The sequence below is a fragment of the Pseudomonas sp. L13 genome (assembly GCF_009935965.1).
Lineage (GTDB): Bacteria > Pseudomonadota > Gammaproteobacteria > Pseudomonadales > Pseudomonadaceae > Aquipseudomonas > Aquipseudomonas lactis.
Genome location: NZ_QODJ01000001.1, coordinates 114,102 through 229,444 on the forward strand (window position 1 = coordinate 114,102; position 115,343 = coordinate 229,444).

Below are 115,343 nucleotides of genomic sequence, written 5' to 3' on the forward strand. Positions count from 1 at the left end.
TCCAAGAGTAAGGGATGGTTTTCTCTCCACTTGACGCTTCAGATAGTGGACCCAGTGCTGATGACGTGCGTGAACAACGTCCTTAATAAAGCACTCCGAGACGAACGGTTTGAATATCCGGAAAACTGGTCCCAGTCTATTATCGAGAAGACTATTAAAACCCGGACTTCCAACCATGTTGTCGCCGAACTGACGGACTGGCGACCACTAAAAAACCCCGGCGAAACGCTTGAGAACTTCAATGAGCGTTTGTCAATATGGTTGTATTCATTTGACAGCCTGGATGAAAAACCTGACTGGAAAGAGCAGTTGCTGACCAGTATTGGATTAGCCAAATGTTGGTTTGACGAAGCAGATTCGGAAGACTGGATTCGCACCAACACTGATTATCCTGCTCTTTATTTGCTATATAACGAAGGTCTAAATCAGAAACTTGAAGACAAATACAAAGCTGTGCTGAGGTCCTCTGAAGACCCAAATGAAGTGGAACTGTTTTACCTGCATCTGTCTTGATAGCCAGGACAACACCCAAGGTCAACGGGAACCTTCATCTACGATGCCGAGCATCGCTTGATCGAAATCCATAGCGAGACGCGCTCTGCCACGTCATTCGCCAAACGAAAAGGTTGTTTCTAAAGGATCACCGGCTATGGGTATCAATCAAATTATCCTCTCAGAGCAAGACCATAACCTTGGGCAAATAGGCGGAGGTGCGTGGCTTACAGACCTTGAGCTGTGGCCTAAAGATCCGCAAACCGGTCAGCTTATGCTGCCGGTTATTACGATGACCTCAACGTTCTTGGACGTCCCATTCATACCCTCCGGGATGGCGCTTACGGTGTTCGTCTCCGTTGAGCGAACTGACGAAGCGTACACACGATCGTCTGTACGAAAGTTGACTGTCCATCAACAAAGCGAGATGGAAAAGCTTCAACGTGGCCATAGCCAGGTTCTGCTTCACGCGCTGGCGACTTCCGAACTCACACCCGCTGCGTTGGTTGATCCAACTGCGCGAACGTATATTGGCCAGCAACCGTTCACTCCCGAACAAATGGAGGAAGAATTGGAAGACGTGGACAGTGGAGCGGGTATCAGCAAGGCCCTTGGGCGCCCCGCATGGTTGCAAGACCCATCTGATAGGCGCCCCCCAAAGCTTGTTCATTACGGAGTGCAATAAAGTGGACAACTTATTTAGTCAAATCGATCAAATAAATTCGCCCACCTTAACCCTGCACATATAAAGCTTAGTCAGCTTCTGTTTCGCTCTGCTTTAGTGTCACCAATGTTTTAATCATCTTATTCATCGATGCGTAGCGCTTTTCAACATTTTCCATACGCGACTTATCAGTCGGCGGCTCCGATGACTCAAGCGCCGCATACGGCGTGTAGATAAGGCCGTAGCGCTTAGCGAGTTCTGGCATTTGGCTTTCTATCGCGTCCATCCGCTTTTCAAGGTTGGCCAAACGTCCCTGTGTATCCGTTGGCGCGTCGGGGCTAGCTACTACAGCCTTCGCGTCTGGGCCTTCGTTGATGAAAAGAATGCTGTTGGTCAGAGACTCCGTGTTTATTTCTGCGCCCGTAAGGCGCGCCTGTATTTTTTGCTCATCTGTCGCGGCAGGGTCTACAGTTCCCGTGGTGCCATCTGGTTTCTTTACTTCTGCCCCAGGCATCTGTGCCTGTGCTGCAACCCTTTCTTCCAGAGCTTTGGACACGAAATGCTGCCCCACGGTAAAACCGCTGGTTACCAAATTACTAGTACCTGAAGTTAGAAGCGCATTACGTATGATAATCGCAGCCGACGGCGAAACCGGCGGAAAGGCGTTGTTCTGTTGCAAGCCGGCAATGTCATTTCCAGTGTTACGCGCCGCCCCAGGACCGTTCGACCCTCCCGGTGGCTTTGGCCTCGGCCCCCTAGGCGTAGTAGGTTTAGGTGCTGAAGGACCCGGTTTGGGGGTACTCGGTTTTGGCTTGCTGGGCGCGGGAGGCTTAGGTTTTGGAGGCTTGGGTTTGACGTTGATTCTTGGCGCGCCAAATCTTCCCGCAGCACGCTTACTCCGATTAACGAGTTCTTCAGGGCTTGCTTGAGGATATTGAGTGTCCACATTCCCGTGGCTGTAGTTTGAACTATCTGCCGCTGTGTGCGCATTATTCGAAGCTGATGGAACATTCGCCTCCACTTTTTTCTCTTGGGGTAACAGGGGAGATGGAATAAAAGGTTGATCAATTTTCATACACATACCTCTAGACTGAGTTAGAGCCGCTCCCTGCTGTCTCGCGCTATATGTGTGTTCTCGTACAGATGTAGTTCCACAGCGAAGTAGAAAACGAAAATCATAGAACAGTGGTCAAACAGTCACTACTGGATTTAGTTATACCCCTGCAAGAGGCAACTACTGTTATTGCACCGGGAATGCCTCTAACGCCCAACAAAAATGGGCACCCGACCCCGTCGGCGTGCCCATCTTCTTTACCGCCCCGCCTCCCTTCGAGACGGCACCGCTTAACTTACGGGTTGACGCTGTCTTTGAGCGACTTGCCCGGCTTGAACGCTACGGTATTGCTCGCCTTGATTTTCACTGGCTCACCGGTTTGCGGGTTTTTGCCGGTGCGGGCGCCACGGTGGCGTTGCAGGAAAGTGCCGAAGCCGACCAGGGTGACGCTGTCTTTGCGGTGCAGGGCACCGGTGATTTCTTCGAGGACGGCGTTGAGGACGCGGTTGGCCTGTTCTTTGGTGAGATCGGCTTTTTCAGCGATGGCGGCTGCGAGATCTGGTTTACGCATATGTGAAGCCTCTTTGACGGTTTTTTGTTGTTATGTCCGTGCTGCTCTCTGGTGGAGCAGCGCCAAGGCGCCGCAGGCTCTACTCTGCGGCAGACGGGAGTGAGGATGGCATGCCCTCGGGCGCCGCGCCAGTCTCGCGGCGGCCTTTCTCGGGGTATGAACGTGATGTTTGCGACAGAACGGGCGGTGTTTACGCCAGCAGCGGCGGAAGTTCTTTGTTCAGCGCCAGTTTTTCCATGACAGCGCTGCCGGTCAGTGCATAACCCAGCAGGCGGCCGCTGGCGTCGCGGCACAGGGCCTTGATGTCGGCGCCCTGCCCTTCGACGCTCCACACGCCTTCGGTGCCCCGTGGCGCAGGGGACACCACCAGCGGGCACACCGGGGTTTTCACGGTGATGGGCATCGGCCCATAGCTCACCGCCGTGGCATTGCCAGCCAGGGTTTGCGCCAGGGCGCGGGCGCAACTCATCAGCGGCATCACGTACAACAGGTTCAGGCCATCGACCTCGGCGCAGTCGCCCAGGGCATAGATATTGGCATGGGAGGTCTTGAGATGGCGGTCCACCATGATCCCGCGGTTGATTTGCAGGCCGGCCGCTGCGGCCAGGTCTACACGCGGGCGTAGGCCAATGGCAGACACCACCAGGTCACAGTGGATCACTTCGCCGTCCGACAGGTGCGCTTCAAGGCCATCAGCCGTGCGTTGCAGGCGATTGAGCACGGGGCCCAGGTGGAAGCGCGCGCCGATGCCTTCCAGCCCGGCTTGCACCGCTGCGGCTGCCGCCGGGTGCAGCAGGGTCGGCATGACTTGCTCACACGGCGCGACCAGGTCGATTTCATAGCCGCCCAGAATCAGATCATTGGCAAACTCACAACCGATCAGGCCGGCGCCGAGCAGCAGCACGCGTCGTTTACCCGCAGCGGCGGCACGAAAGCGCGCGTAGTCTTCCAGGTCGTTGATCGGGAAAATCAGCTCAGCCGCATCGCCTTCGACCGGTACGCGAACGGTTTCTGCGCCCCAGGCCAGGACCAGGTCGCGGTAGGTCACTGCTTCCTCGCCGATCCACAGGCGCTTGTGGCCTGGGTCGATGCCGCTGATACGGGTATGGGTGCGCACCTGGGCCTTGAGTTGCTCGGCCATGGCGCCAGGTTCGGCCATGCTCAGGCCATCGGCCTCCTTGTTCTTGCCAAAGCCGGTGGAGAGCATGGGCTTGGAGTAGGAGCGTCCGTCATCGGCAGTGATCAGCAGCAACGGGGTCTCGCTGTCGAGCTTGCGAAACTCCCGGGCGACGTTGTAACCGGCCAATCCTGTGCCGATGATCACGACAGGTGCGTTCATTCCTTTCTCCTTGTAGTACGTTTCTTAATTCGTTGATTAGCCGATTTCGATCATTTCGAAATCCATTTTGCCCACGCCGCAGTCCGGGCACAGCCAGTCTTCCGGGACGTCCTGCCACAGAGTGCCTGGTGCAATACCGTCATCCGGCCAGCCGTCCGCTTCGTTGTAGATAAGGCCACAGACGATACATTGCCACTTCTTCATTACATGCTTCCTCAGGTTCAGGCGTGTTGGCCGACGGTCGATGGATCCAGCGTTGCCGCGCGGCTCAGGGCGTTTTGTACTGATCGGGGCCGGCAGATGCAAGCACGTTCGACGCAAACGGCCGGTTCAGACCGGCAAAAGATCAGGGTGCCATGGTAAGCTCGCCGCCTCTTTTGCTGCCAATACTGACTCACCGTGCCGCACTCAATCGCCCTTCCCGATGCTTGCCAATGGCTGACCCAGAGCCTTCTGAGCCCCTTGCCCACGCCCTTGACCCTCAACTGGCTGTTTGACGAAGGCTCGCTGACGCGACGGCTGACGTGGCTGTCCAACGAGGGGTTCAGCGTGACGCCGCTGTTCGAAGGCTGGCAACCGTTGCGCGACGACGAATGTGCCGCGCTGGACCTGCCGCCGGCCAGTATCGGTTGGGTACGCGAGGTGTATTTGCGCGGGCACGGCCAGCCTTGGGTGTTCGCCCGCAGCGTGGCGGCCCGCAGTGCCTTGCAGGGCGATGGGCTGCACATGGACGAGTTGGGCAGCCGTTCGCTGGGCGAGCTGCTGTTCTGCGACCGCGCCTTTACTCGCCAGGCCATTGAGGTGTGTCGCTACCCTCGCGCCTGGCTGCCGACAGCAGACCAGGCCGATAATCTGTGGGCACGCCGCTCGCGCTTCGACCGCGGGGCGCTGAGCGTGCTGGTGGCGGAAGTCTTCCTGCCGAGTTTCTGGCACGCGCTGCATGATCATCCGGAGAACTGCTGATGTACCAACGTCTGCTCAAGTCCTTGAACCGCCTGAACCCCAGGGCCTGGGATTTCATTCAGTTGACGCGCATGGACAAGCCCATCGGCATCTACCTGCTGCTGTGGCCAACACTGTGGGCGCTGTGGATCGCCGGCAAGGGTTCGCCGTCGCTGATCAATATCGTGATTTTCGTGCTGGGCGTGGTACTCACCCGGGCCGGCGGCTGCGTGATCAATGACTGGGCCGACCGCAAGGTCGATGGCCATGTGAAACGCACCGAGCAACGCCCGCTGGTGAGCGGCAAGATCAGTTCGAAGGAAGCGCTGGTGTTTTTTGCCGTGCTGATGGGCATCAGTTTCCTGCTGGTGCTGCTGACCAACGCCAGCACCATCCTGCTGTCCCTGGGTGGCCTGGCTCTGGCGGCAAGCTACCCGTTCATGAAGCGCTACACCTATTACCCCCAAGTGGTGCTGGGCGCGGCGTTTTCCTGGGGCATGCCGATGGCGTTTACCGCCGAGACCGGCCATTTGCCTGCCACCGCGTGGCTGCTGTACATCGCCAACCTGTTGTGGACGGTGGGCTACGACACCTATTACGCCATGACCGACCGCGATGACGACTTGAAGATCGGGGTGAAATCCACCGCGATTCTATTTGGCGATGCCGACCGCGTGATCATTCTCACCCTGCAGGGCCTGGCTTTGGCGTGCCTGTTGCTGGCCGGCGCGCGGTTCGAGCTGGGTGGGTGGTTCCACCTGGGGTTGCTGGCGGCAGCGGGCTGTTTTGTCTGGGAGTTCTGGTACACCCGGGACAGGGACCGCATGAAGTGCTTCAAGGCGTTCTTGCATAACCACTGGGCGGGGTTGGCGATTTTTGTCGGGATTGTGGTGGATTATGCGGTTCGTTGAGGATTGTGCAGTGACGGTTGGGACGCCATCGCGGGCAAGCCCGCTCCCACAAATGGAGCGCATTCCAAATGTGGGAGCGGGCTTGCCCGCGATGATTGCAGCAGCGCCTCGGGCTCAGGGCTTGGCGACTTTCCAAGCCCCGTCCATTTTGCCGTCTCCGGTCTTCTCCCCGGCCTTCTTGTCCATCACGAAGCTATACAACGGCTTGCCGTCATAAGCCCACTGACTGGTCTGGTCGTCACGGGTGATCACCGTCCACTTACCCATGGGCGTGTCGGTGGTCTCGGCCTTCAACGGCGGCCAGTTGGCAGCGCACTTGTCATTACACATGGACTTGCCATCAGCGTCCTTGTCGAAGGTGTAGAGCGTCATCCCCTTGTGATCCACCAACATCCCGTCTTTAGTCATCGCCGGCTCTGCCGCAAACGCCAAGCCTGGCAGCGTCAACACCGCAGATACCAGCAGGGCTTTCCAGGAAACAGTGCTGTAAGTCATCGGAACCTTCCTTTTGTGGTTGTCAGGATTCGGACCCAAAGGGTAGTCCAGAGTGCCGATAATTGCCCAAGCGACTAAATTACTGTCACACGACTGCAATAATTCCGTTATCTAATGCGGCGCAAGACAGTTAAATGACAAGAGGATTTTGAGCATGGTTGGCAGGAGCATTCTGATTGTTGACGACGAAGCGCCCATTCGCGAGATGATCGCCGTTGCGTTGGAAATGGCCGGCTATGACTGCCTGGAGGCGGAAAACTCCCAACAGGCCCACGCCATTATCGTCGACCGCAAGCCGGACCTGATCCTGCTCGACTGGATGCTGCCCGGCACCTCGGGCATCGAGTTGGCCCGCCGTCTCAAGCGTGACGAGCTGACCGGGGATATCCCGATCATCATGCTCACCGCCAAGGGCGAAGAGGACAACAAGATCCAGGGCCTGGAAGTCGGCGCCGATGACTACATCACCAAGCCGTTTTCCCCGAGGGAGCTGGTGGCGCGCCTCAAAGCCGTGCTGCGCCGCGCCGGCCCGACCGATGGCGAAGCGCCTATCGAAGTCGACGGCCTGATCCTGGACCCGATCAGCCACCGCGTGACCATCGACGGCAAGCCTGCGGAGATGGGGCCGACCGAATACCGCCTGCTGCAATTCTTCATGACCCACCAGGAGCGCGCCTACACCCGTGGCCAACTGCTCGACCAGGTGTGGGGCGGCAACGTCTATGTGGAAGAGCGCACGGTGGATGTGCATATCCGCCGCCTGCGCAAAGCCTTGGGCGATGCGTACGAGAATCTGGTACAAACCGTGCGCGGCACCGGCTATCGGTTTTCAACCAAAGGTTGAGCTATAAGCTACCAGCCACAAGCCGCAAGTTAAAAGCGGGACTGCTTAAGCTTGGAGCTTGCAGCTTGAAACTTGAAACTGCTCCGAAGGACGCACCTTGAACCAAAACTGGCATGGCACCCTGATCCGCCACATGCTCTTGCTGGTCACCGGCTGCCTGCTGGTGGGGCTGGTCAGCGGCTACTACGGCTGGAGCCTGGCCGCGGGCATTGCCTTGTACCTGGGCTGGACCCTCAAGCAGTTGCTGCGCCTGCATGAATGGCTGCGCCAACACAAACCCGACGAAGCACCGCCCGATGGCTACGGCCTGTGGGGCGAGGTATTTGACAGCATCTACCACCTGCAACGCCGCGACCAACGGGTACGCGGGCGCCTGCAAGCGGTGATCGACCGGGTGCAGGAGTCCACCGCCGCGCTCAAGGACGCGGTGATCATGCTCGACAGCGACGGCAACCTGGAGTGGTGGAACCGCGCCGCCGAGACCCTGCTGGGCCTCAAGACGCCCCAGGACAGCGGCCAGCCGGTGACCAACCTGGTGCGTCACCCACGCTTCAAGGAATACTTCGAGCAGGACAACTACGAAGAAGCCCTGGAAATCCCCTCGCCCACCAACGACCGCGTGCGCATCCAGCTGTACCTGACCCGCTACGGCAACAACGAACACTTGATGCTGGTGCGTGACGTGACCCGTATCCATCAGCTGGAACAGATGCGCAAAGACTTCGTCGCCAACGTTTCCCATGAGCTGCGTACACCGTTGACGGTGATCTGCGGCTACCTGGAGACGTTGCTGGACAATGTCGACGAGATCAACCCGCGCTGGAGCCGCGCCCTGCAGCAGATGCAGCAGCAAGGCTCACGCATGCAGACCCTGCTCAACGACCTGCTGTTGCTGGCCAAGCTTGAAGCCACGGACTACCCCTCGGACAACCACCCCGTGGCCGTGCAGAGCCTGTTGCAGACGATCAAGAACGATGCCCAGGCCCTCTCGGGCGAACGTGGGCAGCAGATCACGCTGGAGGCCGACCCAACCGTATTGCTCAAGGGCAGCGAAGGCGAATTGCGCAGCGCATTCTCCAACCTGGTGTTCAACGCGGTGAAGTACACCCAGGACAAGGGCAATATCCGCATTCGCTGGTGGGCCGACGAGCATGGCGCGCACCTGAGTGTGCAGGACTCGGGTATCGGTATCGACGCCAAGCACCTGCCGCGCCTGACCGAGCGTTTCTACCGCGTCGACTCCAGCCGCAACTCCAACACCGGCGGCACCGGGCTGGGCCTGGCCATCGTCAAGCATGTGCTGTTGCGCCATCGGGCCCGCCTGGAAATCAGCAGCGTGCTGGGGCATGGCAGTACCTTTACCTGCCATTTTCCGCCGGCGCAGGTAAGCCGTTCGCAAGCAGTCGAGGCCGATGATTAAGTTGAAGTGAGCACGGCCTACTGTGGGAGCTGCGACACGACTTTGCAGCCCCGCCCGGCAGCGGGCACTAGGCAAGCGCCCCGTCAGCCGCTACATTGGCCGACTTGTGCCTGCCTTTCAGGCCCACCTGTCACCCCTTATTGAACACACGGAACCTGCAAAACCCCATCATGGACCCTTCCCCTGGCATTACCCTCGCGACACTCTTCGCCGATTTCGGCATGATTCTCTTTGCACTGATCCTGGTACTGCTCAACGGTTTCTTCGTTGCAGCGGAATTTGCCATGGTCAAACTGCGCGCCACCCGCGTCGAGGCCATCGCCCACAAAAACGGCTGGCGCGGGCAGATCCTGCGTACCGTGCACAGCCAGCTCGACGCCTACCTGTCGGCTTGCCAGCTGGGTATCACCCTGGCGTCCCTGGGCCTGGGCTGGGTCGGTGAACCGGCCTTTGCGCACATCCTCGAGCCGATGCTGGGCGCGGTCGGCGTGCAGTCGCCGGAAGTGATCAAAGGCGTGTCGTTCTTTGCCGCCTTCTTCGTGATTTCCTACCTGCACATCGTGGTCGGTGAGTTGGCCCCCAAATCCTGGGCGATCCGCAAACCCGAGCTGCTGTCGCTGTGGACGGCCGTGCCGCTGTACCTGTTCTACTGGGCGATGTACCCGGCCATCTACCTGCTCAACGCCAGTGCCAACGCCATTTTGCGCATCGCTGGCCAAGGCGAGCCTGGCCCGCACCATGAGCACCATTACAGCCGCGAAGAACTCAAGCTGATCCTGCACTCCAGCCGTGGCCAGGACCCCAGCGACCAAGGCATGCGCGTACTGGCCTCCGCCGTGGAAATGGGCGAGCTGGAAGTAGTGGACTGGGCCAACTCCCGGGAAGACCTGGTGACCCTGGACTTCAACGCCCCGCTCAAGGAAATCCTCGCGCTGTTCCGTCGTCATAAATTCAGCCGTTACCCGGTGTATGACGCGGTGCGCAACGAGTTTGTCGGGTTGCTGCACATCAAGGATTTGCTGCTGGAGCTGGCGGCCCTGGACCATATCCCCGAATCGTTCAACCTGGCCGAATTGACCCGCCCGCTGGAACGCGTATCGCGGCATATGCCGTTGTCGCAACTGCTGGAGCAGTTCCGCAAAGGCGGCGCGCACTTCGCCCTGGTGGAAGAAGCCGACGGCAAGATCATCGGCTACCTGACCATGGAAGACGTGCTGGAAGTACTGGTGGGCGATATCCAGGACGAACACCGCAAGGCCGAGCGCGGCATCCTCGCCTACCAGCCCGGCAAATTGCTGGTACGTGGCGACACGCCGTTGTTCAAGGTGGAGCGCCTGCTGGGCGTCGACCTGGACCACATCGAAGCCGAAACCCTGGCCGGCCTGATCTACGACACGCTCAAGCGCGTGCCGGAAGAGGAAGAAGTGCTGGAAGTTGAAGGCTTGCGGATCATCATCAAGAAGATGAAAGGGCCGAAGATCGTGTTGGCCAAGGTGCTGTTGCTGGACTGACTGTGGACCGGGCGCCTCCTGTAGGAGCGAGCTTGCTCGCGAAAAACGCACAGGCGCCGGGTTTATTCAGGAAGCACGCGTTATCGTTGACGTTTTTCGCGAGCAAGCTCGCTCCTACAGGGGGCAGCGCTTTACGCGCCCGGCACGAAATGCTTCTGCGCCGTGCCACGGGCGATCAGGCGGGAAATGTAGTCCAGCTTCTGCGCATCCTGATCGATAAAGCGGAAGGTCAGTTGCAACCAGTCGCTGTCGGGCTTGGGCTCGTAGGCGACGATGGCGTGCAGGTAGCCGTTGAGCCGTGCGACTTCGGCGTTGTCGCCCTGCTCAAGGTCGAGCACGGCGCTTTCCAGCACCTGAGGCAGGACCTCGCCACGCTTTACCACCAGCAACGCTTCCTTGATGCTCAGGGCCTTGATCACACATTGCTGGGTGCCGCTTGCGAGGCGCAACTGGCCCTGACCGCGACTGCCAGCCGGCGCCGCTGCTGTGGGGGCCTTCACGGGCGGGGTGTTGAGCAGGCCTTTGCTGGGCGCCGCCACCGGGGCCGGCTTGACCGCTTCGGGTTTGCCGCCGGTCAGGGCGCTCAGCGAGTCGTTGCCAAAGGCTGAGTTCATCTTGGTCGGCGCGCTGGCAATCAGCGCATCGAGGCGACCGATCTTGTGCAGGGCCTGCTTGACCTTGTTCAGCAACTGCTCGTTGGTGAACGGCTTGCTCACGTAGCCGGAAACGCCTGCCTGGATGGCCTGCACCACGTTTTCCTTGTCGCCACGGCTGGTCACCATCACGAACGGCATGGCCTTCAGGTGCGCTTGCTCGCGGCACCAGGTCAACAGCTCAATGCCGGACATTTCCGGCATTTCCCAGTCGCACAGCACCAGGTCGAAGGTTTCGCGCATCAGGATGGATTGCGCCTTTTTGCCGTTCACCGCATCTTCGATCTTGATTCCGGGGAAGTAATTGCGCAGGCACTTCTTCACCAGGTCGCGAATAAACGAGGCGTCATCCACCACCAACACACTGACTTTACTCATCGACCCTTCATCCTATAAAAACGGCGGCATGCAAAACGCCTGACTGATGGCATTTTGCCAAAACTCGCGGGTCACAGAAGGACTTTATGGCGCCTGCTGTGCAAAAAATTCAGATGCCACAAACGAAAACGCCCGGCCAGAGGCCGGGCGTTAATTTCTCGGGCAACCTTACTTATCGTCAGATTCGCCCGAAACATTAGGGATTAGATCAGCAGTCCCTTCAACTTCGGCTTTCATGCGCTTGAGGCCCATGTGCCGCACGTCGGTGCCGCGCACCAGATAAATCACCAGTTCCGAGATATTGCGCGCATGGTCGCCGATACGCTCCAGGGAACGCAGCACCCAAATGATGTTCAAGACCCGCGAGATCGAGCGCGGGTCTTCCATCATGTAAGTGGCCAGCTCGCGCAGCGCGGTCTTGTATTCGCGGTCGATGATTTTGTCGTACTGCGCCACCGACAACGCCAGTTCGGCGTCAAAGCGGGCGAAGGCGTCGAGAGCATCACGCACCATGTTGCGCACCTGGTCGCCGATATGGCGCACTTCCACGTAGCCACGAGGGGCTTCACCCTCCTCGCACAGCTGGATGGCGCGGCGGGCAATCTTGGTGGCTTCGTCACCGATGCGCTCCAGGTCGATCACCGACTTGGAAATGCTGATGATCAAACGCAGGTCCGAGGCCGCCGGCTGGCGGCGGGCAAGAATGCGCAGGCACTCTTCGTCGATATTGCGTTCCATCTGGTTGATCTGCTCATCAATCTCACGCACCTGCTGGGCCAGGCCCGAGTCGGCCTCGATCAGCGCGGTGACCGCATCGTTGACTTGCTTCTCCACCAGCCCGCCCATCGCCAGGAGGTGGCTGCGCACTTCCTCAAGCTCGGCATTGAACTGCGCAGAGATGTGGTGGGTAAGGCCTTCTTTGCTAATCATGGGGTTGCTCCGCAAAAGCTGTAAGCCGCAAGCTACAAGCTGCAAGCTGATGTGTGTCGTTCCGTTGAACTGCTCTTACTTGCCACTTGAAACTTGCGGCTTGCAGCTGCTCCAACTAGCCATAGCGACCGGTGATGTAGTCTTCGGTCTGCTTCTTCGCCGGATTGGTGAACAGGGTGTCGGTATCGCCGAACTCCACCAGCTTGCCCATGTACATGAACGCGGTGTAGTCGGAAACCCGCGCCGCCTGTTGCATGTTGTGGGTCACGATGACGATGGTGAACTTGGACTTGAGCTCGTAGATCAGCTCTTCGACTTTCAAGGTGGAGATCGGGTCGAGGGCCGAGCACGGTTCGTCGAGCAGCAACACTTCCGGCTCTACGGCGATGGTACGGGCGATCACCAGACGCTGCTGCTGGCCGCCGGACAAGCCGAGTGCCGATTCGTGCAGGCGGTCCTTGACCTCGTCCCACAATGCCGCGCCCTTGAGCGCCCATTCAACGGCTTCGTCGAGGATGCGTTTCTTGTTGATGCCCTGGATACGCAGGCCGTAGACCACGTTTTCGTAGATGGTCTTGGGGAACGGGTTGGGCTTCTGGAACACCATGCCCACGCGGCGACGCAGCTCGGCCACGTCTTCGCCCTTGCGGTAGATATTGGTGCCGTAGAGGTTGATCGCACCTTCCACGCGGCAACCGTCCACCAGGTCATTCATGCGGTTGAAGGTACGCAACAACGTGGACTTGCCGCAGCCCGACGGGCCGATAAAGGCGGTCACGCGTTGCTTGGGGATGTTCATGCTGACATCGAACAGCGCCTGCTTGTCGCCGTAGTACAGGCTCAGGCCGGGGACTTCGATGGCCACGGTTTCCTGGGCCAGGCTCAGGCTCTGCTTGTCGCGACCCAGGGCAGACATGTTGATGCCGTGGGATTGGGTTTCGTGCTGCATGGTCTCACTCCGTTCGTAGCTGCAAGCTTTTAGCTGCAAGCTGCAAGATTTGAGCAAAAGCGGCTTGTAGCTTGTAGCTTGCCGCTTGTAGCTAATAGCTTTAGCTGTCCAGCGCTTTGTATTTTTCGCGCAGGTGGTTACGAATCCACACCGCCGACAGGTTGAGCGTGGCAATCACCAGTACCAGCAGCAAGGCGGTGGCGTACACCAGTGGCCGTGCGGCTTCGACGTTGGGGCTCTGGAAGCCGACGTCATAAATATGGAAGCCCAGGTGCATGATCTTCTGGTCCAGGTGCAGGTACGGGTAGTTGCCATCCAGCGGCAGCGACGGCGCCAGCTTCACTACACCCACCAGCATCAGCGGTGCCACCTCACCCGCGGCACGGGCCACGGCGAGGATCATGCCGGTCATCATCGCCGGGCTGGCCATCGGCAGCACGATCTTCCACAGCGTTTCTGCCTTGGTCGCGCCGAGTGCCAGGGAACCTTCACGCACGGTGCGAGGAATCCGCGCCAAGCCTTCTTCGGTGGCCACGATCACCACCGGCACCGCCAGCAGCGCCAGGGTCAGCGAGGCCCAGAGCAGCCCCGGCGTGCCGAAGGTCGGCGCAGGCAGCGCTTCAGCGAAGAACAGACGGTCGACCGAGCCCCCCAATACATACACGAAGAAGCCCAGGCCGAACACGCCGTAGACGATGGCCGGTACGCCGGCCAGGTTGTTCACGGCGATGCGGATGATGCGCGTCAAGGTGTTCTGCTTGGCGTACTCACGCAGGTACACCGCGGCCAGTACGCCAAACGGGGTCACGATCATTGCCATGATCAGGGTCATCATCACGGTGCCGAAGATGGCCGGGAAGATCCCGCCTTCGGTGTTGGCTTCCCGTGGGTCATCGCTTAAGAATTCCCAGACCTTGCTGAAGTAGAAGCCGATCTTGGTCATCGTGCCCATGGCGTTCGGCTGGTAGGCGTGCACCACTTTGCCGATGCCGATTTCCACTTCCTTGCCGTTGCCGTCACGCGCCGTGAGGGCGTCGCGGTTGAATTGGGCGTGCAGGTCGGCCAGGCGCGCTTCGATGTCCTGGTAGCGGGCGTTCAGCTCGGCGCGGTCGGCGTCCATGTCGGCCTGGGCGGCTGCGTCGAGCTTGCCTTCCAGTTCCAGTTTGCGACCATGCAAGCGAATGCGCTCCAGCCCTGCGTTGATCGCGCCAATATCGGATTTTTCCAAGGTCTTGAGCTGAGCGGCGAGCTTGTTCACGCGGTCCACGCGGGCTTGCAGCTCCGGCCACGCGGCCTCGCCTTCGGCAATCACCTTGCCATCCTGCTTGACGTTGACCAAGGTGCCGTAGAAGTTGCCCCACTCACGACGCTCGATGGCCATCAGGTTCGCAGGCTTGGTCTGGTCCTTCAGCCACTCGCCGACGATCCAGGTGAAGTCGTTGCCGTTCAGGTCGCGGTTGCCGACCTTGATCAGCTCGCGAGTCATGAATTCGGGGCCTTGGTCTGGCACCGGCAGGCCCGCGCTTTTCAGGCGCTCACGCGGCACTTCTTCTTTCTGCACCACTTCGCCGATCACGATGTGGTTGGCCTGGCCTGGCACGTTGTAGTTGGCCTGGATCAGGTCGGCCGGCCAGAAATGGCCCAGGCCCCGCACCGCAATCACAGCCAGCAAACCAATGGTCATGATGACCGCGATGGACACCGCGCCACCGCTGATCCAGACGCCGGGAGCGCCGCTCTTGAACCATCCATTCAGGGAGTTCTGTTTCACAGACTTCTACCTTTCTTAAAGCGACGAGTATTTCTTGCGCAGACGCTGACGAATCAGCTCGGCGAGGGTGTTCATGATGAAGGTGAACAACAGCAGCACCAGCGCCGAGAGGAACAGCACGCGGTAATGACTGCCGCCCACTTCCGACTCGGGCATCTCCACCGCAACGTTGGCCGCCAGGGTACGCAGGCCCTCGAACAGGTTCATCTCCATTACCGGGGTGTTGCCGGTGGCCATCAGCACGATCATGGTCTCGCCCACGGCGCGGCCCATGCCGATCATCAGCGCCGAGAAGATGCCCGGGCTGGCGGTGAGGATGACCACGCGGGTCATGGTCTGCCACGGCGTGGCACCCAGGGCCAGGGAGCCCAGGGTCAGGCCGCGCGGCACGCTGAACACGGCGTCTTCGGCGATGGAGTAGATGTTCGGGATCACGGCAAAACCCATGGCCAGGCCGACCACCAACGCGTTGCGCTGGTCGTAGGTAATGCCCAGATCGTGGGAGATCCACATGCGCATGTCACCGCCGAAGAACCAGGTTTCCAGGTACGGGCTCATGTACAGCGAGAGCCAGCCCACGAACAGGATCACCGGGATCAGGATCGCGCTTTCCCAACCATCGGGAACACGCAGGCGGATCGACTCAGGCAAGCGGCTGAAGACAAAACCTGCGACCAGGATGCCAATCGGCAACAGCATCAACAGGCTGAAAATGCCCGGCAGGTGCCCTTCCACATACGGCGCCAGGAACAGGCCGGCGAAGAAGCCGAGGATCACCGTCGGCATGGCTTCCATCAGCTCGATCACCGGCTTGACCTTGCGGCGCAGGCTCGGTGCCATGAAGTAAGCGGTGTAGATCGCTGCGGCAACCGCCAGTGGCGCCGCAAGCAACATGGCGTAGAACGCGGCCTTCAAGGTACCGAAGGTCAGCGGGGCCAGGCTCATCTTGGGTTCAAAATCAGTGTTGGCGGCAGTGGATTGCCAGACGTATTTAGGCTCGTCGTAGTTTTCGTACCAGACCTTGCTCCACAACGCGCTCCACGACACTTCCGGGTGCGGGTTATCGAGCAACAACGGTTGCAACTTGCCACCCGCCTCGACGATCACACGGTTGGCCCGTGGCGACATGCCGAACAGGCCTTGGCCGTCGACCACCGGGTCCACCAGCAAGGTGCGGTGGGCGGTGCTGTGGAATACGCCGAACTGGCCAGCAGCATCCAGGGCGGTGAAGCCTTTGCGGCGCTCTTCAGCGCTGATTTCGACGACGGGCGCAGTGCCCATCTGGAAGGTGCGGATCTGCTTGAGGCGCTGTTCGCCATCGGGGTCGCGGGCCATGAACCACTGGGCCAGGCCGCCTTTGGAGTTACCCAGGATCAGCGAGATGCCGCCGACCAACTGGGTGCTGGCGGTGATTTCCGTGTCGGCGTCTTCCAGCAGTTTGTAGCGACCGTTGAGGCTCTTGTCGCGCAGGCTAAACACGTCGGCCAGGGCACGGCCGTTGATCACATACAACCACTGCTGGCGTGGGTCGATGAAGATCGCCTTCACCGGCTCGGTCATCTGCGGCAGCTCGACGCGCTTCTGCTCGCTGGAGACCTCACCTGTCATCATGTTTTCTTCGCGGCTCAGGGTCAGCACGTTCAAGTGCGAACCGGCGGAACCTGCCACCACCAGGGAGGTGTCGGTGGCGTTGAGTGCGACGTGTTCCAGCGGGCGACCGGCGTCATCGAGCACGATCGGCGTTTCGCCGTAGGGGTATTCGATCGCAGGGGTGATGGTCTTCTTGCCGTCTGGGTACGACACCTTATAGGTGTGGCGGAACACCAAAGACTGGCCATTGGACAAGCCGAGGATCACCAGCGGGCTGCCCGGCTGGTCTTCACCAATGGCAGCAACGCTGGTACCGGCCGGAAGCGGCAGGTCGACACGCTTGAGCTCGGCACCGGTGTCCACGGCGAAGAACAGCGCCTGGCCCGTGTCGGAAACCCGCATGGCGACTTGGTTCTGTTCTTCGAGGGAGATCATCAACGGCTTGCCGGCGTCCTGCATCCAGGCCGGCGTCAACGCGTCTTCCTTGGTCAACGAGGCGCCCTGGAACAGCGGCGCAACCACGTAGGCGAGAAAGAAGAAGATCAGGGTAATGGCAGCCAACACGGCGAGGCCGCCGACCAGCACATACCAACGGGTGAAGCGGTCCTTGAGCGCGCGGATGCGGCGCTTGCGTTGCAGCTCAGGCGTATTGAAATCAATGCGCTTGGGAGGGGAAGTCGTCGTCATGGTGGAATTGGCCAGATCATTCATGCGCACACCCTAGCGATCCTGTATGACAGAAAGATGACAGTGCAGTGACGCAACAAATCCGCCGCGAAGCAGGGCTGGCAGCGGATAAAAAATTAGGAGTTCTGTAGGAGCGAGCTTGCTCGCGAAGATCGTTGACGATAACGCGCCGTTTCTGAATAAAGGCGGTGCCCTATCGTCTTTCGCGAGCAAGCTCGCTCCTACAGAAGGGCCGGTTTTACCCGGCCCAGCTACTTAGTTGCCTTCTTTCAAACCCAGGTCAGCCAGGGCCTTGGCGGCGACTTTGGCTGGCAGTGGGATGTAGCCGTCTTTGACCACCACTTCCTGGCCCTGCTTGGACAGCACCAGTTTCACGAACTCAGCTTCCAGCGGCGCCAGTGGCTTGTTCGGGGCTTTGTTGACATAAACGTAGAGGAAACGCGACAGCGGGTACTTGCCGTTCAGGGCGTTTTCTTCGCTGTCTTCGATGAAATCAGTGCTGCCTTTCTTGGCCAGGGCCACGGTCTTCACGCTGGCGGTCTTGTAGCCGATGCCCGAGTAACCGATGCCGTTCAGCGAGGAGCTGATCGACTGCACGACCGAAGCCGAGCCCGGTTGTTCGTTCACGTTTGGCTTGTAGTCGCCTTTGCACAGGGCTTCTTCCTTGAAGTAGCCGTAGGTGCCGGATACCGAGTTACGCCCGAACAGTTGCACTGGCTTGTTGGCCAGGTCGCCGGTCACGCCCAGGTCGCCCCAGGTTTTCACATCGGCCTTGGCGCCGCACAGACGCGTCGAGGAGAAGATCGCATCGACCTGTTCCATGGTCAGGTGCTGGATCGGGTTGTCCTTGTGCACAAATACCGCCAGGGCATCCACGGCAACCGGGATAGCGGTTGGCTTGTAGCCGTACTTCTGCTCGAAGGCCGCCAATTCGGTGTCCTTCATCTTGCGGCTCATCGGGCCCAGGTTGGAGGTGCCTTCAGTCAACGCAGGTGGCGCAGTGGCAGAGCCGGCAGCTTGAATCTGGATGTTGACGTTCGGGTATTCCTTTTTGTAACCCTCGGCCCACAAGGTCATCAGGTTAGCCAGGGTATCGGAACCGACGCTGGACAGGTTGCCCGACACACCAGTGGTCTTGACGTAAGCCGGGATTGCCGGATCAACACCAGCGGCCACCGCGTTGGCGGTCGCAACGCCAGCAGCGACAAAAGTCATTGCCGCCATCAAACGTTTCAGTTTCATGCCTTGCTCCTAGCAGATAGGGATAATTGGATCGGGGCCAAGTATCGGCAGGCCGTGTGAACACTCTATGTCTGAAATATGACAATTAGATGAAAGGCCACTATCTGAATGTGCAGGCTTCAGCGACCGCGTTTCCACAGATACCCGCCCACTAGCATCCCCATCACACACAGGACAGCCACATAGTAAGCCGGGCCCATCGGGCTCTCCTTCATCAGCAGCGACACCGCCAAGGGCGTCAACCCGCCGAACACGGCATAAGCAACGTTGTAGGAGAACGACAGACCGCTGAAGCGCACCACCGGCGGGAAGGCTTTGACCATCACGTAGGGCACCACGCCGATGGTGCCGACAAACAGGCCAGTCAAGGCATACAACGGGAACAGCCAGTCCGGGTGGGCCATCAGGCTGTGATACAGCGTCCAGGAAGTCGCCAGCAGCAGTGCGCAACCTGTGACCAGCACGCGACCTGCGCCAAAACGGTCGGCCAGCGCACCCGAGGCGATGCAACCCAGGCTCAGGGTCACGATGGCCAGACTATTGGCTTGCAGCGCAACCGTAGGGCTGAAGTGATAGATGGTTTGCAACACGGTCGGGGTCATCAGGATGACTACCACCACGCCGGCCGACAACAGCCAGGTCAGCAGCATCGACAGCACAATGGCGCCACGGTGATCGCGCAACACGGCGCGCAAGGGCAGTTCAGCGGCCAGGCTCTTGCGTTGCTGCATCTCGGCGAAGATCGGGGTTTCATGCAGCCAGCGACGCAGGTACACCGACAGCAAGCCGAATACGCCGCCAAGCAGGAAAGGAATCCGCCAGGCGTAATCAGAGACCTGTTCCGGTGTATAGGCGCTATTAATGGCGGTAGCCACCAACGAGCCCAGCAGAATACCGGCGGTGAGACCGCTGGTCAGGGTGCCGCAGGCATAGCCGATGTGGCGCGGCGGGACGTGTTCGGAGACGAACACCCAGGCGCCCGGCACCTCGCCGCCAATCGCCGCGCCCTGGATGATGCGCATCAGCAGCAACAGGACCGGCGCCCACAGGCCGATCTGTGCGTAGGTCGGCAGCAGGCCCATGATCAGGGTCGGCACGGCCATCATGAAGATGCTCAGGGTGAACATCTTCTTGCGCCCCAGCAGGTCACCAAAGTGCGCCATGATGATGCCGCCCAAGGGGCGCGCCAGGTAGCCGGCGGCGAAGATGCCGAAGGTCTGCATCATGCGCAACCATTCTGGCATGTCGACAGGGAAGAACAGTTTCCCGACCACGGTGGCGAAAAACACGAAGATGATGAAGTCGTAGAACTCCAGCGCTCCACCCAGGGCAGACAGCGACAGGGTTTTGTAGTCGTTGCGGGTCAGCGGGCGCGAGGGTTGCGCACTGCTTGCGGGCACGGAGGACATGGCAAGGCTTCTCTTATAGTAATCATCGTAAAGGACTGCACGCCCGTGACTTGCGGCGGGTTTGGCAAGATAGCAAATCGCCCGAAAAAGCACAGCGCCAGGAGCACAGTTGCGCGCAAAAGCTCCGATACAGCCTCTATTTACCGACCAAATGAGCGTGCGGAGGTCGTCGTGGCGCCAGGGTCTAGATATACTCGCCCGTGCAAGCGCCTGACCCGCTGTCTTGAGGGGCTGCTGTGCCAAAACGTTGTTGGATGCCATCCAGCCGATTTGGCAGAGTTTCCCTTTAGTTCGCCTTACGAGAAACGCATCGAGCGGTGTATGTTGGTGCTGAAACGTTTTTCTAAGAAGACGGCTATCCACTTGAAATACCCATGAAGCGTCACGGGTCAGAGGCACCCTCGGCATGATCGAACTCGAACAAGAAGATCCTATCCCGCAAGGCGATCTCGCCCTGCAAATCACCGCGCTTCCGCGTGAAACCAACGGTTTTGGCGATATCTTTGGCGGCTGGCTGGTCGCGCAGATGGACCTGGCCGGCACGGCAATGGCCAGCAAGGTCGCCGGTGGGCGCGTGGCCACCGTGGCCATTGATCGCATGGCGTTCCTGGTGCCGGTGGCCGTGGGTGCGCAGCTTTCCTTCTATACCCAGGCCCTGGAAATCGGCCGCAGCTCGATCCAGATGATGGTCGAAGTGTGGAGCGACGATCCGTTGTCCAGCGAATGGCGCAAGGTGACCGAAGCCGTATTTGTGTTCGTCGCCATCGATGGCAGCGGCCGCACGCGCTCGGTACCGTCACGGGCGCGTTAAACCTCGCCGGGTTTTAACGGTCAATTGCCCCATTGCCTGCCACTAAGAGAGCTTTGTCATGCCTACGCCCCACGTTGAGACGGTAAAAATCGACGAGCTGGACTGCTGGCGCATCCGCCACAACGGCGCCGAGTTGATGGTGGCCCAACAGGGTGCGCATATCTTCAGTTACCAGCGCGAGGGCGAGCAGCCACTGATCTGGCCGAACCCTGAGGCCGTGTTCAAGCAGGGCAAAGGCATTCGTACCGGCGTACCGGTGTGCTGGCCGTGGTTTGGGGTGTTCGACCGCAACCCGCAAAGCGTCAAAGCCATGCGCCAGAGCGATCAGCCCGCTGGCGCCCACGGTTTTGTGCGCACCGCGCGTTGGGAACTGGCCGCCACCGAACTCGACGGCCAGACACTGCGAGTGGACCTGGTATTGCCGGTGCCGGCGGGCGGCTTTCCAGGCTGGCCCCATCAGGTAGACCTGACGCTGAGCCTGCTGCTGGACGACCAACTGCATATCCGCCTGACCAGTCACAACCGTGGCACCGACACCGTGACCCTCAGCCAGGCATTGCACACCTATTTCGCCGTGAGCGATGTGCGCAAGGTGCAGGTCGAGGGCCTGGATGGCGTGAATTACATCGACACCGCCGACGGCTGGGCCGAGAAGCAGCAAGCCGGGCTGCTGCAATTCAGCGTCGAAACAGACCGCATCTACCTGAATACGCCTGCACAGTTGAATATCGTTGATAGCGACTGGCAGCGCCGTATCCAACTCACCAGCGAAGGCTCGACATCCACCGTGGTCTGGAACCCCTGGACCGAACGCGCCAAGGCTTTCGACGATATGGCCGATGACGGCTGGCAGGGTATGTTGTGCATCGAGACGGCCAACGTGCTGGACGATGTGGTGAACCTGGCGCCCGGCGAAAGCCACACCTTGGGCGTGAGCGTCACGGCCCTGGCCTTGTAAACCCAATCAAATGTGGGAGCTGGCTTGCCTGCGATGCAGGCAACTCGGTGTGTCAGGAATACCGAGGCGCAGCTATCGCAGGCAAGCCAGCTCCCACAGAGATTGGTAGCACCCGTTAGAGATCAGATTCCTTTACTACCCGCACCTTCCCCGCCTCCAGCGCATACGCGGCATCCGCCAAGTCGTTATTGACCTTCTCCACCTTCAACGTGCCCGTGACCCACAGCGGCGTGTAGATATCATCCAGCTTCAGCCCCTTGGGATAGCGCACCAGCACCAGTTGGTTGGGCGGCGGTGGCGGCACGTGTATGCAGGCACCCGGGTAAGGCACCAGGAAGAACAACGTGCTGCGGCCCTTGGCGTCCGTTTCAAGCGGCACCGGATAGCCGCCAATGCGGATATTCTTGCCGTTCATGGCCGCCACGGTCTTGGTGGAATACATCACCGCAGGCAAGCCCTTGCTCTGCTTCAGGCCACCTTTTTCGGTGAACGTGCCTTGGGCTTCGGGGGAGTTGTGGTCGATCTCGGGCATGGCCTCGAGGGCTTTCTGATCCGACAGCGGCATCAGGTCGAGCCAGTCGGTTTCCGGCAGTTCGCCAGCGTGCGCCAGGCCAGAGCCCAGCAGAAGAAGCGTTAACAGAAGACGGCGCATGGAGAGGCTCGGCAAATACAAGTGCCGAGCATTCTAGCCCTCTGCGCCTGCGCAGCGCAGAGGACTTTGTCGGCTGATTACTTCTTTTTGACCAGGCCGTAGATCACCAGCAACACGATGGCACCTACCAGCGCGCCGATGAAGCCTGCGCCCTGGCCTGCCTGGTAGATCCCCAGGGCCTGACCGCCGTAGGTCGCGGCCAGGGAACCGGCGATACCCAGCAGGATGGTCATGATCCAGCCCATGCTGTCGTCGCCAGGCTTGAGGAAGCGCGCCAGCAGGCCGACGATCAAGCCGATAAAGATGGTTCCGATGATACCCATGGCATTTCCCTCTGATTGGTATGAGTCATGCCAAAGCCTAGTCAGGCTTTGGCATCCTGCAATCAGAGAGACGCAGAACCCCAATGGTTCCCGCCAGGGACAGGCTTATTGTTCGGCGATCAGCGCTTCAACCTTGAGGATCTGCGCCTGCAACGTCGCACGGTCCTTGCAACGCAGGTTGGCGTGGCCGACCTTGCGCCCGGCCTTGAAGGCCTTGCCGTAGTGATGCACGTGGCAATCGTCGATCGCCATCACGCGCTCTACCGGCGGCACAGAACCGATGAAGTTGAGCATGGCGCTCTCGCCGATCTTGGCCGTGGAGCCCAACGGCAAGCCCGCCACCGCCCGCAGGTGGTTTTCGAACTGGCTGCACTCGGCGCCTTCGGTGGTCCAGTGCCCGGAGTTGTGCACACGCGGGGCGATTTCGTTGGCCTTCAGGCCACCGTCGACTTCAAAGAACTCGAACGCCATCACGCCGACATAATCCAGTTGCTTGAGGACGCGGCTGGAATAATCTTCGGCCAGGGCCTGCAACGGGTGGTCAGTGCTGGCTACCGACACTTTCAGGATGCCGTTGACGTGGGTGTTGTGCACCAACGGGTAAAAGCGGGTTTCGCCATCGCGGGCACGCACGGCGATCAGCGAGACTTCGCCGGTGAACGGCACAAAGCCTTCCAGCAGGCAGGCGACGCTGCCCAGCTCGGCAAAGGTACCGACCACATCGGCGGCGGTGCGCAGGACTTTCTGGCCCTTGCCGTCGTAACCCAGGGTGCGGGTTTTCAACACCGCCGGCAGGCCGATGCTGGCGACTGCGGCGTCCAGGTCGGCCTGGGACTGGATATCGGCGAAAGCGGGTGTCGGAATGCCCAGGTCCTTGAACATGCTCTTTTCGAACCAGCGGTCGCGAGCGATGCGCAAGGCTTCGGCGCTCGGGTACACCGGCACGAACTGCGACAGGAAGGCCACGGTTTCGGCCGGGACGCTTTCGAATTCGAAGGTCACCAGGTCAACTTCATCGGCCAGTTGGCGCAGGTGGTCCGGGTCGCTGTAGTCAGCGCGCAGGTGTTCACCCAGGGCCGCAGCGCAGGCGTCCGGCGCCGGGTCCAGGAAAGCGAAGTTCATCCCCAGCGGCGTACCCGCCAAAGCCAGCATGCGGCCCAGTTGGCCGCCACCGATTACACCGATCTTCATCAATAACAACCTCAGGCAATGCGTGGGTCTGGATTGTCCAGCACGCTGTCTGTCTGCTCAGCACGGAATTTTTTCAGCACCGCATGAAACTGCGGGTGCTTGGCGCCCAGGATGCTGGCGGACAGCAGAGCTGCGTTGATCGCGCCGGCCTTGCCGATCGCCAGGGTTGCCACCGGGATGCCGGCCGGCATCTGCACGATGGACAACAGCGAATCCACGCCCGAGAGCATCGAAGACTGCACCGGCACGCCAAGCACGGGCAGGTGAGTCTTGGCCGCACACATGCCAGGCAAGTGCGCCGCGCCGCCGGCACCGGCGATGATCACCTCGATGCCACGGGATTCTGCTTCATCGGCATACTGGAACAGCAAATCCGGGGTGCGGTGGGCGGAGACCACCTTCACTTCGTACGGAATGCCGAGTTTTTCCAGCATATCGGCGGTGTGGCTAAGGGTGGACCAATCGGACTTGGAGCCCATGATCACGCCAACCAATGCACTCATCGTCGTGCCTCTTCTCTCTGGGCGCCCGCAGGCGCGTCAAAAAACAACAAGCCACGCAGGAAATCCGGCGTGGCTTGGTGTACGAATTAAGGCCGGTTGGACCGGCCGAAGGCCGCGCAGTATACCGTAATAATCCAGATAAACAGCCCCTGGCATGACCATCTGTCTAGCGGCGCAAAGTGGCGGTTTTATTGACTTAAGAGTCAGCGAAAACACCACGAAATCCTGTGGGAGCTGGCTTGCCTGCGATAGCAGTGGATCAGTGCAAAATAGGTTAGCTGACACACCGCTATCGCAGGCAAGCCAGCTCCCACATGTGTCCTGCGCTGGGCTCAAGCGCCTTGCGCCGCCCCACCTTCCAGCTTCCTCCACAACAACCGCACATTCGCCTTGCGCACCAACGCGCAGCGATACAAGCGAATCTCCAGCGGCACATGCCATTGCGGCCCGCCGCACACCACCAGTTCGCCACGTGCCAACTCTGCACGTACGCTCAACTGCGGCACCCAGGCGATACCCAAGCCTTCGAGCGCCATGCTCTTGAGGCTGTCGGCCATGGCGGTTTCATAGATGGTGGTAAAGCGCAGAGCCCTCTGGCGCAGCAGCAAATTCACCGAGCGGCCCAAGAACGCGCCGGCGCTGTAGGCCAGCAGCGGCACGCTGCCCTCGCCCTCCAGGTCGAACAGCGGCTTGCCCTCGGCATCGGCGGCGCACACCGGGAGCATTTCGGTGTTGCCCAGATGGAGCGACGGGAAAATCTCGGCGTCCATTTGCATCGCCGCGTCCGGGTCATAGAACGCCAGCATCAGGTCGCAACCGCCTTCGCGCAGGGCGTGCACGGCGTCGCCGACGTTGGTGGCCACCAGCCGCGTGGCGATGTTCAGCCCTTCGTTGCGCAACTGCGCGATCCAGCGTGGGAAGAACCCCAAGGCCAGGGAATGGGCGGCCGCCACTTGCATGACTTCGCCCTGCCCGCCTTCCAGGTGATGCAAATGGCGCAGCACTTCGCCCAGCTGTTCGACCACCGTGCGCGCCGTCACTAGAAACAACTGCCCGGCCGCCGTCAGTTCCACCGGCGTGCGTGAACGGTTGACCAGCGTCAGCCCCAACGCGGCTTCCAGGCTGCGGATACGCCGACTGAACGCCGGCTGGGTGACAAAGCGCCGCTCAGCCGCCTGGGAAAAACTGCGCGTCGCCGCCAGGGCGCTGAAGTCTTCCAACCACTTGCTCTCAAGGTTCATCACTGCCTCCCACGGAATGCACCATTTTGGCACACACGCCCGCCAAGATAACCGGGTCACATCCACATTATGCCGTTTGTGCATAGGCCAGTGTTTAACAGCATTGGCCCAAAAAGTTCTACAAGCCTAGCATTCGCAGCGTTCCGGCCAGTTCCGGGTCCATATTGAGATGATTTCCGTCATGTCCTCTGCTGCATCTTTCCGTACCGAAAAAGACCTGCTTGGCGTACTCGAAGTACCGGCTCAAGCGTATTACGGCATCCAGACCCTGCGAGCGGTGAATAACTTCCGTCTCTCGGGCGTTCCGATTTCGCATTACCCGAAATTGGTGGTCGGTCTGGCAATGGTCAAGCAAGCAGCGGCTGACGCCAACCGCGAGTTGGGCCAGCTCAGCGAAGCCAAGCACGCGGCCATCAGCGAAGCCTGTGCTCGTCTGATCCGCGGCGATTTCCACGAAGAGTTCGTGGTGGACATGATTCAAGGCGGCGCCGGCACTTCAACCAACATGAATGCCAACGAAGTCATCGCCAACATCGCGCTGGAGGCCATGGGTCACCAGAAGGGCGAATACCAGTACCTGCACCCCAACAACGACGTGAACATGGCGCAGTCGACCAACGACGCCTACCCGACCGCCATCCGCCTGGGTCTGCTGCTGGGCCATGACGCGCTGCTGGCCAGCCTCGACAGCCTGATCCAGGCGTTCGCCGCCAAAGGTGCCGAGTTCAGCCATGTGCTGAAAATGGGCCGCACCCAGTTGCAAGACGCCGTGCCGATGACCCTCGGCCAGGAATTCCGCGCCTTCGCCACCACCCTGGGTGAAGACCTGGCCCGCCTGAAAACCCTGGCGCCAGAGCTGCTGACCGAAGTGAACCTGGGCGGCACCGCCATCGGTACCGGCATCAACGCCGACCCGCGCTACCAGGCCCTGGCCGTACAACGCCTGGCTACCATCAGCGGCCAGCCGCTGGTACCGGCGGCCGACTTGATCGAAGCCACCTCCGACATGGGCGCTTTCGTACTGTTCTCCGGCATGCTCAAGCGTACTGCCGTGAAGCTGTCGAAGATCTGCAACGACCTGCGCCTGCTGTCCAGCGGGCCACGCACCGGCATCAACGAGATCAACCTGCCGGCTCGCCAGCCAGGCAGCTCGATCATGCCCGGCAAGGTCAACCCGGTAATCCCGGAAGCGGTCAACCAAGTAGCGTTCCAAGTCATCGGTAACGACCTGGCCCTGACCATGGCAGCCGAAGGCGGCCAACTGCAGTTGAACGTGATGGAGCCGCTGATCGCCTTCAAGATCTTCGACTCGATCCGCCTGCTGCAACGCGCCATGGACATGCTGCGCGAGCACTGCATCGTCGGTATCACCGCCAACGAAGCCCGCTGCCGCGAACTGGTGGAACACTCCATCGGCCTGGTCACCGCGCTGAACCCGTACATCGGCTATGAAAACGCCACCCGCATTGCACGTATCGCTCTTGAAAGCGGGCGCGGCGTGCTGGAACTGGTGCGTGAAGAAGGCTTGCTCGACGACGCCATGCTCGACGACATCCTGCGCCCGGAAAACATGATTGCCCCACGCTTGGTCCCGCTGAAGGCCTAAGCGTTTGTTGCACCGCTCACCAGGCTGAGGGACTAGACACCTCTCACCTTTTTGAGGGCTTGAAGACTCGTTCTTCAGGCCCTTTTTTTTGCCCGTAATTCCTCTCCTTATATAAAGCGCTGTTAGTGCGTTTCACCTATAAAACATCACCCCTGCGGCGTTACTTGAAAAAGCATTGATTCATTGCAAGTTCCCATTGCGTGCACGAACGGTGTGCAGTTTCGTGCCATATAAAAACAATGGTTTCATATATGAAACGCTCAATAATTAACCTTAATCTCGCAACCCATTAATTCAAAAGGGAATTCAACAAAATTTTGTAGGAATTAACCCACTGGCATTGTTCATGCACTAAACGGCGTATCACCTATAAAACAGACCAGAGTACCTTCCTGATGGCTGTGAAAGAGATGTACGCCGTGACGCCCCAATGGAATACGCCCGCACTTAAGGAAGAGCTGGAGCCGACTGAAATTGAATTCCGTAATGTCGGTAAATGTTTCCCAGCCAAAGGTAAAACAGAAGCGCCCTTTGCCATTCGCGATGTGAACTTCAAGATCCGTCGCGGCGAGGTCGTGTCGATCATCGGCCCGTCCGGTTGTGGCAAGAGCACCATCCTCAATATGGGTTCTGGCCTGTATCGGCCCACTGAAGGAGAAGTGTTCGTGGGCGGCGAGCCGGTGACCGGGCCCGTGCCGCAAGTCGCGTTCATGCTGCAAAAAGATTTGCTGATGCCTTGGCGCAGCATTCGCCGCAACGTTGAACTGGGCCTGGAGATTCAAGGCGTGCCCAGCGCGACCCGGCAAAAGGTAGCCCTGGACTTGCTCGACCGTTGCCACCTCAACGGCTTCGCCGACCATTACCCGTTCCAGCTCTCCGGCGGCATGCGCCAACGCGCCGCCCTGGCGCGCACCCTGGCCATCGACCCCCAGGTGCTGTTCCTCGATGAGCCGTTTTCCGCCCTCGACGCCCAGACCAAGATGATCCTGCAGCAGGACATGGCGCGGATGCTGTTCGATGAAAAGAAGACCGCGCTGTTCATCACCCACGACCTGATCGAGGGTATCGCCATGTCCGACCGGTTGCTGGTCATGAGCGCCCGCCCCGGCACCATCATCGAAGAAATCAGCATCGACCTGCCGTTTCGCGACAACCCGCTGGAGCGCCGCAAGCTACCGGAGATCGGCCCGCTGGTCGGTCGTCTGATGGAGCTGCTGCACGTCGGCGCCGACACCGAACTGCACTGATTACCGCCTTGCGGCCCCCAACCGATTCAGGAGTTCCCATGCTCAAGTCTCTGTTCCAACGTTTTTGCGCGCTCAGCCTTGGCCTCGGCCTGACCTGCGCGGCCCAGGCGCAGCCGACCGACGTCACCTACCTGCTGCCGGCACCGCCTAACTTGCCAGCCTTTGCACCCTGGATCATCGCCAAGGAAAAAGGCTATTACACGGCCCAGGACCTGAACCTGACGTTCATTGCCGCCAAAGGTGGTGTGGATGTGGCCAAGCAGATCGGCGCCGGCAATGCCCTGCTCGGCGGCGCCATCGGCGACACGCCGATCATGGTGCGCGGCAACGGTATCCCGGTGCGCGCCGTGGCGGTGCTGGGCGCGGGCGGTGTGACCATGATCGCCACCCACTCCAAGGACAACATCAATAACGTCAGCGACCTCAAGGGCAAGACCATGACGGTGATGTCGTATTCCGACACCACCTACTACGCGCTGCTCGCTTCGTTGCGCAAGGCCGGCCTTGGCAAGAACGATGTGGACATTCAGGCCGCGGGGCCTGCCGGGGTCTGGCAGTTGTTTACAGCCAACAAGGCCCAGGCCATGGCCGGCGTGCCGGACTGGATGGTCACCGCTGAAGAAGCCGGCGCGCAGATCAAGCTGATTCCCCAAGAGCAGATTTTCGAAAGCATGGCCCAGGCCATCCTCGCCTCGGATGACGCCATCAAGAATCACCCCCAGGTGGTGCGCGGCGTGGTCCAGGCCACCCTTAAAGGCATGCACGACATTATCCAGGACCCGCGCGCCGCCGCCGTCACCTTTGCCAAGGCGGTCCCGACCTACGCCGGCAAGGAAGACTCACTGGAGAAGATCTTCAAGCTCTATGTCGAGCACGTCTACGCCAACCAGCGCGTACTGGGGCACATCGACCCCGAGCGTCTGGACAAGGTCCGTCAGTTTTACGTGAGCGAAGGCATCGTCCCTCGGGAAACCCCGCTCGATGAGCTGTTCACCAACCAATTCGTCGACAGCCCGGTCGCCGCGCAATAACGCACCGGACAACAAGGTACGCATACGATGAAAAACCTGAACCCCTCCGTGCTCGGTAGCGTGGCGCTGCTGATCCTGTTCCTGGCGCTCTGGCAATGGGGCCCCGGGCTGCTCGGCATGCCCGAGTTCGTCATGCCCAAACTCAGCCGCGTAGCCCAGGAAAGCCTGGTGATGTGGCACAGCGGCGGCCTGCTGGAACACAGCCTGATCACCGCCATGGAGATCGTCGTCGGCTTCGCCCTGGGCGCCTTGCTAGGCGTGATGATTGGGGTGTCACTGGGCCTGTCGCCTGCAGCTGAAGCAATGCTGTCGCCCTACATCCTGGCGTTGCAAATTGCACCGAAGGTCGCCTTTGCGCCGCTGTTCGTGATGTGGCTGGGCTACACCATCTACCCGAAAATTCTGATCGCGATCCTGATCGTGTTTTTCCCGGTGATGATCAACGTGCTCTCGGCGATCCGCACGGTCGACCCGGACATGATCAACCTGGTGCGCACCATGAACGCCAGCCGCTGGCAGATCTTCCGCCTGGTGGAATTCCCCTCCGCCATGGCCGCGCTGTTTTCCGGCCTGCGCATCGCCTCCACCCTGGCCGTGATCGGCGTCACCGTCGGTGAGCTGGTCGGCGGCAACCAGGGCCTTGGCTTCCTGTTGGTGGACGCCGAGGGCCAAGGCAACACGGCCGGGGTATTCGTCGCCATCGTCATGCTCACCCTGATTGGGGTGGTCGCCTATGGCGCCGTGGTGTGGGCGGAAAAACGCGTCCTGCACTACATGCCCAAAGCCATGTTGAGCACGCAATGATGAACAACCAAAACCGTTTGCTCGAAGGTCGTCGCGTGCTGGTGACCGGCGGCGCCCGTGGCCTGGGTTACGGGTTCGCCCAGGCCATCGGCCAGGCCGGTGCCCGCGTGGTGATTGCCGACGTGCTGGAAGAGCGTGTGCAACAGGCGGCCTGTGAACTGCAGGCCCTGGGCCTGGACGTGCAGGCTGTCACGGTCGACCTGGCCCAGCCTGAGTCGATCCAGGCGTGCATCACCGCGACACTCGGTTTGCTGGGCGGCCTCGATGGCCTGGTGAACAACGCCTCCATCACCAACTCCGGTGGCAAAGGCTGCGAAGACCTGAGCATCGACACCTGGGACCAGGTGATGCAGGTCAACGTGCGCGGCACTTGGCTGATGACCACCGCGTGCCTGCCGGCGCTGCGTGCCAGTGGCCACGGCGCCATCGTCAACCTGGCCTCCGACACGCCTCTGTGGGGCGCGCCAAACCTGTTGGCCTACGTCGCCAGCAAGGGCGCAATCATCGCCATGACCCGCAGCCTGGCCCGCGAGCTGGGCGCCGACAACATCACGGTCAACGCCATCGCCCCTGGCCTGGTGCTGGTGGAAGCAACCGCCTACGTGCCCGAGGCACGCCACCGTTTGTACAACGACCAGCGGGCCATCCAACGCCCGCAACTGCCCGAAGACGTCAGCGGCGCCGTGCTGTTCGCGCTGTCCGACCTTGCCCGCTTCATCACTGGACAAACCCTGCCGGTCAACGGCGGGTTCGTCATGCCTTGATCTGGAGACTGTCATGACTGATCTATCTGCCCAAAACGACACCCCGAAAAGCTGGGACCGCCCAGCCGGCGCCAGCCTGGAAAGCTGGATGAACACCCGTATCGCCCGTTACGAAACGCGCAAGTACGACTGGGATGCGCTGAAGTTCCAGGCTGACTACGACCCCAAGTTCCGCCGTGCACAAATGCGCTACATCGGCACCGGAGGCACCGGCATCAGCACCGACATGAACACCATCCCGTCGGAGCATTTCACCTTCTCCACCATGGTGATCCCGGCTGGCCACGAAGGCCCGCCGCACCTGCACATCGACGTCGAAGAAGTGTTCTTCGTGCTGCGCGGCAAGCTCAAGGTGGTACTGGAAAAAGACGGCGAGCGCTTCGAAACCATCCTCACCGACCGCGACGTGATTTCCGTGCCACCGGGCGTGTACCGCGAAGAGATCAACATCGGCGATGAAGACGCGTTGATGTGCGTGATGCTCGGCGCAAAAAAACCTATTACGCCAACCTACCCGCCAGAGCACCCTCTGGCTTCGATCAAGCGCGGATAAGCCCATGCTGCCAGGACTCTCTCAAGCCGCGCCGGCGGTCGACCTGCAAGCCCAACTGGAGCGTGATTTCCCCCAGCGCCTGGTGGCCTCGGCCGGTGGGCAACAGGCATTGCGTGAATGTGGCGCGGGCCCGGTGGTGGTGCTGCTGCACGGTATCGGCTCCGGGGCGGCGTCCTGGCTGCAAGTGGCACAGCAGCTGGCACCCCAGGCCCGTGTCATTGCCTGGGATGCACCTGGCTACCGCGACTCCAGCCCGCTGGAGTCGGAGGCGCCCAAGGCCGAGCAGTACGCAGCCCGTCTGGCGCAGATGCTGGATGCGTTGGGTGTGGAGGAATGTGTGCTGGTCGGCCATTCCCTTGGCGCCCTCACCGCTCTGGCGTTCGCCCGCAGTTCACAGGCCCATCGCGTCAAGCGGTTGGTGCTAATCAGCCCGGCACGCGGCTACGGCGCACCAGCGCTTGGCCAACAGCGCCAACAGGTGCGTCAGCAACGCCTGGACAACCTGCAACGCCTGGGCATCGCCGGGCTGGCCGAACAACGCAGCGCTCACATGCTGTCGCCCCGTGCCACGCCCCAGGCCCTGGCCTGGGTGCGTTGGAACATGGCGCGCCTGAACCCCGTTGGTTATCGCCAGGCCATTGAATTGCTGTGCGGCGATGACCTGCTGCGCCATGGCCAACCGGCCATGCCCTGCGAGGTGCATTGCGGTGAAGCCGACAGCATCACTCCCGCCGAGGCCTGCCTGAGCGTGGCCAAGGCGCTGGGCGCCAGCTTCAACCTGATTGCCGACGCCGGCCACGCCAGCCCCATCGAGCAACCCCAAGTGGTGGCCGGGCGCCTGGCCTGCGCCATTCATCAATCCCTGACAGGTAGCACCCTATGAACGATTCCGATCTGCTCAAAGACGCTCAGGACAAATACATCGTTCCAGGCCTGGAGCGTGGCCTGCTCCTGCTGTGTGAGTTCAGCCGGCGCAACCGCACCCTGACCGCGCCGGAGCTGGCACGCCGGTTGGCACTGCCCCGCTCGACCATCTTCCGCCTGCTGACCACCCTGGAGACCATGGGCTTCGTCACCCGCAGCGGCAATGAATACCGCCTCGGCATGTCCGTGCTGCGCCTGGGCTTCGAGTACCTCGCGTCGCTGGAGCTGACCGAACTGGGCCAGCCGTTGCTGGCGCGCCTGTGCGACCGGGTCAACTACCCGAGCAACCTGGTGGTGCGTGATGGTCGCTCGATTGTCTACGTGGCCAAGGTTTCACCGCCGTCGGTGTTCTCCAACGCGGTCAACGTCGGCACCCGCCTGCCCGCCCATGCCACCGTACTGGGGCGCATCCTGCTCGAAGACTTGTCGCTGGCCGAGTTGCGTGAGTTGTACCCCGAAGAGCACTTGGAACAACACTCGCCTTGCACGCCAAAAACCGTGATGGCGCTGTTCGACCTGGTCCAGGCCGACCGCCAGCGCGGCTTTGTCAGCGGCGAAGGCTTTTTCGAATCGGCGATTTCCACCGTGGCCGCGCCGGTGCGTGACCAGAGCGACGGCATCGTCGCAGCCCTGGGCGTGACCATCCCCACGGCGCAGATCGGCCACGTCAACTTTGAAGAGCTCTTGAATCAGGTCCGGCGCAGCGCCGACGAACTGTCACGCCTGCTCAACTACAACGGCGGCGCCCATAACGGGCAGCCCCGCGTCACCGCCTTGATGAGAGACTGACATGAGCCTTTACCAATTGCAGGGCCGCGTCGCCATTGTCACCGGGGGATCTTCGGGCATCGGCCTGGCCTGTGTCGAACTGCTGCTGGAAGCCGGTGCGGCGGTGGCGTTCTGCGGTCGCGATCAAGAGCGCCTGCGCCGTGCTGAAGCCGGTTTGCGCGAGCGTTTCCCAAAAGCCCGCCTGCTGGCCCAGGCCTGCGATGTGCTCGATGCCGAGTCGGTCAACGCGTTTGCCGCCGCCAGCCTGGCTGCGTTGGGGGCGGCCAACGTGCTGATCAACAACGCCGGGCAAGGCCGGGTCTCGACCTTTGCCGACACCACTGACAGCGCCTGGACCGAAGAGCTGAACCTGAAGTTTTTCTCGGTGATCAACCCGGTCCGCGCCTTCAAGCCTCAGCTGGAAAGCCAGCCTGACGCCGCTATCGTCTGCGTCAATTCGCTGCTGGCCAGCCAGCCCGAACCGCACATGGTCGCCACCTCCGCCGCACGCGCCGGGCTCAAGAACCTGGTGCGCTCCATGGCCACTGAATTTGCCCCGCAGGGCATCCGCGTCAACGGCATCCTGATCGGCCTGGTGGAATCCGGGCAATGGCGCCGGCGTTTCGAAGCGCGTGAAGAACGCGACCTCGGCTGGGCGCAATGGACCGCGCGGCTGGCACAACAAAAACACATTCCCTTGGGGCGCCTGGGCCTGCCGATTGAAGCGGCCCGCGCGATCCTGTTTCTGGCCTCGCCTCTGTCGGCTTACACCACAGGCAGCCATATCGATGTATCCGGAGGCCTGTCCCGCCATGCGTAATGAAAACAACACTGTCACCGTGGGCGCTGCCATCACCGCCTTTCTCGAGCAATGCGACGTCAAGGCTGTGTTCGGCGTGATCTCGATCCACAACATGCCGATCCTCGATGCCTTTGCGGTGCGCGGCAATATCCGCTTCGTCATGGCCCGGGGCGAAGCCGGCGCCGCCAACATGGCCGATGCCTACGCCCGCACCACCGGCGGCCTGGGTGTGTGCCTGACGTCCACCGGCACCGCCGCTGGCAATGCCGCAGGCGCCATGGTCGAAGCCCAGACTGCAGGCACTCCGCTGCTGCACATCACCGGGCAAATCGAAACGCCGTACCTGGACCAGGAGCTCGCTTACATCCACGAAGCCCGCGACCAGTTGAACATGCTCAAGGCCGTGTCCAAGGCCGCCTTCCGCGTACGCAGTGTCGAGACCGCCCTGAGCACCATGAAGCTCGCGGTGCAGACCGCCCTCACCGCGCCCACCGGGCCGGTGAGCGTCGAAATCCCTATCGACATCCAGTCCACCTTCATCCCGATGCCCACCGACCTGTCGCCGCTGCCGATCCCGGTGGCCGTGCCCGCGCCGGAAGCCCTGGACCTGATGGCCGACCGCCTGGCCAGCGCCAAGCGGCCGATGCTCTGGCTCGGCGGCGGCGCCCGGCATGCCGGCGCACAGGTCAAACGCCTGCTGGCGATGGGCGTGGGCGTGATCACCTCCACGCAAGGGCGTGGCGTGGTCAATGAAGACGACGAGCGTTGCCTGGGGGCGTTCTCGCAGAACAAGCGCGTCGAACAGTTTCTGCAAACCTGCGATGCGCTGCTGATCGCCGGCTCGCGCCTGCGCAGTAACGAAACCTTCAAGTACGCGCTGAAACTACCTTCGAACCTCTTGCGCATCGACGCCAACCCGGCGATCGAAGGCCGCAGTTACGCCAGCGAACTGTTTGTCTGCGGCGACGCGGCGCTGGCGCTCGAAGGCCTGGCGGATCGCCTGGAAGGCCGCTTGCACACCGACCCGAGCTTTCTCGCTGAACTCAAAGCCGTGCGCGAACAATCACGTAGCCAACTGATGGCCGACCTCGGGCCGTACTCGGCCATGGTCGAACAATTGCAGGCCTTGACCGGGCGCAACTTCTCCTGGGTACGCGATGTGACCCTGTCCAACAGCATCTGGGGCAACCGCCTGCTGACCCTGTATCACCCACGCGCAGGTGTGCATGCCTTGGGCGGCGGGATTGGCCAGGGGTTGGCCATGGGCATCGGCGCAGCGGTCGCCGCAGCGGAAACGGCGCCTGAGCGCAAAGTGTTCGCCATCGCAGGTGACGGCGGCTTCATCCTCAACCTGGGCGAGCTGGCGACCCTGGTGCAGGAGCGCGCCAACCTGGTGATCCTGCTGATGAACGACCAGCGTTACGGGGTGATCCGCAATATCCAGGACGCCGTCTACGGCAGCCGCCATTGCTACGTCGACCTGCACACCCCGGACTACACCAAGCTCGCCGAGTCTCTGGGACTGCGCCATGGCCTGGTCACCGACCTCAAGGACTTTGGCAAGGTGGTGGACAGCGCCCTGAGCCAGCCGGGCCCGTTCCTGCTGGAAGTGGACATGCTCAGCGTCGGCAACTTCGCCACCCAGTTCGCCGGCCCGCCCAACAGCGAAACCAAAGCCCAGAAGGCCACCGCCTGAGGATCGCACCATGTTGCATATCACCATGATCGGCTGCGGTGCCATTGGCGTCGGTGTGCTGGAGCTGCTGGAGAACGACCCACAGCTGTGCGTGGATTACGTCATCGCGTCCGAGGGCTCCGAAGCCTTGGTGCGCCAGCGCCTGGCCAGTTTCAAACAGCCGCCGCAGGTGCTGACCGCCTTGCCCGCCGATGCCCGCCCGGATTTGCTGGTGGAGTGCGCCGGGCATCGCGCCATTGAAGAACATGTGCTGCCGGCGCTGGAGCGTGGGATTGCCTGCCTGATTGTGTCGGTAGGCGCGCTGTCCGAGGTCGGCCTGGTGGAACGCCTGGAGGCGGCGGCCGAGCGCGGCAAGACCCGCATCGAGTTGCTGCCCGGCGCCATCGGCGGCATCGATGCGCTGTCGGCGGCCAAGGTCGGCGGGCTGGACGCGGTCAACTACACCGGCCGCAAGCCGGCCCGCGCCTGGAAGAACACCCCCGGCGAACAGGCCTGCGATCTTGACTCGATCAGTGAAGCCACGGTGATCTTCCAGGGCAGCGCTCGCGAAGCGGCGCGCCTGTACCCCAAGAACGCCAACGTCGCGGCCACTCTGTCGCTGGCCGGGCTGGGCCTGGACCGCACCCATGTGACGTTGATCGCCGACCCCCACAGCGATGAAAACGTCCACCACTTCGAAGCCCGGGGCGCCTTTGGCCGTTTCGAGTTGAGCCTGCGCGGCAAGCCCTTGCTGGCCAACCCGAAGACCTCGGCGCTGACCGTGTACAGCGTGGTCCGTGCCCTAGGCAACCATGCCCACGCGATTTCCATTTAGGAGCCGTCGATGAACACCGAACAGACGTTACCCATCTGCATCGCCGGCCACTGGCGCCCAGGCCGTGGCGAGCGCTACGCCAGCCGCTACCCGGCCACCGGCGAAGCCGTAGCCTGGCTGAATGCCGCCGACCTGCAGGATGTAGAAGAAGCCATCCTGGGCGCGCACCAGGCATTCCTGCACAGCGGCTGGGCCCAGCGCAAACCCCATGAGCGCGCCGGGGTGCTCTACCGCATTGCCGAATTGATCCGCCTGCACAGCGAAGAGCTGGCGCAACTGCAACGCCAGGACAACGGCAAACCGATCAATGAAACCCGCGCCCTGGTGGCCAGTGCGGCGGGCACCTTTCAGTTTTTCGCCGCAGCCTGCGAAACCCTGGAAGAAACCATCACGCCGTCACGCGGTGATTTCGTCAGCATGAGCGTGTATGAACCGATGGGCGTGGTCGCCGCGATCACCCCGTGGAACTCGCCGATTGCCAGCGAGGCGCAGAAGGTTGCGCCGGCACTGGCCGCCGGCAATGCGGTGGTGATTAAGCCTGCGGAAATCACCCCGCTGCTGGCCCTGCGCCTGGCGCGTCTGTGTGAAGAAGCCGGCTTGCCCAAGGGCTTGATCAGCGTGCTGCCGGGCAAGGGTTCGTTGCTGGGGGATGCGCTGACGCGCCACCCGCTGATCAAGCGCGTGTCGTTTACCGGTGGTACGCGCACTGGCAAACACATCGCCCATATTGCTGCCGACAAGATGATGCCGGTGTCCCTGGAACTGGGCGGCAAATCACCGACCATCGTCCTCGAGGATGCCGACCTTGAGCATGCGGTGGCCGGGGTGCTGTACGGCATCTTCAGTTCGTCGGGCGAAGCCTGTATCGCCGGCTCTCGGTTGTTCATCGCCCGTGCTTTGTACGAGCCGTTCATGCAGCGCTTGGTCGCCGCCGCCGCGAACCTGCGGGTGGGCGACCCGGCCGACGAACACACACAGATGGGCCCGTTGATCAGCGCCAGCCACCGCGAATCCGTAGAGCGTTACGTCGCCCTCGGCCTGGCCGAAGGTGGGCGCCTGCGCCTGGGTGGGCAACGCCCTAGCGGTGGACTGTATGACCAGGGTTACTTCTACCCGCCGACCATCCTGGAGGGCCTGAGTAACCACCAGCAAGTCTGCCAGGAGGAAATCTTCGGGCCGGTGCTGGTGGCCATGCCGTTCGACGACGAAGCGCAACTGCTGGAGCAGGCCAACGACAGCGTCTACGCCCTCGCCGCCGGGATCTGGACCCGTGACTACAAGCGCGCCTGGGCCCTGGGCCGGCGTTTACAGGCCGGCACGGTGTGGATCAACACCTATAAGCAATTCTCGATCTCCACGCCGTTCGGCGGCTGGCGCGACAGCGGCCTGGGCCGCGAAAAAGGTCGCCTGGGCATCCTGCAGTACATGGAACAGAAGAGCCTCTACTGGGGCATGAACGAACAGCCACTGGCCTGGGCCGGTGTGCCACGAGAGGTAGCGCAATGAGCGTGTTAGGCATTGATGAAGTCACCTATGGCGTCGAGGACCTGGACACCTGCGTGCGGTTTTTCAGCGATTGGGGCCTGACCCAAGTCAGCGCGCAACCGGACGAAGTGGTGTTCGAGACCCTCAACGGCTGCCGCGTCGTGCTTGCCGACCTGAACAAACCCGGCTTGCCACCGGCCATCGAAGCCGGCTCCACGGTGCGCGAAGTGGTCTGGGGCGTGGCCAGCACCGCCGACCTGGCGCTGTACAGCCAACGCATCGCCAATGATCCGGGGTTTGTCGAACGTGACGGGCGCATTGGCTGCACCGACCCCAACGGTTTGGCGATCCGCCTGCAAGTCACGCGCAAGCGTGAACTGGAGATTGAATGCAGCGGCCACAACACCTGGCAAACCAAAGGCCGGATCAACAAGGCAGCGCCGATCTATGAGCGCGCGACACCGATTGAAGTCGGCCACGTGGTGTTTTTCGTCAAGGACGTGAACGCCTGCGAAGCCTTCTACCACGAGCGTTTCGGCTTCCAGGCCTCGGACCGTTACCCGGACCGCGGGGCCTTCTTGCGTACCGCCGAAGAAGGCGGCCACCACGACCTGTTCATGCTGCAACTGCCGGCACCACGGGCGGGGCTGAACCACGTGGCCTTTACCGTGCGCGATGTGCACGAAGTGTTTGGCGGCGGCATGCACATTTCCCGCAGCGGCTGGCCGACCGAGATCGGGCCGGGCCGCCACCCGGTGTCTTCGGCGTTTTTCTGGTACTTCAAGAACCCGGCGGGCGCGCTGGTGGAGTACTACGCCGATGAAGACCAACTGACCGGCGAATGGCAGCCACGCACCTTTGAGCCTGGCCCCACAGTGTTCGCTGAATGGGCCATTGCTGGCGGTATCGACGGCAATACCCGGCGCCAGCAACACGTCGAGGCGCCGCAAGGCAAGTTCCTCACCGACAAACCCAAACCTTGAGCAGGAGTCGCCCATGCCTTCCCTGAATATTGCTATCGCCGGTGCCGGTATCGGCGGCCTGACCGCCGCCATCGCTCTGCATCGCGCCGGCCACCAGGTCACCGTGTTCGAACAGTCCAAGGCGTTTTTGCGCGTCGGTGCCGACATTAACCTCACGCCCAACGCGGTCCGTGCGCTGGATGGCCTGGGCATTGGCCCCGCCGTACGCATCCCGGCCGCACGGCCTACCCACCGCATCAGCCGTATGTGGGACACCGGCGAAGAGACTTCGCGCCTGGAAATGTCCGACGCCGCCGAACAGAAATACGGCGCGCCGCAACTGACCATCCACCGCGCCGACCTGCTCGCGGCCCTGGCCGAGGTGTTCCCACTGAACCAGGTGCAGTTCGCCAAGCGTGCCGAACGGGTCGCACAAGCTGACGACGGCATTACCTTGCACTTCAAGGATGGTAGCCAGCACCGCTGTGACGTGCTGATCGGCGCCGACGGCATCCACTCGGTGGTGCGCAACGCGCTGTTTGGCGAAGAACACCCGCGCTTTACCGGCGTAGTGGCGTATCGCGCGGTGGTGCCGGCCGAGCTGGTGGCGCATGTGCCCAACATCCAGGCGTTCACCAAATGGTGGGGGCCGAACCCGCAAAGCCAGATCGTCACCTTCCCGCTGAACCAGGGCAAAGACATCTTCATTTTCGCTACCACCGCCCAGGACAGCTGGCACGAAGAGTCGTGGACCAGCGCCGGCGATGCCGATGAGCTGCGCAGCCACTACCAGGCGTTCCATCCGGACGCCCGCGCCCTGCTCGATGCCTGCACCGATGTGCTCAAGACCGCGCTGTATGAGCGCGACCCGCTGCCGTTCTGGTCCAAGGGCGCGATCACCCTGCTGGGCGATGCCTGCCACCCGATGATGCCGTTCATGGCCCAGGGTGCCGGCCAGGCCATCGAAGATGCGGTGGTGCTCGCGCGCTACTTGCAAGACCTCGACAGCCCGGCCTCGGTGGCCGGTGCCTTGCAGGCTTACCAGCAAGCGCGCCTGGAACGCACCAGCCAGATCCAGATCGGCTCGCGGGGCAACCAGTGGCTCAAGGACGGCGGTAACGCCGATTGGGTCTACGGCTACGACGCCTGGGGCGTCTCGACAACTCACGCAGCCTGAATACGGAGGTCCACACCATGAGTACTCACGAACCCTACCTGCAACCCCATCAGGCGCGTAAACGGCCCAACACCCAGTTCGAAGAGTTGCTGGGCGACTCCATCGAGCGCGCTTTCGGGAGTGGCGTGACTGAACTGCCGGCCCTGCTCGCGCACTTGAACCTGGCCGGCCCGCCGTGCCCGCTGACCAGCGGCGAATGGACCGAAGATGCCTACAAAACCCTGATGGCCCGGCTGGGCGAATGACCCGGCAGAAGGAATAAAAAATGAACATGCAACTGACCGTCGACCCTGTTGAACAGCACTTGGCCAATGGCCTCAAAGACCTCTGGTTCCCGGTATTGCCGTCGGACCTTTTGGGTGAGAAGCCGCTGTCGATACGACGCCTGGGCTACAAGATCGCCCTGTGGCGCGACAACGATGGCAGCGTTCATGCGCTGGAAGACCATTGTCCCCATCGCGGCGCCCCGCTGTCCCAAGGGCCGGTGCTGGGCGATCGCTTGCAGTGCCCGTATCACGGCGTCGAAGTGCGCTGCGACGGCACCGTCACCAAAGTGCCTGGTAGCCCCGGCTGCAAGCTGGAAGGCAGCCGGCCCACACGTATGTTCCACACCCGCGAAGCCGCAGGCGCGATCTTCTTGTTCAACGCCACCGACCCGCACCTGGACGTTGCGCCAGAGCTGGTGCTGCCCGAACAATTGACTTCGCCCGAGTGGAGCAGCTTCGTCTGCTACACCGAGTGGAAAGGCGACTATCGCTACGTGATCGACAACGTCATGGACCCGATGCACGGCACCTACCTGCACAAAATGTCGCACTCGATGAGCGAAGGCGAAGCCACCGCCAAGTTCGTCACCCGCGACACCGATACCGGCTTTTTCTTCGAGAAGGAAGGCCAGCGCGGCGTGAACTTCGACTGGACCGAGTTCGTGGACAACGGCTGCCATTGGCTGCGCCTGGAAATCCCCTACCCGAAAACCGGCGGCCCCGGCGGCAACTTCACCATCATCGGCAGCTACACCCCCAGCAGTCGTTCGCTGGCCGCGGCATTCCACTGGCGCTGCCGCCCGCTGACCGGCTGGCAGCGTGACACCTGGCGCTTCTTGTACAAGAACCGTCTGGAAGCGCGGCATTGGGCGGTACTGGAACAAGACCGGGTGCTGCTGGAGTTCATGGAGCCGGACGCCAATCAGCGTGAAAACCTCTACCAGCACGACTTGGGCGTGGTGCGGCTGCGCAGGTACCTGAAGAACGCCGCCAAAGCCCAGCTCGAGTTGATCGACGCGAAGCAATTGCCATGAACAAAGCCGCGCTCCTCAACGCCCGCGTCCACACCCTGCGCTATGAAGCCGAAGGCATCATCAGTGTCGAACTGCGGCCTTTGGGCGATACCGTATTCGCGCCGTTCGACGCCGGCTCACACATCGACCTGCACCTGGCCAACGGCCTGGTGCGCAGTTATTCGCTGCTCAACTCGCCCAGCGACCGTGGGCGTTATGTGGTCGGTATCCTGCGTGACCGCAACAGCCGTGGCGGTTCGGAGTACGTGCACAGCCAGTTGCGGGTCGGCATGCCGTTGTCAATCTCGCCGCCACGCAACAACTTCGAACTGGACCTGAGCGCCAGCCACAGTGTGCTGGTGGCCGGTGGCATCGGGATCACGCCGATCTACTGCATGTTCCGCCAATTGCTGGCGCTGGGAAAATCCGCCGAGTTGATCTACTGCGCCCGCTCACGCCAGGAAGCGGCGTTGGTTGAAGCCTTGGGTGGGCTCGATGCGCGGGTGACTTACCACTTCAACGACGAGAAAGGCGTGCCACCTGATCTTGCCGCCTACCTCGCCGGCCAGCCTGCGGATACGCACCTGTACTGCTGCGGCCCGACGCCAATGCTCGACGCTTTCGAAAGTACCTGTGAGCGCCTGGGTTATCCCCATGCTCACATCGAACGCTTTGCCGCCGCCGAACTGCCGCCCAGCGAAGACGCCCAAAGTAGTTACAGCGTTGAACTGAAAAGGTCCGGCAAAACCCTGGCGGTGGAACCCGGCTTGAGTTTGCTGGATGTACTGCTGGAGGCCGGCTGCGACATTGATCACAGCTGCCGCGAAGGCGTCTGTGGCTCCTGCGAAACACGGGTGGTGGAAGGCGAAATCGACCACCGCGATGGGGTGCTGACCAAGGCCGAGCGGGCGGCGAACACGTCGATGATGGTGTGCGTTTCCGGCTGCAAGAGCCGACGTTTGGTGCTCGACCTCTAACCCCCCCCCTTGTAGGAGCGAGCTTGCTCGCGAAGAACGTCCAGGCACTGCGTTATTCCAGGATGCACGCAGTATCGTTAACGTTTCTCGCGAGCAAGCTCGCTCCTACAGGATCACCCGCAAAGTGCCCGTTTCATTGGCAGCGTGCAATAAATACGCACCGATCACGGGCAACTTTGTTACCGCACTTGCGGGTTGTTTCATGGGTTATACAAACAGCCTTGTTTCCCATATAAACAACTGTTTTTAATGATATTTTCATAAAACAAAAACCAATAAGCCGCCTGGCACACTTCCTGCTCTACTCCTGTGCATTCACTGATTAAACGGCGTTTCGCCGATAAAACAATAATAACCAACACTTAAACCGGTAAGACCCGCTCCCTCCTTAGTTGCCTTTAAAGGCAAGCGGACGAGTGTTGCCGATCACCCGGTAGAGAGGTCTCTATGAAGCGCGTCTTGTGTACAGGTTTGATGTTTACCAGTTTCAGCAGTTTCGCCGCAGAGCCCATTCCTTCCGAGCCGGTGCGGACCAACGCCGCTAACAAACCTTTCCCGCATATTTCCTGGCGCAGCGATAGCGGCGACAGCAGCCTGGACATCGGCGGGGCGCTGCGTACCAACTATCGCGACGAGCATTGGGACACCACCGAGAATAACGGCCGGTTTCTGTTCGATACGTTCCGCCTGGATGTGCAGGCCACCTACAAGAGCCTCTACAGCGATATCGGCTACTGGTTCCAGGATGACGGCAAGCGTTCCATTGACCGCGGGTTCGTGGGCTATCGGCTCAATGCCAACTCCAACCTGCAACTGGGCGCGCCGTTCAAACCCTTCGGCCTGGAGCCTTATCCGCAATTTGGCTGGAGCTACCACCTGCCGTTCTTCATGGGCTACGCAGTGAGTGCTGGCACCGGCCTTAAATACAGCTATAAGGACCAGGACTGGGACGTGCAGCTCGGCTTTTTCCCACGCATGCTGCCCAGCGACCTGCGTTACTCGCCGGAAGTAGGGCGCTACGCCGATTTGAATGACAACGCGATTGCCTTCACCCAGTCGCGCCAGGACAACGAGAAGCGCAACCAATTCAACGCCCGCGTGGCGCGCACGTTCAACAACGAGGGCTGGAAGACCGAAGTCGGCGCCTCGCTCGCCACCGCCCAACTGTACAACGCCACCACCAAAGACAATGGCGACTACTGGGCCGCCGGCGTACACGCCATCATCAGCAAGGGCCTGTGGACCGTCACTACCCAAGCCATCCGCTACGAATACGACCCCGAAAACCCAACCGGCGTGAGCAACGACTCGGTGCTGATGGGCGGCAATGGCCTGACGCCTGCGTACCTGATCGCCTCCAAGGCCAGCCTGGCTTCGCTCAACGTCGGCTACGACATCCACACGCCCCGGCTGGGGCAACTGAAGAAGATCAAGCTGTACAGCGATTACAGCCGGATGATGAAAGACAAAAGCGCCTGGGACGACTCGCAGATGTTCACCGTGGGCGCGCAGTTCCTGGCAATGCCGGTGATGGCCTGGGTCGACCTTACGTGGGCGCGCAATGCCAACCCCTATGGCGGTGCGGAGAATGGCAGCGGCTTTACCAGCACCAGTTCGGTGGGTAGCAACGATTGGTATTACCGCACCAACGTCAACATCGGTTACTACTTCTGAGGTAGACCTAAGCTTGCTCCCCTTGGACTGCGCAGTCGCTCCATTTTCTGGGGCCGCTTCGCGACCCAACGGGAGCGAGCTCCCTCGTCACAGGTACGATATCGGTCCTTGATTGATAGGTATCTGCCCGCCTTTTCCTATTGACCGTTCCTCGGCCAATTACGCCCCTTGCAGACGGCTGGCGCGCACCTAGGTATAGTGCCGCCCCTCTTCGCGTCTGCGGCTGTCGGTAACGAAGCCCGGGAACCACGCGAAAGCGCATGAATAACAACACCCGCAAAAGGATGGGGATCGAGCGTCGTGCACTGCCTGGTGCCGAGCGATGCGTCGGACCGTCCTGCGTTTGCCATTAGAAAAATCAGCGAGGAACACTCCATGCTCGAAGTCATCAACGACTTCCTCTCAGGGAAAGTACTGATCGTGCTCATAGTCGGGCTCGGCGGTTATTTCACGATCCGCTCGCGTTTCGTACAGTTGCGTCACTTTTTTCACATGTTCTCGGTGTTTAAAGACAGCCTCAAGAGCAGTGCCGGCCAACTCAGCTCGTTTCAGGCGCTGATGCTCAGCCTGGCGGGCCGCGTGGGTGCCGGTAACATCGCCGGTGTTGGCATTGCCGTGACCCTGGGTGGCCCGGGTGCCGTGTTCTGGATGTGGGTCACCGCGCTGGTGGGCATGTCTTCGAGCTTTATCGAGTGCTCCCTGGGCCAGTTGTACAAGCGCACCGACGCTGAAGGCACCTACCGTGGCGGCCCGGCGTATTACATCCAGCACGGCCTGCACAAGCGCTGGCTGGGGATGGTCATGGCGTTCCTGTTGCTGGTGACCTTCGGCTTTGCTTTCAACGGCCTGCAAGCCCACGCTGTAACGCACTCGCTGAACAACGCCTTCGGCCTCGACACCACCTACACCGGCCTTGCGCTGGCGGTGTTGCTGGGCCTGGTGTTCATCGGCGGGATCAAGCGTATCGCCTCGATTGCCGACCTGTTGGTGCCGGTCAAGACCCTGGTCTACATCGCCGTGACCCTGTACGTGATCGTGCTGCAATTCGACCACGTACCGGCCATGCTCGCGACCATCGTCAAGAGCGCCTTCGGCCTCGACCAAGCCTTCGGTGGCCTGGTGGGCAGTGCGATCATCATGGGTGTGAAGCGCGGTGTGTTCGCCAACGAAGCAGGCCTGGGCAGTGCGCCTAACGTGGCGGCAGTGGCGTCGGTAGAACACCCGATCGCCCAGGGCGTGGTGCAAGCGTTCAGCGTGTTCCTCGATACTTTCGTGATCTGCACCTGTACTGCATTGCTGATCCTGCTGTCCGGTTTCTACACCCCAGGCTTTGAAGGCGACGGCATTGCCCTGACCCAGAACTCCCTGGCGGCGGTAGTGGGTGACTGGGGCCGCATGTTCATCTCGGTGGCCCTGGCGTTGTTCGTGTTCACGTCGATCATGTACAACTACTACCTGGGCGAGAGCAACCTGCGCTTTCTGGTCGGTAACAACCGCAAGGTGCTGATGGGTTATCGCGCCTTGGTGCTGGTGCTGATTTTCTGGGGCTCCATCGAGAACCTGAGCACCGTGTTCGCCTTCGCCGACATCACCATGACCATGCTCGCGTTCGTCAACCTGTTCGCCCTGGCGTTCCTGTTCAAGATTGCCATGCGCATCCTCAACGACTACGACAACCAGCGCGCGGCGGGTATCAAGACCCCGGTGTTCGATTCCAGCCAGTTCCCTGACCTGGACTTGGACCGCAAGGCCTGGCCGGCCAACCCGGTGAAAACCGAAACGGCCCCGGCAGCGGAACTGAGCGCTCAAGCGCAACGTTAATCACAGCCAGATGACACGCCGCCCGGCCTTGGGCATGCTCTGGGCCCGGCGGCGTTTTTCGTTCAGGAGATTTTCGATGCAATCAGCTAATAACGTGATGGTGCTCTATACCGGCGGCACCATTGGCATGCAGGCCAGCGCCAATGGCCTGGCGCCCGCGTCTGGTTTTGAAGTGCGCATGCGTGAACAGTTTGCCGACGCAGACCTGCCCGCGTGGCGCTTCCAGGAAATGTCGCCACTGATCGACAGCGCCAACATGAACCCCGCCTACTGGCAACGCCTGCGCAGCGCCGTGGTCGAGGCAGTAGACGCCGGTTGCGACGCCGTGCTGATCCTGCACGGCACCGACACCCTGGCCTACAGCGCAGCGGCCATGAGCTTCCAGCTACTGGGCCTGCCAGCGCCGGTGGTGTTCACCGGCTCGATGCTGCCAGCCGGTGTGCCCGACAGCGATGCCTGGGAAAACGTCAGCGGTGCGTTGACGGCCTTGGGCGAAGGCCTGAAGCCGGGTGTGCACCTGTACTTCCACGGCGCGCTAATGGCGCCGACCCGCTGCGCGAAGATTCGCAGTTTTGGGCGTAATCCGTTTGCCGCACTGCAACGCAACGGCGGTGTTGCCCGGGCAGACAAGCTTCCCGCCGCGTTGGCCTACCGCAACGACAAGGCCCCGGCCAACGTCGGCGTCCTGCCGCTGGTGCCAGGCATCGCGGCCGCGCAACTGGATGCATTGATCGGCAGCGGCATCCAGGCACTGGTGCTCGAATGCTTCGGCAGCGGCACCGGGCCAAGCGACAATCCGGCCTTTCTCGCCAGCCTGCAACGTGCGCAGGACAAAGATGTAGTGGTGGTGGCAATCACCCAATGCCATGAAGGCGGCGTGGAACTGGATGTCTACGAAGCCGGCAGCCGCCTGCGCGGTGTAGGCGTGTTGTCCGGCGGCGGCATGACCCGCGAAGCGGCCTTCGCCAAGCTCAACGCCTTGATCGGCGCGGGGCTGGACAGCGCAGAAATCCGACGCCTAGTGGAATTGGACCTGTGCGGCGAGCTGAACTGACCGGCATGTAACTTGCTCCACTTCCAGCCATCCCCTGGCTGGAAGTTCCCATGCTGCACTCCCACCTCACCACCCTCAATGCCGTGTCCCTGGTGCTGCGTACCTTCGAGGCCGAAGGCTTGCCCCATGAAGCATTGCTGGCCGGCAGCGGCATCTGTACCGCGGATTTGAGCCGCGCCGACACACGTATCGCCACACATCAAGAGATGCAAGTGTGCGCCAATGCCGTGGCCCGTCAGCGCGATATCGGCTTGATCGTTGGCCGGCGTATGCATGTTTCCTCGTACGGCCTACTGGGCTATGCCCTGCTCACCAGTGCCACTTTCGGTGACGCTTTGCGCCTGGCCCTGCGGTATCCGGCGCTATTGGGAACACTCTTCGAACTGAGCCTGGAAGAGGACGGCGAGCGTATCTGGTTCACGGCCGGCGATTACCGCGAAAACCCGGCACTGACTGCCTTCAATGTCGAGCTGTGCCTGGGATCACTGAAGGTCATCTGCGACGACTTGCTCGGCCATCCCCTGCCGTTGCTGGGCGCTCGGTTCGAGCACGATGCGCCGGATTATCAGGCCCGCTACGCCGAGAGCTTCGACTGCCCGCTGCAGTTTCAGGCTGTCACCAATGCATTCGCCTTTGATAAACGCTGGCTCGCCCAACCTTTGCCCCTGGCCGACGCGGTCACCCACCAGGCCATGGTCGAACGTTGCCGCAAACAGAACACCGAATTCACCGGGCGTGAGGCCTGGCTGGGGCGAATCCGCCAGCTGCTGGCCGCACAATTGCACGCCGCACCTGGGCTCGATGGCCTGGCCCAACAGATGAACTGTTCAGCGCGCACCCTGCGCCGGCACCTGCACAACCTGGGATGCAGCTATCAGGAACTGCTCGATGAGCTGCGTTTCGAACGCGCCAAACAGTTGTTGGCTGACGACCTGTGGCCGATCCAACGGATTGCCGAGGCGCTGGGGTTCAGCGAAACGGCGAGCTTCAGGCATGCGTTCGTGCGCTGGAGCGGCGTAACACCGAGCCAATTTCGTGCATGACGCGCCAATGAGGGGCGAATTGCGGACACACACTTTGGCCATATTTATCTCCTTTTGGCCGCTCCTGTCGTTCTCATAAAGCGCGTGCGCCGCAAGACTGCACTCACGAATACAGCCTGCGGAGAACAACAAATGCTGACGATCTACTCGGACGATCACCACCTGCACCATGGCCGCTGTGAACTGATGGACGGGCAACTGATGCCCTGCTTCGAAATGCCCTCGCGCGCCGACCACGTGCTGCAACGGGTCAAGGACCGCGAACTGGGCCAGGTGCAGGCCCCGCAGGATTTCGGCCTGGCGCCGCTGCAACGTATCCACAGCCGCGATTACCTCGACTTTTTCAAAGGCGCCTGGCAGCGCTGGACCGAATACGGCCAGGACGGCGACCTGCTGCCCTACACCTGGCCGGCGCGCACGTTGCGCCGCGTGTTGCCCACCAGCCTGCACGGCCAGTTGGGCTATTACAGTTTCGACGGGGGCGCGCCGATCACCGCCGGCACCTGGCAAGCGGCCTACAGCGCAGCGCAAGTAGCCCTCACGGCGCAGGCCGCCATCGCGCAAGGCGCCCACAGTGCCTTCGCGCTGTGCCGCCCACCGGGGCATCATGCCGCTAGCGATTTGATGGGCGGTTATTGCTACCTCAACAACGCGGCCATCGCGGCCCAGGCGTTCCTTGATCAGGGCTGCAAAAAGGTCGCGATCCTCGATGTGGATTACCACCACGGCAACGGCACGCAGTCGATTTTTTACGCGCGCAGCGACGTGCTGTTCACCTCGATCCACGGCCATCCGGAAGCGGAGTTTCCGTTCTTCCTCGGCTATGCCGATGAGCATGGCGAGGGCGAAGGGGTTGGTTTCAACTTCAACTATCCGTTGCCGGCCGGCTCCGGCTGGCAGGCCTGGAGCGCCGCGCTGGAACAGGCTTGCGCTGAGATCGAGCGCTACGCCGCCGACATCATCGTGGTGTCCCTGGGTGTGGACACGTTCAAGGACGACCCTATCTCGCAGTTCAAGCTCGACAGCCCCGACTACCTGGCCATGGGCGCACGCATTGCCCGCCTGGGCAAACCTACGCTGTTCGTGATGGAAGGCGGCTACGCGGTGGAAGAAATCGGCATCAACGCCGTCAACGTGCTGGAAGGTTTCGAGGAAGCAGCCCAATGAACATGCTCAAGTCGCTCGCCCTGTGCGCCGTGGTTGTCAGCGGCGCAGCCCAGGCCGAAGAAAAAACCCTGAAGGTCTACAACTGGTTCGACTACATCACGCCCAAGGCGCTGGAAGACTTCAAGGCCCAGCACCCGTCGATCAAGCTGGTGTACGACATCTTCGACACCAACGAAGCCCTGGAAGCCAAACTGCTCACCGGCAACTCCGGCTATGACGTGGTGGTGCCTTCGAACGTGTTCCTGGCCAAGCAGATCGAAGCCGGCGTGTTCCAGCCCCTGGACCGCAGCCAACTGCCCAACTGGAACCACCTCGATCCCAAGCTGATGAAGCTGATCGAGGCCAACGACCCCGGCAACCAATACGCCGTGCCTTACATGTACGGCACCATCCTGATCGGCTTCAACCCGGCCAAGGTCAAGGCGGCCCTGGGCGACAACGCGCCCGTGGACAGCTGGGACCTGATCTTCAAGGAAGAGAACATCAGCAAGCTCAAGCAATGCGGCGTCGCCCTGCTGGACTCGCCCTCGGAGATCCTGCCCCTGGCCTTGCAGCACCTGGGCCTGAACCCCAACAGCAGCAACCCCAAGGACTACGACAAGGCCGAAGCACTGCTGATGAAGATCCGCCCGTACGTCACCTACTTTCATTCCTCCAAATACATGGCCGACATCGCCAACGGCGATATCTGCGTGGCGGTGGGCTACTCCGGCAGTTTTTCCCAAGCCGCCAACCGCGCCAAGGAGGCCAAGAATGGCGTGATCGTGGACATGCGCCTGCCCAAGGAGGGCGCGCCGATCTGGTTCGATATGCTCGCCATTCCCAAAGGCGCTAAAAACCCGGGCGACGCCTACACCTTCATCAACTATCTGCTGCAACCCAACGTCATCGCGCCGGTCAGTGACTTTGTCGGTTACCCCAACCCCAACAAGGACGCGACTCAACTAGTCGACCCGGCCATTCGCAACAACCCCAACCTGTACCCGACCGAAACGGCCATGGCCACGCTCTACACCCTCAAACCCCTGGACAGCAAAGCCGAACGCGCCAGGACGCGGGCCTGGACCAAGATCAAATCCGGGAGGTAACGCACGGCAGATGTACGGTAGGCCTACGTAAGCACCGCCTCCCTGGCTGGGCCGAGCCCTAGCATGGAAATTCCGAGCCTGTGCCTCGGGCTACTTCCATCAATCGGCCAGACAGGGAAGCCTCATGACCTCATCAGTTGCAAACAATACCCGTACGAACACTCAGCGCCTGGATGAACGCTCAGCGCTGTTCACCGAACTCTATGTCGGTCCTTCGTTCCGGGAGACCGCATCCCACGTGTTGCGCCAGTCGCTGCGAGAACACTACCCAACGCTGGATATCGACCCGGACATCGCCATGGTCGGTACGCCCACCTGGCAACTGATCGACGACGAAATCGTCGCCGGCCCCACTCAGTATCAGTCGCTCAGTGAGACCCTTGCCATACAGGCCGTCGTGGCCGTGCCCGCGCTGTACATCGAGGGCGAGCACTTTCTCACGCAGCAACCGAGCATCGAACCGGCGGTGCACCTGCCCGTGCGCATCTATGAAATCGCCAAGAGCCTCAACCTGTTGGCGCCGGTCATGCTGCGGGCGTTCCAGCAACAGCTGGTCGATTACTGGAACCAGACCAACGGCAACGGCGCCCACTGGCAACGACTGTCGAAAACATTGCGGGCGCCCTGGAACGTCGAGGCCGCCGAGGACTGGACCGCCACCGACTGCGCCATGGCGCGCACCCTGTTCGCGTCTCCGGATAAGGCCGACCGCAAGGGTAAAGACCCCTACAACCTCAAGGCCTGCCTGATTGAAATCGACCGCATCGACGCAGAAAAAGTGACACACCAGAATGAAGTGGTGATCCCGGTCCTGATCGGCCAGCATGAAGGACAAACCTCGATCCTCATGCATTCGCTGCTCAAGGGTTATGAAAAATTCGCCTCGCTGGAGCAACTGGGCCATTCACTGTCTGCGCACTTGCCGGGTTCTGGAAAGCAGGAACTCTATTGGAGCCTGTACGAACCCGATGGCAATTTTTTTGATCAGCAGGCCTGCGCGACGGTGTCTGTGCTGGTGGAAGCGGTAGGTGACATCGTCTTTTCAGACGAGCACGACACCCATACCGCCGACGTCGCTCTGGGCACGCCACCCACCGTCGTCCCCCTTGCGACGGATGAAGGCCCGGGCCTTGAGTGGTATCAGAACCAGTTGCCCGACTGGCTGATGAATGCGTCCAACGCGGACCAGAATTTCTTCGCCCGCCACTTGAAGGACCTCGCCGCGCTGCACAACCAGAACGCCGGCCGCTCCTACCTGGACGACATTCCTTCCATCGAGGCGTATGCGTTGAAGATGACCAAGGCGCAAATGCTCAAGGATCATCCTGACAGCGCCAGCGTTCCCCTGGATAAAATTCGCTTGGAGGTGACCAGTCCGATCATCTGGGGCGCCTTCGTGGTACCGGGGCAGTCCGACATCAGCACCTTCAGCGTGGCTGAGCTGGCCCTGCAAAATCTGATTGCGCTGCCGACGGGTAATCGCACTCTCAAGACTGACACGGGCTTCAACCTGCCCGAATGGTTGGACGCAGACTATTTTGTGTCACTGGCCACCGCTGCCGATATCGGCAGCACCTATCCGGCGCTGATCAAAGCGAAACTGCTGGACGACGCGCAGGCGTCATCACGTCGTAAAAAGCTCTTCAAACAGCACCTGCGGATCCAGCTGCCGATGCAGACCTTGCAAGCCAAGATTCGCCAGCAAGACGGTATCGACGAGCGCGGCTACCGTTATGTGGCCGCCGTCATACAGGACGAGGTCACTGACCGCCGGGTGGACGGACAAACCATTGTGCTGAGGCCATTGGCGTTCCGGCCATTACGGCGCGCGTCTGCCGCTTTGGACACGGTGGCGAACATGTATGTGATCGGCCCCCAAGACCCGGCGGCGGGGCCCTGCCTACTGTATCGGCCGATGTTCACGCCGGCGCTGATGCAGTACCCATCACCGGCCAATCTGATCTATGCGATCTCGCAGTCGAGCAGCCTGCGCGAGTCGGTGCTGGCCTGGCTACCGGAGGCCGTGCGCAGCGACTATGCCAGCTATGTATTTCCCGGCGCGCTGCCGTCGCCCTGGCAGGTAGCCGATGCCCTGATAGAGCCCGATAAGCTGTGGACCATGAGCGGGCCCATGGCGCTGGGTGAAGAGGTACTCAACGGCGATCGGTTTTCCACCCTGTTCAAAGCCAACGCTGATGCCCTGATCGAACTGGCTGATCGGCAATCGGTGTCCAACGCCGAAAACCGCTGGGCCACCTTCAAGCGCGCCGGTTGGCTGATCTTCAATCTCGTGCTGCCTTTTCTCGGCCGCAGCGTGGGCACGGCGGCGTGGATCTGGCAGGTGGTCGATCAACTGCAGAACTTTGTCGAGGCGCAGGAGCACGGTGAAAAACAGGCCGAGTGGGCGGCACTCACCGATGTCTTCCTCAACCTGGGCATGGCAATCACCTTGCACGCCGCCAGCCGCAGCCACCGCCCCGGCTACCCGCGCAAGTCCAGGCCAGCCTTGCCGAAGGCGACAACCGCCAAAGACGTCACGGCCAAACACCAGGCGGCCGCCCCCTCTGAGCAGGTGCCTAAACATTCACCGTACTTGCACATCGCTGGCGCAATCAAGCGCGCCCCAGGCGAACTCGCCACCCTGCTTGACAGCTTCAAGGTCAGTAAGCCGCAGAACCTGGGTACCGCTGAAACTGCCGAGGGCCAATACCAGCACCTGTACCGACAGACGCAGCACTACTACGCACCCGTGGGGGAACGCTGGTTCGAGGTGAGCGCCGATGAGGATGGGACGGTGGTCATCATCGACCCCAAGAAGCCTGAGCGCACGGGCCCGGCATTGGTCCACAACGCCAGGGGACAATGGTTCATCGACACCCGCCTGCGCCTGCGCGGTGGCGGCCCCAAGAAGCAGCAGCAAAAGTCGCAGAGCGATGCCCAAGCCGAGGCCGATAAAGCCCAACAACGCTTGTCGCAATTCGAGCAAGACAAGACCGCCACCCAAGAGCAGGTGCAGCAGGCGCGAGTGGCGATGGACGATCCCAAGGCCAGCACCTCGGCACAGGCCCGACGTCAGACCTACCTGCAGAAACTTGAAGCCCAGAGACATAGCTACGAATCGGCGCTGCAACAACTCAAGATCTTGAACGTCTTCGCGCCGACCGCGGCCTATCAGGAGCAAGCCTTGAGCTACCTAGGCGCGGAGTTGAAGCTGAGCGAAACCGGGATACGCGAGGCTCAAGTCACCTTCACGCCCAAGCTCAAAACCGTACTGGACCAGATCGAGCATCAGATCAGCCACCCGCAGGATCGTCAGATCGAAGATGCCCGGGCTCTCACCGAAATGAGCCAGGACATGATTGAGCGCCTCAGTGACGTCGAATCGCGCTTCACTGAACTCAGGGCATTGGGCAGGGCAGGCTTTGAGGCCATTCGCGAACATCGCAAAAGTTTGCCGGCTTATACCGCCCAATACCTGCGGGCCTTGCAAGTGACGATGGCGCGCAACCTGTGCGTGGACGAGGGCACCACCACTGCGCCCGACGCCTGGACGGCCATCGACCGTATTGTCGACAGCGCCGACCTGGCGATCCTGAGTTTTCGTGAAAGCCTGCTGGAGCGCAGCGAGTCACGCCTGGACGAACGCATCGAAATCCTCGGCAGCCTGGTAGAACAGTTCAATATCATTGACGAACGCCTGCAGGACTTTGCCCAGGAGTTTAACGACGTTGCGCTGACCAGCCCCCTGACGCGTCTGCGTGAAAAAGTCCGCGGCTTCTACGACGAAACCATTGGCCACCTGGAGTTGCTGCACAATGATCGCGAAGCGCTCAGAAGCCGCCCCATACCGCCGCCCACACCGCCAAAAACCAAGAAAAAAATCATTCATACGCGCTACAACGGCGTTCTGATTGGCGAGCCACGCCGCTCAGCCATCGGCGAGGAAACCGGCCTGGTGGATATCAGATCACCGCTCAACGACGAGGTCATCGCGACCTTTCATGAAAAACCCGCTGGCGTCTGGGTGCAACGCGAAAGCCCCGTCGAAACATCGTCCACCACCTCCCTCGATCTCGCCACTTGCGTCAATCAGGCCCAGGACCTGTTGGACGACTTGGAAGCCTTCAAGCAACGTGCCGCCGAACAAGCCGTCAAGCCGGAGCGCAGCGCCATAGGCATCGAATGGTTGTATCACCAGCACGCACAAAAACTGGAGCAAGCTTCTGCCAATGTTGAGCGGGCCTTGACCGAGGAAAATGTCACCGACAGCCGCCTAGGCTCCGCGGCCGTTGTCAACAAACAACTCAGCGACGCGGCGCGAGCGCTCTACAGCGAGGCGCGCAGCTACAAGTCACTTTTAATCAAAAAACGCCCACCCACCGTGCAAGGTGTGGAGTGGCTGATGCAAAACAAGGAAATAGTCATCAAAAAAACTGCCAAGCGGCGCCGAATCAAAGGCCCTGAGAAAGCCTATCTGGACGAGTACACCCTCAGCAACCGCAACGACCGAAGCGTGCTGTGGTATGCCCATTTTCATTACTCCACCGACTGGGTACCCGCCAGGGCGTTTTTGCGTGCGCGCCTCAAAACCCCGCAAGAGCACGCGCGGGGTGAAGAAGCCGACACCCTCAACGGCCTTAGCGAGAAGCAGAAAACCGCGATCTACCTAAGCGAAATCAATCTGGAACAGGCACAGCGGTTGTTTTTCAACGTGAGGTAATGCGCCCCCCTACGGCCGATGGCTAGCGGTCGAGACGTGGGCAACCGCAACCTCAACGATGCGGCGCAACGCTTCTATCCGCTGGGCAGAAAAACCTATATCGAGATGATCAAACGACAAGCGCCTACGCCGCCTTCAACAACTGACCGCTTCTCACGCCAACCATGCCTGACGCAAACGTGCCAACGCCTGCGCGATGGCTGCCTCTGGCACCGCGGCAAACCCCATTACCAGACCAGCGCGCTGGTCTGGGGGTGGGCGGGTGTCAGCCAGCCAATAGCTGCTCAAGCCGTTGATCTCGACATTCGCCCCATGGGCTTGAGCGAGCAGCTCCTGTTCACGGGCTTGGCTGTCCACCCGCACCGTCAGGTGCAGCCCGGCCGCAACGCTGGGCAAGGGCCCGACGCCGGGCAACCCGTCGGGCCAACCGGCCAGCACGGCATTGCGTCGGCTCAACGCGGCGCGACGCATGCGGCGAATGTGGCGCTGGAAATGCCCCGCCGCCATAAACTCGGCCATCACCGCCTGGGTGCTGACTTCGGAATGGCGCACGTCCACGGCGCGGCGCCGGGTGAAGGCTTGCACCAGGCCCGGGGGCAACACCAGGTAACCCAGGCGTAACGCCGGGAACGCCACCTTGCCGAAGGTGCCGACGTACAGCACGCGGCCATTGCGATCCAGCGCGGCCAACGGTGACAGCGGCGCACCGCTGTAGCGGTACTCACCGTCGTAATCATCTTCCACGATCCAACCGCCTGAACGTTCGGCCCAGGCCAGCAATTCCAGGCGCCGTGCCAGGCTCATCACCACGCCCAGTGGGTACTGATGGGAAGGCGTGACATACGCCACGCGGCAATCATTGAGGGTACCGAGCACCTGGCAATCCATGCCCTCGCCGTCGACCGGCACGCCATGCAGTCGCCCGCCGGCCAAAGCGAATGCATGGCCGGCCGCGCGGTAACCGGGGTTTTCCACCGCCACGCCGTCCCCAGGCTCTACCAGCAACTGTGCACAAAGGCTGATGGCCTGCTGTGCGCCACTGGTGATCACAATTTGTTCAGCCGTGCATTGCATGCCGCGCGAGCTGCGCAGGTACGCGGCGATCAAACCGCGCAGGCGGCCGTCACCTGCCGGGTCGCCATAGCACAACTGTTCCAGGTCGGGTTTGCGCCAGAACGCCCCATTCAGCTTGGCCCAAACCTCAAACGGGAACAGATCAAAGGCCGGTACACCCACGCGAAAGGCCCGAGGCGGCCCCAAAGGCGGCTGGGGCAGATGATGGTCTTTTACCCGCGCCAACCCGGCACTGTGGATAACTTCATCATCCAAATCTTCGGGTAAATGCGCCCATTTTGTGGATAACCCTGGGGATAAGCCTGTTGACAACCCTGTGGATGCTTTTGTGGATAGTTTTTTGGCCATTGGCAATTGGGCAACATAGGTGCCATCACCCACCCGGCTCTCGATAAACCCTTCCGCATACAACTGATCGTAGGCGCGCACCACGCTGTTGCGGGAAATCGACAAGGCTGTCGCCAAATCTCGGGTTGCGGGCAACCGCGTGCCGCTGACCAATCGCCCATCCAGCACCCGCTGGCGCAGGGCCTCATAGAGTTGGCGCGTGAGGCCCTGGCGGCGGTCCAGCTCGATACCAGCGGGGTTGAAGGACAACGGCGGCGAAAGGGGCGGCATATTGGACCTATGAAAATAGCGCTAGATGGCTCTTACAACGAACCAATAGCCTGCCTAGGATGCAGGCATTCGCCAAGGAAAATCTCCATGTACACACCCCGCGCCTTTGCTCTCGATGACTTGCCCGAAATCCAGCAGCTGATCCAGCACACCCGTCTGGCGCAGTTGGTAACTATGGGTGAAAACGGCCTGCAAGCCAGCCACTTGCCCTTGCTGCTCAACCCCGATGAAGGACCCAACGGCACGCTCTACGGCCACCTGGCCAAAGCCAACCCGCAATGGCGCGAGCTGCAAAATGGCGGTGAAGCGCTGGTGATCTTCGCCGGTGCCGACGCCTATATCAGCCCGGCGTTTTACCCCGCCAAGGCCGAGCACGGCAAAGTGGTGCCAACCTGGAACTACATCGCCGTGCACGCCTATGGCAAGCCCGAGGTATTCAGCGACGCCGAGCGCTTGCTCAAGGTGGTCACCGCCCTCACCGACCGCCATGAAAGTGGCCGCGCCCAACCCTGGCGTGTCAGCGACGCACCGGCGGACTACATTGACGGCATGCTCAAGGCCATCGTCGGCTTTGCCTTGCCGATCGAACGCCTGGTGGGCAAACGCAAACTCAGCCAGAACCGCAGCGCCGCCGACATGGCCGGTGTCCGTGACGGCCTGGCCGCCAGTGCCGATGTACGTGACCAGACCCTCGCCCGCTTTATTCCCCAAGGAGTTTCAGAATGAGCTTGGTCGACATTCGCCAGGTCAGCGTCGCCGACCACGCCGCCTGGTTGCCGCTGTGGCAGGCGTACTTGAAGTTCTATAACACCGAACTGCCGGACGCCGTCAGCCAGAGCACCTGGCAGCGCCTGATCGACCCGAGCGAGCCGACCCATTCGGCACTGGCCTGGCAGGACGGCAAGGCGGTGGGCATGGTCAACTTCATCTACCATCGCTCCAACTGGAGCATCGAGAACTCCTGCTACCTGCAGGACTTGCTCGTAAACCCGGCCCAACGTGGCACGGGCGTGGGTCGCAAGCTGATCGAATTCGTCTACACCACCGCCAAGGCCGATGGCTGCTGCAAGGTGCACTGGTTGACCCACGAGACCAACGCCACCGCGATTCAGCTCTACGAGCGCATCGCCGAACGCCCAGGCTTCATCCAATTTCGCAAAGGTCTTTAAGGAGCACAGCATGATCACTTCCCTCGCCGACTGGAAAGGCGTCCCGGCGCCCACCGCGCAATTGCTTGAAGGGCGTTTTATCCACCTGGAAAAGCTCGACCCGGCGCGCCATGCCGACCAACTGTGGCAAGCCCTTGAAGGCCCAGGAGCCGACCCGAAGCTGTGGGATTACTTGCCCTATGGCCCGTTCCCCGAGCGCAGTGCCTTCGATGCCTGGTTGAACAACCACGCTACCCACAACGACCCGTACTTTTTCAGCGTGATCGACCGCGCCACGGGTCAGGTCCAGGGCATCCTCAGCCTGATGTCCATCGTCCCGGCCCAAGGGCGTATCGAAATCGGCCACGTCACCTTCGGCGCACCGATGCAGCGCTCGCCGAAAAGCACCGAAGCGGTGTACCTGCTGGCCAAGTATGCGTTCGAGCAGGGCTACCGTCGGCTGGAGTGGAAGTGCAACAACGGCAACGCGCGGTCCAAGTACGCGGCCGAGCGGTTGGGGTTCAGTTTTGAAGGGGTGTTCCGCCAGCACATGGTGGTCAAGGGACAGAACCGCGATACGGCGTGGTATTCGATCCTGGATTCGGAATGGCCGAAGGTCGGTGCCGGGTTTGAGGTGTGGTTGTCGGAGGCGAACCAGAGTGGTTCGGGCCAGTTGAAGACACTCACAGAGTGTCGGGGTTAATACTCACATGTGTGGGAGCTGGCTTGCCTGCGATACAGACACCTCGGTGTATCAGGCAAACCAGTTGATGCCATCGCAGGCAAGCCAGCTCCCACATTGGAGGGTGGCGACTCTCGGAACTTAGGCTCAGCCAGCCAACTTCTGGGCCAGCACCGCAATATGCTCCGGTCCGATGCCGCAGCACCCACCCAAATGGCTAGCGCCGCGCGCTTGCCAATCGGCCGCCCATTGCAAGTAACCGGGCGGGTCGAGGTCGTCGCGCAACGGGTCCAGGCCATCGTTGGCCGTGGCTTCCTTGGGTTGCGGCGGGAACGCGTTGGCGTAGGCGCCGATCTGAATCTTCACACCCAATCGTTCGAAGGTTGCTCGCGCCGCATCAATCGCCGCGCCGATCACTTCCGGCTGGCTGCAGTTGAACAGCAAGACCTGCACGCCCAGCTGCGCCGCCGCCTCGGCCGCATCCGCCACCGGTTCGCCGGAGCGCAGGCGCGGCACCTCGTCGGTGTCTTCGTCTTTCAAGGTAAACGACAGCCAGAACGGTTTGCCATCCTTAGGCAGCCCGGCATGGATCGCTCGCGCTTCAGCGATCGAGCTCTGGGTCTCCGCCAGCCACAGATCGACATGCGGGGCCAGACCATTCACCAGCGGTGTCAGCAACTCACTGACGCGCTCGGCCTGGAACAGATCCGGGCGATAAGAGCCAAACAGCGGCGGCAATGAGCCGGCTACCTGGACAGCTTTACCGGAGGCTTGCACCGCCCGTCGCGCCAACTCACCGGCCAACGCGGCCAACACCTGGCCTTCTGCGGCAAACCGCGCTTCGCCAATGTGACTACGCTTCGCCGGCCGTGATCGTGGTTAATGCCAAGGACGATCGCATCCACGAAGCCCGGGACCTGAGCGGCAAGAAAGTCGGCCTCACCAGCGCCTCCAGCTACGAAAGCTACTTGAACAAGAACCTGGTGATCGAAGGCGCCGAAGACACGCAGTTGCAGTACCCGTTCGAGGCGGTGCAGATCGCCCCGTACGACACCGACAACGTGGCGTTCCAGGACCTGGGCCTGGGTGCTGGCGTGCGCCTGGACGCGATCCTCACCAACCTGGTCACCGCGCAGCCGCGCCTGAGCCAGGACAAGCGCTTCAAGCTCGCCGGTGCGCCGCTGTACTCGGAGCCCAACTCGGTGGCCATCGAGAAAGGCGACCCGCAGTGGGACAGCAGAGTGCGTGAGGTCTTCGCCCAGCTCAAGCAGGACGGCACCTTGAGCGCGCTGTCGCAAAAATGGATCGGCGCCGATATCAGCCGATGAGTTTTCGCCTACGGCTTTACCTGACCTGGGCGGCGCTGTTCGGCCTGTTTGCGAGTTTTTTCCTGAGCTTTGACCTGAAGTTCTCGATCATCCTCGACAAGCTGCCCAACCTGGTCGGCCTGCACCTTGCGCCCAACGGCTTCCTGCAAGGCGCGGCGCTGACGCTGTTCTTGTGCCTGTGCGCCATCGTCGCCTCATCGGTGCTGGGCTTTATCACCGCGCTGGGCCGCCTGTCGAAAAGTGCGGTGGCGTTTGGCATCGCCAGTTTCTACGCCTCGTTCTTTCGCGGCACACCGCTGCTGATCCAGATTCTGTTGATCTACCTGGGCCTGCCGCAACTGGGGCTGGTGCCAGGCGCCATCGTCGCCGGGATCATTGCGTTGTCACTGAATTACGGCGCCTACCTGAGCGAGATTTTCCGCGCCGGCATCCTCGGCGTGCCCCATGGTCAACGCGAGGCTGCGCTGGCCCTGGGCATGCGCGACAGGGCGATCTTCTGGCACGTGACCCTGCCCCAGGCCATGCGCACCATCATCCCGCCGGCCACCAACCAGTTCATCTCGATGCTCAAGGATTCGTCGCTGATCTCGGTGATGGGCGTGTGGGAAGTGATGTTTCTGGCGCAGTCCTATGGCCGCTCAAGCTACCGCTATATCGAGATGCTCACGACGGCGGCGATCATTTATTGGGTGATGTCCCTGGGGCTCGAATTGATCCAGGCGCGGATGGAGCGGCATTTCGGCAAGGGCTACGTGCGGCGCGGTTGACGTGCAGAATGTGCAATATATTGCAGCGCTCAGGCTGAATAGGCTCAAGGATCTGCAATAGATTGCATATTCATCGTCGTCATCTTACCGACACATTCCTGCAACCCCGCTCCGTTATATAGGTCGACTCGCTTGCCATAACAAGGTCGTCCAGCATGCCCCCGTCTCTTCAACGCCTCGCGCTCGCCATCACCCTGTTGGCCAGCGGCGGTTTTATTGAAGCCGCCGCAGCGAAAAACCTGCAGATCGACACACCCACCACCCAGGGGCAAACCCTGGGTGGCAGCGATACGTTGACCACGTCGGCGCCTGGCAGCATTACAACCTCCGGGGTGGCGGTGACGCTAAAGGATGGCACCCGCGGTACGGGTGTGGTGGTGACTAACGCGGGCAAATTGGTCTCCAGTGGCGGCCGGGGTATCGACAGTTCGGGCAGTGTCAGCGGGGAGCGCAGGTACAGCATTTACAACCTTGCCGGCGGTGTGATCCAAGGCGCCAATGATGCGTTGCGCATCAACAATAACTTTGCCAGCGGCAGCGTGCTGATCGACAACAGCGGCACCATTCGCTCGGCCACCGGCCAAGGGCTGGACCTGGATGCGCTGCGCAGCAGTAACGTCACCACCACGATCATCAACCGTGCCGGTGGCTTGATTCGCGGGGAGGCCAGCGACGGCATGAAGACCGGCGCCAACGCCTCTATCACTAACTACGGTGAGATCTCCACCGGCGACACCTTCTCCCGCGATGACAAGTTCGATGGCGTGGACATCGACTCCGCCAGCGGCGTGGCGGTGACCAATTACGGCCTGATTTCCGGTGGCCGCCATGGCATCACCACGGACGAGGGCGCCACGCTGAACAACTACGGCACGGTGATCGGCCGCAACGGCTCGGGCTTTGGTTCCGATGGCGACGGCACTGTGGTCAACCACGGCACCATCACCGGCGCGCTCTCCGGGCTGCAACCGGATGGCGACGGTGACGGCGTGGACATCGACAAGATCGCCCATATCGAAAACTACGGCGTCATCCAGGGTGTCGGCGCCGGGGGTGTCGACAAGAACGGCTTCGCCAACGGCAGCGAAGGGATCGCCCTGGGCGGGGGCGCTATCTACAACGCCAAAGGCGCGTTGGTCAGCGGGGCCAACAATGCCATCCTGGTGGACGACGGCAGCGACGGGCCGGGGCTCGCGGCAACCACCCTGGAGAACCACGGCACGATTCAGGGCCTGGATGGCTTTGGCGTGAAGTTCGTCGGCAACTACGCCGACACGGTCATCAACAGCGGCACCATCAGCGGCAGTAATGGCCTGGCCCTGGATTTGGGCGGCGGCGATGACCAACTGATCTTACGCAACGGCAGCCGCTTTATCGGCACGGTAGACGGCGGCAGCGGTTACGACCGACTGACCCTGGACGACGTCGCAGGCGGCAGTTTTGGCGACAGCCGCGGCCTTGAATGGCTGGAGGTCAAGCAAGGCACCTGGACGTTGACCGGCCAAGGTGACTTCAGCGACGGCGGCGAGATTTCCAGCGGTGCCAAGCTGGTCAACCAAGGCGGGATTACCGGTAACGTGACGGTCGACACAGGCGGTGTGTATGCCGGCGGCGGCTCGGTGGGCAGCCTGGTGGTGAACGGTACCCTGCAGACCAACACCGCGTTGGGCACCGCCACCATCAACCGCGACTTGCGCATGGGCAGCGGCTCGACCCTGGCCTATGGCGTCAACGCCGACGGCAGCAGCGCGCCGATCAAGGTCGGCGGCACCGCTTACCTCAATGGTGCGACCCTGGCGGTCAACCCCGGCGAAGGCACCTACCCCTGGCAAAGCCATTACAGCGTGCTGCAAGCCGGCAGCATCAATGGCACGTTTGGCAAGGTCACCAGCGACTACGCATTCCTGACCCCAACCCTGGATTACAGCGCCACTCAGGTCGGCCTTACGTACACCCGTAACGACATCGCTTTCAACCAATTCGCCAGCACCGGCAATGGCGCCAGCGCCGCCAACAGCCTGGCAGGCCTGGGCACGAACAACCCGCTGTACAACGCCCTGCTCAATACCACCACCGGCACAGCCGGGGCAGCCATCGAGCAACTGGCGGGCAGCAGCACCGCCAACCTCACCAGCGCCACCCTCAATGCCAGTGCGCAAGTGGGCAACAGCATGCTCGCCGCCATGCACCAGGTGGGCGGCGGTGCGGGACTGCTGGTGGGACTCAATGACAAAGACACGCCGTTACTGGCCGCCACCGGCGTGCCCGCCGAAGTGCGCAACCTCAATGACCCGAATGCCCGTGGCCGCCTGTGGCTGCAAGGCATCGGCAGCTACGGCAAGCTTGATGGCGAGCACGGCAGCAACGGCTTGACCCAACGCACCAAAGGCACAGTGCTCGGCGCCGATTGGGCGCTGGGCAGCGACTGGCGCCTGGGTGTGCTGGGCGGTTACTCCAAGACCGACCTGGACACCACCGGTGTGGACGGCAGCGTCGACAGCTGGCACGCCGGCGTCTATGCCCTGCGCCAGAGCGGCCCGATGGCCTTGCGCCTGGGTGCGGCCTACAGCGGGCACCAGGGCGACAGTAAACGCACGGTGGCCTTCAACGGTTTCAACGACCGCCCCAAAGGCGACTATGACGCCAACAGCCAGCAGGCTTTTGCGGAACTGGGCTACGCCCTGGGCAGCGGTCGCTTCAGCGCAGAACCGTTCGCCAACCTCGGCTACCAGCGCTACCAGCGCGACGGCTATAACGAAAAAGGCGGCGCCGCTGCGCTGCATGTCGAGGGCCAGACCCAGGACAACTTGAGCAGCACCTTCGGCCTGCGCCTGGCGCACCTGAGCCAGCTGGACAACGGCGTCAGCCTCACACCTCGTGCCAGCGTTGGCTGGAAGCACACCTATGGCGATGTCGACAGCACCACACGCCAGGCTTTCCTGGCCGGTGGCACCGCCTTCAATGTGCAAGGCAGCGCCCTGGACCGCGACAGCCTGTTGCTCGAAGCGGGCCTGGACGTAGGCTTATCCGCCCGTCATCGCCTGGGCCTGGGCTATATCGGCGAAGTGGGCAGCAACAGCCGTAACCATGCGCTGACCGGCCAATGGCAGATGAGTTTTTAATCGCACCGTACTAGAGACAACTCCCGCACATCAGCGGTCGATAGACTGACAGTTATCCCCCGGCACCTCGCCTAAATTCCCGGCCTCATTCATCAGAGGTTGGGAATTCATGCCCTTTACACTTCAAAGAATCGCAATCGTCATCAGCTTGGCAGTGGCCGCCAGTTTTCAGCCTGCCCATGCGCGCGGCGATATCGAATACAGGCCCTACGGGAGCTATCCCTATGACGCCGCCGACCATAGCGGAGTATTTATACCCCAGTTCGAAGCGCCGCCCATTCCACCGCCCTTCGACGGATTCCTCACTCAGCAGGCCACTTCGCACAACGGCCTGCAGGTCGCCAAGGTGCTGGAGCCGGCAATGATTCAACTGGTGGCCTCCGGCGAGTTGGACTCGGAAGACCTCAAGGAGCTGCAAAAATCGCTCGAGCAATTGAGCAAACAACCCGGAGGGATCGGTGCAGCCCTTGAGCAACTGGCCGCCAGCCAAAACGCCAACCTGGCCACCGCAACCCAGGCCACCACCCAGCACCTGAGCCGCCAATTGCTCGCCACCCTGCGCACACTGCCTACTGACGACGACGGCCACTTCTGGGTGCAAGGCCTGGGCAACGCCGGCAGCCTGGACACACAACACGGCAGCGCCGGCTTGAAACACGATACCCAAGGCCTGTTGCTGGGCGCCGACTGGGCGATCGACCATGCCTGGCGGGTGGGTGTCATGGGCGCCAAGACCTCCAGCCGCTTCGATGCCCCGCGTTATGCCGCCGAACTGGACAGCTGGCACTTGGGCGGCTACGCCGTGCGCCAGGACGGCCCCTTCGCCCTGCGCCTGGGGGCGATCTACAGCAACCATGCCGGGCAGAACAAACGCAGCGTCAGCCTGCTCACTTACCACGACTCGCTCAAAAGCAAATACAACGCCAGCAGCCAGACACTGTTCTCCGAACTGGGCTATCAATTGGGCAGCGGTGATTCCACTGTCGAACCCTTCGTCGGCCTCGGCTACCAGCGCTATCAGCGCGACCGTTTCAAAGAGAGCGGCGGCGTAACCGCATTGAACGTCGGCCCACAAACCCAGCGAAACTTGAACAGCACCTTTGGCCTGCGCCTGGCAACGCTGTATCGCTTCGACAACAACATGAGCCTCACGCCCCACCTCAGCACAAGCTGGAAACACCTCTACGGCGACGTCAACAGCCAGGTCCGCCAAACCTCGCGCTATGCACCGGGCCTGATCGACGGGTACACCATCACCGGCACCGCCCTGGACCGCGATAGCTTTGACTTGCAAGCAGGCCTGGACCTTGCCTTGTCCACCCAACACAGCGTCGGCCTGACCTATAGCAGCCAAGCCGGCAACCATGGCCACGACCAAGGCCTGATGGGCCAGTGGAAAATGAGCTTCTAAGCCCGTGAATGCCTGAATTTCAGGCGAAAAAAAAGGGGAGCACCTGCCCCCCCGAGGATTAAACGTTAGCTTCGAAGGCTGTGATCAGCCTTCGATCTCAATCAGGATTTCGCCAGGGTTCACCCGGTCGCCCTTGGCCACATGTACAGCGCTCACCTTGCCGGCAATCGCTGCCTGCACTTCGGTTTCCATCTTCATGGCTTCGGTAATCAGCACGGCCTGGCCGGCCTTGACCACGTCGCCGGCCTTGACCAGCACATCGACGATATTTCCCGGCATCGCCGTGCTGACATGGCCAGGTTCGGTCGCGTGCTTGCGCTTGCTGCCGCCGCTGCTGACAAACTCGTTGAGCGGTTCGAACACCACTTCTTCCGGCATGCCGTCGATGGACAGGTAGAAGTGGCGCTTGCCTTCGGCCTTCACGCCGACACCGGTGATATCCACGCGGTAGCTTTCGCCGTGCACATCGATAACGAATTCGGTCGGTACGCCTTCGCCGCCAGCACGGGCCACGCCGCCCGCTTCCGGGATCGGCAACAGCACTTCAGGAGCCAAAGTGCCGGCGTCGCGTTCTTCGAGGAACTTGCGCCCGATGTCCGGGAACATGGCGTAGGTCAGCACGTCTTCTTCGGACTTGGCCAGTGCGCCGATTTCACCGCGCAGCTTGGTCATTTCCGGCTTGAGCAAATCCGCCGGGCGCACGTCGATCACGTCTTCGCTGCCGATGGCCTGGCGGCGCAGTTTTTCATTCACAGTGCCCGGCGCCTTGCCGTAACCGCCTTGCAGATAGAGCTTCACTTCGTTGGTGATGGTCTTGTAGCGCTCACCGGCCAGCACGTTGAAGAACGCCTGGGTGCCGACGATCTGCGAGGTCGGCGTTACCAGCGGCGGGAAGCCGAGGTCTTCACGAACCCGTGGGATCTCAGCCAGCACTTCACTCATGCGGTTCAGAGCGCCCTGCTCTTTGAGCTGGTTGGCCAGGTTGGAGATCATCCCACCCGGCACCTGGTTGACCTGCACACGGGTGTCGACGGCGGTGAATTCGCTTTCGAACTGGTGGTACTTCTTACGCACGGCGTAGAAGTACAGGCCGATCTCTTGCAGCAGTTCCAGGTCGAGGCCGGTGTCGAACTCGCTGCCTTTAAGGGCCGCGACCATCGACTCGGTGCCCGGATGGCTGGTGCCCCAGGCAAAGCTGGAGATGGCCGTGTCGATATGGTCGGCACCGTTTTCGATGGCCTTGAGTTGGCACATCGCAGCCAGGCCGGCGGTGTCGTGGGAATGGATGAAGATCGGCAGGTTCTGCTCGGCTTTCAGCGCCTTGACCAACTCGCCGGTGGCGTAGGGCGTGAGCAGGCCAGCCATGTCCTTGATCGCGATGGAGTCGCAGCCCATGGCTTCCAATTGCTTGGCCTGGGCCACGAACGCCTCAACGGTATGCACCGGGCTGGTGGTGTAGGCGATGGTGCCTTGTGCATGTTTGCCAGCGGCCTTGACCGCTTCAATGGCCACGCGCAAGTTACGCACGTCGTTCATTGCATCGAAAATGCGGAACACGTCGATACCGTTGACCGCCGCCTTGGCCACGAAGGCTTTGACCACGTCGTCGCTGTAATGGCGGTAGCCCAGCAGGTTCTGGCCGCGCAGCAGCATTTGCAGGCGCGTGTTAGGCAACGCGGCACGCAGTTGGCGCAGGCGCTCCCACGGGTCTTCCTTGAGGAAGCGCACACAGGCGTCGAAGGTCGCGCCGCCCCAGACTTCCAAGGACCAGTAGCCGACTTTGTCGAGCTTGTCGCAGATCGGCAGCATGTCGTCGGTGCGCATGCGGGTGGCCAGCAACGATTGGTGGGCGTCGCGCAGGATGGTGTCGGTTACGAAGATCTTCTTGCTCATATTCGGGACTCCTCATAGCTGAGAGCTTCAAGCTACAAGCTGCAAGAAAAAGCCAATCTGCTTTTACTTCTAGCTTGCCGCTTGGAACTTGCAGCTGCATGTTTATATGCCCGCGTGTGCGGCGATGGCGGCGGCGATGGCCAGGGCCAGCTCTTCGGGTTTGCGCTTGATCGAGTAGTTGGTCAGCTCAGGGTGGCTTTCCACAAAACTTGTATTGAACTGGCCGCTACGGAATTCCGGGTTGCGCAGGATTTCCTGGTAATAGGCGGCGGTGGTCTTCACGCCTTGCAGGCGCATGTCGTCCAGGGCACGCAGGCCGCGGTCCATGGCTTCTTCCCAGGTCAACGCCCACACCACCAGTTTCAGGCACATGGAGTCGTAGAACGGTGGGATGGTGTAGCCGGTGTAGATCGCCGTGTCGGTACGCACGCCGGGGCCGCCGGGGGCGTAGTAACGGGTGATCTTGCCGAAGCTTGGAAGAAAGTTGTTCTTCGGGTCTTCAGCGTTGATACGAAACTGCAACGCGAAACCCCGGTGCTGAATGTCTTCCTGCTTGACCGACAACGGCAGGCCGGAGGCGATGCGGATTTGCTCGCGAACGATATCGATACCGGTGATTTCTTCGGTGATGGTGTGTTCCACCTGCACCCGGGTGTTCATCTCCATGAAGTACACCTCGCCCTCGGCGAGCAGGAACTCCACGGTGCCGGCGTTCTCGTAGCCCACAGCCTTGGCCGCGCGCACCGACAGGTCGCCGATGTAGGCGCGCTGTTCCGGGGTCAGTTGCGGGCTGGGGGCGATTTCGATCAGCTTCTGGTTGCGACGCTGGATCGAGCAATCACGCTCGAACAGGTGCACCACGTTGCCAAAGCTGTCACCGAGGATCTGCGCCTCGATGTGCTTGGGATTGACGATGCATTTTTCCAGGAACACTTCCGCCGAACCGAAGGCCTTGGTGGCTTCGGAAATGACGCGGGGGAAGGCTTGTTCAAGTTCTTCGCGACTGTTGCAACGACGAATACCACGGCCGCCACCACCGGAGGTAGCCTTGAGCATCACCGGGTAACCGATACGGTCGCCTTCAGTGAGGGCTTCGTGGATATCGGCAACGTTGCCTTCGGTGCCCGGCGTAACCGGCACACCGGCCTTGATCATGCTGCGGCGCGCTTCGGTCTTGTCGCCCATGCGGCGAATCACTTCTGCCGAGGGGCCGATAAACTTGATGCCGCGCTCGGCACAGATATCTGCCAATTCGGCGTTTTCCGACAGGAAGCCGTAGCCGGGGTGCAGCGCATCGCAGCCGGTTTCCACCGCCAGGTTCACCAGCTTGCGCGGGTTGAGGTAGCCGGCCAGTGGCTCGGCGCCGATGCTGTGGGCTTCGTCGGCACGCTTGACGTGCAACGCATGGCGGTCGGCGTCCGAATAAACCGCGACCGAGCGAATGCCCATCTCGGCGCAGGCACGCACGATTCGTACGGCAATTTCACCACGGTTGGCGATCAGGATCTTTTTTATCACTTGGAAATTCCCTTGAGCCGATTTGCGTGCTTCGACCCGTTGCAGCCGGGCCGGCGCGTGACCAAATGTTTCATGACAGTCGCGAGACACACACTATGCGCACAGGAGAATTAACAAAAATCAATAATTATTGGGTTGTGTATAAGTAAAGACTTATAGTTGGCCGGACGACCAAGGGACCAAGGGCTTATAAAATGCGTAAGTCATTGATGCGTATGACATTGCGTCAATTGCAGATCTTCAATGAAGTGTGCGATTTGCGTTCCTACAGCCGTGCCGCCGAGGAAATGTCCCTCACCCAACCGGCGGTCAGCCTGCAAATTCGCCAGTTGGAAGAGCTGATCGGCCAGCCGCTGTTCGACTATGTTGGCAAAAAGCTCTACATGACCGAGGCCGCCGAAGCCCTGCAACGGGCCAGCCGCGATATTTTCGGGCGCCTGGAAAACCTCGATATGCAGCTGTCGGACATGCAGGGCTCGCTGCAAGGCCAACTGAAACTGGCGGTGGAATCCAGCGCCAAGTATTTCGTGCCGCACCTGTTCGCCGCCTTCAAGCGCCAGCACCCGGAAGTGCAACTGCAGCTCACGGTGGTCAACCGCGCCCAGGTGATCCGCCGGCTCTCGGACAACCGCGATGACCTGGTGATCATGTCCATGGTGCCCCAGGACATGGGCCTGGAGTTCCTGCCGTTTCTCAACAACCCGATTGTGGCCGTGGCATTGCCGGATCATCCCCTGAGCCTGCAAGGGCCGTTGCGCCTGCAAGACCTGGAGCCTTATACCCTGCTCATCCGCGAACCGGGCTCTGGCACGCGGCTGGCCTGCGAAGAGTACTTCAAGGAAAAACGCGTGCACTTCACCCAGACGGTGGAAGTGGCGTCGGCGGAGGCACAGCGTGAGTGCGTGGCGGCGGGGTTGGGCGTGGCCCTGCTGACACGCCACGCCTTGAACCTGGAGCTGGCCACCGGCGGGCTCAAGGAGCTGCCGGTGGAAGAACTGCCGCTGTACCGCAGTTGGTGCCTGGTGCAGGCCAAGGCTAAACGTCTGTCACCGGTGGCCCATGCGTTCCTGGGCTTTATTCGCAGCGAGCGGGTGCAGATCAGCGCGCTGGCTGAGCGTTTCGCTGGGCAGCCACGGGTGCCTGCCAATGCAGTTCCGGGTAGTCACTGATGCTCTGGAGCAACTGGCGCTCCTCGCAACGGTCTTCGATGGCGCGACGGAACGCCATGCGGCGCTGGTCTTCCTGCTGACGACGGGTCTTGACGGTGCTGTTGCTGTCTTCGTAGGGCCGGGTCATTTGGAGTCTCCCAATGCGAGTACGGGGAGTACAGGATGGGCGCGTGGGATGACGGTTTGGCGGCGCGGGGGTTACAGGATGATGAATCTTCCAAAGCTGACACAAAACCATGTGGGAGCTGGCTTGCCTGCGATGGCGGTGTATCAGGCAATGAAGAGGGTAACTGGCAGACCGCTATCGCAGGCAAGCCAGCTCCCACAGACCCTCAGTCGTCGAGGGCTTTGACGGACTTGGGCGACAACCGCAGGCTGCGCAAGCTGCGCTTCACGCTCTTGAGGTGGTTGACCAGGCTCGGGCCACGGGCCATGGCCACGCCCATCGCCAGCACGTCGATGACCACCAGGTGGGCAATGCGTGAGGTCAGCGGCGTGTAGATCTCGGTGTCTTCATGCACGTCGATCGCCAGGTTCACCGTGGACAGCTCCGCCAATGGCGTCTGGCTCGGGCACAGGGTGATCAACGACGCGCCGCTCTCACGCACCAGGTTGGCGGTGATCAGCAGGTCTTTGGAACGACCTGATTGGGAAATGCAGATGGCCACGTCAGTGGGCTTCAAGGTCACCGCCGACATCGCCTGCATGTGCGGGTCGCTGTAGGCCGCGGCGGTCAGCAGCAGGCGAAAAAATTTGTGCTGGGCATCGGCTGCCACCGCGCCGGACGCGCCAAAGCCGTAGAACTCTACGCGCTGGGCCTGGGACATTGCGGTCACGGCCTTTTGCAGCTCCACCGGGTCGAGCTTCTCACGCACTTCCATCAGGGTGTGCAAGGTGGTGTCGAAGATTTTCAGGCTGTAGTCGGCGACTGAGTCGTCTTCATGGATTGCAAATTGGCCGAAGCTGGCACCGGCAGCCAGGCTTTGCGCCAGCTTGAGTTTCAGATCCTGAAACCCGGAGCAACCAATGGCGCGGCAGAAGCGCACGATGGTCGGCTCGCTGATGCCCACGCTGTGGGCCAGGTCGGCCATGGAACTGTGCATCACGGCCGCAGGGTCAAGCAGCACATGATCGGCAACCTTGAGTTCCGATTTGCGTAACAGGTGGCGCGACTGGGCGATATGTTGCAACAGGTTCAAAGGGCAGGACTCTTGTTATTGGCAGACGCCAGGGATGTAGCAAGCTTGTAGTTATACTACAAGAATTGTCGTTTTGCCCGTTCGATGCATCACTAAATCGCCCTGCTCCCCCCTGATTCAGCGGGCAGGCGCTATGTAGCCATAAAGGCGGCCTACGCGGCGTTAAGAAAAATCTGCATTTTTGCGTAACAAATCCGCCAGCCCTTCGGCCCGCATGGGCGGGCTGATCAGGTAACCCTGCACCTCGTCACACTGCTCACCGCGCAGGAAATCCAGCTGCTGCTGATCCTCCACGCCTTCGGCCACTACCTTGAGCGCCAACCCGTGAGCCATGGCGATGATCGCACGGGTGATCGCCGCATCTTCGCGTCCCTGACCAAGCCCGCGAATAAAGGCCTGGTCGATCTTTACGTAGTCCACCGGGATGCGCTTGAGGTAGCTGAGGGATGAGTAACCGGTGCCAAAGTCGTCGATGGCCAGCTTCACCCCCAAGTCGCGCAATTGCTGGAAGGTGGCGATGATGTGTTCAACGCTGTCGAGCAACTGGCTTTCGGTCAGCTCCAGCTCCAGGTATTGCGGGTCCAGTGCGGTTTCTTCCAGCACTTGGCGTACCAGGCTGACCAGCTTGCCCTGGCGCAGCTGGTGCACCGACAGGTTGACCGACACGCGAATCGGCGCCAGCCCCTGGCGCTGCCATTCGCAGGCCTGCCAGCAGGCCTGGCGCAGCACAAATTCGCCTAACGGCACGATCAAGCCGGTTTCTTCCGCCAAACCGATAAAGTCACCCGGCGGCACCATGCCCCACTGCGGATGCTCCCAGCGGACCAACGCCTCGGCAGCCTTCAGCTTGCCAGTGGCCAAGCACAGCTTGGGTTGGTAGAACACCGTGAGCTGACGCTCGTCGATGGCTTTGCGCAGGTGGTTTTCCAGCTGCAAACGCTCCAGGGTGCTGGCTTGCAGGCTGTCGGTGAAGAACTGGAAATTATTCCCGCCCAAGTGCTTGGCATGTTGCATCGCCATATTCGCTTGGCTGACCAGTGCAGAAATTTCCCGCGCGTTATCCGGCAACAGGCTGACGCCCATCGAGGCGCTGACCACCAGTTCATGCCCCTCCACGTTCACCGGCACGCGCAGTTTCGCCAGCAGCCGGGTCGCCACCCGCGCCAGGCTGGATAAGTTGCCATAGGCGTCGAACAGCACGGCGAATTCATCCCCGGACAGGCGCGCGATGGTGTCGGCCTCCGGCAGCGCGTTGATCAAGCGCCGCGCCATTTTCTGCAACAGTTGATCGGCCACTTCATGGCCCAGGCTGTCATTGAGCAATTTGAAGCGGTCGAGGTTGATATGCAGCAGCGCCAGGCTGCGACCGCCTTGGCGCACGCGCTGGTGAGCTTCACGCAGCCGTTCGCGAAACAGCGAACGGTTGGCCAGGCCGGTCAACTCGTCGTAGTGAGTGAGGTAGCGCATGCGCTCTTCCGACTCGCGCCGCGCCGACAGATCGGCGAAGAACCCTACAATATGGCTGACGTTACCCCGTACATCGCGCACCACGTTCAGCTGTAGCCATTGTGGGTAGAGTTCGCCGTTCTTGCGCGTTTCCACCAATTCGCCCTGCCACGTGCCGTGGCTGAGCAATGCCTGGCGGATCAGCGGGAAGTGGCGCCGGGCATCGCGACTGCTGGGCAGTTCCACGACGTTGCGGCCAAGCATGTCGTCGATGTCAAAGCCGGTGACGCGGCTGAACGCCTGGTTCACGGCGATCAATGCATAGTTCGGGTCGAGGATCACAATGCCTTCGCTGGCCGCCTCGAACACCGTCGAAGCCAGGCGTTGCTGCTCCTCCACCGCCTTGCCGGCGCTGATGTCACGGCGCGTGCCGAGCATACGGATGACCCGGCCACTGGGCGTGCGCTCCACGGCGCGCCCGCGGTCTTCGATCCACACCCAATGCCCGTCGCCATGACGTATCCGGTATTCCACCTGATAGTCCTCGCTGCGGCCTTTGAGATGCTCCACCAGCGCGTGCTTGAGCAAGGGCAGATCGTCGGGGTGCAGGCGCGGTTTGAGGTGGCTGAGCATCGCCGTGACGTATTCCGGCTCCAGGCCGAACAACTCCTTGAGTTGTGTGTGGTGGACCTCGTCGGTTTGCAGGTTCCAGTCCCACAGGCCCAGTTCACTGGCCTGCAGGGCCATGGCCAGGCGCGCTTCGCTTTTACTCAAGGCAAGACTGGCAGCATCCAATTGCTGGCTGCGTTGCGCCACGCGGTCTTGCAGGCCGACCTGGGCTTCGCGCAAGTTCTGCTCCACCTCGCGGCGCTGCTCGACTTCGCGCACCAGCTCCAGGTTCAACTGCTCACTGCGTTGCTGCGCCTGTTGTAGATGCTCGATCAGGGCCTGGTTCTGGAAACGGCGCAACAGCCCGCGCTGGATCAGGCGGTTGACCTGCCACGCGACCAGGCTCAGGGACGCCAGCAGGATCAGGCCGAGTACGCCCCAGCCTTGTTGCTGCGGGGTGCCATCCCAGAACAGGTAGACGATGGCCGGCACCAGGCACGGCAAGGCAAACGACAGGTAGGCCCACAGGCTCACGGCATAGGCCACGCTGGCCGACAAGGTGGCGGCGCCAATCAGGCCAAACACCCAGGCCTGATGCATGAAGCTGTCCGTGGGCACCAGGGCAATGGCCGCAACCGAGAGGGTCAGGCCACTGACCGCCGAGCCCAGCATGAACATACGCCGCCACACGGGCTGGGCCTGCCGGCTGGGCATGGCCGAGTCAAAGGCCGCCACTTGGATCACGCGCATCGCCACCAGGGCGAGCAGCCAGAGCAGCCAGGCGCTGTCCAGCAGGTACTGATTGGGGTTCCACAGCAACCAGGCGCAGACCAGGCCATTGACCAGCATCAGCAGCGTGGGCAGCAACGAGCCTTGATAGAGCAGGCGCGTGCGCTCAACCGCGATTTCGGTTGCATAGTGTTTACGGATGACCTGCGCTGGGGCCGGCGAAGGGCCAAACAGGTCGGTGCTAAGGGACATAGGCGGTGTTCTTATAATGGTGAGCCCGAAACGTCGACGGAGCATACACAAGCAAGCGCCCGGGCCAAACTGCTACAAGTCATAAAAAACCTGTTGCGATTGGCCGCAAACCTTTGGCCCAGACCGCTTGGGCAAGACACGGCACGGGCTGCGGCCGATGACCAACCGGTCATCACCCCCGCCAGAATGTTCGCCTCCGGCGCTAGCGTGCAGGCGTTTTGCATCGACCATCCGGCATTGGGATTTGCCCAGGCCCCCCAAGGCCCATAGAATGCGTCGATGCGCGATGATCTCTCTCTTTTGCTGAACTCCCTCAACGATGCCCAACGCCAGGCCGTAGCGGCCCCCGTTGGCCGTCAGTTGGTCCTGGCCGGTGCTGGCTCCGGTAAAACCCGAGTGCTGGTGCACCGTATCGCCTGGTTGATCCAGGTCGAAAACGCGTCCCCGCATTCCATCCTCTCGGTGACCTTCACCAACAAGGCCGCTGCCGAGATGCGTCATCGCATCGAGCAGTTGATGGGCATCAGCCCGGCCGGCATGTGGGTGGGCACTTTCCACGGCCTGGCGCACCGCCTGTTGCGCGCGCATTGGCAGGAAGCGGGGCTGAGCCAGACCTTCCAGATTCTCGACAGCGACGACCAGCAACGCCTGGTCAAGCGCGTGATCCGCGAGCTGGGCCTGGACGAACAACGCTGGCCGGCGCGCCAGGCGCAGTGGTTTATCAACGGCCAGAAAGACGAAGGCCTGCGCCCGCAACATATCCAGGCCAGCGGCGACCTGTTCCTGGCCACCATGCGCAGCATTTATGAAGCCTATGAAGCGGCCTGCGTGCGCGCCGGCGTCATCGACTTCTCCGAACTGCTGCTGCGTGCCCTCGACCTGTGGCGCGACAACCCCGGTTTGCTGGCCCATTACCAGAAACGCTTCCGCCATATCCTGGTGGACGAGTTCCAGGACACCAACGCCGTGCAGTACGCCTGGTTGCGCCTGCTGGCCAAGGGCGGCGACAGCCTGATGGTGGTGGGCGATGACGACCAGTCGATCTACGGCTGGCGTGGCGCGAAAATCGAGAACATCTACCAGTATTCTGAAGACTTCCCGGACGCGGTGACCATCCGCCTGGAGCAGAATTACCGCTCCACCGCCGGGATCCTCAAGGCTGCCAACGCCTTGATTGCCAACAACACCGGGCGCCTGGGCAAAGAGCTGTGGACCGACGGCGGCGAAGGCGAAGCGATCAACCTGTACGCGGCGTTCAATGAGCACGATGAAGCGCGCTATGTGGTGGAAACCATCGAAAGCGCACTGAAAACCGGCCTGGCCCGCAGCGATATCGCGATTCTGTACCGTTCCAACGCCCAATCGCGGGTGCTGGAAGAAGCCTTGCTGCGCGAGCGCATCCCGTACCGCATCTATGGCGGCCAGCGCTTCTTCGAACGCGCCGAAATCAAGAACGCCATGGCCTACCTGCGCTTGCTTGAAGGCCGTGGTAACGATGCGGCGCTGGAGCGAGTAATCAATATCCCGGCCCGCGGCATTGGCGAGAAAACCGTCGAAGCGATCCGCGACCATGCGCGCCATGCCGATGTGTCGATGTGGGAAGCCATGCGCTTGCTGATCGCCAACAAAGGCCTGACTGGTCGTGCTGCCGGGGCGTTGGGGGTGTTTGTCGAGCTGATCGAGAACCTCGCGGCCAAGTGCGCAGAAATGCCGCTGCACCTGATGACTCAGACTGTCATCGAGCAGTCCGGGCTGATCGCCTATCACGAAGCGGAAAAAGGCGAGAAAGGCCAGGCCCGGGTAGAAAACCTTGAGGAACTGGTCAGCGCCGCCCGTGCGTTCGAAAACACCGATGACGACGAAGAGCTGACGCCGCTCGCCGCCTTCCTGGGCCACGCCTCGCTGGAAGCCGGCGATACCCAGGCCGATGAGCATGAAGACAGCATCCAGCTGATGACCTTGCACAGCGCCAAGGGCCTGGAATTCCCTTACGTGTTCCTGGTGGGCATGGAAGAAGGCCTGTTCCCTCACAAGATGAGCCTGGAAGAACCCGGCCGCCTTGAAGAAGAACGCCGCCTGGCCTATGTGGGCATTACCCGGGCGATGCAGAACCTGGTGATGACCTACGCCGAGACCCGACGCCTGTACGGCAGCGAAACCTACAACAAGGTGTCGCGCTTCGTACGTGAGGTGCCAAAGGGGCTGATCCAGGAAGTGCGCTTGTCCAACAGCGTCAGCCGCCCGTTCGGCGGTGGCCAGCAACAGAACTCCAGCAGCATGTTTGCCGGCTCCGAAATACCGGAAACCCCGTTCAGCCTGGGCCAGCAGGTCAAGCATGCGATCTTCGGCGAAGGCGTGATCCTCAACTTCGAAGGCGCCGGCGCCCAGGCCCGGGTGCAGGTGAACTTCGCCGAGGGCAGCAAGTGGCTGATGATGGGCTACGCCAAGCTCGAAGCGGTCTGAGCCCCATTCCCGTAGGAGCGAGCTTGCTCGCGAAGAGCGCCCAGACAACGCGTTCATCCAGAATGCCCGCATAATCGTTGACGATTTTCGCGAGCAAGCTCGCTCCTACAGCAAGATACGGCTGTGCCCTTGTATTTCAGGAGCGCGGGCCAATATCTGTAATTAGTCCTACAGACCCTTCGGATTTGGTCTTACGCAAAAGCCCGAAACATTATGCCGCTAGCCACTGCCACGACACCTGTGCAACATGGCGCGCGTGCAATCCACAAATGGGAATTCCCTATATGAAACGTTTTCTTAGCATCGCCATGGCGTTGTGCATCGGCCTGACGATGAGCCTCGACGCCAACGCCAAACGCTTCGGTGGCGGCAAAAGCTCGGGCGCGGCACCGACTCACCAGACCAGCCAAATGGCTCCATCCGCCGGTGCGGGCGGTGCTGCGGCGACTGCAGGCGCAGCCGGTGCCGCTGGCGCTGCTGCCAAGGCCGGCGGTGCTTCGCGCTGGCTGGGCCCACTGGCCGGCATCGCCGCCGGTGGCCTGCTCGCGTCCATGTTCATGGGCGACGGCTTCCAGGGCATGCAGATCTTCGACATCCTGATCATGGGCGTCATCGCCTTTTTGGTCTTCCGCTTTATCGCCGCCCGTCGCCGCAAGCAGCAGGAGCACCTCGCTCCAGCCGGCGCGCCGATGCAGCGTGAAGCGTTCGAACAGAAGCCTGCCATGGGTTCGATCTTCGGTGGTTCGGCAGCGCCTGCCGCCCGTCCGGTGATCAACGCACCGGCCTGGTTCAACGAAGAGCGTTTCGTCGAAGCGGCCCGCAGCCACTTCCAGTCCCTGCAGCAGCACTGGGATGCCAACGAAATGGACAAGATCTCCGAGTTCGTGACCCCGCAACTGCTGGAGTTCCTCAAGCGCGAACGTGCCGAGATCGGTGACGCCTTCCAGTCGACCTACATCGACGACCTGCGCGTACAGCTCGATGGCGTGGACGATCGTGCCGACAAGACCATCGCCACCCTGACCTTCAGCGGTGTGTCGAAGTCCTCGCGTTTCGACCAGGGCGAAGTGTTCAGCGAAAGCTGGAACATGGAACGCGCCCAGGGCGACGACCAGCCATGGCTGGTCGCCGGTATCCGCCAGAACGGCTAATACCTGCGCGTTTGAGCAAGCGGTAACAAAAACCCCGGACATGTCCGGGGTTTTCTATTTCACGGTTGCACTTATAGCGAGCTACTGTATAAAACGCCCCTATAAACCGCGCCATCTAGCAAGAGGATCCCGGCCGTGGAAGAAATCATCGAACAACTGCGTGAAGCCAACGAACCGGTCCCGGTTCCTTTGGAGCTACCTGACGAAGACCTGCTGGTGGAAATCGAGGAACAACTGTTCATCGACATCCCCTTTGTCTTCCGTGAATTCTTGCTGACCGTCAGCGACGTAGTCTATGGCAGCCTGGAGCCAGTGACCGTCACCGACCCGCAGTCCCACACTTACCTGCCGGACGTCGCGGCCAACGCCTGGGATGCCGGTGTTGATCGCAGCCTGATCCCTATCTGCCAGGACGGCGACGACTACTACTGCGTCGAAGAAGACGGCACCGTGGTGTTGTGGTCTGCCGAAGAAGAACTTGTCCAGGAAGAAACCTGGGAATCGGTGTGGCATTGGGCGCGGGACGTCTGGCTGGAAAGCTGAGGTCCCTAACCTCTGGCAACCGGCTTTTGTGGCGAGGGAGCTTGCTCCCGCTGGGCTGCGAAGCAGCCCCGTCAACGCAGTCAGTGCTCCGTATCCTTGTGGTTGTCCAGCGTCTCCAGCAACGCAACCTGCATCCGCGTATGCACACGGATAAACCAGCGCCAGAGCACTGCCGCCACCGCCGCCGTGACCACGGCAATCAGCACCAGCAACTTGTTGGTCGGCAGAATACTGGCCGACAAGGCTGCCAATAGCAGGAAAATCACCAGCAGCGACAAGAGGGGGATCAGCTCGGCAATCACCCGGCGCACACGCTGGGTATGCCGCCCGGCCATTTCCGGCTTCACACTCATCTCCGCCAGCAGCATCGACAACGCCTTGAGCTTGCGATATGCCGCAATCAGGAACGGCAACGACACCAGCAGCGCCCCGCCCCAGATCAATGCCTTCTGCCAACTCTGATCGCTGACCCAGCCCTGCAGATACCCACCGATGCGCTCCGCGAAAAAGCTGCCGGCAAAGAAGATCGCGATCACCAACGCCAGGTTTACCCCCACCTGCAGGATGATCTTGCGGATCATCGCGGCCAACATCGCCCCTTCACCCTGAGGCTGAATGCTGCGCAACCATTCGCCATACATGCCGAACACTCGACTCATACGCTTGGGCATCACCGCCGCGATCTTCAATGACAGCGGGTCCGCGCCACGGATCAGGTAGGGCGTGAGCAGCGTGGTGATCGCCGAAACGGCCACCGCCACGGGATACAGAAAGTCGCTGGTGACCTGCAGGGTCATCCCCAGCGCCGCGATGATGAAAGAAAACTCGCCAATTTGTGACAGCCCCATACCGACCCGCAGCGAGGTGCGACCATCGTTGCCGGCGATAAACGCGCCCAGCCCGCACGACAGCATCTTGCCCAGCACCACGGCCACGGTGATCACCGCAATGGGCCAGGCGTATTGCAGCAGGATCTGCGGATCGATCATCAAGCCAATCGCCACGAAGAAAATTGCGCTGAACATGTCGCGAACGGGCTCGATCAAGCGCTCGATCTTAATCAACTGCCGGGATTCAGCCATGATCGCGCCGATCAAAAAGGCCCCGAGCACCATGCTGTATTCCAACTTCACCACCAGCAGGCAGAAGCCGAAACACAGGCCCAACACGGTAATCAGCAGCATCTCGTTGCTTTCGAACTTGGCCACATAAGCCAGCAGGCGCGGCACCAGCAAAATACCGATCACCAGGGCGACGATCATGAACAGCGAGAGCTTGCCCACCGTGGAAAACACCTCGCCGGAGCTGACCGTGCCACTCACGGCAATGCTCGACAACAAGGCAATGATGCCGATACCCAGGATGTCCTCGACAATCAGCACACCGAAAATCAGCTGGGCGAACCGCTGGTCTTTCATCTTCAGGTCGTTGAGGGCCTTGACGATAATAGTGGTCGAGGAGATCGCCAGGATTGCGCCGAGGAACAGCGAGTCCATGGTGCTCCAGTCAAACCAGCGGCCGATCTCGTAGCCGATCCAGATCATCAGCACGATTTCCAGGAATGCCGCGATAAACGCCGTGGCCCCGACTTTGAATAGCTTGCGCAGGCTGAATTCCAGGCCCAGGCAGAACATCAGGAAGATGACCCCCAGCTCCGCCAGGGTCTTGATCGTGTCTTCATCGTGGATCAGGCCAAACGGCGGGGTGTGGGGGCCGATAATGAAGCCGGCGACGATGTAGCCCAGCACCACCGGCTGCTTGAAGCGGTGGAACAGGATGGTGACCACCCCTGCCACCAGCATGATCACGGCCAAGTCCTGGATAAAGCTGATGGCGTGCATGGCGAGGGGCTCCTTGAGGGTGCCGGCGCTTTTCCCACTTCCGGCCTCGCCTTTGAAGGGTCGGAAAAGTCTGCCTTGATCGTAAGAAAAGCCATGAGATGGGCTTTTGAAGGGTAACACCGCGACTTCTGCTGGAAAGCCGGTGCAATATATGGAAACAGATCGCTGCGCGCGTGACGGCAAGCCGCCTGACGGCGTCCCGTTAGGGATGGCGCTGCAAAGACCTTGAGTACCCGCAGAGGTGCCTTCCCCCCAACCAATGCCTACAACCCGTGAGTGTGCTATGGAACCCGGAAACGCCCAGCTGTCGATGACGGTACTGATGACCCCTGACATGGCCAACTTCTCTGGCAATGTGCACGGCGGCACGCTGCTCAAGTACCTCGACGAAGTGGCCTACGCCTGCGCCAGCCGTTATGCCGGTCGTTATGTGGTCACGCTGTCGGTGGACCAGGTGATCTTTCGCGAGCCGATCCATGTCGGTGAACTGGTGACCTTCCTGGCGTCAGTCAACTACACCGGCAATACGTCGATGGAAGTGGGCATCAAGGTGGTGACCGAGAACATCCGTGAACGCTCGGTGCGCCATACCAACAGCTGCTTCTTCACCATGGTGGCCGTGGACGACCAGCGCAAACCTGCCGCTGTACCGCCGTTGCAGCCGCAGAACAGCGAGGACAAGCGCCGCTTTGTGCAGGCTCAGCAGCGTCGGCAGATTCGACAGGAACTGGAAAAGCGCTACCGGGAAATCAAAGCCGACGCGCCGTAATCTGTAAACCCAATCAAAATGTGGGAGCGGGCTTGCCCGCTCCCACATTGGGTTCCTTGCGCTTACAGGCTGATCGGTGTGGCTTCGAAGCGCACACGCGGATGGGCAATACGATCCTGGGCCCGCACCAGCTCCAGTTCATAACTGGCGCAGGCCTGGGTTTCCAGCAGCACTTCATGCACCGCCGCCGCGGTGAACTCAAAAGCAGCCACCAGGCTATCACCCAACAGCACCCGCGCCAGGAACAGCCCGGACGTCAGGTCACCCACGCCCACTGGCTGGCGCGGAAACGCCAGCAGGGGCCGGCGTAAGTGCCAGCTGCCATCAGCCGTCACCAACAGCATTTCAAAGCCTTCTGGCAGTTTGCCTGGGTAATCCAGGTGCTTGACCAACACCGCCTTGGGCCCGCGCGCCAGCAAGGCCTTGGCCATCGCCAGGCAATCGAACAGCGATTGCGGCTTGCGCCCGGCAAAACTGTCCAGCTCCAGTTGGTTGGGGCACAGGAAGTCCGCCATGGCGGCGGCCTCATCCAAGAGGAAATCGCTGACCTCCTGCGGCACGATGCAACCCTTTTCCGGGTGGCCCATCACCGGGTCACACAGGTACAGCGCCTTGGGGTTGATCGCCTTGATGCGCGCCACACCGCTGAGGATGGCGCGGCCCTGGTCTGCACTGCCCAGGTAACCGGACAGCACCGCATCACAGTTGCCCAGTTCGCCAATCGCGGCAATGCCCTCCACCAATGCAGGAATTTGCTGCGGCGCCAACACTTCGCCCGCCCACTGTCCATACTGTGTGTGGTTGGAGAACTGCACCGTGTTGAGCGGCCACACGTTCACCCCGACCCGCTGCATGGGGAACACGGCGGCGCTGTTTCCGGCGTGGCCAAAGACCACGTGAGACTGGATCGCAAGCAGGTGAGGTGTACGTTTCATGCGGGAGATTTCCGTAAAACCGTTGAATTTCTGGCCGAGCAGTATGCGACTAAACGCAGCCTGTACGACAGACCGGCGACACAGTTAAGCTGCGCTCACTTTGTTGGAGTTCATGGAATGCTGACCCTGGGAAACATCTTCGTCTTGATGCTGCTGGCAACCGGCGCCGCCTGGGTTTGGCACAACCACGGCCTGCGTGAACGGGCGCTGGCGCGGGTCAAGCAGCATTGCGCCAAGCTTGATATCGAGCTGCTCGACGGTGCCGTGGCACTTAAACGCATCGGCTTCGTGAAGGATGCCAATGGCCGCCGACGCTTGGCGCGTATCTATAATTTCGAGTTCACCGTGACCGGCGAAACCCGGCATGCCGGGGTCATCACCCAATTCGGCGCCCACAGCGCGCAGATCGAACTGGCGCCCTACCCGTTCGAAACCAAGGAGCCGCTACCCAGCGCCGAGATCATCGAATTGAGCCAGTGGCGCCAGGACCACGCCACCAAGAAACATCAGTAACGGCAGGCTGCCAGGGCGCTCTGCAAGGCGGCCACGTCCTGTGGCTCGCTGAAGATCAATTCAACACGCGAATCGCGCCGCCATGCGCTGGGTTGCCAGTGCAGTGGACTGTTATCCACAGCGTTGGCGGACACCCAACCCTCAACGCTGTGGATAACCAGCTTGGCACGGCGCCAGGCGAGACTCGATAGCCACTGATGCAAACGGCTGACATCAAATCGCTGGCTTGGGTGCCAGCGCCAGCCGATGCTCCAGCCGCCCTCCTGGCTCTGGCTCAGACAAATCGGCAGCCCAGGGTCGCTCCAGATCGCCGGCATTTGCTCCACTGCTTCAGGCACCGCGAAGTTATCCACAGCGCCTTGGGCCTGTGCGTTCAAACCGGGCAACCGATCGAGTGGCAATTGCGCCTGGCGTGTCCAATGGAGCGGGCAATCGGGTAATTGCGCTTCAATCGCCTGACGTTGGGCGGCCGTCAGCGTCTCGTCCTTGTTCAGCACCAGCAGACCGGCACTGGCCAACGCCTCCTGCTGTGCCAGGGGCAACGGCCTGCCCGCCGCCAACGCCTGGGCATCGAGTACCAGCACACAAGGCTGCACCGCCAGCACGTTTTGCCATGGCGCCTGCTGCAGTTGCTTGAGCAATTGCGCCGGATGACCCAAGCCTGAGGGCTCGATAAACAACCGATCCGGCTTGGCCTTACGCAACAAGCGGCCCAGCCCTACCTGAAAGGGTGCGCCGTTCACACAGCACAAACAGCCGCCCGCCACCTCGCCCAAGGCGATACCGTCATCGTCTTGAGTGAGTAGGGCAGCGTCCAGGCCGATCTGGCCGAATTCATTGATCAGCACCGCCCAGCGCTCGTTGGCCGGACGCTGGGCAAGCAGGTGCTTGATCAGGCTGGTCTTGCCTGCGCCCAAGGGCCCGGCAATCACATGGGTAGGAATGTTCTGCAGCATAAGAGGCATGGTTCAGGCCGTTTAGAGCGTTTGATCCTACGCGGTTATGCCAGCCAATCCAGCGTCAGGATCAACCGTCGTTCATCGGCCTTGAGCGCTGGCGAGCGGTGGATCAGCCCATGTCCTTCATTGCCGTGCCATTTGGTGCCTTTAAGCAGCGCCACTTCACCGCAATGGATCTGCTCGATGCGCTCAGTGGGCTCGGCATCCGCCTGGCTCAATGTGCGCCGGTCCATGACGCCTTCACGCAACCATTGGCTGCCGATACCGGCGTAGGTGGTGATCAGCCGAACCGGCACGTGATCGACGTGGAAACGCGGGCACATGGCTTTGTCCAACAGCCGCAAACGCACGCCGATGCGCTTGGCGCCCAGCAAGCAGGCGAAGGCACTGACCAGCCACGACACATCGGCGATAAAACCATCATAGCCTTCAAGATCGCGACAACTGGAGGCCAAACCCTGCAAGCTCGGCACGGCGTCTTCGCTGCTCAACTCGATGACCAAGGACTCGGCCAGTGGCTCATCAAGCGCCACCAGCAAAGCGCCAAACTCAGCGATGTGCAGAGGCAGTTGCCGCTGCCAGATGGCCAGGTTGACGCCATCATTGAGGATGTCGGAAAGCGCCAGCGGCGTTTCTCCGAAGCTTTGGCGGATGACAGGGCGCAGGGGAATCACCGGGGCCAGCATCAGGCTACCTGCTCATACCAAGGGCCAAAGGGGTCGGGCATCTGGCGCCAACCTTCGACGCCCAGGGCCATTTCTTCATCGTTGAGCAAGCAGGCGTCCAGCTCGGCACGCATCTGGGCAAAGTCGATGTTTTGCCCGATAAACACCAGCTCCTGACGGCAGTCGCCGGTGCTCAATTGCCAGTTGGCCATGATCGCCGCCACGCTTTCTTCGTCCTGAGGCCACTGGCTTTTCGGCACAAAGCGCCACCAACGCCCGGCAAATCCATGACGCATCAAGCCACCCGCCTGGGACCAACTGCCCGCATCCTGATGTTTGCTCGCCAACCAGAAGAAGCCCTTGGAGCGCAACAGCTTGCCGTTGACCCAGGGACGGTCGATAAAGTCGAAAAACCGCTGTGGATGGAAGGGCCGGCGCGCACGGTAAGCGGTGGACGCTATGCCGTATTCTTCGGTTTCCGGCACATGCTCACCGCGCAATTCCTGCAACCAGCCCGGTGCCTGGGCGGCGCGTTCGAAGTCGAAACGGCCAGTGTTGAGGATCTTGTTCAGCGGGACTTCGCCCATGACCATCGGAATGATTTCCGCCTGGGCGTTGAGGCGTTCGAGGATGGCCATCAGTTCTTCGCGCTCGCGGCTGCTGATCAGGTCGATCTTGCTGATCAGGATGACGTCGGCGAATTCGATCTGTTCGATCAACAGGTCGGTGATGGAACGTTCATCCTCCTCACCGAGGGTTTCGCCCCGTGAAGCCAGGCTTTCGGCAGCCTGGTAGTCGAGCAGGAAATTCATGCCGTCGACCACCGTGACCATGGTGTCCAGGCGTGCAATGTCGGCCAGGCTTTGCTCGTTTTCATCGCGAAAAGTGAAGGTTTCGGCCACGGGCAACGGTTCGGAAATACCGGTGGACTCGATCAGCAGGTAATCGAAACGACCTTCCTTGGCGAGCTTTCCTACCTCTTCAAGCAAGTCTTCGCGCAAGGTGCAGCAGATGCAGCCGTTGCTCATCTCTACCAGTTTTTCTTCCGCGCGATTGAGCGTGACGTCACGCTGCACTTCGCTGCCGTCGATGTTGATTTCGCTCATGTCGTTGACGATCACCGCCACCCGCAGGTTGTCGCGGTTGCGCAGGACATAATTGAGCAGCGTACTTTTACCGGCGCCGAGAAAGCCGGACAACACGGTCACGGGGAGACGATTGGGCATCAGGTATTCCTCATCAGGGTTGGCCGGTCAAACTGCCCGTTTATGGCGTTCGCGCAGCTCTTCACGTTCTTTGGCTTCGATACACAAGGTGGCGGTAGGACGCAGCAGCAGGCGTTGCAGGCCGATGGGTTCGCCGGTTTCACGGCACCAGCCGTATTCGCCACGGGCCAGCAGTTCCAGGGCGTCGTCGATCTTGTCCAGCAGCTTCTTTTCGCGCTCCAGCAGGCGCAGTTGCCATTGGCGTTGCTCTTCGGCACTGCCGATGTCCGCTAGGTCGCTGTTGGTTTCCTGCTCGCGCAGTGCCTGGAACTGCGCGTCGATACGGGCTTGCAGGTCATCACGCTGGGCCAGCAACAGCTCGCGGAAAAAGCGCTGCTGGGCCTCATTCATGTAGTCGGCCGCTGGTTGGGCCAAAAGATCGTGTTCGGTCATGGGAAGCGGTTCGCGGGTCGGGCTGTGCTTTTATGTTATAGTATAACAATACAAATAAGCCAATCCCTCTTGCTCGCCGCGACGAAGGGCGCAATGCTGGGTCGCCTTCTTATGCTGAGAACCCCGATGAAATACCTGCTGTGCGCTCTGCTAGTGGCAGCCGCCGGGCCTGCCTGCGCCCAGGCCCCCAGCCTGGTTGCCAAGTGCACACGCAGCGCCAACCTGCTGGCGTGTGTGGACCCGTTGGGCAATGCCTATAGCGTGGCGACCGTCGGCAGCACTACCTACCTGCGCGGTTTCGAAGTGATCGGCAAACGCTATTGGGCACAAACCAACAGCCGGTATGGACAACTGACGTTTTTTACCGGGTTGGCATCGGATGGCGAGGCGTGGGTCGGCTACACGCGGCGCGTGGGCTGGACTACCCTCAATCGGTTTTCCAGCTCAGGGGGCGCCAGCGCCAAGTTCACTTGCAGCCGGATGACTGGCTGTTAGACCTGGCTGTTTTTCTGCGCCTGCACCCAGGCCATGTAGCTGTTCATGGGTGGGTTCTTCTGGAAGTAACGCTTGAGCCCCTCGAAAAGACCATCCGCCACCGCCTGTTGATGGCGCGCCGTCACCAGCCGCTGGGCGTCGCGAGCGTTGGAAATGAACCCTGTCTCCACCAGGATCGAAGGGACGTCCGGTGACTTGAGCACGGCGAACCCGGCCTGCTCCACCCGTTTCTGGTGCAGGCTGGTGATGTTTTGTAGGCTGCCCAATACCGAGCTGCCCAACTGCAGGCTGGAGGCAATGGTTGCGTTCATCGACATGTCGAGAATCACCCCGGCCAGCATCGGGTCCTTGTCCTTCAGATTGAGCAAGGTGGTGGCGCCCAGCAAGTCTGCGCCATTTTCGCGTTGGGCCATGAAACGTGCCGTGGCCGAGGTGGCGCCGCCTTCAGACAACGCATACACCGAGGCGCCCGACGCGGTCAGCCGTGGCGCGGCGTCGGCATGTACCGAGATAAACATATCGGCCTTGTGCTGACGGGCGATGTCCACGCGCTTGCGCAGCGGCACGAAGAAGTCGTCGTTGCGCACCAGTTTTACGTCAAACCCCTTTTCGCGTTTCAGACGTTTAGCCAGCAACTGGGCGATCGACAGCACCACATCTTTTTCGCGCTGGCCCTTTGAACCAATGGCACCTGGGTCTTTGCCGCCATGGCCGGGGTCGACCACCACGATGATGTCGCGCTTGGGATGCGCCTTGTCTACCGGCGCCACCAGGGGTGCCGGCTCAGCGGCGATTTGACGGGGTGCACGGGTCGCGTTGGTCAAATCCAACACCAGGCGATGGCCTTGGCCCTCCTGGGGCGGCAGCACGAAACTGTTGAGCTGCATCGGCTCGACCAGGTCCAGCACGATGCGCGTATCGCTCTTGCCGAAATGCCCGGAACGGATCGAGGTAATCCCACTGTTCTTCAACACCAATTGGGAAAAGTCGCCGCTGAGACCGGCGCCACTCAAGTCGATGATCAAGCGGTCTGGTGAGGTCAGGGGAAAGGTCTTGTATTGCACCGGGCCGCTGAGGTCGAACACCAGGCGCAGCTTGTCCTCCGAGCGCCACAGGCGTGCATTGCGAATCTGCGTGGCGTAAGCCCCCAAAGGCAAGGCAAACAAGGGGCTGACCAGCAGCAGGTTGAGGAGCTGACGTCGGTGCATGGCATATACCGCAGATAAAGGAGCGTCCCTACTCGATATGACTGAACAAAGGCTGGAGCAGAAAATTCATCGTAGCTCGTATTGTTATACTATAACATGTCGAATTATTTCCAACGATGGACCTGCTTATGAATGCGCTGACTCTGCCGGACATTGCCGCGCAGGCTTCACGCCAAGCCTTGCCACTCGACTGGGTGGGGATGTGCGGCATCGCCTTGCCGATCCTGATTGACGGTCAACACCTGGCCGCCACCGCTGACGCGGGTGTAAGCCTGGACGACGGCACGGCCCGTGGCATTCATATGTCACGCCTGTACCTGGCCCTGGAAATGCTCGACCAACAGCCGCTGACGCCTGCACTGCTGCGTAATGTACTGCAGCGTTTTCTCGACACACATGAAGGTTTATCTAAGAACGCTTACCTGCGCATCCACACTCAGTTGCTGCTTAAACGCCCTGCACTGGTCAGCCCATTAGCCGGCTGGAAGACCTACCCGGTGAGCATCGAAGCACGTCTAGAAAACCAGATGTTCCACGTGGAACTAAAAATTGACGTTACTTACTCCTCAACCTGCCCTTGCTCCGCTGCCCTCGCCAGGCAGTTGATTCAGCAGCAATTTGTCGATGATTTCGCCAACGCGCCGTTACAGCATGAAACAGTGCTGGCCTGGCTCGGCAGCGCCAACGGCATCGTCGCCACACCCCATAGCCAACGCAGCAGCGCGCAGTTGCACGTTCATCTGCAAGGTACTGACCTGCCGATAGTCAACTTGATCAACGCTGCCGAAGCCGCGCTCGGCACCGCCGTACAAACTGCGGTGAAACGCGCCGACGAACAGGCCTTCGCCCTGGCCAACGGGCAGAACCTGATGTTCTGCGAAGACGCCGCTCGCCGCCTGAACCTCGCCTTGAAACGCTCGGATGCCATCAAAGCCTTCCACCTCAAAGTGGTCCATGCCGAAAGCCTGCACGCGCACGATGCCGTGGCTGAAAGCCGCTGGACGAGAGCTTCTGCATGATCACCTGCAATGCGTTGCGCTGGGGTGCCCCCGGGCAACCGCTCACCCCGGCACTGGATTTGACCCTGGAAAAAGGCAGCCTCACCGGCATCATCGGCGCCAACGGCACGGGCAAGAGCAGCCTGCTCAAAGTCATCGCCGGCCTGCAAAAACCGCTGGCAGGAAAGGTCATCGTGGATGTTCCACGCCGTGGCGGCTTGGCCTTCTTACCCCAACAGCAACACCTGGACCGCCAGTTTCCCATCAGCCTGCAAGAGTTGGTCGCCGCCGGTTTCTGGGGCACCCAACACCCCGCGCAACAACGCAGCCAACGTCTGCAAGCGGTACTGGAAGACTGGTGCCTGATTGGCCTGGAACATCGACCGTTGATGGCATTGTCCGGCGGCGAATTGCAGCGCGCCCTGCTTGCACGCATGAGCCTGGCCGACGCGCCCGTTCTGCTGCTCGATGAACCTCATGCAGCCCTCGACGAGGATGGCCAGGCGCTGTGCTGGAAACACATCCATGCCTGGCACAGCGAAGGTCGCACCCTGGTGATCGTCTGCCATGACCTGGCCTCCGTGCGCCACCACACCCAGCACGTACTGCAGATCAAAAACACCGGCTGCGTATTCGGCCCCAGCAAAGAGCTGATCCGCCCGCAACCGCAGATGCAGGTGGCCTGAATGCACTTCACTGCTCACTTGTGGCTGCCGTTTCATGAGTTCGTCTTTATGCGCCGCGCACTCATCGGCGGGTTGGTACTGGCTTGCAGCACCGCGCCGCTAGGTGTGTTTCTGATCTTGCGGCGCATGAGCCTGATCGGTGATGCGGTAGCCCACGGCATTCTGCCCGGCGCCGCCCTGGGTTTCTGGTTCGCCGGGCTGAGCCTGCCCGCGCTGACGCTCGGCGGCCTGGGTGCCGGCCTGAGCATGGCCGGCCTGGCCGCGTGGATCACCCGCCGCACCGGCCTGCGCGAAGACGCCAGCCTCGCCGCTATCTACCCCATCTCTCTGGCCGCCGGCGTGCTGATCCTGGGCCTTGCCGGCAAGCGCCTGGACCTGCTGCACCTGCTATTCGGCTCCGCCCTGGCCGTGGATCAAACCACTCTGACCGGCATGCTCTGGGTTTCGGGTTTCAGCCTGATCGCCATGGCGCTGATCTACAAACCGCTGCTGCTGGACACCCTCGACCCGCTGTTCCTGCAAACCGTCAGCCGCCTCGGCCCCCTCGCCCATGGCGTATTCCTGACCCTGGTGGTGCTGAACCTGGTGATCGGTTTCCAGGCCATCGGCGCGCTGATGGTGGTCGGCTTGATGATGTTGCCGGCCATCGCCTCACGCTTCTGGAGCCGACGCTTGCCGGTGTTGATCGCAGTATCGGCGCTGCTGGGCTGCCTGTCGGTGTGGTTGGGTTTGCTGTTGTCGTTCTACTACTCACTGCCCAGCGGACCGGCGATCGTGCTGGTGGCGGGCGCTGGGTATTTGTTGTCCGTGGTGTTCGGTCCGGTGCACGGTTTGTTGCGCCGCCCGCCTTTGCTCACATCCCAATGAGGTGTTTCCCCATGCGCGCTCTACTCGTGCTGTTCAGTCTGCTGCTGCCGCTGTCGATGGCTCACGCGGCAGACAAACTCCAAGTGGTCACCAGCTTCAGTATTCTCGATGACATCACCCACCAGATCGGTGGCGAGCATATCCAGATCAGCAACATGGTCGGCCCGGACGCCGATGCCCATACCTACGAACCCACGCCGGATGACGCCAAGGCACTGCTCAAGGCCAAGGTCATCATCAAGAACGGCCTGGGTTTCGAGCCGTGGCTGGACCGCCTGGTCACCAGCACCGAAACCAAGGCAACGGTGGTCACCGCCAGCAAAGGCGTGATTTCCCACACCATGGACGAGGATGGCGAAACCATTCCCGACCCGCACGCCTGGCACAACCTGGCCAACGCCGAGATCTATGTGAGCAACATCACCAAGGCTCTGGTAACCGCCGACCCGGCCAACAAGACTGATTACCTGCGCAACAGCCAGGCCTACCTCAAGCAAATCCACAGTCTGCTGGCCGAAGCCAAGGCCAAGTTCGGCGCACTGCCACCGGGCAACCGCCGCATCGTCACCTCCCATGACGCCTTCGGTTACCTGGGCCAGGCCTATGGCATCCAGTTCCTCGCGCCCCAGGGTTTGTCCACCGAACGTGACCCTTCGGCCGCTGAAGTTGCCGCGCTGATCACCCAGATTCGCAAGGACAAGGTCAAAGCCGTGTTCATGGAAAACATCAAGGACTCGCGCCTGCTCAAGCAGATCGCTGACGAAAGCGGCGCACAGATCGGCGGCACGCTGTACTCCGACGCCCTCGCCGCAGAAGGCCCGGCCAGCACCTTTATCGGGCTGTTCGAATACAACCTCAACACCCTGTGCGCCGCACTGAGCCAGCCATGATCCGCAAAAATCCTTCCGGCGACCTGCCGTTGATTGCCGAGTCGGCCTACGTGGATAAAACCGCGATCATCTGCGGCAAAGTCATCATCGGCGAGAACGTGTTCGTCGGCCCCTACGCCGTGATCCGCGCCGACGAAGTCGATGCTAGCGGCGCCATGGACCCGATCACCATCGGCGCCAATTCCAACATTCAGGACGGCGTGGTCATCCACTCCAAGTCCGGCGCAGCGGTGACCATCGGCGAATTCACCTCCATCGCGCACCGCTCCATCGTCCACGGGCCTTGCTCGGTGGGCGACCGCGTGTTTATTGGCTTCAACAGCGTGCTGTTCAATTGCGCCGTAGGTGATGGGTGCGTAGTGCGCCACAACTCGGTGGTCGACGGCCGCGACCTGCCCGCCGCTTTCTACGTGCCCTCTACGACGCGTATCGGCCCCAACACCGATTTGTCGCAGTTCCCGCCGGTGAGTGTCAGCGCCTCGGAGTTTTCCGAAGACGTGGCACGCACCAACGTCGACCTGGTACGCGGCTACAAAGCCCTGCAAAACGAGTTCTGAACCATGAGCCGCCTGCTGATCCGCAACGCCCGCCTGGTCAACGAAGGTCTGGCATTCGACGCCGACGTACTGATCGCCAATGGCCGTATCGAGAAGATTGCCACCAGCATTCAAGGCGATAACGAACCAGTGGAAATCGATGCCAACGGCCAGTGGCTACTGCCAGGGATGATCGACGACCAAGTGCATTTTCGCGAACCCGGCGCGCCGGAAAAAGGCAGCTTCTACAGCGAATCTCGCGCGGCGGTGGCCGGCGGTATCACCAGCTTCATGGACATGCCCAACACTCACCCGGCCACCCTGAGCCTGGAAGCCCTGGCCGATAAAAAGCGCCGTGCCGCACTGCACTCAGTGGCCAACTACGGCTTTCACTTTGGCGTGAGCAACGACAACCTCGACACCGTCGCCGCCCTTGACCCCCGTGAAGTGGCTGGAGTCAAAGTGTTCATGGGCGCATCCACCGGCAATATGCTGGTGGACGACCCACGCGTTCTGGAGCGCCTGTTTGCCGAGGTGCCGACCATCCTGCTCGCTCACTGCGAACACACGCCCAGCATCCTGGCCAACGAGCAACGCCTGCGCGAACGCTTCGGCGAGCATATTCCCGCAGTCGCCCACCCGCTGATCCGCGATGCCGAGGCCTGTTATCGCTCGTCCTCGTTTGCCGTGGAATTGGCCAAACGCCATGGCACGCGTCTGCATGTGTTGCACCTGACCAGCGCGCGCGAACTCGCGCTGTTCGAAGACAAGCCCCTGGCCGACAAGCACATCACCGCCGAGGTCTGCCTGCACCACCTGCTGTTCGATGACCGCGATTACCACCGCCTCGGCCATCAGATCAAATGCAACCCTGCGATCAAGACCCGCGCTGACCGCGACGCGCTGCGCCTGGCATTGTTGAGTGACCGTCTGGATGTGATTGGCACCGACCATGCGCCACATACCTGGGCGCAAAAACAGTTGGGCTATCGGCACGCACCTTCAGGCTTGCCCCTGGTGCAGCATGCCCTGCCGGCGTTACTGGAGTTGGTGGCCGACGGGCATTTGCCTCTCACCACCTTGGTCGCCAAGACCAGCCACCGCGTGGCCGACCTGTTCGCCATTGCTGATCGCGGCTACGTGCGCGAAGGCTACTGGGCCGACCTGGTACTGATCAAACCGGAGCCCGCCGGCAAGCCGGTCAGCAGCCAACCCATCCTTGCCCGTTGCGGCTGGACACCTTTTGCAGAGCGCAGCTTTCGCCACAGCGTGAGTACCACATTGGTCAGCGGCCACCTGGCCTGGCACAACGGCCAGGTGGTCAACAGTTGCCAGGGCTTGCCCCTGCAGTTTGGGCGTTAAGCGCGGGGTTTGACCGAACCGCAATCGTTGCCCAGCCACTGGGCATGGCTATCCAGGCTACCCTTCTGCTGGATGCCGGTGGCATTGAAGGTACCGTTGACGCTGGTGGTGAATTCTTTCTGGCTCTGGAACGTCGCCACGCCAGTGCCTTGAGCTTTCGGGCAACTGAAGCGGAATTTCCACTGGTTGCCGCTCTTGTCGGTGACTTCCTGTTTACAGCCCGACTGAGGGTCGGTCAGCGGGATCGAATCGGAGGCCACCTGGGCCGGGGTCAGGCACACCTGTACGCCTTTACCGGCCATGTTGATGCCTTGCTTTTCGAGCATGGCGCGCTGTTCAGGGGTCATCTGTTGTTTGAGCTGACCGAGGATCAGCGACAAGTCCGGCAGGTCCTGGTTATCGACTTTCATATTGCTGGTGGTCAATTCCCACAAGCCCGGCGCCAGCATCTGCGCCTGTGCCGCCACAGGCAGCGACAAACCAACAACCATGGCCAAACCAAGCAGACGAGCATTCATCGGGTAACTCCTGGGTAATTGTGGGCGTTAGACGTCGCAAAGCAGCCAGTGTTGCATGGCAAATAAAATAGCGACATTCACAGCCGTTCATGGTCTGTTACGCACTGGACTGCCTGGAGTTACGTCGTTCATGGATTTCTTTGGCCCGCACCTGCTCGCCTACGTCATTGCCACGCTGCACTTTCTGGGAACGCTCGCCGCGATCCACGCGGTACTGACCGTGCGCACCGCACAAGGCTCGATCGCCTGGGCGCTGTCACTGATGTTCATGCCCTACCTGACCTTGATCCCCTACCTGATTTTTGGCCGCAGCACCTTCGACGCGTACATCCAGGCCCGTCGCCAGGCCAACCAGGAAATGCACACGGCCATCACCGAGTTGAACTGGCGCCCGTGGGTGGAGGAAGCGCTCGCAGCGCGCAACTCCAGCGCCTATGCCTCCTTGCGCGCCATGCCCAAGCTGGGCCGTATGCCGTGCCTGGCCAACAATGAAGTGCGCCTGTTGATCAATGGCGACGCCACTTTCGGCGCGATCTTCGAGGCTATCCGTCACGCAAAGACCGCTGTGCTGTTCCAGTTTTTCATCATTCACGATGACGAACTGGGCCACCAGTTGCAGGCCCTGTTGAAGGAAAAAGCCGCCCAGGGCGTGGCCATTTACGTGCTGTACGACCGCATCGGCAGCCACGCCCTGCCCCATCGTTATGTGCAAGCGCTGCGTGACGCTGGCGTGCAGGTCAAGGCATTCGCCACCCGCAGTGGCTGGCTCAATCGCTTCCAGGTCAACTTCCGTAACCATCGCAAGATCGTGGTGGTGGACGGCATCACCGGGTTTGTCGGCGGGCATAACGTCGGCGATGAATACCTGGGTAAAAAACCGCCGCTGGCGCCGTGGCGCGATACCCATGTGCAGGTCACAGGCCCGGTGGTGGCGTGCCTGCAGGAGTCGTTCGCCGAGGACTGGTTCTGGGCCGCGCGGGAACTACCGCCGCTGATCCTGCCGGACGCCTACCCGGAAGACGGCGTGCTCTGCCAGTTGCTCGCCAGTGGGCCAGCGGACCCTTATGAAACCTGCTCGCTGTTTTTCGTCGAGGCCATCCATGCCGCCACCGAGCGAGTGTGGATCACCAGCCCCTACTTCATCCCCGACGAGGCGGTGTTTGCCGCCCTGCGCCTGGCGGTATTGCGCGGAGTCGATGTGCGCCTGCTGCTGCCGTCACGGCCCGACCATCGCATCGTGTATGCCGCGTCCAGCCTGTACGCCAACGAGGCGGTGCGAGCGGGTGTGCGGGTGTTTCGCTACACGCCGGGCTTTTTGCATCAGAAGGTGGTGTTGGTGGACAGCGAAATCAGCGCCATAGGCAGCGCCAACATGGACAACCGTTCGTTCCGGCTGAATTTTGAAGTGATGCTGCTGACGGTGGATGAAGCCTTCGCCAGCGAGGTTGAACAGATGCTGCTGGATGACTTTGCTCTGGCCCATGAAGTCAGCCAGGAAGAAAGCCGCGAGACTCGCCGCCTGCAGCAACTGGGGATGCGCATTGCGCGCCTGATCTCACCCATTCTCTGACAGCCAACACACAACCAATGTGGGAGCTGGCTTGCCTGCGATGGCGGTGTGTCAGTCGACTCATCCGGTCCTGATACAACGCTATCGCAGGCAAGCCAGCTCCCACAGTTTCGATCTTCAGTGTCTGGAGATCAGCGGTAGAGGTCTTCCCGCGTCCACGGCAGTTCATGCCCGCCATCGGCATGGGGTTTGACTGCCAGTATCTGGTGCAGGTTGATCCAGCCTCGGGCAAACGCATAAGCGCAACCGGCCAGGTACAGCCGCCAGATACGTAGCGCCTGCTCCGGCACCATCTTCGCCGCCGCTTCCAGGTTGTCTTCCAGGCGCTCGCTCCAATGGTCCAATGTGCGGGCGTAATGCATGCGCAGGCTTTCGACATCGACCACTTCCAGCCCTGCTTCACTGATCTGGGCGGTCATCATCGCCAGGTGCGGCAGTTCGCCGTTCGGGAACACGTAGCGCTCGATAAACTCACCGGCACCACGGCCCACGGGGCGGCCGTCGGTGTGCTTGGCGGTGATGCCATGGTTCATCACCAGGCCGCCTTCACGCACCGCGCCGAACAGGGTCCGGCAGTATTGCGCCAGGTTGGCGTGGCCGACGTGTTCGAACATGCCCACGCTCACCACTTTGTCGAAACGGCCGTCCTGGGGCAGGTCGCGGTAGTCGAGTAATTGCAGGTCGACCTGGTCTTCCAGGCCTTCTGCTTTCACCCGCTCCTTGGCCAGCGCCAGTTGTTCCTTGCTCAAGGTGATGCCGAACACCTTGACCCCAAACTCCCGGGCGGCATAACGCGCCAGCCCGCCCCAGCCGCAGCCCACATCGAGAAGATACTCACCCGGCTGCAGCCGCAACTTGCGGCACAGGTGGCGGAATTTGTCTTGTTGGGCCTGGTCGATCGACTCGCTGCCGGTTTCGAAATAACCGCAGGAGTAGGCCATGTCCTGGTCCAGCCATAGCTGGTAGAACTCGTTGGACAGGTCGTAATGGTAGGAAATGGCCGCCGCGTCGGTGGCCTTGTCGTGAATCGAGCGCACCGGACGACTCTCCTCGTCGTCATCGACCAAAGCGTGACTCAACTCGTCACATACCCTGATCACTTCGGTGATGGAGCCTTCCAGCTCCAGTTTGCCCTCGACGAAGGCTTCGCCCAGCGAGTCGAGCGTTGGATGGGTCAGCCTGGAGACAACCGTGGGGTCCTTGACCACGATGGTAACGCTGGGCTCGGGGCCCAAGTTGAATTCATGGCCGTCCCAGAGTCGAAGACGCAGCGGTAGCTGAAGATTCTGTAAGGCCGGTGGAAGTTGCGCGAGCATGAGTAGTCCCCCCTTGTTTCAGACGTCTGCTGTGAGGGTAGACCATGCCAAACAAAGTAGGAAGCTATCGAATGAATAGCCCCCCTTCTATGGCGCTCGGCGCTCGAGCAAACCTTCCTGGACCCACTGTTTCAGCCAAGTGGCCGCTTGCAGCGACGCCCCCTCTGAATAAGTGACCGCCAGCTCAGTACACAGTTCTGAAAAATTCCAACCCGTGGTCACCATGCCCGACAGTGCACAGGCTTCAGCGGCTTCCAGGCTGCGGTAGTGGCAGCGGTTCTCGTGGCGCCACACCAGGCAGATTTGTGCCGGGTCCAGCGCCTGGCTGCCGGGGAAGTCCGATTCATCCTTACTGGCTCGCCAGATCGCCACCGAGTTGAAACGGCAAAGCAGCTGCTGCACCGAAGGCGCCAGCGCAACCTGCAAGGTGGGCCAGTCCTGGGGCGCCAGGTGCGCCATATCATTGAGCGTCAGCGGCTCCCCCGAAGGTGCGTCAAACGCCAAGGTGAACGCCCACTCCAGGCGTGCCAACTCTGCCAGAGGCGCACTTTGCGCAGCCATCAGATGCTCAACGATAAACATCCCAAAGCGCTCGCCCAACCAGCGCACGCTGTAATGGGCCGAGGGATAACGGCGGATGTAGGCCTCGGTCAGTGAGCAAAACTCCTCATCTCCCAGCCAATACCAGATGGCACCGAAGTCATGGCGCAGCACCTCCTGCAGGCGCGACAGGTAGGCGTTGTGGTAAATCGCAAGGCCGGTGTCCACATCCAATGTCGGCCCACCCAGCAAGGTGGCGGCAAAGCCACTGTTGGCTACAGGCGCTTCGGATAATAGGTGCTGCTCAAACGCCAACTGCCAGTCGATCAGGCGCATAACGCTCTCCGGGCCAAGGCGCTGGCACCCAATTCACGGGCTTTGTTCAACTCGGTGAGCAACTCTTCGAAGGGCGGAAAATGGTCATCGCGCTCCAGCAAGGTCGACACTGGGCCCAGATGTTCGAGGGTTTGCTGGTACAGCGCCCACACCGGGTCGCACACGGGATGGTCATGGGTATCGACTACATAATCGCCATAGTCCATATGCCCCGCCAAATGCAGCTGGCGAATGCTTTCGGGTGGTAGGTTGCGAATGAAGGTCCAGGCATCAAAACCATGGTTACGTGCGCTGACGTAGACGTTGTTGACGTCCAGCAGCAACTGGCAGCCGCTCAGGTGCGCCAAGGCGTTGAGGAACTCCCACTCGGTGAACTCATCCGCCTTGGAACGCACATAGCTGGAGACGTTTTCCAGCACCAGCGGGCGCTGCAACACGTCCTGCACCTGACGTACGCGGCCGGCCACGTGGTAGAGGCTTTCTTCGGTGTAAGGCAGGGGCAGCAAGTCATGCAACTGGTGCGCGCTGCCGCGGCTCCAGCACAGGTGATCGGAAATCCACGCCGGCGCAATGCGCTCTGCGAGCTGTTTGATGTGGTTCAGGTAATCGGTATCGAGGGCATGCGGCCCGCCGATGGACAACGACACACCGTGCATCACCAAGGGGTAACGCTCGGCTATCGCATCCAGGTAGTACAAGGCCTTGCCGCCCTGCACCAAGTAATTTTCTGAGATCACTTCGAACCAATCCACGGCCGGCGACTGTTCAAGGATCTGGTGGTAATACTCACTGCGTAAACCCAGGCCGTAACCCAGACTTGGAAGGGACGCGGACATGACTCACTCCTGGGCAAAGTGTCCGCAGCGGTAGCAGGCAGCCGCCGCGGTTGCACTTGTTTGCCGGTTACTCGCCGACTTTACCGCCAGCGGCGTCGCAGGCCGACTTGGTCATGGCCTTGAAGCCCATCCCTTTGCACTCGCCCTGGCCCTTGCACGTGTGGTCCTTGGTTTTGCAGTCGTTCATGCCTTTGCAGGAGGTTACGCCGTAGCAGTGCACGGTGGCGTCTGCGGCTTGTACCTGAGTGGCTACACCCGCGAACAGAGAAGCAGCGGCCATTGCGAGGGCGGCACCAGCAGCAGCGGATTTAATGCTCATTGTTGTATTCCTCATGATCAGTAGTGGAGCCGGTCTGAACGGATTGTTCAGTCTCGACATAGCACTAGAGTGAGGCCCCCTGTTGGCGTTACAGCCGTGAGCAAATATTTCTGAAATTATTCGTCGAGCTTCAACAGCGGCTCCTGGAAGCGCAGCAAACGCCCGGCATTACCCAATACCAGCAGGGTACTGAGGTTGTGCAGCACCGCCGCGATCATCGCACCCGCCGCCCCCAACCAGCCAAATGCGGCGAACACCACAATGGCCAGTGTCCAGCCCAAGCCAATGATCACATTGACCTGCAACGTCTGCCGGCACTGGCGACTCAAGCGCACGCAGGTGCCCAGGCGGCGTAAGTCGCTGCCGATCAGCACCACATCCGCCGAGGCTAGAGCGATGTCCGCACCGCCCGCGCCCATGGCCACACCGACCACGCCGGCCTTGAGCGCCAAGGAGTCGTTGATGCCATCGCCCACCACCATTGGCCTGAAGCCACTGCTGATTTCCCCCAGCACGCGGTTGAGCTTGTCTTCCGGCAGCGCTTGGGCTTCGACATCACTGATGCCCACGTCCAACGCCAAGCTGTCGGCCACGCTTTGGCGGTCGCCGGTCAGCAGCAGTTGGCGGCCCAGGCCCAAGTCACGCAGCTCTTGCAGGGCCTGGCGCGCCTCGGGTTTGACGCTGTCGGCCAACAGCAGCCAGGCGAGGAACTCGCCGTTCAACGCCAGCCCTGCTATCGGGCCATCATGGGTGGGCACGCCGGTAGTGACGATGCCCAACTGTTCAAACAACTCCGGCCGTCCCAGCGCCGCTTCGCCCTGCTCGGTCTGGGCGACCACGCCCAGGCCCTGACGCTCGCGGATGTCGCTAAGCACCAGCATCTGCTCCTGGCTCGCCAACCCCGCCAACGCTCGGCTGACCGGGTGACTGCTTGCCGAACCGAGGCTGGCCGCCAGGTTCAGCAGCACCTGGCGATCCGGCGCGCGGGTCTCGATGGACTGCAGACGCAGGGTGCCAAAGGTCAGGGTGCCGGTCTTGTCGACCACCAGTGAAGTCAGGTCGGCCAGCTCTTCGAGAAACGCCGAGCTGCGAATCAGGATGCCATGGCGCGCCGCCACGGCGATCCCGGCAATCGCCGTGGCCGGCGCCGACAGCACCAAGGCACAGGGGCACGCCGCTACCAGCACCGCGAGCATCGCCTGAGCGTCATTGGTGACAAACCAGGTGACGGCCGCCAGCAGCAACACCAGCACCATGTAACTGCCGGCATAGCGCTCCAGCAGCCGGGTGATCGGCGGCTTGGACCGCTCGGCGTTCTGCATCAGCGCAATGACTTTGCCCAACGTCGATTCGTTACCGGTGCGCGTGACCTCAAGGCGCAGCAGGCCATCGAGGTTGATCGCCCCACCAAACACCTGCACGCCCACGCTGGCTTCCAACGGCACCGACTCGCCGGTGATCGGCGCCGTGTCCAGGCTCGCCTGGCCGGACAACACCACGCCATCGGCCGGCACGCGGTCCCCGGCGCGCACTTCGACGATATCGCCGGTATTCAAGGTACCGTTATCCACTTCGGTGATGCTGCCGTCTGCCTGCACCAGGCGTGCGTGGCTGCGGGTGAGTTTGCCCAGGGCATGGATCGCTTCCTGGGAGCCAATCACGCTGCGCTCTTCCAGCACATGGCCAAAGATCATGATGATCGGCAGCAACGCGGCGGTGAGCAGATCACCGGTGGCCCAGGCGCCGAGCATCGCCAGGGCGATCAACTGGTCGGTGATGCCGTGCAGGCTCGGAAAGCGCAGGCTGTACCAGGCCGAACGCATCACCGGCACCGCCACCAACAGCGAAGCCACGCCCAGCAGCAACTGGCTGACGCCGCTCTGGTTCGGCGCGAGCCAGCGCCACACCAGGCCCAGCACGAGCAAGCCCAGGGCGAGCATGGCCAAGGTCAATTGCCGGGCAGCGCTGCGCTGTTCGGCGGAGGTCAGCATGGGTGCGCTCATTGTTCGGCTCCCTGGATGATCAAGCGGGAGTCGTCTTTGGGATCGACGGTGGTCACCGAGCCGGCCTGGCCGAGAATCTTCGGCAGGCGTTCGCGGTACAGGCGCAACAGCAAACCAGGGTCTTTGACCTGGGCCAGGCTGGCAACCGTGGCGGTCTGCGCCTGGGCATTGGCCAAGCGTTCACTGGCCTGGGCATGGGCGACTTGCACTTGGCGGTCAGCCTCCTGATTGGCGGTCTGGGTGAGTTTTTCCGCTTCAGTGCGGGCGTTGGCCACGGCTTTATCGGCCTGCTGGCTGGCGGTCAGTACGGCGTTGAACGCATTCACCGCAGGGCCTGGCAGGCTCGATTGCACATCGACGCGGGTGGCCTCGATACCCAGCCCCAAGCCGCTGGCCGCCAACTCCGCCAGGCGTTTGTTGATGCCTTGCACCAGGTCGTCGCGCAGCCGCTCACGGCGTTCGGCGGCGCCATTGTCGCTGCCGATCAGTTCCGGGCGCGCTACCAGGATGGTGTCCAGATCCCGCGCAGCGGTAAGAGCCACTGCGCTGCGTGTCACCAGCCGATCCAGGGCCGGCAGCACGTGGTCGCCCTGCAACACAAAGGCGTAGGGCTCGGTCACCTTGTAGAACACCCGCACGTCCAGTTGCACCACCCCGGCATCGCCGGTCAGCAGGTAGCCGGAACCGGCCAGGGCATCGCTCAAGGGCGTGGCGAAACTGGCCACACGATCGGCCTGCAACGCCGCATCGGAACGCAGCAGGTTTTCCACCCGCCGTTCGATCACTCGGTCGGCCGCTGGCAGCAGGACGACTTGCTCAAAGGGTTGCGGCCAGGCCAGCAACAGCCCGGCATTCTGAATGCGATCAAGGGCGCCGAAATGCAGGACCACGGCGCGATTCTGCGGGTCGATCTGGCGCACATTGGAAAAGGCCCAGGCCAACGCTGCCAACACGGTGACCGCGTAGAGTGCCAGGAACGTCAGACGCCCGGCCTGGATCCAAGGGCTGTCCGGGCTTTCGGGCTCGCTCATGGCTGAAGGTCCTTCGGCCCGTCCACCAAAGCGCGAAACGGCGCGGCGTCGGTGCGCAGGATGATCTTGGTCCCTGGCGTGACCACCGTGCCCAAGGTATCCAGCGAGCGCAGCAGGTTGTACAGCTGCGGATTGCCAGCGTAGGCGCGACCATAAATCTGCGCGGCTTCAACCCGCGACTGCGCTTCGATGTCGGCGGCTTTCACAGTGGCATCGGCCTGCATGATGCGCGCATCCCGCTCGGCAGCGGAGCGGATCTGCGCCGCTTCGCGCTTGCCCACGGCGGTGCGTTCGGTGGCGATGGTTTCACGCTCGGCGCGCATGCGGTCAACCGTGGCGGTGAGGGTCACCGATGGCAACGTCAGGCGTTCGATGCCGACCTGCGCCACGCGCACACCGTAGGTGGTGAGCAATTGTTGATCAATCTGTTGACGCAACTGCGCTTCAAAATCGGCGATGCGCACTTGGCTGGCGTCGGTATTGATCAAGCTGGACAGGTCGAAGCTGGCTGCCGTGGTTTCCAGCGCCGAGCCGACAAAGGTGCGAATCTGCCGCGCCGCCTCATCGGGCTGGTTCTGCACCGCACGCATAAAGCGCTGCACGTTGTCGGCATCGCCCTGCACCTGCCACGCCACGTAGGCCTGCACGATAATCCGCAGGCCATCGCGGGTGCCCACATCCTGCAAGCCGCTGGACGTGGTGCGCAGGCGCAGGTCCACCGGAATCGCCGCTTCGAACGGTGCCGGCCAGCGCCAGCCCAGGCCCGGCTCCAGCAGCACGCGCGCGGGGTTGCCGAAGCGGGTAATCACCGTGGCCTCGCCGGAACGCACTTGCACCAGGCTCGCCGCTGCCACGGCAAACAGCACCAGCAACACCGCCCACGCCATACGCCGCCAGGGAAAAGGCCCGGCCGCCTGCTCATCGCCGTGATGGTGATGGTGGTGGCCGTGATGGTGGTGATGACCGTGATCATGATCGTGGGAATGAGCGCTCAACAGACGAACTCCTTATTGAACGGCTTTGCGCAGCACCGACGGGTCGGCGGGCAAGGTAAAAGAACGCAGATCGATCGTCGGCGCGCTGTCGGCGCCCAAGCGATGATCCAGAATAAGCAGCTTGGCCTGGGCCAGGCCCTGGCTCAGTTGGCCCAGGTACTGTTCCAGCACGAAGGCTTGGCCCGCAGCGGCGTAGGCTTTTTGTTCGGCGGCAAAGCGCAGGTTCGCCGCCTGGGCGCCCGCGTTCACTTCGCGAGCACTGGCCTGGGCCTGATCGCGGGCATTGCTGGCTTGAAGCAGCGCCTGGTTGGTCTGCTCGCTGGCCGCACCGCGTTCACGGGCGATCAGCGCCTGGGCGCCGATCTGCGCGGCTTGCACACCGTGGTAAGCGTTAGCGGCACCGGCCGGCGGATGGATCGCCTCGACCACTGTGGCGAGGATTTCCACGCCGCTGTCGAGGGTTTGCAGGTCGGCTTGCACACTGCGACCAATCTCGTCGGCGAGGCTGGTGCGCTCTTCCCCGAGTAATTCATCCAGGGTGCGCGAGGCAAAATCGTGCACCAGGATGCGGCTGGCGGTGCTGCGGATCAGGGTCGGGATATCCGCGCTGTTGTAGGTAGCGGCAAGCGCAGCCTGATCAGTGAGGCCGATCCGGTAGACAAAGCGCACGTCCATATTGACGATCTGAAAGCCTTGCTTGTCGCCGCTGCTGCTGGCAATAACCTGGGATTTGTCATTCACATGGCTGGCGTCCCACAGGCGGTTGGCGATCAACGGCGCCGGGCCTTCGGCGGCGGCCAACTGCGGTGTGGCAGCGTCACTGACGCTGGTCGCCAGCTCATGCACCACGCCGTTTTCTACGTTGAGTACGCGGCCCAACGGCCAGGGCAAACCCGCATGCAGGCCGGGGCCGAACACCTCGACGGGTTTACCAAAGCGCTCATAAATCCCGCGGCCTTGCAGGGGCACTTCATGCACACCGGTCAGCGCCCAACCTACCGCCAGCACCACCAGCAGCACCGGGAAAAACGCTCGGCGCATGTAAGTGAAGGCCCAGATCTGACGCAGGTCGATGCCAAAACGGTTGTGCAGTTCATGCTGCAACGCCAACAAGGGCTGAGGCGGCCAACGCAGCAGGCCGGCGATAAAACTCTGCGCCATCAGGCGCGGTTCGAGGCGCGGCTGGCGCGGGCTGAACAGCGAGAGCACGCTCCTGAGCAGGAACTCCAACGCCACCAACGCCGGCAACAGCCCGATGAGAGTGGCCAGGCGCAACGGCCAGACCGACTCTGCACTGGCAAACAGCAGGCAGATCGCGCTGAGCACCAGGCAGATAATTGCCATCCGGCTCAACTGCGCCAGCTGTGAGGCTTCCGGCCATTGGGCAGCGGTTTCCTGGGCCAGGCGACGCTCGAACACCAGCAAACCAAAAGCCAGCGCCAATGCCAGCGCCGCACCGATACTGGCGGATTGGCCGATGGCCGCAGCAGGCAAGGCCAGGTTCCAGAACTGGATAACGCTGATCAACGCCAACAACGACCACCCGGCCAACCACAGTACCGGCGCACCAACCTGCGCCAGCAGGCCGTTGCCGAAACGGTTGATCAGGCCCTTGTGCCAGGGGGCGGGCTCCATGGGTTGTTCGATCAATTCGCCGCTCGGTACCTCCAGCGCCTGGGCGCGCCAATCGGCCACCCACCAGGCTGACTGCAACCCGGCCACCAATAGCAGCAAGGCCGACGCGCAGTTGATCAATACCAGCGGCCAGATCGAAAGGGGTGCAAACAACGCTACGAACAGCGCCAGTATCCAACCGCTGATGGCCAGGGTTGTCAGGCCGATACCGGCCTGGCGCAATCGACGGGCGTGGAACAGCCCCTGCTGAAAACGCGCGAGGCCCTCAACCGAAGCCCCGTCAGCCTCTAGATCCACTTGCATCTGCTCAATGCCCACTTGTACACAATTCGTTACGATATAACACGAAGCGTGAAATTTTTGTTCGAAACCCCGGTAGGAGCGAGCTTGCTCGCGAAAAACGTCAACGATAACGCGGGCTTCCAGAATAAACGCGGCGCCTGTGAGCTTTTCGCGAGCAAGCTCGCTCCTACATTGACCCTTAACCCCCTATAAACACGAGCCATCACTGGTGTCGGCTGCGATTAGTCGGCACACTCCGAAACAGTTTTTCGCGGGTTCACGGACAAGGAAGCGCCACCCCCCATGATTTCCATCTACCAACTCAAACCGCGTTTTCAGAACCTGCTGCGCCCTCTCGTGCAGCGCCTCTATGACAACGGCACCACCGCCAACCAGATCACCGTGCTGGCCGGGGTTGTTTCCCTGCTGGTGGGGCTGTTGATCGCGGGCTTTGCCCAACACCTCTGGCTGTTTGCGCTGATCCCGCTGTGGATGATTGTGCGCATGGCCCTCAATGCCATTGACGGCATGCTCGCCCGGGAATTCGACCAGCAGTCGCGCCTCGGTGCTTATCTCAATGAACTGTGCGACGTGATCGCCGACAGCGCGCTGATCCTGCCCTTTGCATTGATCCCCGAGGTGAGCTTGGCGCCGGTGCTGCTGGTGGCGCTGCTGGCGGTATTCAGCGAGTACGCCGGGGTGCTGGGGCCGATGGTGGGCGCGTCGCGCCGTTATGACGGGCCCATGGGCAAGAGTGATCGGGCGTTCGTGCTCGGGGTGCTGGCCACTGGTGTGGCGCTGGGCTGGCTCGGCGCCGGTTGGGTTGAGGCGGTGATGTGGTTGGTCGCCGCCCTGCTCGCCTATACCTTGGTCAACCGGGTGCGTCAGGGCCTCAAAGAACAACAATCTCTCCCTTCTGCATAAGGATTTTGCGATGCGCGAACAGCAACAGCACACCTTCAGTACCCATGATGGCGTCGAGCTTTTCTACCGGCACTGGCCGGCCACGGCAGGCGCCGGGCCGCGCAAGGCGATCCTGTTGTTCCATCGCGGCCATGAGCACTCAGGGCGTATTGCCCACCTGGTGGATGAACTGGGCCTGCCTGAATTCGATTTCTTCGCCTGGGACGCCCGTGGCCACGGCCAATCTCCCGGCGAGCGCGGCGACAGCCCCAGCTTTGCCACCAGCGCGCGCGACGTGCAGACGTTCTGTGACCACATCAATGCCACCTACGGCATCGAAGAGGAAAACCTGGCCGTCATCGCCCAAAGCGTCGGTGCGGTAATCGCCGCCACCTGGGTTCACGACTACGCACCGAAAATCCGCGCTCTGGTGCTCGCCTCGCCAGCCTTCAAGGTCAAGCTGTACGTGCCCTTCGCCCGCCCCGGTCTGGCACTGATGCGCAAGTTTCGTGGCAACTTTTTCGTCAACAGTTACGTCAAGGCCAAGTTCCTCAGCCATGACCCGGAACGCGTGGCGTCCTACGACAACGATCCACTGATCACCAAGGCCATTTCGGTGAATGTGCTGCTGGGTCTGTACGAAGCGGCCGACCGGGTTGTCGCCGACGCCCAGGCGATCCAGGTGCCGACCCAACTGCTTATCTCCGGCTCCGACTTTGTGGTGCACCGTAAACCCCAGCAGCAGTTTTTCGACCGCCTCGGCAGCCTGAAAAAAGAGCTGCATATCCTCCCCGGTTTTTTCCACGACACCCTCGGCGAACGTGATCGCGCTGTGGCCGTGAACAGCGCCAAACGCTTTATTCTGCAGAACTTTACCCACCCGCTGGACCGCGCCAGCCTGCTGGACGCCGACAAACTGGGCGCCACCTGCGCCGAATCCGAATCCCTGGCCGCGCCGCTGCCGCGCAATTCCCTGCGCGACCTGTACTGGCGCATGACCCGCGCCAGCATGGGCCTGGGTAAAACCTTTTCGGACGGGGTGAAGCTGGGCTTCGATACCGGTTTCGACTCCGGCAGCACCCTGGACTACGTGTATCGCAACACGCCCACCGGCAAAGGCGCGCTGGGGCGCATGATTGATACCAACTACCTCAACTCCATCGGCTGGCGCGGTATTCGCCAGCGCAAGCTGAACGTCGAAGAGCTGCTGCGCCTAGCGATGGCCAAGCTGCGTGAGGATGATCGGCAAGTACGCATTGTCGATATCGCCGCCGGCCACGGCCGCTACATCCTGGAAGCCTTGCAAGGCGTATCGCCGCTGCCGGAATCGATCCTGCTGCGCGACTACAGCGATATCAACGTGCGCGACGGTGGCGCGCTGATTCGCGAAAAGGGTTTGGGGGACATCGCCCAGTTCGTCAAAGGCGATGCGTTCGACCGCGCTGACCTGGCGGCCCTGGACCCTAAGCCGACGCTGGCCGTGGTATCCGGCCTGTACGAATTGTTCGCCGATAACGCCATGGTCGGCGGTTCACTGGCGGGCCTGGCCGAAGCCGTGGAGCCAGGTGGTTACCTGATCTACACCGGCCAACCGTGGCACCCGCAGTTGGAGCTGATTGCCCGCGCGCTCACCAGCCACCGCCAGGGCCAGGCCTGGGTGATGCGCCGACGCAGCCAGGCAGAAATGGATCAGTTGGTCGAGGCTGCGGGCTTTCGCAAGGTCACCCAGCGCGTGGATGAGTGGGGCATTTTCACGGTGTCCCTGGCACAGAAGATCTGAACATGCGCGAACCCGGTTTATTGAAACCTGCGGTGCTCTGGCTGCTGCTGTTGGCACCGCTGTTTTTCAGCACCTACGGCTTTGCCACCTGGGTCACCAGCCAGCGCAGCGACGTCGGCACGCTGGTGTTCGGCTGGGAAACACGCATGCCATTCTGGGCCTGGACCATCGTGCCCTATTGGTCCATCGACCTGCTTTACGGCTTCTCGTTGCTGCTACCCAACACGCGTCATGAGCTCAAGCAGCATGCGCTGCGCCTGCTGAGTGCGCAGGTGATAGCCGTGAGTTGCTTTCTGATCTGGCCACTGCGCTTCACGTTTGAGCGGCCGGAACTGGACGGTGTGTTCGGTTGGTTGTTCGCGGTGCTGGCCGGTTTTGACAAGCCCTTCAACCAGGCGCCTTCGCTGCATATCGCCCTGCTGGTGATCTTGTGGGTGATGTACCAGCGGCACACTCAAGGAGTGTGGCGCTGGGTAGTGCATGGCTGGTTCGCGCTGATCGGCGTTTCGGTGCTGACCACTTATCAACATCACTTTATCGACTTACCCACAGGCGCCCTCGCGGGGTGGTTGTGCGTGTGGTTATGGCCAGTAGAACACCCAAGCCCATTGTTAAGTGCGCGGTTCACACGAGATACCCAACGTTGGCGCCTGGCTGTGCGCTATGGGCTGGGCGCGCTATTACTGCTGGCGCTTGCCTGGGTACTCCGCGGCGGCTGGCTGTGGCTGCTGTGGCCAGCGGTTTCCCTGAGTTTGATCGCGGCCAACTATCTTTTTATCGGCGTGTCGGGCTTTCAAAAACGTGCGGATGGCCGCCTTACGCCTGCCGCCCGCTGGTTGTATGCGCCTTATTTGGCGTGTGCGTGGATCAATTCGCGGCTGTGGACACGCAAACATCCACAGCCGGACCTGATTGTGGATAACGTCTGGCTTGGGCGTATTCCTACAACCGGCGAACAGCGTTCATTCGCGAGCATCGTCGATTTATGCGCCGAACTGCCGATTAATCCACAAGACCGTGCTTATGCCTGCCTGCCCGTGCTGGACCTGATCGCCCCAACCCCCGACGAATGCCTGAATGCCGCCCGCGCCATTGAACGCCTGCGAGCGAGCGGCCCGCTGTTGGTGTGTTGTGCCCTCGGTTACTCACGCAGCGCCACCGCCGTCGCCGCCTGGCTGCTGAACACGGGGCGCGCCGCCACGGTTGAGCAAGCGCTGGCTATTATTCGTACAGCGCGGGCCGATGTGGTCCTGCACCCCGCACACCGTCAAGCGTTGGAGGGTTTGCCAAATGCCTGCTGATATGGAACTTCAGGTGGTCGCCAGCCTGTTGCGCCGGGGCCGATCACTGGATCAGTTATCCACAGGGCTGACGCTGCTCGGCGTGCTGTTTGGCCTCGCCCAATTGTTGCTGGCCAGTATTTCCACCATTTGCTTGCTGTTGGCCCTGTGGATGATTGTGCTGGGCCTGTTGCAAAAATACTGGGCACTGCGAGTGGCCTTCGACGCCGACCTGTTCGCCCTGCTGGCTCATGACACCACGCGCACGCCAGAGCTCGACCAGGCCCTGCAAACCCTTGGCCTGCAATCGCCCAAACGAGCCGGTCGGCCGTGGACTGAACGCCGCCGTGGCGCCCTCAAACTGTTGCGTAAACAAGCCTGGCTGCTGGGCGCGCAAGCGCTGCTGACCCTGGGCATCATCCTCGCCAGCCCTTGGCTACCTTTCGCCGGATAAGGAATTCCCATGTTCGAACCCGTGGTCGCCACGCTGATTACTTCCATGGCCCGCACCGTCACCGGCGCCCGCAGCCTGTGGCTGGGGTGCGCGCCGGTGCCGGTGCAGCGCATCTATTTTGCCAACCACAGCAGCCACGGTGACTTCGTGCTGGTATGGGCATCGCTGCCGCAGAACCTGCGCAAATTCACGCGCCCGGTGGCCGGCAGTGATTACTGGAACAAGAGTGTGCTGCGCCGCTACATCATCAATCGAGTGTTCAATGGCGTGCTGATCGACCGTGAGCGCAAGGACCCTGTGGATAACCCGTTGCAGCCCATGCTTGCGGCGTTGGAGGGCGGCGACTCGCTGATCATTTTCCCCGAAGGCACGCGCAATCTGGAGGATGGCTTGCTGCCGTTCAAAAGCGGCTTGTATCACTTGGCAAAGAGTTACCCACAGGCCGAGCTGGTCCCCGTGTGGATAGCCAACCTGAACCGGGTCATGCCCAAGGGTCGCGTATTACCGCTACCGTTGTTATGCACCACCAGCTTCGGTGCCCCCCTGCAACTGGAAGAAGGCGAAGACAAAGCCGCCTTCCTTGCCCGCAGCCGCGACGCCCTGCTCGCCCTTGCCCCGGAGCATTCCTGAGATGGATAGCCAAACCCTGATGTTATTTGGCGGCATCGGCGCGATCCTGGTCATCGCCTCGCTGATCGGCCTGATCCTCAAGCTGCGCACCCGTGGCAGCCCGAATGCCGTGATCGATAACCTCAACGCCCGCATCAACGCCTGGTGGGTAATGGTGGTAGTCATCGGCATCGCCTTCTGGCTGGGCACTGGCGCAGTGATCCTGTTGTTCTACGCGGTGTCGTTCTACGCCCTGCGCGAATTTCTTACGCTCACCCCGACCCGGCGCAGCGACTACCCGGCCCTGGTGGCCGCGTTCTACCTGGCCCTGCCGCTGCAATACCTGCTGATCTACGCCGACTGGTATGGGCTGTTCTCGATCTTCATCCCGGTGTACGTGTTCCTGCTGCTGCCGATCCTCGCCTCCCTGGGCGGCGACAGTACGCACTTCCTGGAGCGTGCGTCGAAAGTGCAGTGGGGATTGATGATCGCTGTGTTCTGCGTGTCCTTCGTCCCGGCGCTGCTGACCTTGGACATACCGGGCTACGAAGGTCGTAACCTGCTGCTGATCGCCTACCTGGTGATCGTGGTGCAACTGTCGGACGTGCTGCAGTACGTATGCGGCAAGCTGTTCGGCAAACACAAAATCGCGCCCAACCTGTCACCGTCGAAAACGGTGGAAGGGTTTGTGGGCGGGATTCTGCTGTCCTCCCTGATCGGCGCGGCGTTGTGGTGGACCACACCGTTCAATCCCTGGCAGTCGTTTCTGATCGCGCTGCTGATCAACTTGCTGGGGTTTGCGGGAGGGATTGTGATGTCGGCGATCAAGCGTGATCGCGGGGTGAAGGATTGGGGACATATGATCGAAGGGCACGGCGGGATGCTGGATCGGCTGGATTCGGTGTGCTTTGCGGCGCCGATCTTTTTCCATCTTGTACGCTACTGGTGGACCTGAGCCATCCCTTTCTCAAACCCGATGGAGATCAAAATGTGGGAGCTGGCTTGCCTGCGAAAGCGGTGGTGCAGTAACAGATTCAGTGACTGACACGCCGCCTTCGCGGGCAAGCCCGCTCCCACAGGGGATTTGCGCTTACCTGTAGGCTTTTTGGTGCTTTCAATACCTCTAGGCAGTGATCTCGACATAGGTGGACTCGCCGCCGCCTGTCGCACCTGACAGCCAGCCCCAAACGAAACTCAGCGTTGTGAGCCCGGCGTGATCCACGCCGACCGTGCCACGTGACCACCCCGCGAGCAGTTCACCTTCCAGGGTCACGCACTGATAAAGCAGCTCGATGGTCTCTGCACCGGTCACCCGTCCGACCTGCGTTCCCAGGCGAATTCGACCACCCTGGTAAGTGCTGGAAATCACGCCATCTTCGACCTGGTAATGAAACACGGTGCCGGTACCGGACAACCCTTGGGCGTTATTCGCGACCACGAACCGACGATCGTGCAAACGTGTTTGGACAGAAGCAGAAAGGTTTTGCATCAATACGCATCCTTGAATTGAGCGAATCCAAAACGAAAAAAGGGGCTGTTGAAAACAGCCCCTTTTGGGTACGTCAGTAAGTCTTACTCCACCGTCACCGACTTCGCCAGGTTACGCGGCTGGTCCACGTCGGTGCCCTTGAGCACGGCGACGTAGTACGACAGCAATTGCAGCGGAATGGTGTAAAGGATTGGCGACAGGGTGTCGTGGATATGCGGCATGTTGATGACGTGGGTGCCTTCACCGTTGGTCATGCCGGCCTTTTCATCAGCGAAGACGATCAGTTGGCCGCCACGGGCGCGTACTTCCTGCAGGTTGGATTTGAGCTTCTCCAGCAGTTCGTTGTTCGGCGCCACGGTGACCACTGGCATGTCGTCATCCACCAGGGCCAATGGGCCGTGCTTCAGCTCGCCGGCCGGGTAGGCTTCGGCGTGGATGTACGAGATTTCCTTGAGTTTCAGCGAGCCTTCCATCGCCACCGGGTACTGCGCGCCACGGCCGAGGAACAGGGTGTGGTTCTTGTCGGCGAACAGTTCGGCGACTTTTTCCACGGTGCTGTCCATGGCCAAGGCTTCGCCCAGGCGGGTCGGCAGGCGGCGCAGTTCTTCCACCAGGGTGGCTTCGACACCTTCAGCGAGGGTGCCGCGCACTTGGCCCAGGGACAGGGTCAGCAGCAAGAGGCCCACCAGTTGGGTAGTGAAGGCTTTGGTGGAAGCTACGCCGATTTCGCGACCGGCCTGGGTCAGCAGGGTCAGGTCGGATTCACGCACCAGGGAACTGATGCTGACGTTGCAGATGGCCAGGCTGCCGAGGAAGCCCAGTTCCTTGGCATTGCGCAGGGCGGCCAGGGTGTCGGCGGTTTCACCAGACTGGGAAATGGTCACGAACAGGGTGTCGGGCTGCACCACCACCTTGCGGTAGCGGAACTCGCTGGCGACTTCGACTTGGCACGGGATGCCGGCCAGTTCTTCCAACCAGTAACGCGCCACCATACCGGCGTGGTAGCTGGTGCCACAGGCGACGATCTGCACGTTGCGCACTTTGGCGAACAGTTCGGCGGCTTGCGGGCCGAACGCGTTCACCAACACCTGGTTCTGGCTCAGGCGACCTTCCAGGGTGCGCTGTACCACGGACGGCTGCTCGTGGATTTCCTTGAGCATAAAGTGGCGGAACTCGCCTTTATCAGCGGCTTCGGCGCCATCGCGGTATTGCACGGCTTCGCGCTCGACGGACTGACCGTTCACATCCCAGATCTGCACGCTTTCACGGCGGATGTCGGCAATGTCGCCTTCTTCCAGGTACATGAAGCGGTCGGTCACCTGGCGCAGGGCCAGTTGATCGGAGGCGAGGAAGTTCTCACCCAGGCCCAGGCCGATCACCAGCGGGCTGCCGCTGCGGGCTGCCACGACGCGGTCAGGCTGGCTGGCGCTGATCACGGCCAAGCCGTAGGCACCGTGCAGCTCTTTGACCGTGGCCTTGAGGGCGGTGGTCAGGTCGCTGTGGTCCTTGAGCTTGTGGTTGAGCAGGTGGGCGATCACTTCGGTGTCGGTGTCCGAGGTGAAGACGTAGCCCAGGCCCTTGAGCTGTTCGCGCAGCACTTCGTGGTTTTCAATGATGCCGTTGTGCACCACCGCCAGGTCGCCGGAGAAGTGCGGGTGAGCGTTACGCTCGCACGGGGCGCCGTGAGTGGCCCAACGGGTGTGGGCGATCCCTAAGCGACCTACCAGCGGTTCACCGGCCAGGGCCTGGTCCAACTCGCTGACCTTGCCCGGGCGGCGCATGCGCTCCAGCTTGCCAGCGTTAGTGAAGACGGCGACACCGGCGCTGTCGTAGCCGCGGTATTCGAGGCGCTTGAGGCCTTCGATCAGGATGGCAGTAACGTTACGTTCGGCGACTGCGCCAACAATTCCACACATGGTGCTTCTCCTAGATGATTGCCGCGCATATCAGCGTAATGCCGCGGGCTTGGATCTGGTCGCGGGCCTCGAGCGGCAGGCGATCATCGGTAATAAGGGTATGGACGCTGCTCCAGGGCAGTTCCAGGTTGGGAATCTTGCGGCCGATCTTGTCGGATTCGACCATCACCACCACTTCACGGGCGACCTCGGCCATCACACGGCTCAAGCCCAGCAGCTCGTTGAAGGTGGTAGTGCCGCGCTGCAGGTCGATGCCATCGGCACCGATGAACAGCTGGTCAAAGTCGTAGGAACGCAGCACCTGCTCGGCGACCTGGCCCTGGAACGAATCCGAATGCGGGTCCCAGGTGCCGCCGGTCATCAACAGCACCGGTTCATGTTCCAGTTCGCTCAAGGCGCGGGCTACGTTCAGGGAGTTGGTCATCACCACCAGGCCCGGCTGATGCCCCAGTTCGGGAATCATCGCGGCGGTGGTGCTGCCGCTGTCGATGATGATGCGCGCATGCTCACGCAAACGCTTCACCGCCGCACGGGCAATGGCGCGCTTGTAGGCCGAGATGGGCTGGGCGGCGTCACCCACCAGCTCTTGGGGCATGGTGATTGCGCCACCGTAGCGACGCAGGAGCAGGCCGTTACTTTCGAGGGCGGCAAGGTCCTTGCGGATGGTCACTTCCGACGTTTCGAAATGTTTGGCCAATTCGTCCACGCTGACTTCGCCCTGTTCGTTGAGCAAGGTCAGGATATTGTGGCGTCGTTGGGGGGTGTTTCGTTTCGACATGGTAGTGATAAGTTTCGTTTCGAAAGATAACGAAGGCAATCAAAACCTATTGGCGAAAGATCGTCAAGCGGGGCATGCAATATTTTTAAGTCACCACAAATCAATTGTGGGAGCTGGCTTGCCTGCGATAGCGGTTTGTCAGGCGACATCCATGCTGAATGTCAGACCGCTATCGCAGGCAAGCCAGCTCCCACAGGAGTGCGCCCCAATCTATCGAATTGTGGATAACTCAGGTCTTCTTGATTTTGACCGGGCGTTTCCAGCCGTCGATGTTGCGTTGGCGAGCGCGGGCAACAGCCAGTTGGGACTTATCCACATCCTGGTTGATGGTTGAGCCCGCGGCGGTGTTGGAACCGTCGCCGATGGTCACAGGAGCAACCAGGGAGTTATTGGAGCCGATGAACACGTCTTCACCAATAGTGGTCTGGTACTTGTTGGCACCGTCATAGTTGCAGGTGATGGTGCCGGCACCGATGTTGGTGCGGGCGCCGATGACGGCATCGCCCAGGTAAGTCAGGTGGCCGACTTTGGCGCCTTCGCCCAGGTGAGCGTTTTTCAGTTCGACAAAGTTACCCACATGGGCCTTGGCCCCCAGCTCGCTCCCCGGACGCAAGCGCGCAAACGGCCCGGCATCACTGCCCTCGCCCATCACGGCACCGTCGATATGGCTGTTAGCCTTGACCACCACGCCTTTGCGCAAGGTGCTGTCCTTGATCACGCAGTTCGGGCCGATGACGACACCGTCTTCAATGATCACGCGGCCTTCGAGGATCACGTTGATATCAATCAGGATGTCGCGGCCCACCGTCACTTCGCCACGTACATCGAAACGCGCCGGGTCTCGCAGGGTCACACCCTGGGCCATGAGGCGCAGGCCTTCGCGCAGTTGATAGTGACGCTCCAGCTCTGCCAGTTGCTTGCGGTCGTTGGCGCCCTGCACTTCCATCGGATGGTGGGGCTGCTCGGTGGCGACCAGCAGGCCATCGCTGACGGCCATCTCGATGACGTCGGTGAGGTAATACTCGCCCTGGGCATTGTTGTTGGACAGGCGGCTCATCCAGTCGGCGAGCTTGTTGGCAGGCACCGCGAGAATACCGGTGTTGCCTTCAGTAATCGCGCGCTGGGCTTCGCTGGCGTCTTTGTGTTCAACGATGGCAGCCACCTTGCCGTCGGCGTTGCGCACGATACGGCCGTATCCTGTAGGGTCATCCAGCTCAACGGTCAGCAGGCCCATCTGGCCAGGCACCACGTGCTTGAGCAGGCGTTGCAAGGTTTCCACTTCAATCAGCGGGACATCGCCGTAGAGGATCAATACCGTGTCCGCGGTGATGAAAGGCACAGCCTGCGCGGTCGCGTGGCCGGTGCCCAGTTGCTTGTCTTGCAATACGAAATTCAGATCGTCCGCGGCCAGACGCTCGCGAACCAGGTCTGCACCGTGGCCGATCACCACATGAATACGTTGCGGGTCCAACTGCCGGGCGCTGTGGATAACATGACCCAGCATGGAGTTGCCCGCGACCGGGTGCAGTACCTTGGGCAGGGCTGAACGCATGCGGGTGCCCTGGCCTGCGGCGAGAATGACGATTTCAAGAGACATGAATGGCTACCAATCTTGGGCGGTCCGGGTTCAGACCAAAGAAGTGTTTTGCAAAAAAAGAAAAAGGGTAGCCGAGGCTACCCTTTTTAATCAATCACGCATCAAGCAAAACGGCGTGGCCGCTTACTTCTTGCGGATCTGCTGGAGAGTACGCAGCTGGGCTGCGGCCTCGGCCAGACGGACTGCAGCAGCGCTGTAGTCGAAGTCTGCGCCTTTTTCGTTCAGCGCCTTCTCGGCAGCCTTGACGGCTTCCTGAGCGGAGGCTTCATCCAGGTCGCCAGCACGTTGCACGGTGTCGGCAAGTACCTTGACCATGTTCGGCTGAACCTCGAGGAAACCACCGGAGATGTAAAACACCTCCTTTTCCCCGCCTTGCTTGGTCAGAGTGATCGGACCTGGCTTCAAGCTGGTGATCAACGGCGCGTGGCCCATGGCAATACCCAGGTCACCGAGTTCGCCGTGTGCAATCACCATTTCTACCAGACCGGAGAAAATTTCCCCTTCCGCGCTGACGATATCGCAATGGACTGTCATAGCCATCTGATTGCCTCAACCTGATGAGCGCCCGTTTCCGGGCGCCAGGATTACAGTTTCTTGGCTTTCTCGATCGCTTCTTCGATGCCGCCGACCATGTAGAACGCTTGTTCTGGCAGGTGGTCGTAGTC

General features: G+C 61.4%; 104 protein-coding genes and 2 pseudogenes (2 of these 106 cut by a window edge). 60 read left to right on the plus strand and 46 right to left on the minus strand.

Features of this window, described 5'->3' with window-relative positions:
- Window positions 1–513, plus strand: the 3' portion of a protein-coding gene (locus DK871_RS00525; protein ID WP_161903641.1) for a hypothetical protein. The gene continues 147 nt to the left of window position 1, outside the view; 513 of the gene's 660 nt are visible here — the last part of the coding sequence; its start codon lies off the left edge, out of view; it ends in the stop codon at window positions 511–513.
- A 136-nt stretch (window positions 514–649) separates the two neighbouring features.
- The gene (locus tag DK871_RS00530) at window positions 650–1,177 is read left to right on the plus strand and encodes a hypothetical protein (protein WP_178116016.1); all 528 of its coding nucleotides are present in this window, start codon (window positions 650–652) and stop codon (window positions 1,175–1,177) included.
- Window positions 1,178–1,244: 67 nt separating this feature from the next.
- Here DK871_RS00530 and DK871_RS28860 read toward each other — a convergent pair whose 3' ends face one another.
- From DK871_RS28860 to DK871_RS00550, 4 genes are all read right to left on the minus strand, one after another.
- Complete coding sequence (locus tag DK871_RS28860; RefSeq protein WP_256677352.1) at window positions 1,245–2,231, minus strand: type III secretion effector protein; 987 nt, start codon at window positions 2,229–2,231, stop codon at window positions 1,245–1,247.
- Window positions 2,232–2,505: 274 nt separating this feature from the next.
- On the minus strand, window positions 2,506–2,781 hold the full coding sequence (locus DK871_RS00540; protein ID WP_003195589.1) for an HU family DNA-binding protein: 276 nt from the start codon (window positions 2,779–2,781) through the stop codon (window positions 2,506–2,508).
- A gap of 190 nt (window positions 2,782–2,971) precedes the next feature.
- Complete coding sequence (locus tag DK871_RS00545; protein WP_003195591.1) at window positions 2,972–4,120, minus strand: NAD(P)/FAD-dependent oxidoreductase; 1,149 nt, start codon at window positions 4,118–4,120, stop codon at window positions 2,972–2,974.
- 36 nt (window positions 4,121–4,156) lie between these two features.
- Window positions 4,157–4,324 carry a rubredoxin gene (locus DK871_RS00550; protein ID WP_002555879.1) on the minus strand — a complete coding sequence of 56 codons (168 nt, stop codon included), beginning with the start codon at window positions 4,322–4,324 and terminating at the stop codon, window positions 4,157–4,159.
- A gap of 195 nt (window positions 4,325–4,519) precedes the next feature.
- Here DK871_RS00550 and DK871_RS00555 point away from each other — a divergent pair, with 195 nt between their 5' ends.
- On the plus strand, window positions 4,520–5,083 hold the full coding sequence (locus DK871_RS00555) for a chorismate lyase (protein ID WP_161903642.1): 564 nt from the start codon (window positions 4,520–4,522) through the stop codon (window positions 5,081–5,083).
- Window positions 5,083–5,973: a 4-hydroxybenzoate octaprenyltransferase gene (ubiA, locus tag DK871_RS00560; protein WP_014720511.1), complete on the plus strand. Its 891-nt coding sequence runs from the start codon at window positions 5,083–5,085 to the stop codon at window positions 5,971–5,973. The genes DK871_RS00555 and ubiA overlap by 1 nt, the downstream gene beginning before the upstream one ends.
- Window positions 5,974–6,087: 114 nt before the next feature.
- Here ubiA and DK871_RS00565 read toward each other — a convergent pair whose 3' ends face one another.
- Window positions 6,088–6,468 (minus strand): hypothetical protein, encoded by a 381-nt coding sequence (locus tag DK871_RS00565; protein ID WP_161903643.1) that lies wholly within the window; start codon window positions 6,466–6,468, stop codon window positions 6,088–6,090.
- A 154-nt stretch (window positions 6,469–6,622) separates the two neighbouring features.
- On the opposite strand from DK871_RS00565, the gene phoB reads away from it, so the two are divergent.
- The 3 genes from phoB (at window position 6,623) to DK871_RS00580 (ending at window position 10,243) form a co-directional block, all read left to right on the plus strand.
- Window positions 6,623–7,312: a phosphate regulon transcriptional regulator PhoB gene (gene phoB / locus DK871_RS00570; RefSeq protein ID WP_003195617.1), complete on the plus strand. Its 690-nt coding sequence runs from the start codon at window positions 6,623–6,625 to the stop codon at window positions 7,310–7,312.
- 133 nt (window positions 7,313–7,445) lie between these two features.
- On the plus strand, window positions 7,446–8,732 hold the full coding sequence (gene phoR, locus DK871_RS00575) for a phosphate regulon sensor histidine kinase PhoR (protein ID WP_256677356.1): 1,287 nt from the start codon (window positions 7,446–7,448) through the stop codon (window positions 8,730–8,732).
- Window positions 8,733–8,902: 170 nt separating this feature from the next.
- Window positions 8,903–10,243 (plus strand): hemolysin family protein, encoded by a 1,341-nt coding sequence (locus DK871_RS00580; RefSeq protein WP_003195620.1) that lies wholly within the window; start codon window positions 8,903–8,905, stop codon window positions 10,241–10,243.
- Window positions 10,244–10,374: 131 nt separating this feature from the next.
- Here the strand turns inward: DK871_RS00580 and DK871_RS00585 are convergent, their stop codons facing one another.
- The 7 genes from DK871_RS00585 to DK871_RS00615 form a co-directional block, all read right to left on the minus strand.
- Window positions 10,375–11,274, minus strand: a complete 900-nt coding sequence (locus tag DK871_RS00585; RefSeq protein ID WP_161903645.1) for a response regulator — start codon at window positions 11,272–11,274, stop codon at window positions 10,375–10,377.
- A gap of 168 nt (window positions 11,275–11,442) precedes the next feature.
- Complete coding sequence (phoU, locus tag DK871_RS00590; protein ID WP_003195624.1) at window positions 11,443–12,204, minus strand: phosphate signaling complex protein PhoU; 762 nt, start codon at window positions 12,202–12,204, stop codon at window positions 11,443–11,445.
- A gap of 115 nt (window positions 12,205–12,319) precedes the next feature.
- On the minus strand, window positions 12,320–13,153 hold the full coding sequence (gene pstB / locus DK871_RS00595) for a phosphate ABC transporter ATP-binding protein PstB (RefSeq protein WP_003195626.1): 834 nt from the start codon (window positions 13,151–13,153) through the stop codon (window positions 12,320–12,322).
- 100 nt (window positions 13,154–13,253) lie between these two features.
- Window positions 13,254–14,924 (minus strand): phosphate ABC transporter permease PstA, encoded by a 1,671-nt coding sequence (pstA, locus tag DK871_RS00600; RefSeq protein ID WP_078466300.1) that lies wholly within the window; start codon window positions 14,922–14,924, stop codon window positions 13,254–13,256.
- A 15-nt stretch (window positions 14,925–14,939) separates the two neighbouring features.
- A complete protein-coding gene (locus DK871_RS00605) occupies window positions 14,940–16,973 on the minus strand; it encodes an ABC transporter permease subunit (protein ID WP_178116017.1) in 2,034 nt (677 codons plus the stop codon).
- Between the two features lie 483 nt (window positions 16,974–17,456).
- Window positions 17,457–18,443, minus strand: a complete 987-nt coding sequence (locus DK871_RS00610) for a phosphate ABC transporter substrate-binding protein PstS (RefSeq protein WP_017135798.1) — start codon at window positions 18,441–18,443, stop codon at window positions 17,457–17,459.
- A gap of 119 nt (window positions 18,444–18,562) precedes the next feature.
- Window positions 18,563–19,852: an MFS transporter gene (locus DK871_RS00615; protein ID WP_034129128.1), complete on the minus strand. Its 1,290-nt coding sequence runs from the start codon at window positions 19,850–19,852 to the stop codon at window positions 18,563–18,565.
- A 406-nt stretch (window positions 19,853–20,258) separates the two neighbouring features.
- Between DK871_RS00615 and DK871_RS00620 the strand changes: the two genes are divergently transcribed.
- The gene (locus tag DK871_RS00620; RefSeq protein ID WP_003176975.1) at window positions 20,259–20,663 is read left to right on the plus strand and encodes an acyl-CoA thioesterase; all 405 of its coding nucleotides are present in this window, start codon (window positions 20,259–20,261) and stop codon (window positions 20,661–20,663) included.
- Between the two features lie 58 nt (window positions 20,664–20,721).
- Entirely contained in the window at window positions 20,722–21,621 is a 900-nt protein-coding gene (locus DK871_RS00625) for a D-hexose-6-phosphate mutarotase (RefSeq protein WP_161903647.1), read from the plus strand.
- Window positions 21,622–21,736: 115 nt separating this feature from the next.
- Here DK871_RS00625 and DK871_RS00630 read toward each other — a convergent pair whose 3' ends face one another.
- The 5 genes from DK871_RS00630 to DK871_RS00650 all read right to left on the minus strand — a co-directional run bounded on the left by DK871_RS00630 (window position 21,737) and on the right by DK871_RS00650 (window position 25,531).
- The gene (locus DK871_RS00630; RefSeq protein ID WP_003195640.1) at window positions 21,737–22,273 is read right to left on the minus strand and encodes a DUF3299 domain-containing protein; all 537 of its coding nucleotides are present in this window, start codon (window positions 22,271–22,273) and stop codon (window positions 21,737–21,739) included.
- Between the two features lie 77 nt (window positions 22,274–22,350).
- On the minus strand, window positions 22,351–22,596 hold the full coding sequence (locus DK871_RS00635) for a GlsB/YeaQ/YmgE family stress response membrane protein (RefSeq protein WP_003195642.1): 246 nt from the start codon (window positions 22,594–22,596) through the stop codon (window positions 22,351–22,353).
- Window positions 22,597–22,701: 105 nt separating this feature from the next.
- On the minus strand, window positions 22,702–23,787 hold the full coding sequence (locus DK871_RS00640) for a 5-(carboxyamino)imidazole ribonucleotide synthase (protein WP_161903648.1): 1,086 nt from the start codon (window positions 23,785–23,787) through the stop codon (window positions 22,702–22,704).
- Between the two features lie 11 nt (window positions 23,788–23,798).
- A complete protein-coding gene (purE, locus tag DK871_RS00645; RefSeq protein ID WP_003195648.1) occupies window positions 23,799–24,290 on the minus strand; it encodes a 5-(carboxyamino)imidazole ribonucleotide mutase in 492 nt (163 codons plus the stop codon).
- Between the two features lie 332 nt (window positions 24,291–24,622).
- Window positions 24,623–25,531 carry a LysR substrate-binding domain-containing protein gene (locus DK871_RS00650; protein WP_161903649.1) on the minus strand — a complete coding sequence of 303 codons (909 nt, stop codon included), beginning with the start codon at window positions 25,529–25,531 and terminating at the stop codon, window positions 24,623–24,625.
- 181 nt (window positions 25,532–25,712) lie between these two features.
- On the opposite strand from DK871_RS00650, the gene aspA reads away from it, so the two are divergent.
- The 24 genes from aspA (at window position 25,713) to DK871_RS00770 (ending at window position 54,987) form a co-directional block, all read left to right on the plus strand.
- A complete protein-coding gene (aspA, locus tag DK871_RS00655; protein ID WP_003195657.1) occupies window positions 25,713–27,137 on the plus strand; it encodes an aspartate ammonia-lyase in 1,425 nt (474 codons plus the stop codon).
- A gap of 410 nt (window positions 27,138–27,547) precedes the next feature.
- Entirely contained in the window at window positions 27,548–28,384 is an 837-nt protein-coding gene (locus DK871_RS00660) for an ABC transporter ATP-binding protein (RefSeq protein WP_050499539.1), read from the plus strand.
- Between the two features lie 38 nt (window positions 28,385–28,422).
- Window positions 28,423–29,415: an ABC transporter substrate-binding protein gene (locus DK871_RS00665; protein WP_161903650.1), complete on the plus strand. Its 993-nt coding sequence runs from the start codon at window positions 28,423–28,425 to the stop codon at window positions 29,413–29,415.
- 27 nt (window positions 29,416–29,442) lie between these two features.
- Window positions 29,443–30,219 carry an ABC transporter permease gene (locus tag DK871_RS00670; RefSeq protein ID WP_161903651.1) on the plus strand — a complete coding sequence of 259 codons (777 nt, stop codon included), beginning with the start codon at window positions 29,443–29,445 and terminating at the stop codon, window positions 30,217–30,219.
- A complete protein-coding gene (locus tag DK871_RS00675) occupies window positions 30,216–30,983 on the plus strand; it encodes an SDR family oxidoreductase (RefSeq protein WP_256677353.1) in 768 nt (255 codons plus the stop codon). Before DK871_RS00670 ends, DK871_RS00675 begins: the two co-directional genes overlap by 4 nt.
- Before the next feature lie 13 nt (window positions 30,984–30,996).
- Window positions 30,997–31,536: a cupin domain-containing protein gene (locus DK871_RS00680; protein WP_014720525.1), complete on the plus strand. Its 540-nt coding sequence runs from the start codon at window positions 30,997–30,999 to the stop codon at window positions 31,534–31,536.
- A 4-nt stretch (window positions 31,537–31,540) separates the two neighbouring features.
- The gene (locus tag DK871_RS00685) at window positions 31,541–32,419 is read left to right on the plus strand and encodes an alpha/beta fold hydrolase (protein ID WP_161903652.1); all 879 of its coding nucleotides are present in this window, start codon (window positions 31,541–31,543) and stop codon (window positions 32,417–32,419) included.
- Window positions 32,416–33,249, plus strand: a complete 834-nt coding sequence (locus DK871_RS00690) for an IclR family transcriptional regulator (RefSeq protein ID WP_161903653.1) — start codon at window positions 32,416–32,418, stop codon at window positions 33,247–33,249. Before DK871_RS00685 ends, DK871_RS00690 begins: the two co-directional genes overlap by 4 nt.
- Window position 33,250: 1 nt before the next feature.
- On the plus strand, window positions 33,251–34,048 hold the full coding sequence (locus DK871_RS00695; RefSeq protein WP_032894477.1) for an SDR family oxidoreductase: 798 nt from the start codon (window positions 33,251–33,253) through the stop codon (window positions 34,046–34,048).
- Window positions 34,041–35,726: a thiamine pyrophosphate-binding protein gene (locus tag DK871_RS00700; RefSeq protein WP_161903654.1), complete on the plus strand. Its 1,686-nt coding sequence runs from the start codon at window positions 34,041–34,043 to the stop codon at window positions 35,724–35,726. Before DK871_RS00695 ends, DK871_RS00700 begins: the two co-directional genes overlap by 8 nt.
- A 10-nt stretch (window positions 35,727–35,736) precedes the next feature.
- Window positions 35,737–36,540: an aspartate dehydrogenase gene (locus DK871_RS00705; protein WP_161903655.1), complete on the plus strand. Its 804-nt coding sequence runs from the start codon at window positions 35,737–35,739 to the stop codon at window positions 36,538–36,540.
- A 9-nt stretch (window positions 36,541–36,549) separates the two neighbouring features.
- Window positions 36,550–38,046: an aldehyde dehydrogenase gene (locus DK871_RS00710; protein ID WP_161903656.1), complete on the plus strand. Its 1,497-nt coding sequence runs from the start codon at window positions 36,550–36,552 to the stop codon at window positions 38,044–38,046.
- On the plus strand, window positions 38,043–39,008 hold the full coding sequence (locus DK871_RS00715) for a VOC family protein (RefSeq protein WP_161903657.1): 966 nt from the start codon (window positions 38,043–38,045) through the stop codon (window positions 39,006–39,008). Before DK871_RS00710 ends, DK871_RS00715 begins: the two co-directional genes overlap by 4 nt.
- A gap of 13 nt (window positions 39,009–39,021) precedes the next feature.
- Entirely contained in the window at window positions 39,022–40,164 is a 1,143-nt protein-coding gene (locus DK871_RS00720; RefSeq protein ID WP_161903658.1) for an FAD-dependent monooxygenase, read from the plus strand.
- Window positions 40,165–40,181: 17 nt separating this feature from the next.
- Window positions 40,182–40,409 carry a recombinase-like helix-turn-helix domain-containing protein gene (locus tag DK871_RS00725; protein WP_003195684.1) on the plus strand — a complete coding sequence of 76 codons (228 nt, stop codon included), beginning with the start codon at window positions 40,182–40,184 and terminating at the stop codon, window positions 40,407–40,409.
- 20 nt (window positions 40,410–40,429) lie between these two features.
- The gene (locus tag DK871_RS00730; protein WP_003195686.1) at window positions 40,430–41,464 is read left to right on the plus strand and encodes an aromatic ring-hydroxylating dioxygenase subunit alpha; all 1,035 of its coding nucleotides are present in this window, start codon (window positions 40,430–40,432) and stop codon (window positions 41,462–41,464) included.
- Complete coding sequence (locus DK871_RS00735) at window positions 41,461–42,420, plus strand: PDR/VanB family oxidoreductase (RefSeq protein WP_161903659.1); 960 nt, start codon at window positions 41,461–41,463, stop codon at window positions 42,418–42,420. The genes DK871_RS00730 and DK871_RS00735 overlap by 4 nt, the downstream gene beginning before the upstream one ends.
- Before the next feature lie 447 nt (window positions 42,421–42,867).
- Window positions 42,868–44,094, plus strand: coding sequence for a hypothetical protein (locus DK871_RS00740; RefSeq protein WP_161903660.1), 1,227 nt, complete (start codon window positions 42,868–42,870; stop codon window positions 44,092–44,094).
- Window positions 44,095–44,469: 375 nt separating this feature from the next.
- Window positions 44,470–45,915, plus strand: coding sequence for a sodium:alanine symporter family protein (locus DK871_RS00745; protein WP_003195697.1), 1,446 nt, complete (start codon window positions 44,470–44,472; stop codon window positions 45,913–45,915).
- A gap of 76 nt (window positions 45,916–45,991) precedes the next feature.
- Window positions 45,992–46,969 carry an asparaginase gene (locus DK871_RS00750; protein ID WP_161903661.1) on the plus strand — a complete coding sequence of 326 codons (978 nt, stop codon included), beginning with the start codon at window positions 45,992–45,994 and terminating at the stop codon, window positions 46,967–46,969.
- Between the two features lie 50 nt (window positions 46,970–47,019).
- Window positions 47,020–48,012, plus strand: a complete 993-nt coding sequence (locus DK871_RS00755) for an AraC family transcriptional regulator (RefSeq protein WP_161903662.1) — start codon at window positions 47,020–47,022, stop codon at window positions 48,010–48,012.
- 132 nt (window positions 48,013–48,144) lie between these two features.
- A complete protein-coding gene (locus DK871_RS00760; RefSeq protein ID WP_161903663.1) occupies window positions 48,145–49,179 on the plus strand; it encodes a histone deacetylase family protein in 1,035 nt (344 codons plus the stop codon).
- Window positions 49,176–50,267, plus strand: a complete 1,092-nt coding sequence (locus tag DK871_RS00765) for a polyamine ABC transporter substrate-binding protein (protein ID WP_161903664.1) — start codon at window positions 49,176–49,178, stop codon at window positions 50,265–50,267. Before DK871_RS00760 ends, DK871_RS00765 begins: the two co-directional genes overlap by 4 nt.
- Before the next feature lie 124 nt (window positions 50,268–50,391).
- The gene (locus DK871_RS00770; RefSeq protein ID WP_161903665.1) at window positions 50,392–54,987 is read left to right on the plus strand and encodes a hypothetical protein; all 4,596 of its coding nucleotides are present in this window, start codon (window positions 50,392–50,394) and stop codon (window positions 54,985–54,987) included.
- A gap of 153 nt (window positions 54,988–55,140) precedes the next feature.
- Here DK871_RS00770 and DK871_RS00775 read toward each other — a convergent pair whose 3' ends face one another.
- Entirely contained in the window at window positions 55,141–56,679 is a 1,539-nt protein-coding gene (locus DK871_RS00775; protein ID WP_161903666.1) for a PLP-dependent aminotransferase family protein, read from the minus strand.
- Between the two features lie 87 nt (window positions 56,680–56,766).
- Here DK871_RS00775 and DK871_RS00780 point away from each other — a divergent pair, with 87 nt between their 5' ends.
- The 3 genes from DK871_RS00780 to DK871_RS00790 are packed head-to-tail and all read left to right on the plus strand — an operon-like array spanning window position 56,767 to window position 58,530.
- Window positions 56,767–57,405 carry an FMN-binding negative transcriptional regulator gene (locus DK871_RS00780; protein ID WP_161903667.1) on the plus strand — a complete coding sequence of 213 codons (639 nt, stop codon included), beginning with the start codon at window positions 56,767–56,769 and terminating at the stop codon, window positions 57,403–57,405.
- Window positions 57,402–57,848: a GNAT family N-acetyltransferase gene (locus tag DK871_RS00785; protein WP_161903668.1), complete on the plus strand. Its 447-nt coding sequence runs from the start codon at window positions 57,402–57,404 to the stop codon at window positions 57,846–57,848. The genes DK871_RS00780 and DK871_RS00785 overlap by 4 nt, the downstream gene beginning before the upstream one ends.
- Before the next feature lie 10 nt (window positions 57,849–57,858).
- Window positions 57,859–58,530: a GNAT family N-acetyltransferase gene (locus tag DK871_RS00790; protein ID WP_161903669.1), complete on the plus strand. Its 672-nt coding sequence runs from the start codon at window positions 57,859–57,861 to the stop codon at window positions 58,528–58,530.
- A gap of 126 nt (window positions 58,531–58,656) precedes the next feature.
- Here the strand turns inward: DK871_RS00790 and DK871_RS00795 are convergent.
- Window positions 58,657–59,361: pseudogene (locus DK871_RS00795) on the minus strand (homocysteine S-methyltransferase family protein); the annotation flags it as partial.
- 2 nt (window positions 59,362–59,363) lie between these two features.
- Here DK871_RS00795 and DK871_RS00800 point away from each other — a divergent pair.
- The 4 genes and pseudogenes from DK871_RS00800 to DK871_RS00815 all read left to right on the plus strand — a co-directional run.
- Window positions 59,364–59,837, plus strand: a pseudogene (locus DK871_RS00800) (transporter substrate-binding domain-containing protein); the annotation flags it as partial.
- A complete protein-coding gene (locus tag DK871_RS00805; protein ID WP_034134101.1) occupies window positions 59,834–60,604 on the plus strand; it encodes an amino acid ABC transporter permease in 771 nt (256 codons plus the stop codon). The pseudogene DK871_RS00800 and the gene DK871_RS00805, both read left to right, overlap by 4 nt.
- Before the next feature lie 155 nt (window positions 60,605–60,759).
- Window positions 60,760–63,726: an autotransporter domain-containing protein gene (locus tag DK871_RS00810; RefSeq protein WP_161903670.1), complete on the plus strand. Its 2,967-nt coding sequence runs from the start codon at window positions 60,760–60,762 to the stop codon at window positions 63,724–63,726.
- Window positions 63,727–63,835: 109 nt separating this feature from the next.
- Window positions 63,836–65,137, plus strand: coding sequence for an autotransporter domain-containing protein (locus tag DK871_RS00815; protein ID WP_161903671.1), 1,302 nt, complete (start codon window positions 63,836–63,838; stop codon window positions 65,135–65,137).
- Between the two features lie 84 nt (window positions 65,138–65,221).
- Here the strand turns inward: DK871_RS00815 and oadA are convergent, their stop codons facing one another.
- Together oadA and DK871_RS00825 are read right to left on the minus strand one after the other, a co-directional pair.
- Entirely contained in the window at window positions 65,222–67,030 is a 1,809-nt protein-coding gene (oadA, locus tag DK871_RS00820) for a sodium-extruding oxaloacetate decarboxylase subunit alpha (protein ID WP_161903672.1), read from the minus strand.
- Between the two features lie 102 nt (window positions 67,031–67,132).
- Complete coding sequence (locus DK871_RS00825; protein WP_034129150.1) at window positions 67,133–68,548, minus strand: acetyl-CoA carboxylase biotin carboxylase subunit; 1,416 nt, start codon at window positions 68,546–68,548, stop codon at window positions 67,133–67,135.
- A 194-nt stretch (window positions 68,549–68,742) separates the two neighbouring features.
- Between DK871_RS00825 and DK871_RS00830 the strand changes: the two genes are divergently transcribed.
- Entirely contained in the window at window positions 68,743–69,717 is a 975-nt protein-coding gene (locus tag DK871_RS00830) for a LysR family transcriptional regulator (RefSeq protein ID WP_098950000.1), read from the plus strand.
- Here DK871_RS00830 and DK871_RS00835 read toward each other — a convergent pair.
- The 3 genes from DK871_RS00835 to DK871_RS00845 all read right to left on the minus strand — a co-directional run bounded on the left by DK871_RS00835 (window position 69,647) and on the right by DK871_RS00845 (window position 73,952).
- Window positions 69,647–69,844, minus strand: coding sequence for a PA3496 family putative envelope integrity protein (locus tag DK871_RS00835; protein WP_073526287.1), 198 nt, complete (start codon window positions 69,842–69,844; stop codon window positions 69,647–69,649). The two genes, DK871_RS00830 and DK871_RS00835, sit on opposite strands and share 71 nt — an antisense overlap.
- A gap of 205 nt (window positions 69,845–70,049) precedes the next feature.
- Window positions 70,050–70,916 (minus strand): transcriptional regulator HexR, encoded by an 867-nt coding sequence (gene hexR / locus DK871_RS00840; protein ID WP_003177007.1) that lies wholly within the window; start codon window positions 70,914–70,916, stop codon window positions 70,050–70,052.
- Between the two features lie 162 nt (window positions 70,917–71,078).
- Entirely contained in the window at window positions 71,079–73,952 is a 2,874-nt protein-coding gene (locus DK871_RS00845) for an EAL domain-containing protein (protein WP_161903673.1), read from the minus strand.
- A gap of 279 nt (window positions 73,953–74,231) precedes the next feature.
- Here DK871_RS00845 and uvrD point away from each other — a divergent pair, with 279 nt between their 5' ends.
- From uvrD to DK871_RS00860, 3 genes are all read left to right on the plus strand, one after another.
- On the plus strand, window positions 74,232–76,415 hold the full coding sequence (gene uvrD, locus DK871_RS00850) for a DNA helicase II (RefSeq protein WP_044270067.1): 2,184 nt from the start codon (window positions 74,232–74,234) through the stop codon (window positions 76,413–76,415).
- 284 nt (window positions 76,416–76,699) lie between these two features.
- Window positions 76,700–77,566, plus strand: coding sequence for a Tim44 domain-containing protein (locus tag DK871_RS00855; RefSeq protein WP_003195740.1), 867 nt, complete (start codon window positions 76,700–76,702; stop codon window positions 77,564–77,566).
- A 135-nt stretch (window positions 77,567–77,701) separates the two neighbouring features.
- Window positions 77,702–78,109: an SMI1/KNR4 family protein gene (locus DK871_RS00860; RefSeq protein WP_161903674.1), complete on the plus strand. Its 408-nt coding sequence runs from the start codon at window positions 77,702–77,704 to the stop codon at window positions 78,107–78,109.
- An 80-nt stretch (window positions 78,110–78,189) separates the two neighbouring features.
- Here DK871_RS00860 and DK871_RS00865 read toward each other — a convergent pair whose 3' ends face one another.
- Window positions 78,190–79,950 (minus strand): cation:proton antiporter, encoded by a 1,761-nt coding sequence (locus DK871_RS00865; protein WP_161903675.1) that lies wholly within the window; start codon window positions 79,948–79,950, stop codon window positions 78,190–78,192.
- A 283-nt stretch (window positions 79,951–80,233) separates the two neighbouring features.
- Between DK871_RS00865 and DK871_RS00870 the strand changes: the two genes are divergently transcribed.
- On the plus strand, window positions 80,234–80,719 hold the full coding sequence (locus DK871_RS00870; RefSeq protein ID WP_003195747.1) for an acyl-CoA thioesterase: 486 nt from the start codon (window positions 80,234–80,236) through the stop codon (window positions 80,717–80,719).
- 62 nt (window positions 80,720–80,781) lie between these two features.
- Here DK871_RS00870 and pdxY read toward each other — a convergent pair whose 3' ends face one another.
- Window positions 80,782–81,654, minus strand: a complete 873-nt coding sequence (gene pdxY / locus DK871_RS00875) for a pyridoxal kinase PdxY (protein ID WP_003195749.1) — start codon at window positions 81,652–81,654, stop codon at window positions 80,782–80,784.
- Between the two features lie 117 nt (window positions 81,655–81,771).
- On the opposite strand from pdxY, the gene DK871_RS00880 reads away from it, so the two are divergent.
- Entirely contained in the window at window positions 81,772–82,167 is a 396-nt protein-coding gene (locus tag DK871_RS00880; RefSeq protein WP_161903676.1) for a DUF3301 domain-containing protein, read from the plus strand.
- On the opposite strand, the gene DK871_RS00885 is transcribed toward DK871_RS00880, so the two are convergent.
- The 4 genes from DK871_RS00885 to dksA are packed head-to-tail and all read right to left on the minus strand — an operon-like array spanning window position 82,161 to window position 85,449.
- On the minus strand, window positions 82,161–83,123 hold the full coding sequence (locus tag DK871_RS00885; protein ID WP_161903767.1) for a GTP-binding protein: 963 nt from the start codon (window positions 83,121–83,123) through the stop codon (window positions 82,161–82,163). The genes DK871_RS00880 and DK871_RS00885 overlap by 7 nt on opposite strands.
- Before the next feature lie 44 nt (window positions 83,124–83,167).
- Window positions 83,168–83,812: a DUF1826 domain-containing protein gene (locus DK871_RS00890; protein WP_161903677.1), complete on the minus strand. Its 645-nt coding sequence runs from the start codon at window positions 83,810–83,812 to the stop codon at window positions 83,168–83,170.
- Window positions 83,812–85,017, minus strand: coding sequence for a zinc metallochaperone GTPase ZigA (gene zigA, locus DK871_RS00895; protein WP_161903678.1), 1,206 nt, complete (start codon window positions 85,015–85,017; stop codon window positions 83,812–83,814). Before zigA ends, DK871_RS00890 begins: the two co-directional genes overlap by 1 nt.
- 27 nt (window positions 85,018–85,044) lie before the next feature.
- The gene (gene dksA / locus DK871_RS00900; protein WP_034134106.1) at window positions 85,045–85,449 is read right to left on the minus strand and encodes an RNA polymerase-binding protein DksA; all 405 of its coding nucleotides are present in this window, start codon (window positions 85,447–85,449) and stop codon (window positions 85,045–85,047) included.
- Between the two features lie 126 nt (window positions 85,450–85,575).
- Between dksA and DK871_RS00905 the strand changes: the two genes are divergently transcribed.
- Window positions 85,576–85,944: a glutamine synthetase gene (locus DK871_RS00905; RefSeq protein ID WP_161903679.1), complete on the plus strand. Its 369-nt coding sequence runs from the start codon at window positions 85,576–85,578 to the stop codon at window positions 85,942–85,944.
- Here the strand turns inward: DK871_RS00905 and DK871_RS00910 are convergent.
- The gene (locus tag DK871_RS00910; protein WP_161903680.1) at window positions 85,941–87,152 is read right to left on the minus strand and encodes an N-acetylmuramoyl-L-alanine amidase; all 1,212 of its coding nucleotides are present in this window, start codon (window positions 87,150–87,152) and stop codon (window positions 85,941–85,943) included. The genes DK871_RS00905 and DK871_RS00910 overlap by 4 nt on opposite strands.
- Before the next feature lie 128 nt (window positions 87,153–87,280).
- Between DK871_RS00910 and folE2 the strand changes: the two genes are divergently transcribed.
- From folE2 to DK871_RS00940, 6 genes are read left to right on the plus strand one after another with little or no spacing between them, the layout of a single operon-like run.
- Window positions 87,281–88,171, plus strand: a complete 891-nt coding sequence (gene folE2 / locus DK871_RS00915) for a GTP cyclohydrolase FolE2 (RefSeq protein ID WP_161903681.1) — start codon at window positions 87,281–87,283, stop codon at window positions 88,169–88,171.
- The gene (locus DK871_RS00920) at window positions 88,168–88,836 is read left to right on the plus strand and encodes a metal ABC transporter ATP-binding protein (protein ID WP_161903682.1); all 669 of its coding nucleotides are present in this window, start codon (window positions 88,168–88,170) and stop codon (window positions 88,834–88,836) included. Before folE2 ends, DK871_RS00920 begins: the two co-directional genes overlap by 4 nt.
- Window positions 88,837–89,703: a metal ABC transporter permease gene (locus tag DK871_RS00925; protein WP_003195772.1), complete on the plus strand. Its 867-nt coding sequence runs from the start codon at window positions 88,837–88,839 to the stop codon at window positions 89,701–89,703.
- Window positions 89,704–89,714: 11 nt separating this feature from the next.
- Complete coding sequence (locus tag DK871_RS00930) at window positions 89,715–90,593, plus strand: metal ABC transporter substrate-binding protein (RefSeq protein WP_161903683.1); 879 nt, start codon at window positions 89,715–89,717, stop codon at window positions 90,591–90,593.
- Complete coding sequence (locus DK871_RS00935) at window positions 90,590–91,150, plus strand: DapH/DapD/GlmU-related protein (protein ID WP_161903684.1); 561 nt, start codon at window positions 90,590–90,592, stop codon at window positions 91,148–91,150. The genes DK871_RS00930 and DK871_RS00935 overlap by 4 nt, the downstream gene beginning before the upstream one ends.
- 3 nt (window positions 91,151–91,153) lie before the next feature.
- Window positions 91,154–92,491 carry a dihydroorotase gene (locus DK871_RS00940; protein WP_161903685.1) on the plus strand — a complete coding sequence of 446 codons (1,338 nt, stop codon included), beginning with the start codon at window positions 91,154–91,156 and terminating at the stop codon, window positions 92,489–92,491.
- Here DK871_RS00940 and DK871_RS00945 read toward each other — a convergent pair.
- Window positions 92,488–93,009: a DUF3617 domain-containing protein gene (locus tag DK871_RS00945; RefSeq protein ID WP_014720569.1), complete on the minus strand. Its 522-nt coding sequence runs from the start codon at window positions 93,007–93,009 to the stop codon at window positions 92,488–92,490. The genes DK871_RS00940 and DK871_RS00945 overlap by 4 nt on opposite strands.
- A 130-nt stretch (window positions 93,010–93,139) precedes the next feature.
- Between DK871_RS00945 and cls the strand changes: the two genes are divergently transcribed.
- Complete coding sequence (gene cls, locus DK871_RS00950) at window positions 93,140–94,579, plus strand: cardiolipin synthase (RefSeq protein ID WP_161903686.1); 1,440 nt, start codon at window positions 93,140–93,142, stop codon at window positions 94,577–94,579.
- A 131-nt stretch (window positions 94,580–94,710) separates the two neighbouring features.
- Here cls and cfaB read toward each other — a convergent pair whose 3' ends face one another.
- From cfaB to hflK (DK871_RS00990), 8 genes are all read right to left on the minus strand, one after another.
- Window positions 94,711–95,895 carry a C17 cyclopropane fatty acid synthase CfaB gene (cfaB, locus tag DK871_RS00955; RefSeq protein WP_161903687.1) on the minus strand — a complete coding sequence of 395 codons (1,185 nt, stop codon included), beginning with the start codon at window positions 95,893–95,895 and terminating at the stop codon, window positions 94,711–94,713.
- A gap of 87 nt (window positions 95,896–95,982) precedes the next feature.
- Window positions 95,983–96,771, minus strand: coding sequence for a DNA-binding domain-containing protein (locus DK871_RS00960; RefSeq protein WP_161903688.1), 789 nt, complete (start codon window positions 96,769–96,771; stop codon window positions 95,983–95,985).
- Complete coding sequence (locus tag DK871_RS00965; protein WP_161903689.1) at window positions 96,762–97,607, minus strand: DUF692 domain-containing protein; 846 nt, start codon at window positions 97,605–97,607, stop codon at window positions 96,762–96,764. Before DK871_RS00965 ends, DK871_RS00960 begins: the two co-directional genes overlap by 10 nt.
- A 67-nt stretch (window positions 97,608–97,674) precedes the next feature.
- The gene (locus DK871_RS00970; protein ID WP_161903690.1) at window positions 97,675–97,926 is read right to left on the minus strand and encodes a hypothetical protein; all 252 of its coding nucleotides are present in this window, start codon (window positions 97,924–97,926) and stop codon (window positions 97,675–97,677) included.
- Window positions 97,927–98,042: 116 nt separating this feature from the next.
- Entirely contained in the window at window positions 98,043–99,929 is a 1,887-nt protein-coding gene (locus DK871_RS00975) for a cation-translocating P-type ATPase (protein ID WP_161903691.1), read from the minus strand.
- Complete coding sequence (hflK, locus tag DK871_RS00980; RefSeq protein ID WP_161903692.1) at window positions 99,926–100,960, minus strand: protease modulator HflK; 1,035 nt, start codon at window positions 100,958–100,960, stop codon at window positions 99,926–99,928. Before hflK (DK871_RS00980) ends, DK871_RS00975 begins: the two co-directional genes overlap by 4 nt.
- Window positions 100,957–101,958, minus strand: a complete 1,002-nt coding sequence (gene hflC, locus DK871_RS00985) for a protease modulator HflC (RefSeq protein WP_161903768.1) — start codon at window positions 101,956–101,958, stop codon at window positions 100,957–100,959. The genes hflK (DK871_RS00980) and hflC overlap by 4 nt, the downstream gene beginning before the upstream one ends.
- A gap of 9 nt (window positions 101,959–101,967) precedes the next feature.
- Window positions 101,968–103,893, minus strand: a complete 1,926-nt coding sequence (gene hflK, locus DK871_RS00990) for a protease modulator HflK (RefSeq protein WP_161903693.1) — start codon at window positions 103,891–103,893, stop codon at window positions 101,968–101,970.
- Between the two features lie 282 nt (window positions 103,894–104,175).
- On the opposite strand from hflK (DK871_RS00990), the gene DK871_RS00995 reads away from it, so the two are divergent.
- From DK871_RS00995 to DK871_RS01020, 6 genes are read left to right on the plus strand one after another with little or no spacing between them, the layout of a single operon-like run.
- Window positions 104,176–104,796 carry a CDP-alcohol phosphatidyltransferase family protein gene (locus DK871_RS00995; protein ID WP_161903694.1) on the plus strand — a complete coding sequence of 207 codons (621 nt, stop codon included), beginning with the start codon at window positions 104,176–104,178 and terminating at the stop codon, window positions 104,794–104,796.
- A gap of 10 nt (window positions 104,797–104,806) precedes the next feature.
- Window positions 104,807–106,555, plus strand: coding sequence for a bifunctional alpha/beta hydrolase/class I SAM-dependent methyltransferase (locus tag DK871_RS01000; protein WP_161903695.1), 1,749 nt, complete (start codon window positions 104,807–104,809; stop codon window positions 106,553–106,555).
- Between the two features lie 2 nt (window positions 106,556–106,557).
- On the plus strand, window positions 106,558–107,856 hold the full coding sequence (locus tag DK871_RS01005) for a phosphatase PAP2/dual specificity phosphatase family protein (protein ID WP_161903696.1): 1,299 nt from the start codon (window positions 106,558–106,560) through the stop codon (window positions 107,854–107,856).
- Entirely contained in the window at window positions 107,846–108,289 is a 444-nt protein-coding gene (locus tag DK871_RS01010; RefSeq protein ID WP_161903697.1) for a hypothetical protein, read from the plus strand. Before DK871_RS01005 ends, DK871_RS01010 begins: the two co-directional genes overlap by 11 nt.
- Window positions 108,290–108,298: 9 nt before the next feature.
- A complete protein-coding gene (locus DK871_RS01015) occupies window positions 108,299–108,919 on the plus strand; it encodes a 1-acyl-sn-glycerol-3-phosphate acyltransferase (RefSeq protein ID WP_161903698.1) in 621 nt (206 codons plus the stop codon).
- Window position 108,920: 1 nt separating this feature from the next.
- Window positions 108,921–109,853 (plus strand): phosphatidate cytidylyltransferase, encoded by a 933-nt coding sequence (locus DK871_RS01020; RefSeq protein WP_014720583.1) that lies wholly within the window; start codon window positions 108,921–108,923, stop codon window positions 109,851–109,853.
- A gap of 168 nt (window positions 109,854–110,021) precedes the next feature.
- On the opposite strand, the gene DK871_RS01025 is transcribed toward DK871_RS01020, so the two are convergent.
- From DK871_RS01025 to atpD, 6 genes are all read right to left on the minus strand, one after another.
- On the minus strand, window positions 110,022–110,387 hold the full coding sequence (locus DK871_RS01025; RefSeq protein WP_161903699.1) for a hypothetical protein: 366 nt from the start codon (window positions 110,385–110,387) through the stop codon (window positions 110,022–110,024).
- An 83-nt stretch (window positions 110,388–110,470) separates the two neighbouring features.
- On the minus strand, window positions 110,471–112,303 hold the full coding sequence (glmS, locus tag DK871_RS01030) for a glutamine--fructose-6-phosphate transaminase (isomerizing) (RefSeq protein WP_032894388.1): 1,833 nt from the start codon (window positions 112,301–112,303) through the stop codon (window positions 110,471–110,473).
- 10 nt (window positions 112,304–112,313) lie between these two features.
- Window positions 112,314–113,081 (minus strand): DeoR/GlpR family DNA-binding transcription regulator, encoded by a 768-nt coding sequence (locus tag DK871_RS01035; protein WP_003195822.1) that lies wholly within the window; start codon window positions 113,079–113,081, stop codon window positions 112,314–112,316.
- A 229-nt stretch (window positions 113,082–113,310) separates the two neighbouring features.
- A complete protein-coding gene (gene glmU / locus DK871_RS01040; protein ID WP_056790770.1) occupies window positions 113,311–114,678 on the minus strand; it encodes a bifunctional UDP-N-acetylglucosamine diphosphorylase/glucosamine-1-phosphate N-acetyltransferase GlmU in 1,368 nt (455 codons plus the stop codon).
- 123 nt (window positions 114,679–114,801) lie between these two features.
- A complete protein-coding gene (locus DK871_RS01045; protein ID WP_003177061.1) occupies window positions 114,802–115,218 on the minus strand; it encodes a F0F1 ATP synthase subunit epsilon in 417 nt (138 codons plus the stop codon).
- A 44-nt stretch (window positions 115,219–115,262) separates the two neighbouring features.
- Window positions 115,263–115,343 carry the 3' portion of a F0F1 ATP synthase subunit beta gene (gene atpD, locus DK871_RS01050; protein ID WP_003195827.1) on the minus strand. The gene runs 1,296 nt beyond the window's last position, so the window shows 81 of its 1,377 coding nt (coding positions 1,297–1,377); the start codon falls outside the window, past its right edge; the stop codon is at window positions 115,263–115,265.

Coding starts and splice junctions, on each gene's coding strand:
- DK871_RS00660 (WP_050499539.1), top strand. CDS start 27,548: ATGTACGCCGTGACGCCCCAATGGAATACGCCCGCACTTAAGGAAGAG.
- DK871_RS00670 (WP_161903651.1), top strand. CDS start 29,443: ATGAAAAACCTGAACCCCTCCGTGCTCGGTAGCGTGGCGCTGCTGATC.
- DK871_RS00785 (WP_161903668.1), top strand. CDS start 57,402: ATGAGCTTGGTCGACATTCGCCAGGTCAGCGTCGCCGACCACGCCGCC.
- DK871_RS00685 (WP_161903652.1), top strand. CDS start 31,541: ATGCTGCCAGGACTCTCTCAAGCCGCGCCGGCGGTCGACCTGCAAGCC.
- DK871_RS00965 (WP_161903689.1), bottom strand. CDS start 97,607: ATGTCCGCGTCCCTTCCAAGTCTGGGTTACGGCCTGGGTTTACGCAGT.
- DK871_RS00715 (WP_161903657.1), top strand. CDS start 38,043: ATGAGCGTGTTAGGCATTGATGAAGTCACCTATGGCGTCGAGGACCTG.
- phoU (WP_003195624.1), bottom strand. CDS start 12,204: ATGATTAGCAAAGAAGGCCTTACCCACCACATCTCTGCGCAGTTCAAT.
- DK871_RS00930 (WP_161903683.1), top strand. CDS start 89,715: ATGCGCGCTCTACTCGTGCTGTTCAGTCTGCTGCTGCCGCTGTCGATG.
- cfaB (WP_161903687.1), bottom strand. CDS start 95,895: ATGCTCGCGCAACTTCCACCGGCCTTACAGAATCTTCAGCTACCGCTG.
- DK871_RS00940 (WP_161903685.1), top strand. CDS start 91,154: ATGAGCCGCCTGCTGATCCGCAACGCCCGCCTGGTCAACGAAGGTCTG.
- DK871_RS00625 (WP_161903647.1), top strand. CDS start 20,722: ATGCCTACGCCCCACGTTGAGACGGTAAAAATCGACGAGCTGGACTGC.
- DK871_RS00610 (WP_017135798.1), bottom strand. CDS start 18,443: ATGAAACTGAAACGTTTGATGGCGGCAATGACTTTTGTCGCTGCTGGC.
- purE (WP_003195648.1), bottom strand. CDS start 24,290: ATGAGTGCATTGGTTGGCGTGATCATGGGCTCCAAGTCCGATTGGTCC.
- hflK (WP_161903692.1), bottom strand. CDS start 100,960: ATGAGCGAGCCCGAAAGCCCGGACAGCCCTTGGATCCAGGCCGGGCGT.
- DK871_RS00605 (WP_178116017.1), bottom strand. CDS start 16,973: ATGCAGGACGCCGGCAAGCCGTTGATGATCTCCCTCGAAGAACAGAAC.
- DK871_RS00695 (WP_032894477.1), top strand. CDS start 33,251: ATGAGCCTTTACCAATTGCAGGGCCGCGTCGCCATTGTCACCGGGGGA.
- pstB (WP_003195626.1), bottom strand. CDS start 13,153: ATGCAGCACGAAACCCAATCCCACGGCATCAACATGTCTGCCCTGGGT.
- DK871_RS00765 (WP_161903664.1), top strand. CDS start 49,176: ATGAACATGCTCAAGTCGCTCGCCCTGTGCGCCGTGGTTGTCAGCGGC.
- DK871_RS00550 (WP_002555879.1), bottom strand. CDS start 4,324: ATGAAGAAGTGGCAATGTATCGTCTGTGGCCTTATCTACAACGAAGCG.
- DK871_RS00780 (WP_161903667.1), top strand. CDS start 56,767: ATGTACACACCCCGCGCCTTTGCTCTCGATGACTTGCCCGAAATCCAG.
- DK871_RS01000 (WP_161903695.1), top strand. CDS start 104,807: ATGCGCGAACAGCAACAGCACACCTTCAGTACCCATGATGGCGTCGAG.
- DK871_RS00880 (WP_161903676.1), top strand. CDS start 81,772: ATGCTGACCCTGGGAAACATCTTCGTCTTGATGCTGCTGGCAACCGGC.
- DK871_RS01020 (WP_014720583.1), top strand. CDS start 108,921: ATGGATAGCCAAACCCTGATGTTATTTGGCGGCATCGGCGCGATCCTG.
- DK871_RS00835 (WP_073526287.1), bottom strand. CDS start 69,844: ATGACCCGGCCCTACGAAGACAGCAACAGCACCGTCAAGACCCGTCGT.
- DK871_RS00865 (WP_161903675.1), bottom strand. CDS start 79,950: ATGCACGCCATCAGCTTTATCCAGGACTTGGCCGTGATCATGCTGGTG.
- DK871_RS00585 (WP_161903645.1), bottom strand. CDS start 11,274: ATGAGTAAAGTCAGTGTGTTGGTGGTGGATGACGCCTCGTTTATTCGC.
- DK871_RS00730 (WP_003195686.1), top strand. CDS start 40,430: ATGAACATGCAACTGACCGTCGACCCTGTTGAACAGCACTTGGCCAAT.
- DK871_RS01025 (WP_161903699.1), bottom strand. CDS start 110,387: ATGCAAAACCTTTCTGCTTCTGTCCAAACACGTTTGCACGATCGTCGG.
- DK871_RS01010 (WP_161903697.1), top strand. CDS start 107,846: ATGCCTGCTGATATGGAACTTCAGGTGGTCGCCAGCCTGTTGCGCCGG.
- DK871_RS00885 (WP_161903767.1), bottom strand. CDS start 83,123: ATGCTGCAGAACATTCCTACCCATGTGATTGCCGGGCCCTTGGGCGCA.
- cls (WP_161903686.1), top strand. CDS start 93,140: ATGGATTTCTTTGGCCCGCACCTGCTCGCCTACGTCATTGCCACGCTG.
- DK871_RS00545 (WP_003195591.1), bottom strand. CDS start 4,120: ATGAACGCACCTGTCGTGATCATCGGCACAGGATTGGCCGGTTACAAC.
- DK871_RS00945 (WP_014720569.1), bottom strand. CDS start 93,009: ATGAATGCTCGTCTGCTTGGTTTGGCCATGGTTGTTGGTTTGTCGCTG.
- DK871_RS00870 (WP_003195747.1), top strand. CDS start 80,234: ATGGAACCCGGAAACGCCCAGCTGTCGATGACGGTACTGATGACCCCT.
- DK871_RS00675 (WP_256677353.1), top strand. CDS start 30,216: ATGATGAACAACCAAAACCGTTTGCTCGAAGGTCGTCGCGTGCTGGTG.
- DK871_RS00995 (WP_161903694.1), top strand. CDS start 104,176: ATGATTTCCATCTACCAACTCAAACCGCGTTTTCAGAACCTGCTGCGC.
- hflK (WP_161903693.1), bottom strand. CDS start 103,893: ATGCAAGTGGATCTAGAGGCTGACGGGGCTTCGGTTGAGGGCCTCGCG.
- DK871_RS00540 (WP_003195589.1), bottom strand. CDS start 2,781: ATGCGTAAACCAGATCTCGCAGCCGCCATCGCTGAAAAAGCCGATCTC.
- DK871_RS00960 (WP_161903688.1), bottom strand. CDS start 96,771: ATGCGCCTGATCGACTGGCAGTTGGCGTTTGAGCAGCACCTATTATCC.
- DK871_RS00890 (WP_161903677.1), bottom strand. CDS start 83,812: ATGCTGGCCCCGGTGATTCCCCTGCGCCCTGTCATCCGCCAAAGCTTC.
- oadA (WP_161903672.1), bottom strand. CDS start 67,030: ATGAGCAAGAAGATCTTCGTAACCGACACCATCCTGCGCGACGCCCAC.
- DK871_RS00710 (WP_161903656.1), top strand. CDS start 36,550: ATGAACACCGAACAGACGTTACCCATCTGCATCGCCGGCCACTGGCGC.
- DK871_RS00790 (WP_161903669.1), top strand. CDS start 57,859: ATGATCACTTCCCTCGCCGACTGGAAAGGCGTCCCGGCGCCCACCGCG.
- DK871_RS00690 (WP_161903653.1), top strand. CDS start 32,416: ATGAACGATTCCGATCTGCTCAAAGACGCTCAGGACAAATACATCGTT.
- DK871_RS00530 (WP_178116016.1), top strand. CDS start 650: ATGGGTATCAATCAAATTATCCTCTCAGAGCAAGACCATAACCTTGGG.
- zigA (WP_161903678.1), bottom strand. CDS start 85,017: ATGCCCAATCGTCTCCCCGTGACCGTGTTGTCCGGCTTTCTCGGCGCC.
- aspA (WP_003195657.1), top strand. CDS start 25,713: ATGTCCTCTGCTGCATCTTTCCGTACCGAAAAAGACCTGCTTGGCGTA.
- DK871_RS00725 (WP_003195684.1), top strand. CDS start 40,182: ATGAGTACTCACGAACCCTACCTGCAACCCCATCAGGCGCGTAAACGG.
- DK871_RS00920 (WP_161903682.1), top strand. CDS start 88,168: ATGATCACCTGCAATGCGTTGCGCTGGGGTGCCCCCGGGCAACCGCTC.
- DK871_RS00615 (WP_034129128.1), bottom strand. CDS start 19,852: ATGTCCTCCGTGCCCGCAAGCAGTGCGCAACCCTCGCGCCCGCTGACC.
- DK871_RS00740 (WP_161903660.1), top strand. CDS start 42,868: ATGAAGCGCGTCTTGTGTACAGGTTTGATGTTTACCAGTTTCAGCAGT.
- DK871_RS01035 (WP_003195822.1), bottom strand. CDS start 113,081: ATGTCGAAACGAAACACCCCCCAACGACGCCACAATATCCTGACCTTG.
- DK871_RS00745 (WP_003195697.1), top strand. CDS start 44,470: ATGCTCGAAGTCATCAACGACTTCCTCTCAGGGAAAGTACTGATCGTG.
- dksA (WP_034134106.1), bottom strand. CDS start 85,449: ATGACCGAACACGATCTTTTGGCCCAACCAGCGGCCGACTACATGAAT.
- DK871_RS00735 (WP_161903659.1), top strand. CDS start 41,461: ATGAACAAAGCCGCGCTCCTCAACGCCCGCGTCCACACCCTGCGCTAT.
- DK871_RS00620 (WP_003176975.1), top strand. CDS start 20,259: ATGATCGAACTCGAACAAGAAGATCCTATCCCGCAAGGCGATCTCGCC.
- DK871_RS00810 (WP_161903670.1), top strand. CDS start 60,760: ATGCCCCCGTCTCTTCAACGCCTCGCGCTCGCCATCACCCTGTTGGCC.
- phoB (WP_003195617.1), top strand. CDS start 6,623: ATGGTTGGCAGGAGCATTCTGATTGTTGACGACGAAGCGCCCATTCGC.
- DK871_RS00750 (WP_161903661.1), top strand. CDS start 45,992: ATGCAATCAGCTAATAACGTGATGGTGCTCTATACCGGCGGCACCATT.
- DK871_RS00770 (WP_161903665.1), top strand. CDS start 50,392: ATGACCTCATCAGTTGCAAACAATACCCGTACGAACACTCAGCGCCTG.
- DK871_RS00925 (WP_003195772.1), top strand. CDS start 88,837: ATGCACTTCACTGCTCACTTGTGGCTGCCGTTTCATGAGTTCGTCTTT.
- DK871_RS00565 (WP_161903643.1), bottom strand. CDS start 6,468: ATGACTTACAGCACTGTTTCCTGGAAAGCCCTGCTGGTATCTGCGGTG.
- DK871_RS00855 (WP_003195740.1), top strand. CDS start 76,700: ATGAAACGTTTTCTTAGCATCGCCATGGCGTTGTGCATCGGCCTGACG.
- DK871_RS00705 (WP_161903655.1), top strand. CDS start 35,737: ATGTTGCATATCACCATGATCGGCTGCGGTGCCATTGGCGTCGGTGTG.
- DK871_RS00970 (WP_161903690.1), bottom strand. CDS start 97,926: ATGAGCATTAAATCCGCTGCTGCTGGTGCCGCCCTCGCAATGGCCGCT.
- DK871_RS00760 (WP_161903663.1), top strand. CDS start 48,145: ATGCTGACGATCTACTCGGACGATCACCACCTGCACCATGGCCGCTGT.
- DK871_RS00905 (WP_161903679.1), top strand. CDS start 85,576: ATGAAATACCTGCTGTGCGCTCTGCTAGTGGCAGCCGCCGGGCCTGCC.
- DK871_RS00830 (WP_098950000.1), top strand. CDS start 68,743: ATGCGTAAGTCATTGATGCGTATGACATTGCGTCAATTGCAGATCTTC.
- DK871_RS00755 (WP_161903662.1), top strand. CDS start 47,020: ATGCTGCACTCCCACCTCACCACCCTCAATGCCGTGTCCCTGGTGCTG.
- DK871_RS00680 (WP_014720525.1), top strand. CDS start 30,997: ATGACTGATCTATCTGCCCAAAACGACACCCCGAAAAGCTGGGACCGC.
- uvrD (WP_044270067.1), top strand. CDS start 74,232: ATGCGCGATGATCTCTCTCTTTTGCTGAACTCCCTCAACGATGCCCAA.
- DK871_RS00815 (WP_161903671.1), top strand. CDS start 63,836: ATGCCCTTTACACTTCAAAGAATCGCAATCGTCATCAGCTTGGCAGTG.
- DK871_RS00975 (WP_161903691.1), bottom strand. CDS start 99,929: ATGAGCGCACCCATGCTGACCTCCGCCGAACAGCGCAGCGCTGCCCGG.
- DK871_RS01045 (WP_003177061.1), bottom strand. CDS start 115,218: ATGGCTATGACAGTCCATTGCGATATCGTCAGCGCGGAAGGGGAAATT.
- DK871_RS00580 (WP_003195620.1), top strand. CDS start 8,903: ATGGACCCTTCCCCTGGCATTACCCTCGCGACACTCTTCGCCGATTTC.
- DK871_RS00935 (WP_161903684.1), top strand. CDS start 90,590: ATGATCCGCAAAAATCCTTCCGGCGACCTGCCGTTGATTGCCGAGTCG.
- folE2 (WP_161903681.1), top strand. CDS start 87,281: ATGAATGCGCTGACTCTGCCGGACATTGCCGCGCAGGCTTCACGCCAA.
- DK871_RS00805 (WP_034134101.1), top strand. CDS start 59,834: ATGAGTTTTCGCCTACGGCTTTACCTGACCTGGGCGGCGCTGTTCGGC.
- glmS (WP_032894388.1), bottom strand. CDS start 112,303: ATGTGTGGAATTGTTGGCGCAGTCGCCGAACGTAACGTTACTGCCATC.
- ubiA (WP_014720511.1), top strand. CDS start 5,083: ATGTACCAACGTCTGCTCAAGTCCTTGAACCGCCTGAACCCCAGGGCC.
- DK871_RS00665 (WP_161903650.1), top strand. CDS start 28,423: ATGCTCAAGTCTCTGTTCCAACGTTTTTGCGCGCTCAGCCTTGGCCTC.
- DK871_RS00720 (WP_161903658.1), top strand. CDS start 39,022: ATGCCTTCCCTGAATATTGCTATCGCCGGTGCCGGTATCGGCGGCCTG.
- DK871_RS28860 (WP_256677352.1), bottom strand. CDS start 2,231: ATGAAAATTGATCAACCTTTTATTCCATCTCCCCTGTTACCCCAAGAG.
- DK871_RS01005 (WP_161903696.1), top strand. CDS start 106,558: ATGCGCGAACCCGGTTTATTGAAACCTGCGGTGCTCTGGCTGCTGCTG.
- pdxY (WP_003195749.1), bottom strand. CDS start 81,654: ATGAAACGTACACCTCACCTGCTTGCGATCCAGTCTCACGTGGTCTTT.
- DK871_RS00630 (WP_003195640.1), bottom strand. CDS start 22,273: ATGCGCCGTCTTCTGTTAACGCTTCTTCTGCTGGGCTCTGGCCTGGCG.
- DK871_RS00640 (WP_161903648.1), bottom strand. CDS start 23,787: ATGAAGATCGGTGTAATCGGTGGCGGCCAACTGGGCCGCATGCTGGCT.
- DK871_RS00845 (WP_161903673.1), bottom strand. CDS start 73,952: ATGTCCCTTAGCACCGACCTGTTTGGCCCTTCGCCGGCCCCAGCGCAG.
- DK871_RS00650 (WP_161903649.1), bottom strand. CDS start 25,531: ATGAACCTTGAGAGCAAGTGGTTGGAAGACTTCAGCGCCCTGGCGGCG.
- phoR (WP_256677356.1), top strand. CDS start 7,446: ATGCTCTTGCTGGTCACCGGCTGCCTGCTGGTGGGGCTGGTCAGCGGC.
- glmU (WP_056790770.1), bottom strand. CDS start 114,678: ATGTCTCTTGAAATCGTCATTCTCGCCGCAGGCCAGGGCACCCGCATG.
- DK871_RS00700 (WP_161903654.1), top strand. CDS start 34,041: ATGCGTAATGAAAACAACACTGTCACCGTGGGCGCTGCCATCACCGCC.
- DK871_RS00910 (WP_161903680.1), bottom strand. CDS start 87,152: ATGCACCGACGTCAGCTCCTCAACCTGCTGCTGGTCAGCCCCTTGTTT.
- DK871_RS00775 (WP_161903666.1), bottom strand. CDS start 56,679: ATGCCGCCCCTTTCGCCGCCGTTGTCCTTCAACCCCGCTGGTATCGAG.
- DK871_RS00635 (WP_003195642.1), bottom strand. CDS start 22,596: ATGGGTATCATCGGAACCATCTTTATCGGCTTGATCGTCGGCCTGCTG.
- DK871_RS01015 (WP_161903698.1), top strand. CDS start 108,299: ATGTTCGAACCCGTGGTCGCCACGCTGATTACTTCCATGGCCCGCACC.